Genomic DNA, 113232 nt, shown 5'->3' on the forward strand with positions numbered 1-113232 from the left:
TGGAAGATCGGCTACCGCATCGACTTCTCCAACCCGTGCGCGCAGAAGTACGTCGACTCCATCGCCGACCAGCTCGCCGCGTGGGGCGTGAACTTCGTCAAGTTCGACAGCGTCACTCCCGGTTCGGGCATCAGCGACGGATCCGTGGATGCGCGCGACGACGTCGCCGCGTGGTCCTCCGCTCTCAAGAAGCACCAGATCTGGTTCGAGATCTCGTGGGCGCTCGACATCAATTACGCCGACTACTGGAAGCAGTACGCCAACGGCTGGCGCGTGGAGTGGGACGTCGAGTGCTACTGCGGCAGCGAGGCCCTGACCCAGTGGGAGAACATCAACCGCCTGTTCCCGCGGGCGGCCGACTGGTGGCGCCACGCCGGTCCCGGCGGCTGGAACGACTTCGACTCGCTCGACGTCGGCAACGGCAAAATGGACGGCCTGACGCCGGATGAGCGCCGCACGGCCACCACCCTGTGGGCGATCTCCGCCGCGCCGATGTACACCGGTAACGACCTGACGAACCTCGACCAGTTCGGCGTCGACCTGCTGACCAATCCCGAGGTCGTCGCGGTCGATCAGGCCGGCGTGCCCGCTCGTCCGGTCTCCACGACCTCGAAGCAGCAGGTCTGGTACGCCCTGAACGCCGACGGCAGCTACACGGTCGCGCTGTTCAACCTGGGCCGGTCCGAGGCGGATGTGACCGCGAAGTGGTCGGACATCGGGCTGAAGGGCGCGGCGACGGTCCGCGACCTGTGGGCGCGCAAGAACCTGGGAAGCGCCGCGAAGGGCTTCACGGCCACGGATGTGCCGATCCACGGCGTCCGCCTGCTCAAGGTCACCCCGGGCAAGGGCTCGGCGCTCACGGTGAACGACGACGCGCTCGGCATGAAGTACGGCGGCGACTGGACGCGCAACGGCGGCGCGGAGGTCGCAGCGACCTCGCAGCCGCTGACCGTCAACGTCACCGACACCGGCACCCCCGCGCCGTCCACCTCCACCGGTCCGACCCGGACCACGAGCGTGAACGACACCGACCCGGCCATCGTGTACTCCGGTCAGTGGGGGTACAGCAACGGGCGGAACTTCGGCGACTACCAGGACGACGTGCACTACGCCGAGCATCCCGGCAGCGACTCGTTCTCGTACACGTTCACCGGCACCGGGATCTCGTACCTGACCGAGCTCGACTCGTCGGAGGGCGACGCGGACGTCTACATCGACGGCCAGTTCGTGAAGACGGTCAGCGCCAACATCCCGACCGCCTCGCACACCGCGCAGCAGACCGTGTTCTCGACGAACGACCTGCCCAACGGACAGCACACCCTCCGGGTCGTGATGAAGTCGGGCCAGTTCATGCTGATCGACCGGCTCGATGTGATCCAGCAGAACCTGATCGATCCGTCCTCGGTGTCCTACGACACCAAGGCGCCGGCCACGGCGAGTTTCGGCGTGCTGCGCGACCCGGACGAGTTCACGGGCATCACGGCGAACGGCAAGGCGCTCGCGAAGGGCACCGACTACACGGTGTCCGGGTCCACGGTCACGCTGACGACGGCGTACCTGGCGACGCTGCCCGTCGGGGCGACCACGCTGAACGTCGGCTTCCGCGGCGACTACCTGGACGACGTCCACTCCACGAAGACCGCCGGCGCCTCGGTGTCGTACGCCTTCACGGGGACCGGCGTCGACTGGCTGGGCGCGACCGCGCCGGACCAGGGGGTCGTGGACGTGTACCTCGACGGCAAGCTGGTGAAGCGCGTCGACACGCACAGCGACACTCGCCGCACCCAGCAGACGCTGTTCAGCGCCACCGGGCTGCGGGACGGCAAGCACACCTTCATGGCCGTGAAGGAGTCGGGCGATGTGATGCGGACGGACGCCGTCCGCTACACGGTCCGCTGATCGCCACGGGTGGGCCGGGGCACCGCGTCCCGGCCCACCCGAACGCGGAAGAATGACCTGACGAACCGACTGGAGGACACCGCATGAGCCGCCCCGAGTTCCCCGCCCTGCTCGGTCTCGAGCCGTTGCCGACTCCGGACGACTACGACGCGTTCTGGGGAGAGGCGCTGGACGAGGCTCGGCGTCATCCCCTCGACCTCCGGCTGGACCCGGTCGACACCGGGCTCGCGGCGATCGACGTATTCGACGTCTCCTTCGCCGGGGCCGACGGACGCCCCGTCCGCGGCTGGCTACGCCTGCCGCACCACCGGTCGGGGACGGTTCCCGCGATCGTCCACGCGAACGGCTACGGCGCGGGCCGGCTGTCGCCGATAGACGACCTGACCTGGCCGGCGGCCGGCTTCGCCCAGCTCGTCGTCGACACGCACCGGCAGGGAGGTGGCAGCACCGGCCACCTGCTGGAGGGCATCCTCGCTCCGCGGACGTCGTACTACCGGGGCGTGTTCGTGGACGCGGCGCGGGCCGTCGACGCGCTGCGGTCGCTGGACGACGTGGATGCCTCGCGCGTCGCCGCGATCGGCAACAGCCAGGGCGGCGGGATCGCCCTCGGCGTCGGCGCGCTGATCCCGGACCTCGTCGCAGTCCTCGCCCAGGCGCCGTTCCTCACGGCGGCGCCGGTCGGTCTCCGGTTCGCGGCACAGGGTCCGTGGCTGGAGCTGCGCGCCTACCTCAGCGAGCATCCCGACCGCGCCGACGCCGTCGCCCGCACGCTCGCGTACGTCGACGGCGTCACCTCGGGCCGCCATGCCTCAGCACCCGGGTGGATCAGCGACGGGCTGGACGACGACATCTGCCCGCCCGAGACGGCGCGTGCCGCGGCGGAGGCCTACGCGGCGCCGGTGGTCTTCCGCGAATGGCCGGGCGCCGGGCACGAGGCGGGCGGGACGGGCGACCGGCAGGCCGCACTCACCGTTCTCCATGAGCGGTTCGCCTTGACGCCCACCCGCGGGTAGGAGAAGCTGAGGTAAGCCTTACCTGAGTCAGGAGACCCGCATGGCCGAGCCCATCCCCTTCTCGCAGGCACTGAGGGAGCGCACGCGCGGCGTCCACCAGGAGAGCGAGGGCGCGGTCTTCATGCAGGACCTCATGTCCGGTGACGGATCGCGCGACGACTACATCGCCCTGCTGTCGCAGCACTACTTCATCTACGAGGCGCTGGAGGAGGCGGCCGACCGCATGGGCGGCGACCCGGTGGCCTCGCTGTTCATCACGCCGGCGCTGACCCGCCTGCCGGCGATCGAGGCCGACCTGGAGTTCCTGATCGGGGACGACTGGCGCGAGCGGATCGCCCCGCTCCCGTCCACCGTCCGCTACACCGCGCGCATCCGCGAGGTCGGGACCACCTGGCCCGGCGGGTTCGTGGCCCACCACTACACGCGCTACCTCGGCGACCTGTCCGGCGGCCAGATCATCCGCACGCTGCTGCAGCGCGCGTACGGGTTCGACACGAACGGGGTGGGCTTCTACCTCTTCGCGGAGATCGCGAAGCCGAAGCTGTTCAAGGACACCTACCGCTCCCAGCTCGACGCCGTCGACTGGACGGAGGAGGAGCGCGACCGCGTCATCGACGAGGTCGGGCTGGCGTTCCGGTTCAACACGGAGCTGTTCGACGACCTCGCGGTCGCGAAGGCCGCAGCCTGACGCGTTGCGCCGGGCGTCTTACGCGGTCTGCGCCAGCTCTTCGTAGTAGGTGACGTGGCAGCCGTCGCCGCTGCACTCGATGCAGAGGGTGATCTCCTCGAGGTGCTGCGTCGGGTCGGCCCCCGTGCCGTCGCACCGTTCGCAAATCTCCAACGTTCTCATGCCCACGATTGTGCGCCGAGCCACCGACATCGGCCGCAGGCGCGCCGGGGTGTCGCGAGCGCACAGCATCCACTCGGCCGTTCTGCCCAGAGCAGAACCGCCGGAACCCGCAGGCGCGGAATCGCTCCCTTCGACATAGGCTTGCCGCATGCTTCTGCGGCACGCGATCGGCTCGGTGCTCCGCCGGATCAGGACGGAGCGGGGGACGACGCTGCGCGAGCTCTCGGAGCACTCGCGGGTGTCGGTGCCCTACCTCTCGGAGATCGAGCGCGGCCGCAAGGAGGCGTCGTCCGAGATCCTGGCGGCGCTGTGCCGCGTGCTGGGCGTCACGGAGGGGGAGCTGCTGACCCGCGTCGCCGCCGAGTTCGCGGGCGGCCAGGTGCTCAGCCTGGTGCCCGGGCACGAGGACGACGTCGCCGCGCGCACGACCGTCGAACTGCAGCCCGCGGTCGCGGTCGCCGCCGGGGCGAAGCCCGGGGTGGTGGCGCTCGCCGCCTGACCGGCAAGCCGTGCGGAGGCTGGGCGCCCGCTGATTTCGTGTGCGGGCGCGCGTACGGCTATTCTTGTCTGGCGCCTTCGGTCACGAGAACACTGGTGGTCGGGAGCGCCTCGGCGAGTTACCCAAGCGGCCAAAGGGATCTGACTGTAAATCAGCTGTCTACGACTTCGGGGGTTCGAATCCCTCACTCGCCACCACAAGCCCCCGGTTCGAGCCGGGGGCTTCTTCGTGACTGCGGTGCTGCGTAACGACGGCGGCGGGGCGCGCAGCCGCAGACGTTCCGAGCGACCGCAGACGCCGCGACCGTGACAGGCTTGACCCATGACCTCCCCCGTCGAACTGCTCGAGATCGCCGCCACCGTCGCCCGCCGGGCCGCCGCCTTCGCGTTGCAGCGGCGGCAGGACGGGGTGGAGATCGCCGCGTCCAAGTCGTCGCTCAGCGACATCGTCACGCGCGCCGATCGTGAGACCGAGCAGCTGATCCGGGATGCGCTGGCCGCGGCCCGCCCGCTCGACGGGTTCCTGGGGGAGGAGTCGGGCGACAGCACCAGCCGCAGCGGGCTGACCTGGGTCGTCGACCCCATCGACGGGACCGTCAACTACTTCTACGGCATCCCCGCGTGGGCGGTGAGCATCGCGGTGGTCGAGGGAGAGCCGGACCCCGGCACCTGGCGGACGCTCGCCGGCGCGGTCGTCAACCCGGTGCTGAAGGAGACGTACACAGCGGCGCGCGGTGGCGGCGCACGGCTGAACGGCGCGCCCATCCACGTCAACGAGGGTGTCGATCTCCCGCTCGCGCTGGTCGGAACGGGCTTCGGGTACGACGCCGAGGTCCGCCGGCGGCAGGCGTCGTTCGTGCAGGAGCTCATCGGGGAGGTACGGGACATCCGCCGGATCGGCGCCGCGTCCCTCGATCTCTGCTCGGTCGCGGCCGGGCGGCTGGACGCGTACTTCGAGCGAGGACTCAACCCCTGGGATCACGCCGCAGGCGCACTGATCGCCGAGGAGGCCGGCGCGCGCGTGGCCGGAATCGGCGGAGGCCCGGCGGGCCGCCGCCTGCTGGTGGCGGCCGCGCCGGGCCTCTTCGAGGAGCTGCACCCCCGTGCCGAGCGGTTCTACGCCGGCTGGGAGTGAGGACGGCTCAGACGAGCCAGACCGCGGTGTCCTGCGGGAGCATCCCGTCGGACAGCTCGCCGCTCGCGAGGACGATCTCTCCCGACGGGATCGCGACCGGCGACGTGCCGAAGTTGACCACCACGGTGACCGGTCCGGTGCGGAAGGCGAGCGTGTCGCCGCCGAGGTCGATCCACTCCGGAGCGCCGAACGCCAGGTCGTAGCGGCGGCGCAGCGCCAGCGCGTCCTGGTACATGGTCAGGGTGGACCCTGCGACTCCCTCCTGCGGTGTCCGCGTGTACTCGGCCCAGACCGCGGGCTGCGGCAGCCAGCTCGCCGGAGAGGGGCCGAAGCCGTACGACGCCTCGTCGCCCTCCCACGGGATCGGGACGCGGCAGCCGTCGCGGCCGTAGCGCTCGCCGTTGGTGCGGAACCAGGTCGGGTCCTGACGGGCCTCGTCGGGCAGGTCGATCGCCTCGGGGAGGCCCAGCTCCTCGCCCTGGTACAGGTACGCGGAGCCGGGCAGTGCGAGCATGAGCGCCGTCGCCGCGCGGGCGCGGCGGAGCGCGAACGCCGGGTCGGGCAGGCCCTTCGACTTCGGCCCGATGCCGTGGCCCTGCAGGTTCTCGCCCTGCAGCGCCAGACGGGTCGCGTGGCGCACGACGTCGTGGTTCGAGAGCACCCAGGTGCTCGGGGCGCCGACGCTGCTGAACGCCGCGATCGAGCGGTCGATGACGCTGTGCAGGGCGTCCGCATCCCACGGGGTCTCGAGGTACGCGAAGTTGAACGTCTGCTGCATCTCGTCGGGGCGCACCCAGCGGGCCAGCTTCTCCAGCGGCTCCACCCAGGCCTCACCGCACAGGACGCGGTCGCCCTCGTACTCGTCGAGGACCTTGTGCCAGTCGCGGTAGATCTCGTGCACACCGTCCTGCGCGAAGTACGGAGGCGTCGGCGGGTCGAGCTCGGCGTGCGCGTGGATCTCCGGCTCGAGCGGGATGCCGCCCGTCTCGAGGGTCGGCGTGGTGCCGCCCATGCTGCCCATGCCCTCCGGCGGCGTGTAGTCGGGGAGGCCGGCCTCCTTGACCATGCCGTGCGCGACATCCACGCGGAAGCCGTCGACACCGCGGTCGAGCCAGAAGCGAAGGACGCCGCGGAACTGCTCCCACACCCACGGGTTCTCCCAGTCGAAGTCGGGCTGAGACTTGTCGAACAGGTGGAGGTACCACTGGCCGGCGGTCCCGTCGGGCTCGGTCACCCGTGTCCACGCCCGGCCGCCGAAGATCGACTCCCAGTTGTTCGGCGGGAGCTCGCCGTTCTCACCCTTTCCATCGCGGAAGATGTACCGCGCGCGCTCGGGGCTCCCGGGGGCGGCGGCCAGCGCCTCCTGGAACCACACGTGGTCGCTCGAGGAGTGGTTGGGGACTATGTCGATGATGACCCGCAGGCCCAGGCTGTGCGCCTCGGCGAGCATGGCATCGAAATCGGCGAGGGTGCCGAAGCGCGGGTCGACGTCGCGGTAGTCGGCCACGTCGTAGCCGGCGTCGTGCTGGGGCGAGCGGTAGAAGGGGGACAGCCAGACGGCGTCCACTCCCAGGTCGCGGAGGGCGCCGAGCCGGCTGGTGATGCCGGGGAGGTCGCCCATCCCGTCGCCGTCGGAGTCGGCGAAGGAGCGGGGATAGACCTGGTAGATCACGGCGGAGCGCCACCACTCGCGGCCCGGGGCCGAAGGGATGAGCGCGTTGTCGGGGTTCGTTGCTGCGGAGATGGTGGTCACCTCGTGTTCGTGTGGATGGGGCGGGGGGTCAGGGGTGGACGGCGGTGCTCGACCGCACGATCAGGTCGGCGGGCGCGACATGGCTCACCGGGTCGGGACGGCCGGCGGCGCCGCCCCTGCGCGAGGCGTCGAGCGCGGCGAGCAGGATCTCGGCCGCTCGCTCGCCCTGGGCGACGGGATGCTGCGCCACGGTGCTCAACCCGAAGAACTCCGCCAGCGGGTGGTCGTCGATGCCGATGACCGACACGTCGCGCGGGACGCTCAGCCCGAGGTCCCGGGCGGCGAGGATGGCGCCGATCGCCATCTCGTCGGACGCCGCGAAGATCGCGGTCGGACGCTCGTGCGGCGTGCCGAGCAGCTGCTTCGCGGCCTCATAGCCGCCCGGCAGCGTGAAGTCGGCGGCGCGGTGCAGGCGCTCGTCCACGGGGATCCCAGCCTCGGTGAGCGCCTGCTCGTAGCCCAGGCGGCGGCTGGTCGGGATGTGGAAGTCGAGGTCGAACTCGTGGGACGCGCCGATGTGCGCGATGTGACGGTGGCCCAGCGAGATGAGGTGGTCGGTCGCGAGGTGGGCGACCGCGACGTCGTCGATCCGGAGGGTGCTGACGCCGGGCAGCGGACCGCCGACGCCGACAAGCGGCTTGCCGAGGGCGAGCAGGCGGGACACCTCCTGCTCGGCGAGCTCGAGGGAGACGGCGAACACCGCATCCACCCGATTGCGCAGCAGGTGGTGTTCGAAGACGCGCTGCCGCTCGTCGCCGTCGCCGCTCAGGTTGTAGAGGGTGAGGTCGTACCCGCGACGGAGGAGGACGCGCTCGGCGCCCTCGATGACCGAGGTGAAGAACCAGCGGCTGAGGTGCGGGACGACGGCGCCGATGTTGCGCGTACGGCCGGAGGCGAGGCTGGAGGCGTTCGAGGAGACGACGTAGCCGAGGTCGGACGCAGCCTGCACGACGCGGGCGCGGGTGGTCTGCGAGACCGGCCCGTTGCCGCTGAGCGCGCGCGAGACGGTGGCGGTGGAGACGCCCGCGAGGCGGGCGACATCGTCGATGCCGGGCATCCCACCTCCTGAGCGCGTGCTGGTCGCGGTGCGGTGGAAGCGCTTCCGTCCGCCGGTGCAGGCATGTGACCGTGCACACGGCGAGTATAGCGAGGAAAGTGGAAGCGTTTGCACTACCCCCGTCCGGGGTTGCCGGACGTCAGCCCCAGTGGTCAGGCCGTTCCAGCGTATCGGGGAGCCGGGTGCGGACGTCGCCGGTGGCGGCGTTGACCTGCGGCTGGGTCAGGTAGATCGCCTCGCTCAGATCGGCGCCGTCGAGGCGCGCATCGCGGAGGTCGGCGCCGATCAGCTCGGCGCGGGCGAGGTCGGCGTCGCGCAGGTCGGCGGCGATGAGGAGCGCGCCGCGCAGCTCGGCGCCGCGGAGGTCGGCGTTGCGGAGGTCGGCGCCCAACAGGTCGGCGCCGGGGCGGATGCGGGAGCGCGCGACCCGGGTCGGACCCTTTCCGATCGGGCCGGCCTCGCGGGCGAGGCGCGCGGCGTCGCGGAGGAGGAGCGCCGCGGGCTCGCGGAGGTCGTCGATGTCCGCTTCCCGGATGACGTCGGGGGATGCGTCGGCGAGCGCGCGAACCTCCGAGCGGATGCGGCGGAGCGCCGGGTGCAGGGTCGCGGCGGACGCGAGCGCGAGGGCGTCCTCCAGATACCAGAGCAGTTCGTGGAGCTGGCGCATGATCGGGAACACCGCGAACATGTCGGCGCGCACGTCGGCGTCGTGCCAGGTGGCGCCGTCGAACGTGCCCTGGGTGGTGTGCTGCCCGGCGCCGAAGCAGTCGAACACGGTGCAGCCCTTGAAGCCGCGGTCGCGGAGCTCGGGGTGGATGCGGCAGCGGTAGCCGTCGTCCAGGTTGACGCACGGGTCGCCTGCCGCCTTGTCGAACGCGAAGTCGGCCGACCGGGCGAACGCGAGCGCGACACAGCAGAGGCCGACGCAGCGGGAGCAGTCCGCGCGGAGGTCGGTGCGGGCGTCGTCGGTGGTGCGCATTCGTCCACAGTACGGGCAGCCCGCGACCTTTCCACATCTTCAGGCCCGACCGGAATAGCGCCGGGACGCCCGCGTTAGCGTGGGAGAACAGACGGAAATAAGGAGACAGACGCATGACCGCACCTCGCCGCACCATCGGTTCCTCCGACCTGGAGGTCTTCCCGCTGTCGCTCGGAGGCAATGTCTTCGGCTGGACGGCCGACAAGCAGACCTCGTTCGACGTCCTCGACGGCTACGCCGCCGCCGGCGGCAACTTCATCGACACGGCGGACGGCTACTCGGCGTGGGTCCCGGGGAACACCGGCGGCGACTCCGAGCGCATCCTCGGCGAGTGGTTCGACGCGCGCGGCAACCGCGACCAGATCGTCCTCGCGACCAAGGTGAGCCAGCATCCCGACTTCAAGGGCCTCGCGGCCGACACCATCCGCCGCGCCGCCGACGCCTCACTCGAGCGACTGCAGTCGGAGTACATCGACCTCTACTACGCGCACTTCGACGACGAGTCGGTCCCGCTGGAGGAGACCGTCGCCGCGCTGTCCGGCCTGGTCGACGCGGGCAAGGTGCGCTATATCGGCATCTCGAACTACGCGCCGGAGCGCATCGAGGAGTGGTTCCGCATCACCGAGCGCGAGGGCCTGCACCGCGCCGTCGCTCTGCAGCCGCACTACAACCTGGTGGAGCGCGCCTACGAGACCGCGTACCGTCCGATCGCCGAGCGCGAGGGCCTGGGCGTCATGCCGTACTTCGCGCTCGCGGCGGGCTTCCTGACGGGCAAGTACCGCGACGGTGTGACCGTCGACAGCGCCCGCGCCGGCGGAGCCGCGAAGTACCTCGACGAGACCGGCCGCTCCGTGCTCGCCGCACTCGACGAGGTCGCGGCCGCCCATAACGCTTCGGTGGCCTCCGTCGCCCTCGCCTGGCTCGCCGCGCAGCCGACCATCACGGCACCGATCGCCAGTGCGCGCACCACGGACCAGCTGCCCGACCTGCTGGCGTCCGTCTCGCTGCAGCTGACCGCCGACGAGCTGGCCGCCCTCGACGGCGCCTCGGAGCAGGCCAAGGCCGCCTGAGCCGGTGGTTCGGAGCAGGCTGTCGCAGATGGTATCCTCGTACGGTTGCCGAAAAGCGACGGCCTCTCCGGCCGGCCTCGGCTGCGCCCCCTTAGCTCATTGGTAGAGCACTTCCTTGGTAAGGAAGAGGTAGTGGGTCCGATTCCCACAGGGGGCTCCGTCTCCCCGCCGCGCGACGCACGACGGAGGGATGCCACGGCGGGGTAGCTCAGGTGGTTAGAGCACACGGCTCATAATCGTGGTGTCGCGGGTTCGAGTCCCGCCCTCGCTACAAAACCCCCGGAATCTCAATGGTTCCGGGGGCTTTCTCGTTTCTGCGGCAGGCGGTGCCCCGCATAAACCCCGCACATTCAATTGGCTCCCACGACCTTGTTGAGCGCTGCTGCGGCCCGTGCGCCGCCGGTGTTCTTGGCCATGTAGACGTCCTGGGTCAGAGAGGGATTCTCATGCCCGAGGTACTCCGCGATCTCGCGTGCCGTCATCCCAGCCTGGTCTAGGGCGGTTGCGACGGTCTTCCGGAAGCTGTGACTGGTGACCTCAGGAAAGCCGAGCCGTTCCCGGGCGTCGCGCCAGTCGCGGGAAGTGTTGCGAGGGTCGCGGATCTTGCCCCGGATCGTCGGGAAGATCAGGTCATGCGCGTTGGCCACCTTGAACTCGGACTTGCGACGACGCAGCAGCTCGACGAGGGAGTCAGCGATCGCGATGGTCCGAGTGCCAGCCGCGGTCTTGGCATGGTTCTGGATGATCACCCCTTTGCCGTGCGCTCGGACTACGTTTGCCCTGATCGTCAGTAGGCGTGCATCTAGATCAACGGCATCCCAGGAGACGGCCAGTACTTCGCCGAGCCGACAGCCGGTGCTGGCTAGGAAGAAGATCACATCGACTTGGTCGAGTTGACGGAGGCGTTCGTCGTTCTTGACCGCGTTGAGAAGCGCCGGCAGCTCGTCCACCGTGATCGCTGCGGCACCGTTACGCGCACGCTTGATGTGGCCGATCTCGCGCACCGGATTTGTGCGCACCAGGTCGGAGCGCGCGGCAAGACCCATCATTCCGGACAGGACCGCCCGGCATGCTTTGGCGGCCCCTGGGCCGTTCGTGGAACTCACGCTCGTGATGAAACGGTCGAGTCGTTCGGTGGTGGCTTCCGAGACGGCGAGCGAGCCGATCCGCGGGCGGATCAGGTGTTCGATCGTCTGGCGGTACGTGTCCACCGTGCGGGGAGCACGATCTACTTTGCTTTGCAGGAAGGCGTCCGCGAGCGCAGAAAGAGTGGTCTCTCGATTAAGGCCCTTGCCGGTGCTGGGCTCGACGGCGGTGAGGGCGCGCTGAAGTGAGTTGCGCGCCTTTGCCTTGGTGGGGCCGAATCGCTCGATCTGCCGAAGGACACCATCGTCGAAGCGGTATCGCGTCCGGGCGCGCCACTTCCCCTCGTCGATCTGGGCCACCGAGACGTTGCCGTAGCTTCCGATCGGCGTTCTCGGGCGAACCATGTTGCCTTCCTCCATTTGCTGGATGCGCCGGCGGAGCTCGGGTGCTGGCTGTGCCCGGAGGCTGAGCGCCTAAACTCCCGCCGGTTCGCTAGCGATTCCAATAAGCCCGGCGCTCTCAAGCAGGCCGCTCACTCGGGCCGCCTCCCGGGTAACACGGTCGATCCGGTCGTCGATCTCGGCGGTCGACGCCGAGAGTTCCGGGTCGCCGGACGTCAGGTGGACGTCGCGGACGATGCGGAGTCGGTCAACTTCCCGGCGCAGGGTTCCGAGTTCCCGCAAGGACGCCAGGATGTCGATGTCGAACCGTTCGACGGCCAGGCCGGGGACGTAAGAACTTGCGGGTGTCGCTGAGAGCCAGCAGTCGAACTCGGCGGCTGTCATGCCGTCGAAGTCGTCGCTCAGGTTGGGCAGGTCCAGTTCGTTGTTGGGTCGCCCGATCGGCGCGAGGAGCATAGTCGGCGGAACGCCGAGCGCCCGCGCGATGTTCAGCAGCTGGCTGACGCTGATGTCAGCCTTTCGCCCGGACTCGATGTTCTCCAGAATCGCGGCCGTCACGTTGCCGCCAGGGATCGCCTCGGCCAGGTCCCGTGTGGTGCGGAAGCCTCGCTGTCGCCGGGCGACTTTGATGCGAGCGCCAACGCTGGTTTCCGATCGAAAGTCCGTCATTTCGACAGACTAACCCCGTTGGTCTTGTCAAAGCAACAGACGGGCGCTATTGTCACCGTGACAAGCAACTGATCCAGCAGTTGTCGAATCGGAGGTGATCGAAATGACGGGGGAATTCATACAGCCCGCGGAGGTGACGGAACTGACCGGCCTCTCCATCGCGGCGCTCGCCCAGCTGCGCCATCGCGGACAGGGGCCACGGTTCTACAAGCCGACACCGCGGACGGTGCTGTACAAGCGCGAGGAGGTGATCGCATGGCTGGAAGCGAGCGCGCAGACCGCGACGACGACATACGCGTAGGGCAGTCGGCGCCGACGCCGGCTGGCGTCATCCAGGACTTCGTCGACGGCTATCTCGTGCCGGTCGATCCCATGGATGCCCTGCAGTGCGAAAGCTGTCAGTAGAACCCGCCGTCCACCCCGGCGTGGCACGCCGGGCCAACCCCCGAATGGGGGTAGCGTCCGGCACCAAATGGAGCGGCCGATCCTTACCCTCTTCACCGCGACGGACGACTCACGGACCGAGTCCGGGCGGCGGTGACGCATCGTGGCTGAGACTCCCGAACCGCAGAGTCGCCCTGGCCACTCCACCACTCGAACCGGGCACGCCGCCCACCTGAATCCCCGGCGTGATCCCGGCTCACCGTCCTCACTCACTCTGTGCTGGCGCGCGCCCATGCGCGCCGGCGCACCGCACTAACGGGTCCTCAGGCCCGAACCCGATCCTTCACACAAGCCACCTCCGTACAAGGAAGGTAGTGATCTCGTGGCTGAAGGAACCCAACTCCGCACCCGTGCGGATGCTCGACTGACCGAGCTGCTCCGCGAAGTCGACACACTGCTGCCGTATGTCCGTTTCCAGCTGCGCGGTTGGCCGAACGAAGTTGACGCAGTGCTACAGCTGGCGCGCGAGACGGTCTGGCACCGAAGCTCTCGGTACGACCCGGAACGCGGCTCACCGCACGCGTTCGTGTTCGGCATCACCCGCCATATCGTGCTCCGGGAGGTCGCGCGGAAGCACGTGGCGATGGACGATGTGCCGGACGACGTCGAGTCCAATACGGACGTCGACCCGTTGGATGCGCTGATTCGTCGGTTCGACGCACACCGGTGGATGGTGCTGGTCGCCGACTTCGTGGGTCCATCGGACTGGCAGGTCATCAGCGACCTCAGCCTTGCCAACGGCGACGTCGACCGTGTGGCAGACACCCATCAGATGTCCAAACGCGGCCTGCGCTCGGTGCATGACCGGGTGTGCCAGACCGCCCGAACCGTGCTCGCCGCCCTCGCGGCCGCAGACGCCGGACTACCCGTTACGGGGTCGGTGATCGTGTCCTGCGTTCCTGAGATCGGTGGCTTCCGGGAGGTCGCAGAGATGATCGGCGACGACGCAAATACCATCGCCGAGACGTTGCACATCCACCCTGGCTCAGCGCGGGCACGAATCGCGACCGCGAAGCGGTTGCTGATGATTGCACGGGTCGTGCTCGAGCAGGAGGCCGCGGCGTGATCAGCGCTGGCGCAGCGGCCGCTCAGGCAGTGAGGCATCCGAAGGCGATCCGGAACCTCCTGATCATGATCGTCATCATCGTCCTCGTCGTCCCGGTCGCCCTCGTCGTGGTACCGGTCACCCTGGTGCTCGCGATGGGAGCCAACGGGTTCAGCGGCGCCGGAGGAGCGTGCGGCGGTTCTGCTCCCGCCCTGGAGGCAGGCCAGGCGGTCGATGGTTACGGGCCCGAGCAGTTGAAGATCGCTGCGACGATCATCACCGTCGGGCAGCAGATGGGTGTTCCCCCGCACGGGCTGACGTTGGCGCTGATGGTCGCGATTGGCGAGTCCGGACTCCGCAATCTTGACCACGGTGATGCGGTGGACAACACCACGATCGGTGTTTTCCAGCAGGGCCCTAGCTACGGGACCCGGGCGCAGCGGATGGACCCGACGACAGCGGCCGCCGCGTTCTACACGCGGATGCTGCACGTCCCTGACTGGCAGACCACTGCCCCCACGCTTGTCGCGCACGCGGTGCAGATCAACGCAGACCCGAACCACTACACCCCGTTCTGGACGCCCGCCGAACGGGTCCTCACCGCCCTCACCGGGGCCAGTCCCACCGCATGTCAGGTCCCTGCAGACGCTCGTGCAGCGGCAGCGGTCCTGGCTGCGGCGATCCAAGCGAACAAGCTCAACTTCCTCGAGACGCGCTATCGGCAGCAGGTTCTCAACATGGCAGACGGCACAGCCACATCCGACTGCATTATCGACGCGCACATCCTCCAACTGATCGTCGTGGCCGTCCAAGCGTTCCAGCAGGTCGGTATCAGCGACCTGAACCGCAGGTGCACCGGGTCGACGCCCGGAGCCGGCACCGCGTCCGCGCACTGGAAGGGCAAGGCAGTCGACTTCTACGCGATCAATCGGCAGTCGCTGACCGGAGCGGACGCCCTCTCGCTCCAGCTGATCCACACCCTGGACCCCTACGCCCCGCACGACTCGTCGATCGGTCAAAGCGACTGCCGAGCTCGCGCCCACGTTGTCCTGGGCGTGCTGTTGAACATCACCAACGCCTTCCCCGACACCTGCAACCACCAACACATCCAGGTGCCCTGAGTCCAAGATGCGCGCCAAAAACCGTCCCGAACCGGAAGTTCTAAGTGAAGAGCGCACACGAAACCGAGGTGAAGTGAAATGACCAAGAAGCTGATCGCGATCGCGGCGCTCCTCTCATGCCTAGCCCTGACCAGCTGCGCCACGACAGCCCCAGCCAAAAACCCGTCATTCACCACCATCGCGCCGACAAAGCCAACCCCAACCCCGGCTGAAGCTGCGACGCCGGCGGCAGACGGCATCGTCGATACGGTCTACGTACAGGTCTTTCCAGGGGAGACGTTCAAGGCCAAGCACGGCTGCCGCTGCACGCTCCCAGATGCGACGCAGGAACTCTTTCCCGCTGGCACAGCGGTCATCTTCATGAAGTTCACCATGACCGGCGAGTGGAAGCCCTCGCAAGGCAACCAGACCTCTCAGGACGTCACCGGCACCACCCTCAAGGGGACCCAGTTCGATGGTCGACCGGAGCCCACGGTCTTGGACACCGCCGACGGGCCCAGCGTCGCCAAGACCAACGGGCTTGCCTGGCTGCCGAGCGGGCTCTTCCGCGGCCAGTCCACCTGGACCCTCCCGAACGACAAAGAACGCTCCTTCGCCGCGGCCTGGTATCTGCCAGCAGGAGTCGATTGCCTCCTGCTCACCATGGACGTCCCCTCCGAGGGACAACCGCTGAGACTGACCGTCCCGCTGCCTGCCTCAGCAACCAACGCCGCAAACGCAGGCGGTGAGTGACCTCATGAACCTCCTGCTCACACTCCTCGGCGTCCTGGGACTCGTCGCAGTCACCTTGCTCGGCATCGTCGGATCCGGGCTCCTGACCGCGAAGCGGATGGCCGAGACGAACGAACCCGAATCGAGAAAAGAACCCACTGGAAGGAAAACCACATCATGAACGCCCTCAACGAAGCACTCGTGATCGTGCACTCCCGCACGCTCTCCGTGCTGACCGTGAATAGCCCGTCGCCGGACTTCTCCGGTCCCGGCGTCGGCGCCCTCCAATCCATCGCGAACGTCGTGTTCGCCATCGTCCTTACCCTCGGGGTGATCGGCGGTCTGATCGCCGCGGGATTCATCGTCGTCGGACACATCTCCAGCAACGGACGCGTGCAGAAGATGGGCATCGTCGGCGTTGTCAGCTGCGTCGCAGGTGTCGCCGTTGCCGCCGGAATCGCCGGACTGATCAACTGGGGCCAGTCCCTTCACGTGGCCTGATCACCATGCAGGTACTCGCTGCTCCGCCGGACCCGTTCTCACCGGCCTACGGCTGCTTCATCTCCGACTTCGGCTGCCAGGCCTCCCAAACCCTCGCCCAATTCATGGGATCCACCATCCGCAACCTCGGCGACTTCATCGCCACCATGATCGCCGGCTCCTTCAACACCAACATCGACCAGGGCAGTTGGGAGATCGCACACTCCCAATTCCTGTTCTGGGTCGCCGTCACCGCCCCGGTCATCCTCATCGTCGCCCTCATCCAGATCGGCATCGCGATGATCCTGCAGGACTGGGCACGCATCGGCCGCACCGCCGCCGGCGCCGCCCTGGCCATCCCGTTCGCCGCCATCTGCGTCTGGGGCATGCAAAAAGCTTCTGGCGTCACCGACGCCGTCACCAGCAGCCTCACCTCAACGGTCCAAGGCGGAAGCCTGAGCCAAGGCCTGCTGCGCGTCGTCGGCATCCTCGACATCACGAAGCAAGCGCCCAACGCGGTAATGCACAACTCCCAATTCACCCAAGGAGGCGTCGTCTTCACCATCGCCGCTCAGGGCGCGCAAGGACCCGGTGCCGTCGGGGAATACGTGCTCGCTCTGCTCGTGGTCGGGCTGATGATGATCGCCTCGCTCTTCTTGTTCATCGCCATGGCCATCCGCGAGTTCGGGCTCCTCGCCCTCGCAGCGATGGCCCCCGTCGGACTGATGATGATCGGCCAACCCAAGCTCACCGCCTGGGCACAGCGTTGGATGAACCTCACCATCGGACTGCTCATCGCCAAACCCCTCGCTGCCGGCGTCGTCCTCCTCGCCGTCGAACTCACCAAATCCAGCCTCAGCATCGGAGTCATCCTCGTCGCCGCCAGCGCCGTGATCGCCGCCTCGTTCTCCCCGCTCTGGGCCACCAAGCTCGTATCCTTTGCGGGCGCGGAGGTAGGCACCGCTCTACATCACCGCTTCTCCGTGCGCGACCAGTTCTCGCGTGCCAACACCGCCGCCGCACCTGTTCGCTCCGCGGCGCGCGTCATCAAGGTTGGGAGATAACTCATGACCACCTTCACCGCGGACCAGATCATCACCGACGAGGGCGCACCCCGCGTCCGCTTCGCCGCCCGCGAGCGCCGCGGCATTTTCCTCGGCCTTACCTTCCTCCAGCTTGTCGTCATCGGCGGCGCCGTCGCCGCTCTGCTTGCAACGCTGTTTATCAACCCGAACGCGTTCTGGGTAATGCTTCCGCTGATCTCGTTGATCGTGTTCTTCGCACTCGCCACGTACCGGCGCGAGCCGGTGCTGGTGATTGCCGCCCAGGCCGCCCGATACGTGTACCGCAGCATCGCCGGTCAAACAGTGTTCCGCCGAGACGTCTGGTTACGAGTCGCCACCGCGTCCCTGAACCTCGGCCAGGCACAGGCCGCCGCGATCACTCCGACCGTGACCTCGAAGTTCCTGCTCCCAGGCGCATTGGGTGATGTACAGGTCGTTCAAATCCCAGGCGCTGGCGCGTTCATTTACAACGCTCACGGCCGCCTCGCTTCCATCACTGTGCGGGTCGGATCCCGTGCGTGGGCGCTCCGTGACAAAGGCACACAGGAAGCGGCCTACGACGGTTTCGTCGAATGGCTCAGCTCACTGGAGAACCTGCCGGGAGTGCGAGAGACCACCATTCGCATTCGAGTGGACCGAGCCTCCTCCAACGAGCTCCGCGACTACCTCATCGCCCGAGAAGGGGAACACGCCCCACAGGTGAGCCCCGAACTTCGACAGCAGTACTGGGACCTGACCCAGGCCGCCTCAAAGCGGTCGATGGGATTCACCAACTACGTCACCCTCACTTTCGACACTGGTGCCCTCAACGGGGCGATCCGCGACGCAGGCAAAGGACTCACCGGACTTGCCGCCGTGCTCAAGGAGCGCGTGGCCGGCATCGAAACCTCGATGGAGCACGCCCGCCTCACCCCCGCCGGGTGGCTGACCTCCGACGATCTCGACAAGCTGCTCGCGCTCTCCGCAGACCCCGTCGCGGCAGCGACCCGGCGCGAGCAGGACGCCACGCTCGAGCCGCAGACCGCACCTCCCGTGATGGGCATCGACGAGGGCTGGGACGCGATGCGCGTCGATGAATCCTGGCACCAGACCTTCTGGGTCGCCGAATGGCCCCGCACGGACGTCCGCACCGGGTTCCTCGAACCCCTCCTCTACGCCGGAGACGCGACCCGGGTGATCACCCTTCAGATCCGGCCGGTGGCCACACACAAGGCGCTGGCCCAGTTGAACCGGGCCCAGTCCGACATGGAAACCGCCGCGACAATCCGTATGAAGCTGTCCTCCCGGGTCCCGCTAACCCACCTCCGCGAGGAGGAGGACCTCGCGGTCCGCGAGCACGACCTCGTCGACGGCTTCGGGGACGTGCAATACCGCGGGTTTGTCACCATCTCCGCCGAATCGAAAGACGCACTAGCGAAGGCGCGGACGGACATCGAGCAGGCTTCCCACCCAGCACGGCTCGTGCTGGCGTCCATGTCGGGGCAGCAAGCCGCCGGGTTTGTCACCGGCGCTCTGCCGGTGCCGCTGGAAGGGGAGTGACTCCGATGAAGCCGAACACGGTCATCGGCCGCATCCCCGCGAACGAGAAGCCAGGGGCCAACGACCGCCATCGCCGGAGCAGCGACGTGGACAAGAACTCGTCGTGGAAGATCCCGTCCGCGGAACTGCCGGCGTCGAAGATGCCGGCGTGGGGGTGGAAGCAGCCGCATAACCTGCGTGGCCCGCTGCGCGCCACCCCACCCGCACACCGCTGCAGCTCTAAGGTGCTCGGCGGCGCGTACCCATTCCTGGCCGAAACCGGCGACATCCTCACCGGCGCTTACATCGGCGAGAACCTGCTGTCTCGGGCGCCGTTCTGTTTCGACCCCTGGGACGCCTACTCCGCCGAAGCCGTCCGCTCGCACTCGGTGGCGATCCTCGGGGTAAAAGGCACCGGCAAGTCCATGCTCGCCAAGTCCTGGTCGTCCCGACTGGCGCGGCTCGGCAGGAAGATCGCGGTCCCGCACGACCCGAATGGAGAGTGGGTGCGCGTGGCTGCCTACGTTGGCGGCACCTTTATCTCCGTGGGCCCCGGCAAAGCCGCTCGCATCAATCTCCTGGATGAAGGACCGCGCGACGCTTCCTTCTCAGATGAGGACTGGAACCAGAACGTCCTCCAGTACCGGCGGTCGACCGTGAAGACGATCATCCGTCGGCTCCGCGAAGGCGGAAACCTGGAACCGGTCGAGCACACCGCCCTCGACGTCGCCCTCGACGCAGTTCGTGGGCAGTCGACGGTCACCATCACCCACGTCTACAACCGGCTGGTCGATCCCAACGAAGCTCTACCGGTCGAGGTCGCGGACGCAGGTCACCGGCTCGCGCATTCACTGCGCCGGATGGTGTCCGGTGACCTCACCGGATTCTTCGACGGACCGTCCACTGTGCGCTTCGACGCCGATGCCCCGATGATGGTCGTCGACACCTCCGCATTGAAGGGTGCATCCCCGGAAGCGCAGGCATTGGCCCGGTTGGCGACGGCGAACTGGATCCGCCGGGCCAGCCTCGGCGCGAACCGGCAGGCCCGCGTCATCATCCACGAAGAGGCCGCCGTCGAACTCCTCAACGACGTCTCCGGCGGCGACGGCCTCGCCGACCGCGTCGAAGACGAGAAAGTCGCCCGCCACCTCGGCACCTCCAACTGGTACCTCCTCCACCGCGTCGCGGACCTCGATGCGCTCGGCGACCGCAACAGCGCCCTCCACTCCCGAGCGCTCGGTCTCCTCGCCGACTGCGAGACCCGCATCTCCTACGCCCAGCACTCCGGAGAGATCGCCCGGTCCCGGGAAATACTCGGCTGGAACGACACGCAAGCCGACCTCGTTAGAAAGCTCCACAAGGGCGAAGGGCTGTGGCAGATCGGGCAAGACCGGGTCGCGAAGGTCCGCAACATCTGCACCGACTACGAACTCGGCGTCTTCCGCACCGACACCATGGGCGGTGAGCGAGCATGAGAAACGACCACTCCCGCTGGACCCACCTCGCCCTCTACAGTCTCTTCGCGGTCGTCGTCGCCGGCGCTCTGACCACCAGTATCGCCATCGCCACCATCACCGTGACCTGCGGAGGTGGTGGTCAGCCTGAGAGCGTGTTCGCCGGCCTGCAGCTTGCGATGAGTGGTGACCCGGCTGGCTTCGCGCTGGAGCCGGGATGCACCGCACCGGTCACCTTGATCCGTGTGCTAGACATCATCGCCGTGCTCCTCCTTCTCGGCTCGGTCGGAGCGGCCGTGGTCTGGTGGCTTCGCTACCGCCAATCGGACCGGCACTTCATCCACGAGCTCCGGGGGCGCGACGGACTCGCCAAGCCCAGCGAAGTCCGCAAGCACACCTCCGCCCGCACCGCTCTGCGCCGCGCCAAAGTGTTGCGGCCGTCGCTGGCCAACCCGACGCCGTCGGCCGCAGGATGGAAGGTCGGCAGCGCCTATGGCCAGGACGTGTACGTGTCGATCGAGGACTCGATCGTGGTCGAGGGCGCGCCCCGGACGGGCAAGGGGTACCGGTTCATCATCAACGCCATCCTCGACTGGGACGGCCCGCTGATCACCACCTCCACCCGCAACGACAACCTCGCAGCCACCATGCGCGAACGCGCCCGGGTCGGCGACGTGACCGTGTTCGACCCCCAGGAGCTCACCGGGGTCCGCTCAGCACTGCGGATCTCACCCGTGACGGGGTGCGAGGACCCGCTCATCGCGGATCAGCGAGGGCAGGCAATCGTCGCCGGCACCGCCCTCGGCGTATCCAAGACCAACCAAGAATGGGCGCAGGTGTCCTCCTCCGTGCTCTCCCGGCTCCTGCACGCGGCAGCCGTTTCCGGGCGAGGCATTGACGCTCTCGCCCGCTGGGGATCCAACCCGCGGCTCGCTCTCGAGGCCGTGGGCGTGCTCGCCAACCAGGGCACGCCGGGCTGGTCTGAGGACCTGGATGCGATCATCAACGGTGACGAGAAGCTCCTGGCCAACTCCTGGTTCGGCGTCTTCGGCGCGCTCCGCCCGTTGTCTATCCCGGCGATTCGGAAGGCGATGACGCCCGGTCCGGGGGAGCAGTTCGACCTCGACGCTTTCCTCGCCGGGCCAAACAGCCTCTACCTCGTCGGCACCGGCGCCGGCGCAGGCTCCGTCGGAGGATTTCTCGGCGCGATCCTCGACGACATCGTCGAGACCGCCCGCCGCAAGGCTCTCGCCTCACCGGGCTCCCGGCTCGACCTACCGCTCGCGCTGATACTGGACGAGATCGCCAACATGTTCTCCTGGCCAGCGCTGCCGCGGATCATGGCCGATGGCGGCGGCATCGGCATCTCCACCGTCGTCGTCCTGCAGGCCCTCTCCCAGGCCGAGACCGCCTGGTCACGATCCGAGGCCGACACAATCTGGTCCGCCGCAACCGCGAAGCTCCTGCTCGGCGGGGCGTCCGACGTCGACCACCTCCGCGACATCGAGTCCCTCCTTGGGCTGCGTCGGATCCGGAACACCGGGCACTCGTACAACGACACCGGATCCTCCACGAACGTGCAGAACGAGAAGGTTCCGGTGATGACGATCGACGAGATCCGCCGCATGCCTGAAAGCGTCGGCCTCCTCGCCTACCGCAACCGTCGCGGTATTCTCCTCGACCTCCGCGGATGGACCGACCGCGACGACGCCCACCAGGTGAGCGCCGGGAAAAAGCTCACCGAGCTCGACCAGCAGGTCGTGTTCGCAGAGCAGTATCAAGCCGCGCTCGATCGCCGAGGATCGGCGGGAGAGGGAAGCTGATGTCCAACCGTCGCCGCCCCGCCCGAGACAACAGCTACCGCGCCACCTACCTGCACTCCGGAGCCTGGTTCGCTCGCCGCGACCGGTGGTTCACTGAAGAACAAGCCCGCAGCGGCGAGGCACGCTGCGCGCTCTGCCTCGGCGTCGGCGACACGCGTTCCCTCGAGCTGCACCACCTCGACTACCGCGGCGTCACCCAAACCCCGCACGGCTGGACCGCGCACGAGCAGCATCAGGACCTGATGGCGCTGCACCCGCGCTGCCACGAATACGTCCACCAGCTCATCGACCGCGACCGGGTGTTCTCCGGGTTCGTCTCCCGCCGCACCGCGTCGCTGCAAGCCGTCGCCCGGCTCCAGGCAAAGATTGCCCACTACATCGAAGCGTCACTGGAACAGCAGTGACCGACGACACCCCACTCGACGACCTCGTCGCCTCCCTCGCCGAGCGATGGGAAGACCAGTCTCCTCGGCAGAGTCCGGGCATGCTCGGCATCCGCGTCATCAACTGGCGCACCCTGGCCGACGCGGACGCTCCAGAGGTCTGGACCGACCTGCGCAGCTGGGTGATCTGGTTCACCCATCGCTACAACCTCGCCACGCGCAAGATTCCTCCCTGCTGGTTCAAACACGGCGCCCTCGTCGAAGAACTCTCTGCCCTCCACACCGCCTGGCTTGTCTCCTACGACAGCCTCGACGCCGGCTACGGACCCATCGGCTGGCACGAACGCCTCGCCGTCGCCATCCCACGCCTGGCGACTTGGTACAACGGCGAATGCCACAACGGCCACACCGAACTCCCACGAACGGGCGACGAGGCCGTCCCCACTGAATGGGCCGACTGGATCGACCAGGCCCACGCTGGCCCGTGAACGCGCTCCGCGTGCGCGCCATTTGAGTGCCTTTATAAAGCTCGAACCGGAAGTTCTAAGTGAAAGCGACCCGAGCAGCGGGCGCACATTGAAAGGAAGAGACCGATGAGCACACGAGTACCCATCAGCATCGAAGGCAACCTCGTCGCCGACCCCGACTACGGCGAATCCCAGAACGGCACGAAGTTCGCCAAGTTCACCGTCGCTGTCACCGACCGCAAGCAGGTCGATGGCAAATGGGTCGACGGCGACACTCAGTACCACCGCACCACCGTCTTCGGCCGCACCGCCGAGAACGTCCGCGCCAGCCTCGCCAAAGGCGACACCGTCATCGTCAACGGCAACCTCGAGTTCCGCCACTGGACCGACCAAGCAACCGGCGAGCCCCGAGCCGCCACCGAAGTCGTGGCCGATAGCGTCGGACCCTCCCTCCGCTACACCACTGCAGAAGTCTCCCGCCGCGCCCCAAAAGCTGACGGCCCGGGCGCGTCCGCGACCGGGCCCGTCTCGACTAGAGTGGCGCAGCAGACGGCATCGCTTGCTTGAGCACGAGCAAAGGGGCTGGCGAAGGCCAGCCCCTTTGTGTTCCCTCGAAACACTCACGGGGACGCGGCCGGAATGCGCTGCGAGCACCGGGGGGAGCCGACTCCAAGGTCCAGTCCATCGCTAGTCGCTTATCGGAGATTCCCCGTCGAGCTGAGGCACTTTACTTAGCGATATTTCGTCGGACTGGGATACCGGAGTGTCACCGTGCTCACCCGAGCGCAGTTTCGTCCGGAGCGACTAGCGATATGTTAGGCCGAGATCACGGCGCGGTTCACGCCGCGAGGACCTCTATCGCAGCCTCCTCAACGGCGGTCCAGGCATCCTTGATTGCGCGAATGTGCGCGTAGGCGGCGACCCGCGATTTGTCGTCGCTCGGATCCCGATGGACACCGTCGAACCCTTCTGGACTCGTGAACTCGTCGAGGGCTATCGCTAACACGTTCTGAAAATGGCGGTCGGTCACGAGCAGCCGCAGTTCGCGCGCCGAGTGTTTGATGGTTTGGGCATCCTCGACCATTTGCTTGCCCGAATCCGTCTCAAACCACTCGATCCAGTCGCGCTGCTCCCACCGACCCTTCATCGTCGAGATGACGATGATCTGCCACGTGTCCGCCCATCGGTGCGCGGCGCCGACGGCTGCCGCTACGAGCTGTCGAACCTTCTCATTTCGGTCCGCTCTCAGCTCGGCCTCTCGACCAGAAAATCCCGCTACGAGCCGGTCCTGCAGCATCTCAAGCTCAGCCTTTGACGCACGTTCGGTCGACCCGGGCTGTCGCACGAATACGGTGCCCTCCACGACCATTGGTCCCTTTGGCGGTTGGTAGCTCTTCTGCAGCAGTGCAATCCGGTCGCCGTCGCGCGGAGGCTCCACGGTGACGACCAGGACAGCGGTGCCGTCGACGTCGACGGTGCGTCCGTCCCAGAGGGGCCACCCGTGGCCAGTGAACCGGCGTAGAGCGTTGACGAGCTCGGCGCTGTCAGGCACCGTCTGCCCGCGGAGTGTGCCGGGCTCAGCTCCGACGACCACGTAGCCGGCACCCTCGAAGGCGGTGGCAGCGACGGGCACTGAGCGGTTAGCCATGCCGAGGATCGCCCGGGAAAGTGCAAATGACGCCTCCACGCTCGTCAGATCCTCGTAGCCGAGCTTCCATTCCACGGCCCGCGATTCATCATCCTGGGAAGCTGCGAGCACGGCGCGGACGAGACCGACTAGCTGATCGTGAGTGCGAAGTGCGCGAGAGGAATCTATCCGGAAGGTCACGGGCCGATCGTATGAAAAGGGCCAAGGCTCGTCGACAACGCCATGCCGCGGGCATCGATGAGTAGGTCAGCTGCCAAGTCCGCCTCCATAGGCGCCTCTAGCTGACGCATGCTCTGGTTTGGTGCGTTGGCCAAGGCTGACTCGATCCCGGGTCGCCCGCCGTTTCTGTCCAGGAGGCTAGGCAGGCGCCCACCCAGGCGCGTGGCGGGTGCAGTGCTGAAAGGATGGCATCATGACCCCCAACATCGATGCCACCGACCTATCCGTGACAGTGAACATGGCCGGCGCACCGATCACGGTGGGGGAGATGCTCCAGTTGAGCCCTTCGGAGCTCGGCATGCGCCTACTCCGTGGAATGGTCGTTTCCGGCCGAAGTTGGTCGGCGCCGAACATCCGGGCCCACGCAGAGGCAAGTTTGTTGACGGCGATCCCGCGCAGACACGGGAGTGTCACGCGGGATCTGTCCGGGATGATCGAAGTGATCGTAGCCACCATCGCCGACGGCCTGGGTTGGCTTATCTCTAACAGCCTCATCGGTCCTTCCTCCGCCCAATCGGGCAGCGGCGACGAGTGGATACCGACTCAAGCAGGCCGAGAGGCGAATGTCCTCGGGTCGACAGCTCATGTCGACGCCACGCGCCGGCTCCACGTTGACCTACATCCGCGGCTGCAGGGCGCCGCCCGGATGAACTTCGAGCGCGGCGAGTACGCGGCGGCTGTTCTGATCGCGATGAAGGAAGTCGAGATTTCGCTCCGAACCGCCTCCGGCCTTCCAGCCGGCCTGACCGGCAAGGCGCTTGCCCAGGAAGCGCTAAAACCGGGTGGCCCACTCAGAATCGCAGGCGAGACTCCGGACGAGCAGACGGGCTTTCTTCTTCTGTTTCAGGGTGCCTTCGCCGCGTTCCGGAACCCAGCTGGTCACCGCGCGGTGGAGTACGACGACCCGGCAGATGCCGCCAATATTCTCCACTTCGCCGACGAACTGCTTCGGATCATTGACCGCGAGAAGAGGTCTCGTTCCGACAACTAAGAGTTGCGATTGCCTCACTCGCAGCGCTGGCCACAGTCAGCCATTGGCGGCAGGAGCGCTAGAACGATCGCCGATAACTAGGCCAACCCACTGACACCGCCAAGCGCCAACAAGGACTCCGCTATCAGTTCCGGAACAGCGGCCAATGCTGCGTCGAGCGTGTACTCGATCATTGCCGCGATTTTCGAGCTAGAAAGATCAAGTAGGCGCGTCCAGTCACTCGGGTTGTAACGCGCCAGCATCGACAGCGCAAAGAGCAAGAGCCACCAAGATGCGAGCGGGTGGATGTCGGATTGAGAATCACCCAGAGACGGCAGGATCACTCTATGGTGACGATACGTACGCGATTGCAAGAGATGCCTGTTACCGTTTGCCTGCTCCTCGAGCGCAGTTGGCGGGACCAGCACGAAGACGTGCCCAATGTTGTGTGATTCGAGCGGTCCACCATCGTCGCGGCGAGCCACATCTAGACCACGAAGCGCGGGGTATTGGTTCAAGAATTCGTGGACCTGCTCGACGGGCCAATCCGGTGTGAAGGTGGGGACTAAAAGTTCGAACCGCTCGTAGTCGATGTTCGGGCTCGGTGTCCCGTAGATACCATTCGGCGTGAGCACAGGCGCGGAAACGAGGGCGCGTCCGTAATTGATTCGAAGTTCGAGAATCTGGCTCATCACCTCGCCAAGTGACACCCGGTTCAGGTCCGTGGGAGAGTCGAGCGCGATCGAAATTCGCGAAAACGAGTCGCGCTGGGTTGGCGTTACTGTCACAAGCGAGTCCAGGAAGTCGACGCTTGAAAGATCGCCTGCGTACCTCAACCCGTGTCCGCTGCAGATCCAGTGCGGATCTACAGCCCCCTCGATGTCGCCGAGACGATGGCTCGCTGCGGCTATGGCCCTGCCTGCCTGAGACAGGCCGTAGAAGAGATTTAGGGGTCGGCTCTCGTACCCGATGGCCGAGGCAGCGGTGAACTGCTGCTGTGATTGCTCGAGTGCCACCTGAAAGACGCGCTTGCGCTCGCCGGTGAGGAGGTCTTGGAGGCCCAACGGAGGATCGGCGCGCAAAGAGCGGATCCGGCGCCACGAGGCGGCCGGAGCATCAGTGCCAAGCTCGAACCATGTCGCCATTCGTGCCTCCTCGAACATTCTCGCCAAGAGTGCCACAAGAGCAGTATTGAGGGGTGTTTCGCCGAGATCCGCGTCCACAGGATTAGCTCAGTCTCTAGGCTCCCAGAGCCTCAGGCCGTCGAGGGGTCAAAGACCGAACGAGCCCCCGTGCAACGCCGCAGATAGTAGTGGCTGGCTATCAATTCGCGAGGGCGTCGTGGCGGTTCGCTATCCCGTGTACTTCGGCTACTCCCCAGGTCCGCAACCCATGAGCTACCTACCGTTCCGAAAGACGGCGGTCTCGGGCAAACTGTAGTCGTGAGTGTGCAAACTCCGGCTCCCAGGCCGTTGGGAGTCTCGGACGTCGAAGCGGTCGAGCTGTGTCGTCAGTGGATGGTCTATCTGGGCGCGGCTGATTCCGTTGTGGCCTCAGGGGACGCCCGCCAGATCTGTGATTTGTACAGCCGCCACTACCTGGCCTGGGTGGACAATCGACAGCAAAACCTAGACGCAGCATTTGTGGAGCGCGCAGCGCGACTCTGCGAGAACGATGGACGTCGTGGCCTGGTCTTCGTGCCTGGAGGAGTGTTTCCCGATGCGCAGGACACTGCGGAAGCGCTAGGTGTTGCTCTACTTCGGTTCGATCCGTACGGTGCTGATCTCGACGGCGCAAACCCGCTGGGCCGATCCGTGCGCTCGCTCGGCCTCGCTTTCGCGTAGCGCGGCGTTATGACGGGGCCGGGCCAGATGCGAGCTTGGAGATGGATGGCTGGTTCGGTCCAGTGTCGCCACGCGCTGCGCGGTTGAGCTCTTCCCTCGCAGCAGTGCGAGACTTGTCGATAGTTTCCTCGACTGCCTGCCGCTGCATGGTTTCCACGAGCTGCTCTGTTGCGCGCGCTCTCGTTGGAGCAAGCACGATAGCGCGGTTGTCCGTCTTTCCACGCGTCATCCCGACGTAGAGGCCAGCGGCGTCGACTCCTGGACCTACTACGGACACGTCCGTTGTCTCGCCCTGCACGCCGTAAACCGTTGTGGCGTAGGCCAAGTGAAGATGGGATCCGGCGTACGCATGCGTGATTTTCCGTAAGTCCGTCGAGTCGTTCGCAGAGGCGAGCAGCACGTGATCACCTGCGACCTGTCTAACTATCCAGTTCTGACGGTTTTGGACGTCGATCTTTGCGTTATTGCGGCGAGTCTGCACGACGTCGCCAACGAAGATCGGCTGCCCCTCCATGCCAGTCACGCACCCGCGCGTATCAACCGCTCCGGTCGCCACTCGTCGAGCTTGAATGTCCTCACTGACGGCTTGTGCTTCCGCGTGGGTGGCTGTGACGAGGGCGATGGATTGACGTTTGCCAGTTGCTTCGAACCATGCGTGAACCAGGGCGTCCCGGGCTTCCAGGTCATTGTTGGCAAGGACGACGTGGCCGGTGGTGATCAATTCCTCAGCAACCTTCGCCGCGTCCTCCGCACCTCGGGGCTTGCGTAGCTTCAGGCTCAGATCCCCCCACATGTGATCCTCGAATCGATGGATCGCAACGAGCTCGATCTGACGAGTAGCGCGACGCCAGAAGAGAGCCATCGCGCCAGAATGTCCGATTGGCAGAGCTTGCTGTTGATCTCCGACGACCGCAACCGATGCACCGGTTCGGTGAACAACGTCAAGCAATGCGTTTGCCGCCTCGAGGTCGAGCATGCCGGCCTCGTCCACCACGATGCGATCGCCCGGGCGAATACGAATTCGCGGTCCGGAGTACTCGACTCCTGTGATCGGGTCGGCATCACCGACCCTTAGGCAGAACCACTCGGTGGCACCAGCCCGGCTGCTTTGCCATCGCCATCCGTAATCGTGTAGAAGCTGATGAAGGGACGACGACGCGCTGTTGGTTTCGCGACCAGCTACGGCGGAAGCCTTCTTCGTTGGCGCCACGATGAGCATGTTGCGGCCTTGCCGACGCAGAGCGGCGCCGGCGACCTTGAGCATGGTGGTCTTTCCCGTGCCGGCTGCTCCGGCGATGGCGACGACTCGGTCTGTCCCGGCGATGGACGACGCACCCTTCACCTGATCCTCATCCAGAATGCGGTCCGGTTCGATCGCCCTCGCAATCGCGGTGGTCTCATCCATCGACAGCACCTCGCCCGCGACAGCGAGCGCCTCAGTCCGCTGGGCGACGGTGGCCTTTAGGGTCGCGGTCGCAGTGGCCATACGCCGCTTGATGTGCGCAGGGATATCTGGCTCCGAGAGAAGGGTAACGGTGTGAGTGCGGATCGCGAGAGAGCACACCTCGGCAATCAGAGCGGCCAGCTCCGTTCGATCTGCGCTAACACCGGATGCAGAGATCGATCGGATCGCCCCGGCTCGTACATCCATGTCGCTGAACCGCCCGCCGGTGCCAGTCGACCGAGCATCGGCATCTACGATCGCTTTCGCCGCGAGGAGATTCATGTCGAGGTCCTGTGGGGCCAGCGCTCGTGGTGTGACCGCTGGTCGGGAGCGGCGGAGATCGGGGTCTTCACTAAGAAGCTCGCCCATCACAACGGATGCCCAGTCGTCCTCGTCCACCAGCCCGGGCTTGTTTGGCCTACCCGCTGCCCATGCCCAGTGGTCAATTTGAGCCAGCACAGTGGAGGACGGCTCCTCACCTGGGTGCTGCTCCCTCCATGCGCGGAGGTGAGCGGATTTGTTCGCCTCGATCTGTGCCGCCCGTTTCGACAGAGGCCGCACCAGATGTAGCAGCTGCGCGATCTCTCCATCCGAGTTCAGGGTGAAGCCCTTCGCCGCTAGCGCGGCGATCCACACTGGATCGGTCCTTGAGGCGAGGTCCCCCTCCGCGTTTAGGACGTTTTGGAACCGCAGCGCGACACGGGTGTCGACGTTCGACCATTTTCCGTCCACGCCCTGCACCTTGACGTTCAGCCACAGGTGGCGGTGCTTGTGCGGGTCCAGCGAGCGTGACCGTTCATGCTGCAGCTCCACGACCTCGACGCGAGCGAGATCCTCGCGAATACAGCCTTGTTTGCCGCGGCGGGCGTTGAGCTGGCTCTGCCAGAGCTTGATTATCCGATCCCGCAACCGGTCCTGCAGATCCTCGTACGCAGCCGCCAACTCGGGGTCGAGCATCGCCGCGATCGAGAACGACTTCGGCGCGTTGATCGTCGCATCCAGAATCAGATCAGCGACCGGAGACTCCAAATCCCGGCCCCGTCGCTCACCTGTGAGTGGGTCCACACCGTCGACCCAATCCTTCAACTGCGACCGGGTGAGAAGGTCGTCACGGATGGCACCGTTCTCGACGATGTATCGGGTCATCACCGCATCCGCATAGCCGGCTGCGGCCAATGCGCCGTCAGCGGTCTTAGCCGTAAGGGTTGCGTCGCAGACGCCGCCGAATGCGTAGTGCACAGCCTGCTTGACCCCCTGCGCAGCCTGCCCGCGCTTCCAGCGCGCCACTCCACCTCTCACACTTAGAACTTCCGGTTACGCGCTCCATCCGGCACGCACTTGGCGCGCACATCTCGAAGAGTGCCTACGTGCATTTCGTCTTAAGCCCTGGTCTACTCTCTGCTCTTCGCGCGCTGTGTCCGTACTCTTGCTCTTGCTGGTGTGGGACTTTCTATTCCGTTTTTCGTCCTTGCTGTTACCTCACGCATGCGATTTCTCGAGATCCCCAATCGTCGGCATGTGGCCAACCTCGAAGGTGGGCCGATCCCGCTAGTGTGAGATCTTGATCCCGATCGGAGGCTTGCGTGGCTAGGGCAAGGAAGCGTCAGACCAAGCAGCGGTTCGGCCGAGCACCGAGGCAGCTGAACCTCGCTAGGGATGATGTATTTCTTACCGTAGAAGGCTTCAAGGCAGTCAGTGAACGCATTGAGCTCCGCGTGGCGCCGCTCACATTGATTTCAGGCACGAACAGTGCAGGCAAGTCCAGTTTCATGCAGCCCTTTCTAGTCATGAAACAGACTTTGGAGTCTGGCTTTGACCCCGGGCCCTTGCTGCTCTACGGACCGAACGCCAAGTTCACTCTGGGACGACAAGCCCTCTCACGCGGTAAGTCGCGCGAGACGCAAGCACGCCAGTTCTCGGTGGGCATGCGAAGCGGCACATGGAGCCGACGTATCGAGTACATCGAGGGGCCAGACAGCTTCGCCATTGGTTCGGACACGATCTCGGTCGATGATCGCGAACTGTGTCTGACCGAAACCATGAGATCCTCACTTCTCGAGTCCAGGGTGGAGGAGTTCGCAAAAGAATCTGACGTGATACTCCAGGGCATTCGTGACCGTTCGCTGTTTCCCGAGTATGAGAAGGTTTCCTACTCGGTGGAGCGAGAGGGTTGCATGCTCGATGTCTCCATGAGTTTGGAAAGCAAGCAGGGCTTCCAATTGAATCTCGGAAGCAGTCCGTTTGAGCTTCAAACTGCTGCGTGGTCCTCAATGTTGCGGGGGATCATCCATGTGCCAGGTTTGCGGGGTAACCCGGAGCGCGAGTATGCCCGATCCGCGACTGGGAACACGTTTCCCGGCACCTTCGAGACCTACGTTGCCTCGATTCTGCTCGACTGGGCGCAAAATGCGCCCGAAATGCTCGACGTACTTTCCCGTGAGCTGGAAGCGCTGGGCCTCACCTGGAAGGTCATGGGCCGGAAGAAAAATGATGCCGCGGTCGAGGTGCTTGTCGGGCGCCTACCGCACGCACAGCAGGGCGGAGCGCTAGACCTTGTAAGCGTTGCGGATGTCGGGTTTGGGGTGAGTCAAACGCTTCCCGTCGTCATATCCTTGCTCGTCGCTCGTCCCGGGCAAATCGTTTACCTTGAGCAGCCGGAAATTCACCTGCATCCGCGGGCACAGATTCACCTTGCACAAGCGCTCGTGGCGGCGGCAAACAGAGGTGTAAAAGTCATAGCTGAAACGCACAGTTCGTTGCTAATTCGGGCGGTTCAAACACACATCGCCGAAGGTTCGATCCCTGCCAAGGGTGTCTCGATGAACTGGTTTAGTCGAGACGAGCAGACGGGCTTCTCTCGGCTTGATGTGGCCGAGTTAGATGAAGCGGGCAGGTTCGGGGACTGGCCGCTCGATTTCGATGAAGTGATGCAAGACGCCGACCTTGCATATATTGACGCGATCCGTAGGCGCGCGGACTAGTGCAGGCAGTCATTATCGATGCGAACGTGGCGCGGTCGTGTGCTGATCCGGCGCGGCATGAAACGAGCGAGGCCTGCCTTCGAGTTACGCATGTCCTCGGGGAGAGAGGTTGCGAACTTCAACTGGCACTTACCCCCACGCTTGAAGGCGAGTGGATCAAACACGCGTCGCGAACGTTTGTGAGCTGGTGGGCATCAATGGAGTCTCGCCGCAGGGTTCGGCGAGAGCGCGATCGACGACTATCTGACTACCGAGAAATCATTGGTGGCATCCCAGAACAGGGAGTGCGAGACTTGCTGGAAAAGGATGCCCATATCGTCGAGATAGCCGCCCTGAAGCACTATCCCGTGATTTCGCAGGACGATGCTCAGGCCCGACATGTCTCCGCGCTCGCCGAGGCCTACCCTCTCCTCGGATCAATTCAGTGGTGCAACCCTGTGACCTCAAGTGAGTGGGAAGAGTGGCTCCGAGGAGCCTGCTCAGATTCGGAGGCGTACCGGCTTTGCGCCGAGCAGCCTACTGAGCCGAGCATCGAGGAGCCCGAAGCGGAGTGACCGCAGGACGAACCCGGGGTCGTGCTACTGGTTCGAGGCGTTGTATATCGTGACGCCGATAACCGCGCCTCCAGCCGGCGCGCCGACTAGGGCTGCCTTGCGTATGGTCGCGGCATGCTCCGCCTGCACCGCGCTTGTTAGCGCATCAGACAATCGAGATTCAAGCGCGGCAGGGTCCCGCAAGTCCTCGTTAATCACGGTTTCTCGGAAGATCTTTTCAGTCCTGAACGCGACCGCGTAAGTGATTGGATCCGCCACTCCCACGGCCGACGTTCCATTGACCCATGCCGCGGACTCGCAGGCTATGACCGCGACTTTCGGGCCCGCCGACGCGAGGCTGTTGAGAGCGATGGAGCTTCCGTCCGAAAACGGCAAATACCCGTTGTCGTTGTGCCCGACCAGGGTGACGAGCGGCTGATCGCTCTCAGCTATCTGTCGAGTGACCGTGTCCGCAATGCTCTCTGAGCCCGGCGACAAGAAAACGTGGAAGCCGAGTTGCTCGGCGCGCTGAGCTGCTTTCTGCGCGTCTCGCATGGCGCCGTTGGACACGTCGTCGCCGAATATGTTGTAGACGCCCTTGGCGTCTTCGGCTACCGCCGCGAAGCGCTGCACGGCGACCGCCGCGGGTTTGACTTCGCTCGTGCAACTTGAAGCAAGGAGGGCCGGCGTGACGACCAATAGTGCGGCGAAAGAGAGATGTCGGCCTCGCCTAGCCCGCGACGGAGAAGTAATCATAGAGCACCCCTGGTGAACCTTCCGCTGCCCCGAGTTTGACTGGCGATTTCACGACGAACGCTGCAATGAGCTTCTTAAACAAGACTGGAAAAGCCGCGCCTGCTAGGAAAAGTTCAGCGGCGTTCAGCCGATCGCTAAAGAGAAGCAGCGCGCCGAAGCCGCTGATGACAATGGTCGCGGTAGTTACGATCCAGTAACCACTCGAGCGCAGAAGCGCCTTGTATTTTGCCTGCTTTAGCCGGTCTCGCAATTGGTACCACGTCAACACCTCCAGTGCGGCCGCACCCAGGAATGGCGCAACCATCTGTAGTGGGGTCATATATGCCTCCAATGCGGGCGACTGTCAGTATCCTCGTATGAGCGCGCGGCGGCTAGTCCCAAATGAGCATTGCTCATGTGTAAGCCAGTCTCAGCCATGCTGAGTCAGAGGTAACTCACTCCGATTTTGACTACAACCGTACGAGTTCGCGCGGGCTGTAATGCGATGACGAGAAAGGAAGTTCCTTGACGTTCCGAGGATGTCGTCCGAACTTCGTGAGACCGTGGGATGCGTATAAGGGTTCAAAGTCCACGGTTGCCCTATCTACGAAGCCCCACGCTCGTCGATCCGGGGCCTGCTGCGTTTGACTGCATTTCGGCTACAACTGTGCAAGATTCCGAGGGATGCAACGAGATGACAAGAGCCAAACTTCCTTGGCTTTCCGCTGGTGTTGACCGGGGTTGCTAGGTCCTGGCGGGGAGAGCCAGAGTTCAATTCCACCGGTCCAGCCACGTGTAAGCCCCCGCTATCCAAATGTCTGCATGGATCCGGAGGTTTTGTTTTGCGGGCTTCCATGAGGCTCGCCCAGTGCCACGGCTCCCTCAAACGCCACTACTGGCTCGAGCGGGTCGAGAATTGCGTGCACGGCTCGCAGGGCGTGACTGGCGGTGTCGCGAACTGAGTGCGGCTCGGCCGCGGACCATCCTGTGACGTAGCCGATGCTGGAGGCGCTGATATCCAACCCCATTAAGCCGGCGAGTGTGTATGCCGCCGACTCGGCTTCGGCTTCCATGCGTCCACACCTGGACCTCAAGACGTTGTGCACAAGGTCTCGGTCGAGTACAGGCCCGTCCTGCGAAGTCGACCTACTTGTTCGGGAGTTCCTGGATAGGCCCCGTGGGGGATTCCGTGCCGAACGCGATTGAGTATTCCGGCGAGACCGCGGTTACGGCGAATCTTTGATCGCTTGGCACCGCGCTAGCCTTCGGATACGTCTTCCCGTTCTTTCCCGAATACACAGTTGCGGACCTGTCATTCCCAATGAGAACCGAGAATTTGAGCACCCACGAGTAAGAAGTGCCGTTCGGAGGCTTAGCAGCGAAGTAAATCATCGCGCTCTCCGCCGGTCTGAGAGTTATTGTTTGCTGCCGAAAGTAGTCGGCTCCGTTAGCGTCTAGCGTCCGTCCAGAATCGAGATCGACGACGAGGTTATAGACGGGCGTGTCGCCGCCACGTCCTCCTTCAGAGAGGGAGGCTAAGGCACCCGCTAGCGCTTGACTCGCGTGAGCATCGGCAATCGAAATCGACTCGATCGTTACCTTATCGTCCGAGGTGTTCCGAACGGTCCAGCCATCCACTCGATCGCCTGCGGGTGTCCAGCCGGAGGGCTCACGATTCGACACGATGTAGGCGCGTTCTCGTTGACTTACTTCGGCATCTGCTTTTGCATAGGTCGACTTGGAGGCATAAGAAATTGATCGCAAAACGGCGAATGGCTGGCCCGCATCCGCATGGTGATCAAAGGCTTGCGAAATACCTGCCTTCATGGAGGTGCCGAGCTTGTCGGCGGTGGGCGTGAATGCGATCACGATTAAAGGAGCGATGACCAAGGTTGCGACGCCGGCTCCAATCGCGACCCTCCGGCTCTTGGTCTTCGGCCTCTCGTCCGGCGATTCGGCCACGCCCTGAGCCGGAGCCTGAGCCTGCGCGGTGTTGCCAGTCGCCAACTCGTTGTCGCGAGCTATGTTAACCTTCCGCTTGCTAGCCATTCCTGCACTCCTTGGCCGCAGCGGAACTTAGAGTCGCGATTGCGATCTCGGCCCTTTCGGGCTCGGTCGGAGCGCTGTCGTGAGTGATCTCAACTAGGCATCGTCCGGATTGTGCCCAAGTAGTTTTGTCCGCTCCTGCGATTTTCGAAGGGCCGGCCGGGACGCTTACTAGCCCGTTGCCGCCACGCGAGGTGGCTAGACGCCAAGCGTCGACGGCATCAGCGTCAGTGGCCGCCATGGCGAGTCTGGCTATAGCGAGTTCTGGTCCGCCAGCTGGCCTAGTGAGCACGATGTTGGTGTCAATCTCGCCAGCCGTACCGTCGGTTCCCACATTTGTGAGTTGAAGCTTCTGGCCATCACTTGTCTCGATAGTTTCCGATATGCCACGTCGCGAAGTTGCCGCCTGCGCGGGCTCTGATCCAGGTATGGAGTCGAGGTGCAATTGTTCGAGCGTTGTCAGGCCGCTCTTTTCTTCGTACTGAAACAGGTAGGTACTGTCGTCCACCCGGGTGAGATGCTGCGATCGCCCCACTACGGTTGTCGCCGATCCCACGATGCCGTCGGATGAGTGGACCTCGATGCGTAAGAGGGGCAGGACCGACGTTCCGATCGTCACGTAGGCGCTCGGGTGCAGAGGCACATCGGGCCGGACATCAACAAGCGCACCGCCAGCTTCTTGAATTGCCAGCCCCATGCCCTGTGCTGCGTCCAGTGTGCCTGACACAGGGACGGCCCGGCCTGCTGACGTGTCGATCACCCAGCCGCCCCCGACATCGTTAACACCCACGGCCCCACCGCCTTTGGCGAGGGACTGGACGGAGGGGGCGACCTTGATGACGTGTAGCGGAGTCAGGCGGTCGCTGAGCACAGCCACGGACATTTGGCCATGGTCGCATCTCTGAAGTGCAACTACAGTGGGATGCGCTCGTCCTTCACCTGTAGCGTCTACGATCGTGCAACTTTTGGCCGGGCTCCACGTCGGCCTAGCAAGAATGCCCGCGGGGTCGGAACGGGTAATTTCGTTTCCGACCCACGCAATCACGTCTCCAGATGGTTGGACCGAAACCATGGTGGCAACGTCGGCCGTCCGTTGCCAGGCCATATCCCCGGTCCTAGCGTCAAGCGCAGTCAAGACGGTCTGATCCCCGACTGACTGTGTGAGCCAGAATTTATTGCCGGAAACGCTCGCGTCGTCTGGCTGGGGCATCATCGGCTTCGCCCACACTCGATGGCCGTCGTGTATGTCCAGTGCGAAGAGCATTTCCGAAGACTTGCCATAGACGAGCGCAGTTGACTCGTCTGCCGCGATGACTTTGACTGGCTGCTCAAACTTGAGTGTCCACGACGTGGAATAACTTGGGCGCCCCTCGGACGTGCACCCTGTAAGCATGAGTGCCGTTAGGGCCGCCACCAAGGCAGTAGTCCGCAGGCTTTGCCTGCACACCCCCCGCTTCATACGCGTGATCATAGCCATAATGCGAGGTCACGCGCTCCGCGTAGCGCCTGGCTCATGCGATTTGAAACGCCCCGCTAGCCCCGCGGATCGCGGGCCTGAGGGGTCCCGGACTCCGCGCGCGGGTAAATAGAGCAACATCGAGAGCAGTCCACGAATCTGAACTCGAAAGTTCAGCCCAGCTGTTGCGCGCGAGAACTGGAGTTCAAATCCCACCGCGACGTCGTTCGCGGCGCCGAGCAACGGCCACGTCGCAGCAATGTCACGAGTTCTGCCCTCGCTCATCGCCAGATCTGAATTCGTCTCGGCAGCGTGGGTGGAGTGATCTCCCGCGAAACAGCGGGCGTCTAAACAACGGCTCCTTTGGTGATCGAGTGTCCGGCCCCGACAGGGCCGGCCGCCCGATGAGCAAAACGAAACGAAAGGTGCCCCAACGCAATCGCGCTGGGGCACCTCTATTCCGCCGACGGTCAGGGGAGTACGCCGGCGTTGTCGATCACTGTTTGCGCGTCGACGGGCCACGCGGATCCGGTAACCGGGGTGTTTCCCGACACCGTGTTGAGGGTGCCGATTGATCCCAACGGGGAGTTGTACCAGTTGTCCTCGATGTAGTTGTCGTGGTTCGGCGGGTTGTAGGCGAAGAAGGATGCGGTGACGTTGTCGATCACGTTCCCTTCCACGGTCTTGCCTGTGCTGCCGTTGTCCAGATAGATTCCTGCGACGTTATACGGTCCAGCCCAGCTCGAGCGGAGCGTGGACGATACGTAGTTGCCGGATATCGTTGTGCCGGCCATCTTGCCGAGGGTGTAGATATCGGCGCCGTCATCCAGCAGCGTCATGACGTTGCTGATCCGGTTCCCGCTGATGGTGTTGTAGTTGCTGGCGCCCGTGTCGCCGTCATTCCAAGACCAGCCCATGCTGATCCCGGAGTACCGCCCGTTGCTGATGTCGTTGTTCGAGACCGTCGAGTTGTTGATAAACGTGGTTAGGACTCCTGCCGCGTCCGAGTAGTCCCGACCGACGTAGCTCACCGTGTTGTTGGTAATGGTCTGGTTCTCGGAGGTGCGACGAGCAGCTGTTCCGGCGTCAAAGTAGATACCTCCTGCGGCCGTATCCGTCACGGTGTTGTGGTCGACAGTAATCCCGGACGTGTTGCCGAAGACCAACAGGCCTTGGGCTCCGGTGTCCCTGATGGTGTTGTTCTCGAAGGTGGAGTTAGTGACGTTGGTCATCTGCACTGCGCCCGGGATGGTGGAGTTCCCGTTCGTTGTCAGCTCGATCGCCGCCTGGCCGGTGACGTATCCGTACTGGTTTGGCTGGGTCCAGTTGGTGTGCTGGAAGGTCAGGCCCTTGACGGTGATGTTCGTCATGGGGTTGGTGATTGACGCACCGTAGAGCTGCATGGTGGTCTGTCCGCGGGGCACGATGACCTGCCCGTCAGCGGGCGCAAGGCCGTTCGCTGGCTTGTAGTACAGCGTGTGGGGGGTGCTCGACGTGTCGAGATACCACTCGCCGGCGGCGTCGATGAAGTTGTACGAGTTCTCCAGGAAGTAGTAGCTCGTCGGTTGTGGGAACGATCCAAAAAGAGTGTTCGATGACTCGGGGGACAGGAAGGAGACTTCGGACTGGCCTGGAGTGCTCGTGGCTGTGACGGAGTCGATGCGCAGGTGCTTGTCCCGCCAGTTGTCGAGCTTCACCATCTCGACTCCGCTGTACGACGAGAGGGAGGGGAGATCCGCTGTTGGCACTGTGACGGTCGAGGTGTTCGTCGAGGTCACGGGAAGGTACGGGCCAGCGGTCGCTGAATCCGTCACGTTCGGATACCGTGCCCGGATTCCCCGTGTGTTGCCGTCGTAGATCTGGCGGAAGTCAAGTGTCCCGACTGACGCCTGATAAATTCCGGCGGCTGCGTCGTGGAGCGTCCAGCCCGTCACCGCCTGGCCGGAGTCCAAGATCGGGGGATTGCTGTCGTAGTTTTCGTAGGTCAGTGAATGGCCGTTCAGGGGCTGATCCGTCATGTCGAGGTTCAGCGTGTAGGTCATCCAATACGTGCCGCCGAATAGATGTACGACGATGTCGTCGGTGCCGACTGCCGCCACAGCGCGAGCATTCGTCTTGGCTTGGTATATCGAGCATGGGGCAACGACCGTGCAGGCGGTTCCTGTTCCTGCAGGCGAGGCGTAGATGTCGGTGACCGTGGTGGCCTCGGCAGCGGTGGGGAGGAGGAGCGACGCTACGACGGCGAGCGTAATCGTCCCCGCAGCAATGACTTTGCGCATTCGAACTCCTAGCTTCAGTGATAGGTGCTCGAAATGTATTACGTCTGACGACTGCTGTCAAACGTGTGTCGGGACGAAATTAGGCGGGATCACGCCGTATCAGCCACTGGGTAGAAACGTGCTCGGCCATGCACTCCGCGGCAGCCTCAGAGTCTCCTGTTAGTAGCAGCTCGTGAATCCGCCGGTGCTGCGCATTGGAATCCCGGTAATGGCGCTGCGAAACCGTTCCGAGGAAACTGACCTCTCGCGCTTCCGAAACAAGAAGCGTGACGATTGTTCGCGCAATCTCATTGCCGGAGGCGCGGTGTATGACCGCGTGGAACGCTGAGTCTGCCCGGCGAAGCGCCAGTGGATCGGCCTCCGAATCCATGATGCGCAGATAGCCGCTCATCTCGGCGAAGTCGGCCTCAGTTAGTCGTGCCACCGCCCGCCGAACCATGTCGGCTTCCAGGTCGCGTCGTAGGGCGATGACGTCTTGCTTGAGTTCCTTCTCGGTGTCCTGCTCGAGTAGAAGTGGGAGGATGGCGGGGTCGAGAAGATTCCACTCCGACCGGGGACGGATCGTCGTCCCGTCCCCCTGTCGCACTCTGACGAGACCCTTCTGCTCGAGAACCTTGACGGCCTCGCGAATGACAGGCCGGCTGACTTCGAAGGCGTCGCAGAGCGCCAATTCGCCGGGGAGTGCGCTTCCAGGCTCTAGCTCGCCTGAGACGACCTGGCGGATGAGTTCCGTGGCAACGCTCTGGCTCAGGCGAAGAGGGCGGCCGCGGGAGGTTACCAGGCTGGTCGTGTCGCTCATCGTCGTGCCCCTTCGCTGCAGCTAGCTCTTTACATCCATAGCGTACGCTGTCGATTGACAACAGTTGTCAGACGTAATACATTTACGCGACACGTACACAACCCGACCGAATGTGGATCAATGAAGATTACGCACGTAGAGACATTCCGCGTGGATACACCCGACGGGGAACCCTTCCACTGGCGTGCTGGCCTCCCGTCCAGCGCCGGTGGCGGCTCCCGAGCTGTCTTGCGTATCGGGACTGATGCCGGGATCGATGGTGTTGCCTTCGCACCCCGCGCGGGCAGCGCTGCACCCCTCGAAGATGTTGTCGGACGTCTGCTGCGGGCGGAGCTGATCGGTCAGGACCCTCTCCAACGGGAATGGCTATGGCATCGCATGTGGGAACTGGACCGGATTGAGGAGTTCCCCCTTCCCATCCTGGGCATCGTTGATGTGGCGCTATGGGACCTGGCCGGACGCTTCTATGGTGCACCTGCCTGGGAGGTCGGCGGCGGGTTCCGAAAGTCCATTCCCGCCTACGCCTCCACATCGACGTTCGAGACGATCGATGAATTCCTGGACGTAGCAGATCAGGCGCTCGAGCTCGGGTATCGTGCGATCAAATTGCACGCGTGGGGGAATGCTGTCCGGGATGCCGAGCTGTGCCTCGCGTTGCGCGATCACGTTGGACCACAGGTCGAGCTCATGTACGACGGTTCAGCGGGCTTCGATCTTCCGGACGCGATCCGACTGGGCCGAGCGCTCTCGGAAGCTGACTATCTCTGGTACGAGGAACCGATGCGAGAGTTCAGCGTGAGCGCCTATGCGCAACTCGCCAAATCGGTGAGCGTTCCCCTGCTGGTGGCGGAGACATCTGATGGCGCCCACATGAACTCGGGCGACTTCATCCGAGCTGGCGCCGCCACATTTGGCGTGCGGGCAAGCGCCGCCCTCCGAGGCGGGATCACCGGCTCGTTGCGAACGGCGCACCTCGCTGATGCGTTCCGGCTGAGGGCAGAGGTGCACGGATCAGATCTCCCAAACCAGCATCTGGCCATGATGATCTCCAACACCACTTATTACGAATCCCTCGTCACTTCTAACCCCGTGCGCCGGGAGCCGATTGTCGACGCTCACGGTCTCGTGCACGCCCCGAACTCCCTGGGCATAGGACTGCCTGCGGGTCTCGAATATCCCGCCGCGCTCGAACAGTACGTCGAGGATGCGCGAGGCGATGAGGAAATCCCCCCACAGGAACGCGACACCCAACTTGACCCGACCCCTGCACTATGAACCCCAACAAATCACGAAAGGAACGACGATGACGTCACCCGAACGACGGCGAGGACAGACGATCAAGGCGGTGGTGGCAGCCGCCGCAATCGCGGTCACCCTGGCCGGCTGTGCGAGCGCAAGTGCGCCGGCGGCCACGAGCGGCAGCTTCAAGGAAGCGAAGCAGGACAAGAACTCGACCATCACGGTCTGGGCTGATTCCTCACGTCTGCCGACCGTTCAGAAGTACCAGGAAGAAAACCCGAACGTGAAGATGAAGATTGTCACGTACGACGGCGCTCCCGGAACGCTTCAGACCAAGGTCGCACTGTTCGATCGCGCCGGCAGCGGCTGGCCGGACGTAGTCTTCACGACCGCTATGAGCGGGATCGAGACCTCGACATCCGGTAAGACGCCGTTCGCTGCGCCGCTCGATCAAGGCATCTTCCCCCAGAGCAAGATCGACGGCTTCGCAAAGGGAGCCCTCGACCCCTGCATCGTCAACGGGCACCTCTACTGCATCCGAAACGATGTCGCCCAGAACGTCTTCTGGTACAACAAAACCCTTTTCGACCAGTTCGGCTACACGGTTCCCAAGACCTGGGAAGATCTGCAGGCCCTCTCCGACAAGGTCGCGGAGGAACACCCTGGATACGTCCTTGGCACCGTGGGTGACAACAACGCTCCACTGGTGTACTTCTGGGCGAGCGAGTGCCCGGCGAACACGCTAGACGGCAAGACATTCTCGTCTGACACGTCCTCGCAGAAGTGCACCCGGGTGGCCAACCTGCTCGACCACATGATCGCCAACGGTACCGTCGTGACCGACGGTGTGTTCAGCGGCGCCGCGTACACCCAGAAGTACAGCGGCAAGACGCTCGCGCTGGTCGGTCCGTCCTGGTACGGCAAGTACGTCTTCGACGCTGCCTTGAAGGTCCCCTCCGGACAGATGGCTGCAGCCGCCCCGCTAACCTGGGCGAACGACGGCACCAAGTCGACGGGGAACGTCGGCGGCGGCCTCTGGTGGATCTCCTCGCACAGCAAGAACCTGGCCGCGTCCTCGAAGCTCGTCCAGTGGCTGACGACCTCTAACGCCGCGCAAGAGTCCGCGCCGACCTACCCCGCATACGCGCCGGCAGCGAAGGCCTGGCTCGCGAACCCGGAGAACACGAGCTACTTCGCGAACGACGTCGCTCCGGCCTTCACGAAGGCAGCGGCGAGCATCTGGTCAGGATGGTCCCAGACCAGCCGCGTCAACCAGCAGACGATCTGGGCCAACACGATCCTTCCCCAGCTGGTCGCGAAGAAAACCGTGCTTTCCACCCTCCCGACCTGGCAGGCTCAGGCTGAGCAGCTCGCTGGCACGGTCGGATACACAGTAAAGAAGTGAGATTGTAGAAATGTCAACTATCAACACTCAGGCTCGCCCTGCAGTTGTGACGGTTGGCCAGTCGAAGCCGGGTCGTCGCGTCGCGCGGCGATCCGGCTTGGCCGGCTACGGCTTCGTATCGCTGTATGCGATCCTGCTGACAGCGTTCGGCGTCCTGCCGACCTTCTATGCCATCTACTTGGCATTGACCAATGCCGACGGTCAATTCGTCGGCCTCGGTCAGTTCATCCGCACGGCACAAGACTTCCGTTTCCCCCTGGCGTTTCTGAACGCCGCCGGATACGTCGTGATCTGGCTGGTCGTCCTTCTGGTCATGACCATCGGGCTTGCCCTCATCCTGCATCAGCGAGCTCGGGCGGTGTCGTCCGCGTTCCGGTTCGTCTTCTATCTGCCTGGCGCGCTGGTCGGCGTGGCGGGCATTCTGGTCTGGCTGTTCATGCTGGACCCCGCCGTCAGCCCGGCGTCCGGGCTCCTCAACGCGCTCGGATTCACCAGCTTCACTGCGGTCATCGCGCCCGGCAATCTGGCGACGATCTTCGTGATCATGGCGTTCTGGACGGGCGCCGGGGGCTGGATCGTCGTCATGTACGGAGCCCTCAACAACATCCCGCTGGAGATAATGGACGCGGCGCGCGTCGATGGCGCGTCCACGTGGCAGATCGCGTGGCGGATCCAAATCCCGATGATCAAGCAGTGGATCGCGTACATGGCGATCCTCGCGTTCGCCGGCGGTACACAGATCTTCGCGGAGCCTCAACTCGTCTACAACGCGAGCGGCAGCGGGATCAATCCGACCTGGTCACCCAACCAGCTCGCGTACTCGTACGCATTTGACAACAACGATTTCAACGGTGCCGCCGCTATCTCGCTGTACCTGCTCGTGATCGGCCTGGCAGCAGCGGCGCTCATCGTCTCTCGCACCGGGCTCTTCAGCACGAAGGATGACGCATGACATACGCTCACGAAGCCCGCAGAAGACGTGGCACAGGTATCGCCGGGATGGTCGTGTCCCGAACGCTCATCTGGGTGCTGCTGCTCTTCATGCTCATGTTCTTCGTCGTCCCGGTGATCTGGCTCGTCGTCACGCCGACCAAGGTCGACTCATCGCTCGCCCACGCCAACCCGCTTGCATTCGGCTCCTTCGAGAACATCGTCGCCGCGTGGAATCACCTGGCGGCGTTCCAAGACGGAGCCATTTGGGTGTGGTTGAGGAACTCGGCGTTCTATTCGATCGCGGCGCTCCTGCTCACCGTGATCGCAAGCGTTCCAGCCGGCTACGCGCTCGCCATGACCCGGTTCCGCGGCAGGAGAGTCCTCCTGAGCCTCACGCTCCTGGTGATGCTCATGCCGGGGTCGGCGCTGGTCCTCCCGATCTACCTGGAGCTCAGCAGCGTCCATCTCACCGGCACGCCCCTGTCGGTGATCCTGCCATTCTCGTTCTACCCGTTCGGCGTGTACCTGACCTACATCTACTATTCGACGAGCGTGCCGAAGAACCTGCTCGACGCTGCGCGTATCGACGGCTGCTCCGAATGGGATGTCTTCCGGCGGATCGCCGTCCCGCTCGCGAAGCCGATCATCGCTCTGCTCGCGTTCTTCAGCTTCGTCGCCAACTGGAACAACTACTTTGTCCCGCTCGTGATGCTGGCCAAGAACGACGACTACCCGATCCAGCTCGGCCTTCAGGAGCTGCTGTCGTCCACCCCTGCATTCAATCCGGCCGTCGGCGGCGCGCAGCTGGACATCAACAGACCGGAGCTGGCACTCGCAGTAATCCTCGCCGTCCTTCCGGTGCTCGTCTTGTTCCTGTTCTCCCAGCGGACGCTGGTCGCGGGGATGCTAGCGGGCTCGTCGAAAGAATGAGCGACGAGCCTCACGCGGACGACCTGACCAACGCGGGACCCGGCTGGGGGGTTCTCAGCCCGCGAGCGCGATTCACGACGACGCTACCCAGCATGAGCCTGAACGGTACCTGGAGCTTTGCCTGGTGGCCGTCACGCATCGACGCGCCGGAAGACGTATGGACCCACGCTGAGACCTACTCGAGCTGGGAGACGATACCCGTCCCTTCGTCCTGGTCGATGCCCATCCACGGCGGCCACGGGGCACCGAACTACACCAATCGTCGCTATCCGTTCCCGCTCACGCCTCCGTTCCCGCCCGATGCCAATCCGACCGCGGATCATCTACTGAGGTTCGATGTCGCCCCCGAGTTCCTCGGCGGTGCTCGACTCCGGTTCGATGGCATCGACTCGGCCGGTGAGGTCTGGCTCAACGGGCAGTGCTTGGGAACGACGCGGGGGAGCAGGCTCCCGAGCGAATTCGACGTCAGCTCGCTCCTTCGTCAGACCGGCAACGTCCTGCTCGTCCGCGTCTCGCAGTATTCGGCGGCGAGCTATCTCGAGGACCAGGACATGTGGTGGCTTCCGGGAATCTTCCGCGATGTCACCCTCCTGTCGACGCCGCCTGGCGCCGTTGAGGACGTGTTCGTGCGAACGGCGTTCTCCGATGGGCATGGGCTCATCAGCGTCGATGTCTCGGGCGCGGACGGGAGCCGGATCGACGCGGAGTCAAGGATCGCCGAGTTGAACACGGTAAACCTTACAGCCGACATAGTGGATATCGGCCCTGTGGCCGGGTGGTCGGCCGAAACGCCACAGCTCTACGGACTCACCATAAACACGGCGCATGAGACGATCTCGATTCCGATCGGTTTCCGCACGGTGGAGGTTGTCAATGCCGAGCTGCGCCTGAACGGCCGGCCGATCGTCCTGAAGGGCGTGAATCGGCATGAGCATCACCCAGACTTCGGCCGGGTCGTGCCGCGCGAGGTCGTCGTCGACGAGTTAAAACTGATGAAGCAGCACAACGTCAATGCGATTCGCACTTCGCACTATCCGCCCCACCCCGACATGCTCGACCTCGCCGACGAACTCGGCTTTTATGTGATCGACGAGTGCGATTTCGAGACCCACGGTTTCCAGCTCGCCGACTGGCGAGCGAATCCCACGGACGATCCCGGCTACCGGGATGCGCTGGTGGACCGGATGTCGCGGATGATCGAGCGTGACAAGAATCACCCGTCCATCATCATGTGGTCTCTGGGAAACGAAGCCGGCACGGGGACGAACATCGAAGCGATGGCCGCGTCCGCACGCTCGCGCGACGCCTCTCGCCTCATCCACTACGAAGGCGAGTGGGCGAGCACGCAGGTGGACGTCTACTCGCGGATGTATTCCACCCACCAAGAGGTCGAACTGATCGGGCGCGGCGAAGAACCACCTCTCGACGACCTCGACGCGGACGCGCATCGAAGGACTCTGCCGTTCCTGCTCTGCGAATACGCCCACGCCATGGGAAACGGCCCAGGCGGTTTGACGGAGTATCAAGAGCTCTTCGAACGTTACCCACGCCTCGCCGGAGGGTTCGTCTGGGAGTGGCTCGAGCACGGGATAAGGCGGTCTCCAGACGATACCGGATTCGCCTACGGCGGCGACTACGGTGAGGTCGTCCACGACGGCAACTTCGTGATCGACGGCTTGGTGTCGGCCGATCGGCAGCCGCGTCCGGGCCTCCTCGACTTCAAGAAAGTCATCGAGCCGATCCGCATGACGATCGGCGACTTCTGGGACCGCCTCTCGATCAGCAACAGGCACGACTTCGTGGACCTATCGCAATTCGACCTGGAGTGGCGAGTCGACACAATCGGTGGCACCGTCGCTCGCGGCTCGCTCCCGCCGATCGATTGCCCGCCGCACGAGTCCATCGTCATTCCCTTACCCGGCGGCGACGAGCTGCACCAGAAGTGGGCGGACACCGCCACGATGACCGTTTCGGCCATCACGCGGGATGCCACCGCGTGGTGCTCCGCCGGTCACGAGATCGCGTGGGTGCAGTCACGGCACCCGGGTTCGCCGCCCCACCCGACTGCAGACCCCGCCGTGGTAGGCGATCAGCCGTCAGCGGATGGCAGGTTGCGGTTCGGAGCTGGCGAGTTCGATCAGCAAACGGGAGAACTGGTCCGCCTTGGCTCAATCCCCGTAAGCGGTCCCACGCTTCAGCTGTGGCGGGCTCCGACGGACAACGATCGAGGCAAGGGCGACCGACGCCGGCCCGTGCCTTCGGACATCCGTTGGAGGGAAGACGGCCTCGATCGGCTCGTGCAGCGCCGCGCATCGACAACGATCGGACGGGATCGAATCGACGTCCAATACATCGTTGCCGCACCGGGAGACGACCGCGAGATCGCGTTCGACTTGAACTGGACCCGTCGCGATGACGGCCGTCTCGCGCTGGAAGTGCGTGTCAGACCGGATGACAGCTGGACGGGTACCTGGCCAAGGATCGGAGTCGCCATGGTCTTCGCCCACAATTTCACGACGGCGAGCTGGGTGGGCTCCGGGCCTGGACCGAAGTACCCCGATACCGGGCAGGCGACCCGATGGGGTGCACACACGCTGAGCGTGTCCGACCTCTCGACGCCCTATGTCCGGCCGCAGGAGAACGGTTCACGAGCCGACGTCACCGCGCTGAGCTTGGACGATGGTCACCGATCGCTTCTCATCGAAGGCCCCGCATTCAGTTTTTCGGCACGGCATTGGTCGACCGCCGATCTGACACGGATCGATCACGTCGACCTCCTCGCGCCCGACGGGAACACATACGTCGAGCTGGATTTCGCGCAGCACGGGATCGGAACCGCAGCGTGCGGACCCGGCCCGCTGAGCGCGTACGACCTGGAGCCGCACGCTGTCGCGGCGCAGATCCTGATCAGCGCTCCCGAGCTAGGAGCCTCGGAGTGAGCATGCGTCGCGACCGGGTGATCCTGGACGCTCATCAGCACCTGTGGGAACTCTCTCGTACCCCGCAGCCGTGGATCGACCCGGTCACGATGCCCGAGCTCGCCCGAGACTTCGGGCCCGAGCAGCACCGCGAACTCCTGCTGTCTGCAGCCATCGACAGTGCGATCCTCGTCCAGACGGTGAACACCAAGGAAGAGACAGCCTGGCTGCTCGATGTCGCCGCATGGGCGGGTGCCGCGGGCGTGGTGGGATGGATCGACCTCGCAGGCACAGACATCGGTCGGCAGATCGCAGATCTCCGGGCCGGACCAGGAGGCGCCAAGCTTGTCGGGGTGCGTCACTTGACCCACCTCGAACCAGACGCCGGCTGGCTGGAACGCGACGACGTCAGGCGAGGAATCGCAGCCGTCGGCAGAGCCGGGCTCGCCCTGGAATTGGTCGTCAACGCCCAGCAGCTTCCGTCCATCCCCGATCTCGTTCAGGCGCTGCCCGACGTCCAGTTCGTCCTCGATCACCTCGGCTATCCGCCCGTCGATGCAGCCGTGCTCAAGGCGTGGGAGCGCATTCTTGTCTCCATTGCCGCCGCCGAGAACGCGGCCGCCAAGTTCTCAGGGCTCCGGCTCTCCGCCCTGCAGAGATCGACTCAGGAGGTCCACGGTCGACGGATCCGCGACGCGGCCTTGTCGAGCTTCGGCCCCGCCCGTCTCATGTGGGGGTCGGACTGGCCCCTCGTCCTACGCGATGGTTCCTATGCGCAGTGGTTGGCGATAGCAACCGAACTCATGTGCGACCTGTCGCCGCACGAATCGGAGCGGTTCTGGGCGGGCACGGCCGTCGACGTCTATCGGCTGAGCGATCGATGAAGGTGCGCCATGTCCGTGGCACTGACATCGTCCTCACAGAGGTGGGGTTCGGCTCCGCCGTGCTCGGCAACCTTCGAACCGTTGTGACTGACGACGATGCTCGCCGCGCGGTCGACGCTGCATGGGAGCGCGGAGTGCGCTACTTCGACACAGCTCCGCATTACGGACTCGGTCTCGCCGAAGAACGACTTGGGCGCGCGCTGGCGCCGTATCCGCGCTCGGAATACGTCCTCTCGACGAAGGTCGGCAGGCTCCTGGTCCCCAACGCGCACCCACAGGGCCGAGACGCGGAGGGATTCGATGTGCCCGACGAGCGCGTCCGCGTTTGGGACTTCTCCCGGGACGGCATTCATCGGTCGCTGCAACAGAGCCTCGAACGACTTCGCGTCGATCACATTGACATCGCCTTCGTACACGACCCCGACCAGCATCACCCGGAATCACTTGCGGAGGCGATGGAGACATTGAACAGCCTGGTGGCGCACGGGACGATCCGCGCGGCGGGACCGGGAACCAACTCGTCAGAAGCCACCGTCGAGGGATTCGCCCTAGGGGCAACGACGGCGATGCTGGCGGGCCGGTACACGCTGATTGATCCATCGGCCGGTGTCGCAGCGCTCCCCGAAGCGCGACGCAGTGGTCGCTCGATCATCGCCGCCGGAGTGTTCAACTCCGGGATACTCGCTACCGACTTTCCGGACCCGACCGCCACCTTCGAATATCTTCCCGCGTCGGCCGACGTACGGCGCAGAGTGGCAGCCCTCGTGCCTCTCTGCGCATCATTCGGCATCACCGTTCCCGCTGCGGCGATCGCCTTCCCGCTGACCTCCCCTTATGTTGCGAGCGTCGTGCTCGGGATGCGGAATGCGAGCGAAGTCGAACGCAACCTCGACCTGTACGAGCACGGGGTCGACGCCGACTTCTGGCCAGCCTGGATGGCTGCGGGGTCGCACGCAGGCTAGGCAGGGCGTACGCGCAGCGTGTGGACGCCGCCGTCGACCTCGAGCGCGGTCCCTGTCGTCGATCCGGACGACGGGCTCGCGAGATAGGCGATCGCCGACGCGACCTCCTCCGGCGTGACCATCCTGCCAGTCGCCTGGCGTGCGTCCAATGCTGCGCGCTCAGCAACCGGATCAGGGAAGGACTGCAGCATGCGGTCGACGAACGGTGTGCTCACGGTTCCGGGACTCACACAATTGACACGGACGCCTTCGCGAACGTGATCGGCCGCCATCGCGTAGGTCAACGCGAGCACGGCCCCTTTCGATGCACCATAGAGCGCACGGCGTGGGAGCCCGTTCAATGCCGCTATTGAGCAGACGTTGACGATGGTGGCATGTGGCGAACGCCGCAACAGCGGGAGGGCGATTGCCGACGTTCGCGCCATGCCGACAACGTTGATATCGAGCACGCGCGCCCACTCGTCGTCGTCGTTCTCCTCGACAGTGCCCACCGCACTGATTCCGGCGTTGTTGATCAGGATGTCGAGTCGACCGAACCGGTCTTCGACCCCGGCGAACGCCTGAGATAGAGATGACCGGGAGGTCACATCGGCCGAGAAGCCGATGAGCGGAAGCCCGACGGACGTGCCGTCCAGGTCAAGTACCGCCACCTGTGCACCCCGTTCAGCGAGATGAACCGCCGTGGCCAGCCCGATTCCGGAGGCGCCGCCGGTCACGGCGGCGACCAACCCGTGGAACTCACTCATGCGCTTCCCGCAATCCTTGTGTCGATGAAGAGGTTTCGGGCTCTTCCAAGCCCGTCGATCTCAAGCTCCACGACATCGCCGGCGCGAAGGTATGGCTGGTCAGGAAGGCCGAGCGCAACGCCGGCGGGGGTGCCCGTATTGATCAGGTCACCCGGCCGGAGGACCATGAACTGGCTCAAATACCAGACGATGTGATTCACGCCGAAGACCATTTGCGACGTCGAACCCTTCTGCCGCTCTGTACCGTTGACCCAGAGTCGAAGGCCGAGCGCTTGCGGGTCGGGGACCTCGTCGCGTGTGACCAGAACTGGTCCCAGCGGGTTGAACGTGTCGCAACTCTTGCCCTTGTCCCACTGGCCCCCGCGTTCGAGTTGGTACTCGCGTTCCGAGACGTCGTGCGACAGCACGTAGCCAGCGATGACGTCGATTGCGTGATCGGGCGACCGGAGGTACCTTGCCTCTGCACCGATCACGACACCGAGCTCGACCTCCCAGTCGGTTTTGGTCGATCCGGGCGGAATCAGGACCTCGTCGTGTGGTCCGACGATCGTTCCAGGGTCCTTCATGAAGACCACCGGCTCGTCGGGTGTCGCCATTCCGCTCTCGACGGCGTGGTCTGCATAGTTCACCCCGATGCAGATGATCTTGCCCGGACGGGCGAGTGGGGCACCGATCCGGCCTCCCAGCGGCTGAATCTCAGGTAGGTCATCGCGGCTGAAGTGTTCACGGGCGATGTCGATTCCCGATGCGAGGAAGGCTCCGTCAATGTCGTCGGTGATCGTCCTCAAGTCGAACCAGCGGCCGTCGTCCCACAGCACAGGGATCTCCGACCCTGCGGCACCGATTCTCCCGAATCTCATGAAGCGCTCCAGCCGTGGTCCTCGAGAAATCGCAGACTCTCGGCGAGAGCGTCGAAGACATCGCCGCCGGCGTACCCGTCCATTTCGACGATGCCCAGCGCGCGTGGAGCTGCGGCCAGGATTCCCGCGACCGGCATCATGCCTGCGCCGAGCGGGAGCTGCTCCGCACCGACCTTGGTCAACGGGCCGTCCTTCACGTGCAGGAACTGCACGCGATCGCCTAGCTCCCTCAACAGCTCAATGACATTCACGCCCCCGACAGCAGCCCAGTAGGTGTCGACCTCGAGCACCACCCGAGGATCAAGCCTGTGCGCGAATCCCAGGAACGAGGGCTCGTCACCCCGCCTGTTCTCGAACTCGTAGGCGTGATTGTGATAGCCGACCGTGAGTCCGTAGGCCCGCGCTTCGTCGGCGGCGTCGTTCAGGGTGTCGGCGAGGCGGAGAGAGTAGTCAGGGTCGCTCCATGACGCGGCGGAGCTGCTCGGATTGATGACCGTCGTCAGGCCGAGCGTCGAGGCGGCATCGAAAATCTGCGCCCAGTCCAGGTGTAGGAACGGGGCGTGCCCCACCGGCGCTCGCAAACCGGACCGAGCGAGCGCTTGCGCGAATCGAGCAGGCTGATCGACGAAGTCGTATAGCTCGACCTCGTGGTACCCGATACCTGCGAGGCGGTCGAGTGTCGCGTCCAGGCTCTGCGCCACAGCGTCGCGGACGGTGAAAAGCTGAACGGCCGCGCGCCTGGTCGCGCCGATCAGCCGATCCTGCGCGGTCATCCGATCACCCCGAGCGTGAACTTCTTGTCCGGGACGGCAGGGTCGACGATCTCGAGCGCCGAGAGCTCCGCAGTGGTGATGCGGCGGCCGAGGAGGAAGAACTTCCGGTCCGGGTACCACAGCACGATTCCGTCCTCGGTCTCGGTGACAGAACTGTAGAGCGACATCCCTTCACGGATCAGCTTCACGCCACCGCTATCCATGAAATAGAACGGATCGGAAAACCACACGGGCTGCTCGGCTCCTGCCCTGAAACGTCCGCGGGCGAGACAGATCGGGCGCCGATGCGGCTCCCAGTCGGCCGGCACGAATCGTTGGAAGTGCCCATCATGGTTGTGATAAAAGAACGCGTACTCGCCGCCCGGTCCCGCGTAGATCGGGCATGGGCTGAGGGGGTGAGGCATCACCGGGCCACCGTCGTGCTGGAGGAGCGGACGCGGCTCGGTCCAGTTCCGGCCTTCATCCGAGGATTGCGACCAGAACGGGCTCCCCGCGTTGGAACGCATGACGCAGAAGAGACGTCCGTCAGGCAGGGGAACGATGCTCGGCTCTTGGAGGACGTACCCGTCTAGGCGCAGCGCGTCCCCGTTCGTCGAGAAGGTCTCCACCTCTAGGTCCTGCGGCTCGGGGTTTCGGTCGACATTGGGGAAGCGCAGGAATTCGACGACGGACCCCACTCGATCATCGCCGAGGGCCGGACTCACCCACCGGGTCAGGCCGACGAAGTGCTTGCCGTTGGAGATGCGTGTGGGCTTCTGCCACACGATGCAATTCGACGGGACTGCAGGGTCGGGGTTGTCCCAGATCGAGCGGGGCAAGTCGAGGGTGGCAGGCTCTGACCATGTCTTCCCCACGTCGTCGGAGTAAATCGCTGTCATGACCCCGGTGGTGTGGGTGTAGATGTCGTTGACGCCCGTGTGCCGGCTGAAGACGACGTAGATGCGCCCGCGCTCGGAGACGAGTGGGAAACCCCAGCTCGCCATTCCGTTGCCCGTTGACGCGTCGGGCCCAGCGATGGTTGTGGCCTGCGACCAGGTCACGCCCTCGTCGAGGCTGTGTGCGAATACGATGTGCTGGTCGTCCGCCCCCTCGATACTGCTTTGTGTCCAGATTGCGATCAGCCCGCTCCCAGGCACTCTTTCAACAAGGAAGTGCTCGTTCCCGGTCGTTGCTCCCGTGGGATCGGTGCTCGCGGGCGCGAAAACCGTGTAATCGGGTTTCGTGCGTTTAATCTCCGTGGTCAAGTCCGGCATGAGCTGTCCTTCGATGTGTTTGTGTTCAGTTCTTCTTACACAGTTCGGCTTCGGTGACAAGCCACCGCGCGATCTCATCGACCGCAGCGTGAAAGCCCACGGAGTCCTGCTCGTCGAGGAATCCGTGGAGGGCGCCGGGGATCTCCGTCAGTACGTGCGGGACCCTGAGTTCGGCAAGCGACGTGGCGAGCCTCCGTCCTGAGGTTCGGACGGCGTCTAGCTCGGCCGTGATGATAAGAGTGCTCGGGAGGGCAGAGAGCGCCGCCGACCGACCGGGTACGGCTCCGATCGGAATGTGATTGAGGTCCGTTCCCGTGTATGCCTCGAACATGGCCCCCAATGATCGAGCGGAGATCAGCGTGCGCGGCGGGATCTGCGCCGCGAGCTGAGGATCCTGCGGGAGGTCCCAATCGAGCACTGGGTAGACAAGCGCTAGCCCGACGGGTCGGGACTCCTCAGCTCGCAGTGCCAGCGTCAGCGCGGCTGCGAGATTCCCGCCGGCGCTTGCGCCGCCGATGCGGACCTGTTGCGGGTCCAACCCGTACTCCCGGCCGTGGTCGAACACCCAACGCCGCACATGCTTGAGCTCGACCAACTGTGTGGGATACCGTGCCGCCTCCGACGCGAGCGCGTAGTCGACACAGATCACGGCGTGCCCGGAAATCGTAGAGACCTCCCGAGCGACGAGGTCGGACTCGATCATGTCGAGGGATCCATGCCGAAAGCCGCCTCCGTGGAGCCATATCAGCGAGCCAAGATCCGCTGCGTCCCCCTCGGGATAGTAGATACGCACTTCTACGTCTCGTCCGCCCACGCCGAGCTCAACTCTTGTGAACGAGGTTCCGCTTCGAGCCATTTCTCTTCCTACGAGTGATTTAGTGTGATTAGTATGACGTATGAATTCCGATCGGGTCAACCGCTCACAAGGCACTGCCGATCTCCTAGCGGTGGGCGAGGCGATGATCGTTCTGGTGCCCGATCCCATCGGGCCATTGCGAGCGGCCGCGAGCTTCGCGAGTTCGGTGACCGGCGCAGAGTCCACTGTCGCTCGATACGCTGCGAGGCTCGGGATGAGATCGGCGTGGTCAGGGGGTGTCGGCGATGACCCATTCGGCGCGCGCATTCTGGCGGAGCTCGCCGCCGATGGAATCGATGTATCGAGAGTTCGGGTGAGCACTGCGCCTACGGGCGTGTTCTTCAAGGACCCCGGGCCGACGGGAACTCGCGTTCGGTACTACCGGAAGGGATCTGCGGGCTCGGAGCTGAACCGCCGCTGGTGGGAGTCGCTCGCCGAGTTGCGCCCCCGCGTAACGCACCTGACCGGGATCACGGCTGCGCTGTCGGAGGGCGCTCTCGATTTCCTCCGTTTCGGCCTTGAGACTCGTCCGATCCCGAACACCGTCTACTCGTTCGATGTCAACTATCGGCCCGGTCTCTGGAGCACGTCCGAGGCGGCCCCCGTGCTGCGGGCATTGGCCGACAACGCCGACATCGTCTCCGTCGGTCTCGATGAGGCCAGGGCGCTATGGCGGGTCGACGAGCCGATCGAGGTGAGAGAGCTGCTCCACGGCCCTGAGACCGTCGTCGTCCGGGACGCGGCGAACGGTGCGTATGTCTTCGCTGGACGCGAGCAGGCCTTCGCGCCAGCGTTGAGCGTCGACGTGGTTGAGCCCGTCGGGGCGGGAGATGCGTTCGTCGCCGGCTTCCTGTGGGCCAGGGATAGCGGGCTCGGACTCGCGGAGCAACTCGCGGCGGGGCATATCGTCGCCGCGGTGGCGCTACAAAGCAGTGCGGATGTGGCGCCGTTCGACGCGCAGACTCTGGAGCTACTGCGTGGATTGGCCGGGAAGGTAAGGCAATGAGGATCGATTTCACCAGTGTCATTGGCCAGAAGCCCATCATCGCGATCTTGCGCGGAATGGAGTGGGATGTGGCCCGCCCAATCGCGTACGACGTCTGGAAAGCTCGAGTTGGAATCGTCGAGATTCCCCTGCAAAGTGATGCTTCGGAACGGCTCTTCGTCCGTCTCGCGGAGCTCGCGAGCGAAATGGGCGAGGTCGTGGGGGCTGGGACCGTGATTTCGCGTGACGGTGTCGTGCGAGCTCGTCAGCTGGGGGCGGCCTTCACGATCTCGCCGGGCTTCGATCCCGACGTCATGAAGTCGAGCCTTGATCTCGGGATGCCACATCTGCCTGGTGTGGCGACGCCGAGTGAGGTCCAAGCCGCCATGAATCTCGGCGCAACCTGGATGAAGGTATTCCCCGCGGATGCGCTTGGCCCCGAGTGGTTCACGGCTCTGGCGGGGCCGTTTCCTGAAGCGTCATTTGTCGCCACGGGAGGCATCGACTCGCGGAACGCCGCCGCGTTTATCGAGGCGGGAGCCCGTGCTCTGGGTGTTGGATCGAGCCTGGGTCGGCCAGGGGAGATCGGGCGGTTGACCGCCGCGATCGCCGGCGCCGACAGGTGACTACCGCGGGCGGACGGCGCCGTCGACCTCTTCGTGCGCCCCGGCGAGCAATGTTCTCATCGTCGACTCAGCCCCCGGTCCGTCGCCGGACCGAAGTGAAGCGATGAGCGCGTCATGCAGATCAAGTCCGCGGCGGGTGCGATCGGTTAGCGGCACGAAGATCGACTCCCGTGCACGCAGCGCAGCCCGGAGAGCGCCCTCGAGGCGGACGAACATCATGTTCCCGCTCGCGCGCAGGAGAACGGTGTGGAAAAGAACGTCCGCCTCGGTGAACGCGTGCACATCCCGGGATTCGAGCGCACTCCTCATCATCGACACCGCGCTCTCAAGGGTCGCGATCAGCGCCGCTGTCTCCGAGGTCGCGGCAAGCTTCGCTGCGATCGGCTCGATCGCCGAGCGCGTCTGGAACAGTTCGGAGATCTGCTTCTGACGCTCAGGTCCGAGCAGTCTCCAGTTCAGCACCTGGGGGTCGAGGAAGTTCCAGTTCTCCTGGGAGGTGACCCGAGTCCCGACCCGCGGACGCGCCACGATCAGCCCCTTGGTCTCGAGCGCCCGGAAGACTTCGCGGACCACCGAGCGTGACACCCCGAACTCTCCGATGATCCGGTCGGCGGACAGCGGTTCGCCAGGCGGGAACACGCCGAGGACTATGGACCTGCCGAGCTCCTCGACCAGCTGGTCGAACAGGCGCCCACCATGGTTGGCGACGCGAGACATCGCCGCCGGGAAGTCTTGGGCGCTCATCCATGCCTCCAGCCGTTGATCGATCGCATCAATAATACGATTGCGCGTAATCCCCTTTGACTTAAAAGTCAGTTTAGTCATACTATTCCGACATGACCGCCGCCGAATTGGACGATAATGCGCGACCGCGCGTCTTCGTCGGTCCAACGTCTGTCCCTGAGCTTGAGGCCGCCGTTATCGCCGGCGGGGGCGAGCTCTCAACGCTCGGCGCCGCCGAAGCGATCGTGTACTTCGGTTCCGACGAGCCCGAAGAGCTCCGCGAACTCATCCACGACGGAATTGCCTGGGTCCAACTTCCCCACGCGGGCGTCGAGCCGTGGCAGCGCGCAGGGCTGTTCGATCTGCCGGTCGCCTTCACATGCAGTGCTGGACTATACGGCAGACCGGTCGCAGAGCACGTCGTCGCCCTTATGCTCGCCGCCGCGCGGAACCTTCCGCGTCACATCCGGGAACCGCATTGGCAGCAAGACAAGCTGACGACTCAGGTCGAGGGCGTGACAGCGCTTGTCATCGGCGGTGGGGGCATCACCTCGGCGCTGCTCCCGATGCTCGCAGCGCTGGGCGTGCGGTCCGTAGTTAGCGCTCAGCACGATGTGCCAGGAGCGGATGAAGTGGTCCCCAGGGAAGCGTTCCGCGAGTGGCTGCCGCGTGTGGAGTACGTAGTCCTCGCGGCGCCATCGACACCGGAAACACGGCACCTGATATCGAGCGCAGAGCTCGGCCTCATGCGCCAAGACGCCTGGCTGATCAATGTCGGCCGCGGCGATCTCGTCGCGACCGGCGATCTCGTGACTGCGCTCCGAGCCGGACAAATAGCGGGTGCCGGCCTTGATGTCGTCGACCCCGAACCCCTGCCGGAGGACCACGAGCTCTGGCACTTTCCCAATGTCATCGTCACCTCCCACTCGGCTAATCCTGAGCGCTCATACTGGCGACTCCTCGCCCAAAGGACAGAACAGAACGTTCGCGCGTTCTCCCTGCAGCGGGGAGTCGGCAAGACCCTCCTGTTGGCCGGAATGGTCCGCTCGGATCGCGGTTACTGAGGCCAGGCGACGATGAAAATCACCGCGCTGACCACATACCTCGTGGAACCACGATGGCTCTTCCTGAAAATCGACACAGACACCGGCCCGTCCGGTTGGGGCGAGCCCATCGTCGAAGGTCGTGCCCACACGGTCCGCGCGGCCATCGAGGAGATGGAGGACTACCTGATCGGAACGGATCCACTTCGGATCGAAGACACCTGGCAAGTCCTCACCAAGGGAGGCTTCTACAGAGGAGGCCCCATCCTTTCGAGCGCGATCTCCGGGATCGATCAGGCGCTCTGGGACATCTACGGCAAGCATGTCGGGCTACCCGTCCACCAGCTGTTGGGTGGTCGCGTCCGCGACCGGATCCGCACCTACTCCTGGATCGGCGGCGACCATCCGGACGATGTCGCTGCACAGGCGGAACTCAGACGGGACCAAGGATTCACCGCTGTGAAGATGAACGCGTCTGGACGTCTTACGGCACATCCGAGCGTTCGAGAGCTGGACGAAATCGTCGAGCGCGTCGCCGCGGTTTCGGATGTCATGGGTCGAAGCGGAGGAGTCGCTGTCGACTTCCACGGACGACTTTCGATAGCGGCGGCACGCCAGCTGGCGCAGCTGCTCGAGCCGTTCCAGCCCATGTTCATCGAAGAGCCCGTTGTGCCGGAGCTCGGAGCTGCTCTCGGTTCGATCGTCGCAGGCACGGTCACCCCCATCGCGACCGGAGAGCGTCTCTACTCCCGGTGGGACTTCCGGCCGGTTCTCGAAGCCGGTGTGGGGGTCGTTCAGCCCGACCTCTCACATGCGGGAGGAATCTCCGAGTCGCGACGTATTGCCGCCCAAGCGGAGACCTACGGCGCCCACATAGCACCCCACTGCCCTCTCGGTCCCATCGCCTTCGCTGCCTGCCTGCAGCTCGACTTTGCAACACCGAACTTCCTGATCCAGGAGACGAGCCTTGGAATTCACTACAACGTCGGTGCGGACCTGACCAGCTACCTAGTCGACCCCGATGCTTTCCGGTTGCGCGACGGCGCCATCCCGGTTTGGGAGAAGCCAGGGCTCGGCGTGGACATCGACGAGACGGCGGTTGCGCAAGCTGCCTTGCGCGGTCATCGATGGCGCTCGCCCACATGGCGAACAGACGACGGTGCACTCGCTGAATGGTGACAGCGTTGCAAATCGAACAGTAGAAGGAGGATTTAGATGCAAACGATCGGAGTCGGTGTCATCGGCACCGGAATGATCAGCAATCAGTACCTCACGAACTTGACGTCCTTTCGTGGAATGGAGGTCCGTTACCTCGCCGATCTTGATTCCGACCGTGCCCGCGCCCAGGCAGAGAAGTTCGGCATCGCAAACTCGGGATCATCGAAGGAGCTGCTGGGCAGGGATGACATTGAAATAGTGATCAACTTGACCATTCCGGCCGTACATGCCGAGGTTTCCGAGTCAATCGTCGCGTCACAAAAGCACGTCTGGAGCGAGAAGCCTCTCGCGACATCCGGCGACAGCGCTCGGGCACTGCTTACCAGGGCCGAAGCTCAAGGGGTACGAGTCGGATGCGCTCCCGACACTTTCCTCGGTCGCGGAGTACAGCGTGCCCTGCAGCTTATCCGCGACGGAGTCATCGGTGAACCCGTCTATGCAAACACCGCATTCATGACGCCGGGACCCGAGGTATCGCACCCAAACCCTGAGTTCCTGTTCGCAGCGGGTGGAGGCCCGCTCTTTGACATGGGCCCGTACTATCTGACCGCGCTAGTCCAAGCACTCGGGCCCATTGCGAGTGTGAACGCCGCAGCCTCGACGTCCAGGGCGCAACGTACGATTCAGGTTGGACCGCGGGCAGGCACGCCTTTCGATGTGACGACGGCCACTCATTACTCTGCGCAGCTCAAGTTCCGTGGTGGGGTAACAGGCCAATCGGTATTTAGCTTCGATTCGGCTCTCGTGCGAACTGGTGTCATCGAGATTACCGGCACCGAGGGAACACTCGTGTTCCCCGACCCCAATCAGTTCGGCGGCGTCCTTCGTCTCTACCGACCAGGTTCGTTTGAGCCGGAGGAATTCTCTGTGGACTCCGGTGGCCTCACCCGCGGCATCGGCGTTGCCGAGATGGCGGAGGCAATTCGAGAGGATCGCCCGCACCGAGCCAGCGGCGATCTCGCCTGCCACGTCCTCGACACAATGCTCGCAATAGAGGGTTCTGCGTCCCGACAGAGTCCCATGGTTGTCGAATCATCCGCGGCTCCTGCTCCGCTTCTAGCCGGCGGCTGGGATCCACGGAATTGAAGGTCACGGGCCAGGAGATGACGGCGCATACGTATGTTTTCATCGGTGACTCGATCACGGATGCGGGACGCAACCGCGACGACCCCGAATCGCTGGGGCGCGGTTACGTCGCCTGCATCGCGAAAGAGCTCTCATCGTTGGGTGGCGCCACGACGCTGACCAATCTGGGCGTCGGCGGCGACCGCGTACGGGACCTGGCTCGTCGGTGGCAGACCCAGGTGCTTGAGATTGACTTTGATCTGATCACGATCGCGGTCGGAATCAACGACGTGTGGAGACGGTTCGATAGCGATGATCCGACGGACGACACCTCGTTTGAGCGCGTCTACCGGTCACTTGCGGCGTCCGTGATTGAACGAGGTAAGCGACTTTCACTCCTCGAACCGTTCTGCCTCGTTTCGCAGGTCGAAAAGCCGACCGAGTGGCTGGCCGAACTGGCCGGCAAACAACGGGTCATCGAGCGCATTGCTGCTGATACTGGCGCCACCGTGGTGCGCACGCACAAGATGTTGGCTGCTGCAGCCGACGAGTACGGCGTTGAGGCGATAGCGCCGGACGGTGTTCACCCAACGCCTCGCGGACATGCGCTGATCGCCCGGGCATGGCTTGAAGCGAATGTGACGCGTGCAATTCAACCGGACGGTTCGCCATGCTCCGCCTAGCTTCGACCATCGGACTGCCGGAAGAGAACCGGCTTGAATACGAGCGGCTGCACGCTAACGCCTGGCCCGGAGTCCTTGCTGCACTTGCCGCGTCCAACATCCGAAACTATTCGATCTTTAGACACGGGGAGTTGCTGTTCTCCTACATGGAGTACGTCGGCGACGACTACGAAGCCGATCTCCGCTTGCTGTCTGAGGACCCGGTTACGCGGGCATGGTTGCGACTATGCGGGCCCTTGCAGCTCCCTCTCGAAGACCGCCGCGACGACGAGTGGTGGAAGTCGCTGCCCGAGATCTTCCACATGGACTGAGTGAATTTTGGTCCTCGATCAGATAGGTAGATGGTGAAAGCGCGTCAGTTCCCTCGTCCGGCGGAATTGCTGGAACTCATGCAGTTCAAGAAGCCGGAGCTGAATCTGAAGAAGCGGCGGCTGGAGTCGGCGCTCACGATCGAGGACCTGGCGCGGATCGCCAAGCGGCGCACGCCCAAGGCCGCGTTCGACTACACCGAAGGTGCGGCGGAGGGGGAGCTGTCATTGGCGCGGGCCAGGCAGGCGTTCCAGGATGTGGAGTTCCACCCCTCGATCCTGCACGACGTGTCGACGGTGGATACATCGTGTGAGATCTGGGGTGGTCCGTCGGCGTTGCCGTTCGGGATCGCGCCGACCGGGTTCACGAGGTTGATGCAGACCGAAGGGGAGACCGCGGGTGCCGGTGCGGCGGGGGCGGCGGGCATCCCGTTCACCCTCTCCACGCTGGGGACGACCTCGATCGAGGGGGTGAAGGCGGCGAACCCGCACGGGCGGAACTGGTTCCAGCTGTATGTGATGCGGCAGAAGGAGATCAGCTACGGGCTCGTGGAGCGGGCGGCGGCTGCCGGGTTCGACACGCTGTTCTTCACCGTGGACACGCCAGTGGCCGGGGCACGGTTGCGGGATAAGAGGAACGGGTTCTCCATCCCACCCCAGTTGACCCTGGGAACGATCGTGAACGCGATCCCGCGGCCGTGGTGGTGGTACGACTTCCTCACCACCCCCAAGCTCGAGTTCGCATCCCTCTCCGCGACCGGCGGCACCGTCGGCGACCTGCTCAACGCGGCGATGGACCCCTCGATCGACTACGACGACCTCGCCGAAATCCGGGCACTCTGGCCGGGGAAGCTCGTGATCAAGGGCGTGCAGAATCTCGAGGACGCGAAGCGGCTGGTGGACCACGGGGTCGACGGGATCGTGCTGTCCAACCACGGCGGCCGGCAGCTGGACCGCGCGCCGATCCCGTTCCACCTCCTCCCCGACGTCGCCCGGGAGGTCGGCCACCACACCGAGATCGCGATCGACACGGGCATCATGAACGGTGCCGACATCATCGCCGCCTACGCCCTCGGCGCGAAGTTCACGTTGATCGGGCGCGCCTACCTCTACGGGCTCATGGCCGGAGGCCGGGAAGGCGTCGACCGGGCCATCCAGATCCTCACCGACCAGATCACCCGCACCATGAAGCTCCTTCAGGTGCGCACCCTCGCCGAACTCGGTCCGCACCACGTCACCCAACTTGCCCGCCTCCAAGCGCTGCGCCGCGACGTTCAGTCGTAGTTACGAGTTCGCTTCGACGCAGTGGGTGCGGACGAAGCGATCCACGGGTTCCCCTCCCGTGCGCCAGGCCCGCACACTGTCTCCGTGCGGGCCTGGCACTAACCCCGTTATCGGGCTGATCGCTTCAATCGCCTCGGCATTGCAAAGCCATATCGTGCGGCTTTCAGTGCCTTCCTGTCTGGCGTGTACCCATGACGTGTGCATCAGCTGCGCGCGCGGGAGCCAGCCGATCTCAAAAGAAATAAGCGCGTCACAGGCGTCGGAGATCGACTGCGAGTTTCTCGGTGCGAGGACTGCGCTGGTGAGGGCATGAGGAGCCGCCTGCGGCGGCGCTGCACTTGCCGGTTTGTTTGTCTTTCCGCGGGGCGATCGTAGCTCGTTCCCGGTGCGTCCGTGCCGGGCTTTCGCGGCATATCCTCACTCGCTGCGCTCCCTCCGGTATTCCACGGTCCCGGCACTCCCGTCCCTCCCACTCGCTCTCGATCTCTCCGCCGGAAGGCAAACAACAACGATCGACAGGGAGTGATTGAAATGCGGGTATTCGTCATCGACGCCAGCAACATGGGTCCGGAACTGCAAGGTGGTTTGATCGGCGTGGTCGGGTCCGTGTTCCCGGACGCGGCGGAGAAGAAGGAGTGCGTGGAGACCGTCGCCCGGTACGCGGCAGACGGGTGGGCAATCGCCGCAGACCCGCGCACCCTGATCGGCCGGCTCGCAGCACTGACCGCGGAAACAGCGTGCGTACCGTTTCTAGCGTTCGACCGGGTGCCGCAGCGTGGTGGCCCGGTCGTGGGACCGCCGCCGGTTCCCGCGGCCGCCCGGGTGCTGGGCTGACCTTGAACCGCACGACTGCGGACCCCGTCTTGACGGCGGGGCCCCGCAGTCGGTCGGGTTATTCGTCGTCCTCCCGAGGGTGGTCGGCGCCGCCCGCCGCGCTCGACTGCTGCTCGCCGGTGACGATCTGCTCGACGTCGCTGAGGGTGTACCCCCAGGCGGCGAGTTGGGTGAAGTAGGCGGCGTCGGTGGGGGACGGCGCCCGCCAGGTCTGCTTACTGGTGACCGACTCGCAGGCTCCGAGCACGATCGCGAGGGCGACGTGCTGTGCCTTGGCCGGGCTCTGTTCGATGAGCGCGGCGAGCTTGTCGGTTTCGAAGTATCCGGTCCGGTCGATGCCGAGCAGGTCGTGGGCGAGGTCGTTGCCGCCCTGCGTGGCGGCGCTGACGGCGTGCCGGTGGACGGTGAGCCCTCGGGCGATAACCACGAGGGCGTCCTTGGGCAGGGTCTTCCGGGAGAGCAGGGTGGTGAGCCATTCGCGGCGGACGACCCCGGCCGACGTCCATGCTTTGTTGTTGGCGATCAGGGTGCGGCGTTCCGCCTTCTGCTCGTCCGTCATCGGCCCGCTCTTCGCCTGGCCGCCATAGGTGTGGAAGCCAGCCGCCTTCGCGTCCTTGACGAAATAGGTGACATTGGCGTCCCCGTCGGCGTAGACGCGAACATAAGCGGCCCGTCCGTCGATGCTCTCGATGTGGTCGACGGTGACGCGTTGGTCGTCGGCGGTGAGAAGCTCGCTGATGCGGGTGTACTCGGTGTCGTAGTACCCGGGGTCGTTTTCGAGGACCGCATATCCGTGCCTGGATAGTTCGGCTTCCGCGTCGGCTTTCACCTGCGCGCGGGCTTTGTCGTCGCGCGCCCGCTGGGCCGCGTGTACGAACTGGGCCGGATTGGTGGTGGCGACCTGGATGAGGTCGGCGCGGGTGGCCTCGTCGCTGTCGAACTCGATCAGTACCGCCGCCTGGTCAAGGGTGAGCGGGTGCTCCTGGATCGCGGACGCCGCGACCGGGTTCTCGGTGACGGCGAGGGCGGTCTTGACCTCCTTCTGCCTGGTGCCGGTGCGCCGCGCGATCGCGGTCACACTGAGGCCTTCGAAGGCGAGTTGTTGGAACGCGGCGGCACGGTCGCCGTCGGTGAGGGCTTCGCGCTGGTCGTTCTCGACCATCTGCTGCACGATCCGCTCCGTCGTCTCCTCGTCCCCATCGACCATGTAGACGGGAATGGTGGCGAGTCCGGCTTCGCGGGCGGCGAAGACCCGCCGCTGCCCGGCCCGGACGGTCACCGTTCCGTCGTCGCCACGGTGACCGAGGACCGGGGTCAGCACACCGTTCTCTTTGATGGACTGCACGAAGGCGGGGGTGATCGGTGCGGTGGGTCGCACGTTGGTTTCGATGGTGAGCGTGTGCGGGTCGACGTGTTCGATGGTGCCCGCACCCGTTGTGGTGTCGCTCATGGTTTCTGTCTCCTTCAACTGTTCTTGTTCGCCTGTCTGGCAAGGGGATCGAGGGTGAGCGGGAGCGGTGCGCAGTGTCGGGTCCGTGGAATACCGGAGGGAGCGCGAGCGAGTGAGGATATGCCGCGAAAGCCCGGCACGAAGTCCTGCGGGAGCGAACTACGATCAACGGCCAGGCAGACGAACAACCCAGCAAGCAGCGTGCCGCTCGCGGCTCCGTCGGCAGGATCTGAGCGCATGAATGCATGCTGCTAGCCGATACGGGTACTCGGCCGTCGGTAGTTCGCTCGCGGTGTCGAAGTATGGTGGTGCTCGTGCCGCCTAGCCGCGAAGACCTTCTGCCCTGGATGCTTCGGTTCCTCCAAGACAAAGAACATGCTGACGGGATCCGTGTCTTGGAGGAGTACGGCTGGGACTTTCGGATCCTCGGCGGATTGATCGAACGAGTCCGCCGGGCAGCTCGCGCGTATATCCTCCTCGAGAAGCAGGGATTCTCGGCAGAGGGACGATCCCTCGTCCGTAGCGCGCTCGAACATGCAGTGACAGCGCAGTGGGCGTTTCTGACTCCAAATGGCGTTGATCGGTTGGAAGTCCAGCTTCTCCAGGCCCGCGTGGACTACGCCAAGAACTCGCAGGACGCCAACGATCCGGAGTGGGACGAACTCATCGAACGCATGAAGACGCAGATTCCACATAATCTGAACGGGTCCCGCCGCCGAGGTATGCCGAAGTTCAGCGGAAAAGGCAACGTCCTCGAGTCGCTCGATGAGACGGGCTACCTACAGCGCGCCTACGCCGTACTGTCGAGAGCGGGGCATGTCACCGATCAAGCAGTGACTGACTACTTTGTCGAGGACGGCGAGGTGGTCGCCGTGGCGAGTGGCCCGTCCGATGTCCATGACATCGACGTTTTCCACACGCTGGCGACCTCGTGCTGCCTCGCGGCGTGGGTTCTCGCCCGGATGGAAGGCGACGCTCGCGGGCTCGAGTTGGCGACAGCTCAAGGTCTGCTCTGGCGGCTCGACACGCATCTCCCAGCCGAGAGCCGTCGCTTCCCGGCGGAAACTGATTGAGAAGTGCCGACGAGCTAACGCTGGAGGGACGGGATTCGTCCCGGCTACGAGCAGCTGTCGCACTGCAGGTCGTCTTGCGGGTCGATCGGGACCAGGTGCTCGAGGGCGTCGCCTTGGTAGCGGGCGTCCCCGATCTCGTCGTCCGTGACGTGTTCACGGATCCAGGCATCGGCGGTGGCGGGTTCTCGGAGCGCTCGGAGGACGCCGGCGAGGGCTTCGACTTCGATGCAGCTGAGCCGGGGTGCGATGTCGGCGGCGAGATCCACTTTGCTGAACACGGCGGTGAAGTGGGTGAGTTCGTCGCTCTTGGTGATGAGGGTGCTCATGATCGTCTTCCTCCCTGCTGGTTGGTGTGCCGCGAAGGCACGCAGTGCCGATCAGGGGGTCCCGCCTGGAGTGCCACCCGGCAGGGCGGGGGCAGTCGGCTCCGAAGGGGCCTGCGCGCGGGGCCGGCGACTACACCATCGCCGCAGGCTTCACGGCACACCAACCCAGGGGTGGAGCCCAACTGAGTGACTGTGGAGGGTCAGCGACGTGGCGGGATGCTCCGGCGGGGTCGGCTGCGGACGGCGTCTTTCCACACCCATCCTTCGTGGGTTTGTCCGTCACGGGAGGTGAACCGGATCCTGACCGCGTGCTCGTTCCACGCGATTACGTCAACGTCGGGGTGGACGACGGCTTCATGGAACCGGACGAACGCGATCGCCGGCGCCGGCGTCTCTGGGACCACCGCGGGGTCGTGCTCAAAATCGACTTCCTCCTCGCTCAGCCAGACCGGGCGGGGTCGGGTGACGATCTGCTCGATAACCCGGTCCATGCCCGCGCCGGGGTAGCGGCGGTTCTGTCCCACCGGTTCAGGCCGGGTCGACGTGAACCAAGACCCACCCGGTGCCCGCGGAGTGCACCTCTATCAACCGCATGTGCGCCGGGTCGTGGTCGGCGGCGGCGACTAGCGACCATCCGACGAGGCGCTCGGCGGGGTGGGTGAGGGCGTCGTGGGCGACCGTGGTGCGGAGGGGTTCGGCGGCGACGACACGGTAGCGGCGGTCGTGCCAGACCAGACGGGCGGGTGTTCCGGAATCGGTCCACAGGTGGACGATGTGGGCGGCGGGGGCGATGCTCATGACCGGTTCCTCGGATCGGGTTGCGGTGCGGGTTCTGCAGCCCACAATAGAACATATGTTCGAATGTCGGAGACTGGATCGGTGAGGGTGCTGCAGGCGGGGGAGCGGGTGTGGTTGGTGTTGGAGGAGCGTCCGCTGCGGATCCGTTTCGTGATCGAGTACGGCCCCGCCGTGAATCGGCGCACCCACGAGACGCTGATGATGTACCGGGTCGACCACTTCACCATCAAGCGATCCGACCGGTGGCCACTCGGGTTCTACGACGAACTGCGCCAAGCGACCGACTCGTGCGCGACGGCCCTCGGAATACCCTCCTTCCTAACGCCGGAGCGTGCCCCGGACGGGACGGTGGTGACACCGGCGGAGCAGCGGCAGCGCTGGCAGGCCGGACTCGATCCCCGCACCGGGCTTCCGCGCCGCGGCTAGCCACACTCCGGTCCTGCAGACGACTTTCCAGGCAGGCGATCGAGTGCGATTCTGGGTCCATGTCTCGCATTCTCGAGACCGGCGGGCTGGCCGGTCACACCCTCATCGACGCGCTCAGCGCCAGAGACGAGACCGCAAGCCTGGCGGAGCGCGTCCGCCGCTCACATGGTTGAGGTTGATGGCCGCCGGGTCCGGCAGAGCAATCTGACCAAGGTGCTATTTCCCAAGACTGGCAGGGGCGGAAGTTGTCGTCAGTCTTCCGACCGCTTTTCCGAGCGGTGGTCATACTCGACGTCAGAGCGACCGGCGCCTCCAAGCATCTCCTCGAGTTGTGCACCGAGCTCTTGTTCGTCATTAGACGTCTTCGGGGTCGCGAGGTGAAGCTGTTCATAGAGCGTGAACCTGTTCAGATACAGCCACGCTTCGAACGCCTTCCCGTACGCGTGCGCCGCAGCCAGGGCGCCGCGGTAGGAGAGCCACGCGGCTGCGTATGGCAGCACCGCAAGGAGCACCCACAGGCCGTGCGGCCAGAGCGCGACCGTGGAAACGGCTGCGCATAGGAGGCTGACAGCCGTCATGCGCACGGCCAGGTCCAGTCCTTGACGTTGGTCCTGCACGTAAGCGGTGTGACGGGCATCCGCGACCATCCCGATGAACGTGGCCCAGTTCAGGATGGGAAGGCCGATGGATTGACCTGCGCGCGCCTCGTAACGGCGGAGCACGTTTCCGAGGCGGGTCGGAAGGACGCTCGCCTCGGTGGAAGGAAAGGAGGCCACCTCCGCCGAGCTTGCAGAAAAGGTGAGAGCTTGCATCAGCGCCTGCCTCGCCCGGGCGTCCCGTTCGGCTCGGGTCGAACCAGGAGGCAATGGTTCCTCACGAGGGCGGGTTTGTGGATTCACTTTCGAGAAGAGCCTGAGTGCCCTGTCGAAGCGTCGCGCCTGGACCAGCGCTCGTCGGTATGCGAGCGCTAAGCCAGCAGTGCTGGTTCCCCAATATCCCTCCATCAGTTGGACGATGACGAATTGGAGCGGGTGCGTAACCACTGCAATGCTGATCGCCACAGCGATTAGCACCAACCCCTGGATCGGCTGGGCAATGGGGTTGTTGGCCGCCAGTGATGACCAGTCGAGGGGCGATTGCCACGGATGCAGAAGGAAGAGCAAGTACAGCCACGTGGTACCGATGAGCGATGGAACCGTTGAGACGACACCAAAGTACTTCCCGATCGTCGATGTCGTGCCGAGACTCGGATCCGACGTCAGAATCGACACGTCAACCGCCGCTCTTTTGCGGATACCAAGTGTGTCCGTTCTTGCACTTCCACACCGTCGGGTTGGTCAATGAGAACGGCTCCCCACAGACCGCACATACGCGGACACCGTCAGCATCAAGTACCGGGGCCGGAGCGATCTCGAGGTCGGGATTTGGTGCAGGCACACCGGGTGGGGGGAATCCGGCATCGGACATGATCCCTCCGCTCCATTTCGTTGCGTAGCTTACTCCGCGCGGGATTTCAAGTGAATGCCTCGGTGTGTCAGCTCTCGCCGTCTCTGCCCGGTGGAGACAATTGGGGCATGACGGCAGATAACGCTCGTTCCGATGGCGAAAAGCGGCCGTCGGAACGAGCGGGCCTGGGCCTGGGCAAGTGGATCTGGATGTGGCCGCCCCTCCTGACACTGCTGTTCGCATTGGGAGTGTCGGCGTGGGGCGTGGGCTTCGGGGTGGGCGCAATCGCGGTGCTCGGAGCCGGGATCGTCGCGGCGATCGCATACGAAGTCTCTAAAAAACGGTCGCCACTCTGGGCGCTTGCCTTGGGGGCGGCAGCGGGCATCCTCCTCTACCTGCTGGCCATGCACCAGAGTGCACTCGTTTTCGGGTCGTCCCCCACCGTGGGCGCATCCAGCACGTCCACACCGACCCCGACGGAAAGCGCGACCAACATCATCTGCACGCCGGCGGTCGAGAGAAACCTTTCGGGCGCCTCCAGCCTCGCCGTGACGGGAAGCATCACAGGATTGCCGAGTGGCGCGAAGGTCACCACCGTTGTCAAGTCGGACGGAAGTACTCTCGCTTCAGAGGATTCCTATCCGAACGGTGAGGGCATCGCCACTCTTGATCTGGCGATACGGCCGGCTCCGAGCGGTGCCGTGAGCGTACGGTCTGAAGTGCGAATCGGCCCTCAGGTGCTGCAGACCTGCCAGTGGTAGGGACGGCTCGTGCACATCAGCACGCGACGAACGCGACCCGCCTCACAGGGGGGCTGTATCGAACTACACGAATCCGCGCGTCGAGCCGCCTGATCATGGCATCGGCCGCTCTCGGGGCGGGTTGTCCACGAAGATTCACCAGCTCGTCGACGGCAACGGGCTACCACTGGTCACTTTGATCACGCCGGGTCAGGCCGGTGACTCGCCGATGTTTCTGCCGATGACGGCCCAGCTCTGCGTCGGCCGTGACGCCGGCCGGCCGCGGACCCGCCCGAACGCGGTACGAGGGGACAAGCGTACTCGTCTCGGGCGATCCTTAGTCACCTCCGCGCCCGCGGAATCAAGGCCGTCATACCTGAGCCCGACGACCAGAAGGGCCACCGCAAGCGACGCGGCGCACATGGCGGTAGGCCCGTTACCCTCAACACAGCCGGCTACAAGAACCGCAACGTCATCAAACGCCGCTACTGCCACATCAAGCAACGGCGGGGCCCAGCCACCAGATACGACAAGCACGCCGTGATATACCGTGCCGCCGTCGTTCTCAACGCCGTCATTGCCTGGACCAATGCGATCACTCGGGTCGAAGTCGCGCCAGCCCGCGGAGCCCGATGATCGCTGCGGCCGGCTTGAGCAGCACGATCTCCCCGAAACGGTGTTCCGCGCCCCGTCGAAGACGCGCAGCGAGATCCGGCCGCAGCTTCCACAGATACGCGCGGCCCTTCTCCGCGTGCAGCGAATTGGAGACGATTTTGATCGAGTCCACGTCCTCGATAAGCGGGACAGCGTTCTGGATGTTTTCCCACGTCGTGGTGCTGGTCGTGTCAAGCCGGATGGTTCCAGTGAACCCGCACCCACGCGCATAGCGAGCCATCAATTCCGCTTCCGGCACCGCCCCGGCGACGCGGCCACCGCATAACACCAGCACGGACGCGCCCGCGTTGCCATCGAACGACCGCAACCCGGCACGAACGCGATACCGGTTCACAAAGTTCGCTCGCGCCGCGCGATTGCGGTAGCCGAGGACGACAACGGCCTCCGAGACAGACGCCGCAGCAGCCGACAAACCGAGCCTGCGACGTGAAGCCCGATTATGCACGAGCTCAGACCAGGCGAGCACAGCAACGAAGACGCACGATACGAGCAACACAACGCGAGCAAGCATCTGAGAATGCTACAGAAACGACTCCGGCGACCCGCTCCAGGGTTTGTCAGACATACCCTAGGTGCTTGACCACAGCGCGACTGCTCAGCAACGAGCTTCTGCGAGCGTACTGTCCCTGTGGTGGCTTCTGCTACCTGCCGTCGGGACTTTCCGGCTGTCCTGCGGGCCGACAGAGAACTCGGTACTTTGCTGCTCATGAGGTATCACGCTCTGGCCTCAAGCGGCCTGGATCCAGGCGGGGCGAGAATTCAAATTCACTCTGTCGAGAACTTCCGCGGACACTTCCGAATCGACGGGGAATGCACGCCGCCTTGGCTGGGGCCGCCGCAGGACGCAAAGTTGTCCATCGACGGTGCGGCGGTCCAGGTGGAGACCGTGGAGATTGGCATCGCCGGACGCTTCGCGCTTGAAGCGGAAGGGGGACCGCAAGCCCGCGACACAATAAATCTTCGTTTGGGCGATGCTTGGGTGACTTTGATAGTGGTCGAAGGTCTCTGATTGGAAACTTCTAACCCCCGACGTCATTCCCGTGATGGCTCGGTTGTGATCCCCACATTGGACACGAATTGGACAAATTTGCAGGAACACCGGTTGATCTCGACCGGTCGCCGTCATCCAGATGCACGGACTTCCGCGGATTTCCAAACTCCAATGCATGGACTCAAGCGGTCCATGCCAGCACATGGGCCAACCGATCAACTGCAAGCGCAGCGAGCCGAAGTCCACGGCCCCGCTGAGTGCCCGCCTTCACACGGAGGTAGCCGTGTTACAGCCCGGCCGGGAAGGTGTGGGGTCTGTGATGAGCGAGGCGGCCTGGGCTCAGTTCAGGACGATCGCTCGAGTTGTTCGACGTCCCAGTAGACGCACGCGACCAGCGAGTGTGCGGGGCATGCTCGCTTGCCGGACTGGTCGGTTGTGGCAATGCGCTCGAACTCGCCGCGCGCCTTCTTGAGCAACTGGTCGAACTCGGCTTCGCTGACCAGGCACCTGTCCGCGGCCAGCCATTCTCGGAGGAGCGTCTCGACGTCTTCGTGATAGACGCGTGAGTCGGCCCAGACGCGCTGGACAATGCCTGCGATCTGGTCTTCGCGCGGCGCCGATTCCGCGCCGTCCATGACGGGGAAGTGCTGCGGTTCCTTCCGCTTCTTCGCGTTCATGATGCTCACCTGCCTGGCCGGGCCGCCCCGGCCCCGTCTTCAGGATGCCCCGGATCGATCAGCTCCGCGTATTCCGGATTCCGGGCGATGAACTCGCCGACGACGGGGCAGATGATGGTGATCTTCTTGCCGGTGTCACTGATCTCGTCGAGTGCGCGGGCGATGAGCTCGTAGGCGACGCGCTGGTTGCGATACACGCTGTCGACCCAGGTGGAGAGGAGCACGATACGGCCGCCGACATGGCGGTAGGTCAGCTCACCGATCGCATCGGCGCCGAGGAGGGCGACGAAGCGTTGCCGCTCGGCGTTGTTCTCGGCGCGAGCGGTCTCTGTGATCTCGGTGGTCATCCGGTCAGATTCCGGGACGGGTCTTCCGCCGGCCTGGCAGGGCCGGGTCGACGAGGTCGTTGTACTCGGGGTTACGGTCGATGAACGCCCACACGATCGGGCAGAGGATCGTGACCGTGTTCCCGCGGTGGCGCAGGTCGTCGAGGACGCGCCGGATCAGCTCGGTGGCGACGCCCTGGCCACGGTACTCGGGGAACACGGCTGCCGCGACGAGCACGATCCGGTTGCCCTCGGACGCGCTGTAGGTGAGGCCGCCGATGACGGTGTCGCCAGAGATCGCCTCGTAGGTCTCGAGGGCCTCATTCCGGACCACGAAGAAGTTGATCGTGGGGGAGTGGTCGTCCTGGACCTCGTCGATCAGCACGACCTGGTCCTGGGTGAGGGTGCCGACGCCGTCGGGGTATCCGGCCTCGTCGGGGTATTCGAAGTCTGCTGCTGCCATGGGGGTGGTTCTCCTGATCTGTGGGTCTGTCAGGGTCGGATGCTGATGACGGTCTTGCCGTTGCGCCGCTGCGTCGGGTTGAGGGCTGCGATCGCGTCGTCGAGCGGGGCGACGGCGTCGATGTTCGTGCGCAGCCGGCCGTCGCGGACGCGCTGGATGATCTCGGTCAGCTGAGCGGGCACCGACTCAACGACGAAGTCGACGGAGAGTCCTTCCACGGGCCGGATGTCACCGAGGCCGGTGATGGTGACCAGAGTCCCGCCGGGACGGATCAGAGTCGCGGAGCGCTCCTGTATGTCGCCGCCGATGACATCGAAGACGAGGTCGACGTGACCGATGTCTTCGAGGTCGTCGTGCTCGAGGTCGACGAACTCGTGCGCGCCGTAGTCGAGCGCCTTCTCACGGTCGGCGGCGCGGCCGGTGCCGATGACGTAGGCGCCGACCTCTCGGGCGAGCTGGGTGACCATCGTGCCGACAGCTCCCGCTGCCCCGTGGGCGAGGACGGTCTGCCCGGACTGCAGGCGGCCGTGCGTGAACAGTCCCTGCCAGGCGGTGAGGCCGGAGATCGGCAGGCTGGCGCTGACAGTGAAGTCGACGTCTCCCGGGAGCGGTGCGAGGTTGCGGGACTCGACGGCGACGTACTCGGCGAGGGTGCCGTCGCGGTGCCAGTCGGAGATGCCGATGACGCGCTGGCCGATGCTCAAGCCGGTGGTTCCGTATCCGAGGGCGGTGACCACGCCAGCGAGGTCGTGACCGAGGATGGACGGGGTCTTCGGCTTGCCGGCGCGGTCGGCCCAGGTGGAGGGCCAGTCGATCTCGGTGGGGACGTACGCGGCAGCGTGCACCTCCACGAGCACATCGTTGATCGCGGGCTTCGGCTGCGGGCGCTCAGCGAGTCTCATCCCGGCTGCTCCTTGCGCCTGATCGGTCACCACTACTGCCTTCATCGGGGCACCTCCTCGCACCACGGCGACCGCGTACGGCCGCCACCTGTCTCTAGGTTCGACCCTGTGGCCGACTCCGGGAACATCGTAAACACAAAGAGGACGATTTAGTCCAATTTAGCTTGATCTGCCCCGATGCGCCGATCTAATGTGGACGAAATAGTCCCGTTACTGACGGCGACCGATCCTTCGGAGGAGACCCATGACCATCGACCAGATCACCGACGACGTCGCGATCCTGGAGCAGTTAAACCTCGACTACAACGCGGCCGACCAGGGCAGCGACGCCGAGCGGTTCAAGACGCTGCTCGCCGACGACTTCGTCGTGCAGACTCCGGGCATCACCCGGAATCGCGAGGAGTACCTCGAGTACATCGCAGGCCCGCGCCCGTTCACCGGGCTCACGCTGCTGGAGGCGCGGGTGCGACTCTTCGGGGACTTCGCGCTCATCCACGGCCGCACCAGCTACACGCTGGTCAGCGACGGCACCGTACAGGAGGCGCTCTACACCGACGCCTACCAGATGCGCGACGGGGCCTGGTACTGCGTCTCCGCGTGCGCCATCGCCCCGGGGGCCTGATGACGAGCTCACTCCGCGGCCGCTGGTCGAGGTTGCTGTTCGCCTTCGTCTCGGCGGTCGTGGCGCTCATCGCGGCGTTCGCGGCCGTCGGGTCGACGATCCCGCTGTTCAACCTCTATCGGGCCGAGGACCACTTCACGAACGCCGGGATCGCGCTGACGGTGGTGGCGTACTCGTTCGGCACCATCGGCACGCTGCTCGTCCTCGGCCGGCTCTCGAACTACGTCGGCCGGCGGGCTGCTGCGATCACTGCTCTCGCGCTATTGATCGCTGGGTGCGTGGTGCTGCTGAACGTCCACGTCATCGGCGTGCTGGTGACCGGGCGGCTGCTCATGGGCCTCGGTGCCGGGATGGCCAGTAGCAGCCTGGCCGCCTACATCGTGGACGCAGCCCCGAAGCGGCCGGCGTGGCTGGCCTCCGTCGCCTCGAGCCAGACCGTGATGCTGGGACTGGCGGTCGGTGCGATCGGCTCAGGCGCGCTCGTCCAGTTCGCCCCGTTACCGCGCCAGCTGGTGTTCCTGGTCGCGATCGCGCTGCTGATCGTCTCCGCAGTGCTCGCCGCCTTAAGCCCAGAGACCGTCACCAAGACCCCCTTCGCCTGGAGCTCGCTGCGGCCGAGCGTCCGCGTGCCCCATCATGTTCGGCCGCTGCTGCCGGTGGCGGCGGCGGTGATCCTGCCGACGTGGGCGACGGGGGCGTTCTACCAGGCGTTCGTGCCTGCTCTCGTCGCGGACGAGTTGCACACGAAGAACCCGCTGATCCTCGGACTTGTGTTCGCCGGGTACATGGCACCCAGCGCATTCGGCGCTCCGCTCGGTCACCGGTTCGCACCGGCGACGGCGCAACGGATCGGCATGACCGGGTTCATGCTCGGCTGGGCCGGTCTGATCACCGCGAACGCGACAGGTGCCCTGCCGTTGTTCCTCGTCGCGACGATCGTCGCCGGTGTCGGCCAGGGCATCGCGATCAGCGCCGTCACCCACGGCCTCGTCTTCGGCAGCAGCATTGCCGAACGCGCGGCGATCTTCACCGTCGTGTACCTGCTCAGCTACAGCGGGGCGACCATCCCGAGCCTGATCGCCGGGCAACTCTCAACAGTCGTCCCCGTGCCGCAGATCGCCGTCGGCTACGCTGTCTTCGCGCTGCTCGGGACCGCATACACGGTTGTCGCCGCCAAGAACCCGGCTGGGGAGTCGCTCAGCTCGGCGAGTAGCTCTCGATATGCGTGAGAGCCATGTCGATCGAGGTCGCCATCGGAGCCACGTCGCGCGCAGTCTGAGCCAGTAGGTAGCCGCCCTGCAGGGCAGCAAGCAAACCGATCGCGAGCTCGTCGACCGGCGCATCCGACCGGAGCGAGCCGTTCTCCTGCAAACGGCGGACCGCAGCTTCGAGAAGATCGCGCCACTCGGCGAACAGGGCCGACAGCATCTCGCGTGCGACGTCGTCGTGGTCGGCGACCTCGGAGGCGAACGACCCCAGAGCACAGCCATAGGCGCCGTGCCGGAGGGCGTTGTTCTGCACCAGGACGTCGCGCCAACGCCGGAGGCCGGCCATCGTCGAGACGCGGCCGAGGTTGTTCTGCTCGCGCTGGATCACGTGCTGGCCCATGCGCTCGATGACAGCTCGCACGACCTCGTCCTTGTTCGCGAAGTGCCGGTAGAGCTGCGACTTGCTGACACCGCTCGCCTCGAGAACATCATCCAGGGTCGTCTGACCGACGCCGCGGACGTACATCAGATCAGCGGCCGCTGCGACGATGCGCTCACGCGTGACTGCGCCGCGCGCAGTCAGGCGCGTCGTGGTGGTCTCGGCAGTCACGGACACCTCCTCATGGTACGTCAGCGACCCAAAGCCCCGTCCGCCCGCATGCCTTAGACAGGTCCCACAGCGGCGCCAGGAGAACTTAGGCGCATAGCAGTGCACACCAGATCACCCGACCCGACCGGCGCTGCAGAGACACTGAAGACGTTATACGGCGATCTTCTCGCGGCGCTCGACCTTGGTTGAGAGGATCCGCGCTACGGCCTTACTCCTTCGCGCCCCGCATTTACCCCGCACATTGAAGCCAGTCCCGTGTGATTGAATCCCCGGCTTGGGAGGCGAGATCGCCCAGAAATCAAGCATGTGAGCCCGTGGTCATCGGAGGCGCGCTCGTGGAACCTAATCGTGGTGTCGCGGGTTCGAGTCCCGCCCTCGCTACAAGACCCCCGGAACCTCAACGGTTCCGGGGGCTTTTTCTTTTCCGGCAGGAGCCACCTGTACGGGCCCCTCGCGTGGTTCCATCGGCGAGGCTGATATGCATCATCGGCGAAATCGGATTCCTCGGGTGCGGCCGTCCCGTAAGACTGGAGGACAGCCGATGCCCACATCGAGGTGGGCCGGGCGCTGTCGCCCGTCGTCAGGCTGGTAAAGGAATGCAGATGGGGAACCCGCAGAAGATCCTGGTGGTCGGAGCCGGCATCGGCGGTCTGAGCGCCGCGATCGCCTTGGCGCAGACCGGCGCCGAGGTCGACGTGATCGAGATCAAGAACGAGACCGCCGCGCAGGGCGTCGGCTTCGGGCTCCGGCCCAACGGTCTGAAGGCGATCGAGGAGATCGGGCTCCTCGAGCAGTGCCTCGCCTTCGGCAATGTGACGACGGGGATCACGTACTACGACACTGCGGGCCGTCACGTGTGCGACCTGGACTACGGGCACACCGACGGGAGACCCGACCACAACATCATCATGCCGCGCCTGGAGTATCTGGAGGCGGCGACCGCCCGCGCGCTCGAGGTCGGCTGCGACCTGCGGCTTGGAACGACGGTCGTGGAGCTGACGCAGGACGCCGACGGGGTGGATGTCGCCTTCAGCGACGGCGAGACCCGGCGCTACGACCTCGTCGTCGGGTACGACGGCATCCACTCGCAGATCCGGCACGACGTCTTCGGAAGCGAGTTCGATCCCACGCCGGCCGGCGGGGTGGCCTGGCGCTGCGCTCTGCCGCTCGCGCCGGGCCTCACCGACACCATGTTCATCCAGGGCCATGGCGGCAAGATCGTCCTCGCCCCGCTCGCCGGCGGCCAGATGTACATGGTGCTGACCGTCGCCGAGGCGGGTCGGCCCCGGCATGACCCCGAGAAGTTCAGGCAGATCATGTACGACCGCGCGCGGGCGCTGCTGGGCGGATCGGAGTTCATGTCCGAGTCGATCGAGCACATCCTGGACTCGGACAATGTCGCCTATTCGCCCTACTCGCTGACGTGGGTTCCCTATCCCTGGTTCCGCGGCCGCGTGATGATCATGGGCGATGCGGTGCACGCGATGACCCCCTACCTCGGCTCCGGGGCGGCGATGAGCATCGAGGACGGCGTCGTCCTCGCCCAGGAGCTGGCGAAGGACCAATCCCTGCTCGACGCCCAGTTGGCCTTCATGGCGCGCCGGCTTCCGCGGGTGCGTGTCATCCACGAGCTGTCGACGCAGGCGATGCTCGCGGAATTCGACTCGGTCACGCCGGAGGCCCTGCAACGGCGCCTGGACTATCTGGCCACCGACGAGCCGATCGCGAACGAGTTCTCGAACCGCTTCCTGGCGCAGGGGTACTGAGATGCAGACGACACGAGCCGATCAGACCGTCCGGGTGGTGGAGGTCGACGCTGGGGCGCCCGGCGATTGGAAGCCTCTGCGTGGCGCGGCCGGCATCCCCGGACCCGTGGCGGAGCATCCTGGTTTCCCCGATGTCACGGCCTACTGGAAGGACGCGGGCGTGACGTTGGTGCGTTCCTACGACTGGGTCTCGCGGCTCGACACGCAGAACAATCCGCTGAGCCTCTTCCCCGACTGGGACGCGGACCCGGCCGATCCCGCCGCCTTCAACTTCGCCGCCACGGACGCCTGGGTGGACGCGGTCCACTCCAGCGGCGCGGAGGTGCTGTTCACCTTCGCCAGTGCGATCCCCTCCGGCACCGCCCCCGCGGCCGACCCCGAGAAGTACGGGCGCGTCGTCGAGGGGATCGTCCGCCACTACGCACGCGGCTGGGCCGGGGGGCCGGAGCGGCCGATCCGGATGTTCGAATTCGGCGATCAGCCCGATTTCGGGCTCCTGCACTTCTCGGGCACCCCCGAGCAGTTCTTCGAGATGTACGAGGCCTTCGCCTCGGCCGTCCGGCGGGTCGGCGACGAGTTAGTCGTCGGCGGTCCGTCCCTGGCGTTCCCGCTCAATGAGGACGATCCGTTCCGCGAAGGCTTCCTGTCGTTCATCCGGGAGCGGGACCTGCCGTTGGACTTCTTCTCGTTCCTCGCCTTCGCGGATGCCACCCGCGATCCGATGGACTTCCCGGTGGTGGCACGCGAGCTCCGGGGACTGCTCGACAGCCACGGATTCGCCGACACCGCGCTGATGCTGTCCTACTGGAACTATCTCGGGATCCCCACGAGCACGGCCCCTTCGGAAGAGCGGGCGGCGTTCCAGGCTGCTGCGGCCATCTACCTGCAGGACGCTCCACTCGACTACGCCATCTTCTTCCGTGCGGACAGCGGCGCCGATCCGCACTACGACGTCGTCGACCCGGCCGGCATCTTCATAGAAGGAGGTGACTCCGACGAGCAGGCCGTCGCCTTCTCGCTGATCGGCCGCGCGATGACCGGTCGGAGACTGGCGGCGCAGGGGAGCGACGAGTCGGGGTTCGCCTGCGCGGCGAGCCGTGACGGCGACACGGTGCGCGTCCTCATCGCGAACTTCGTCGCCCCGGAGCCGGCGCTGGCGCCGCGGGCGAGCGACGAACTCCGCTTCCGCGTGCCGTACGGCACGAAGCATGTGGAGATGGCGTTCCGCCTGCCACCTCAGCGGGAGGGATTGGCATCCGCCGGTGTCGAGACGGCGCACGTCCGGCTGACGAACCTGCCGTGGAAAGGGCAGCCGGTGTCGGTACAGCTCCACACGCTGCGCGGTGAGCCCCGAGCGGTAGCCGCTCACGAGGTATCCGACTCGGGCGCGCTGGAGTTCGATGTGCCGATCGAGCCGCAGTCCGTGATCCTCGTGGAGATCACCGAGGCGCACATCCGGTAGAAAAGCGGTGTGACTTCGGAGCGGACGGATGTGGTCGTTGTCGGTGCGGGTGTCGCGTGGTCGGAGGCCGGCGCGGAGGTGGCGGCCGGAACGTCCGTGCTGTCGGCGCCCCACATCATCGTGACCGTCCCGGTGGGCGTGCTGAAAGCCGGTGGCATCTCCTTCGACCCGCCGCTCCCCGAGCCCGTGGCAGGTGCGATCGACCGGCTGGAGATGAACCGTTTCGAGAAGGTGGTGCTGCGCTTCGCGGACCGGTTCTGGCCGGAGGGCGTCTACGCGATCCGTCGACAGGGTCCGGCGGCCGCGTGGTGGCACTCCTGGTACGACATCACCGGCCCGGACGGCGCGCCGACCCTGCTGACCTTCGCCGCGGCCGACTGCGCCGAGCTGACCGCGTCGTGGCCCGACGACCGGATCGCCGACGACGTGCTGGACGCGCTCCGCGAGGTCTTCGGCCCGGCCGTGCCGGAACCGACCGGCAGCGTGGTGACGCGCTGGCAGCTCGACCCGTACTCGCGCGGCTCGTACGCCTTCCTCCCGGTCGGCGCACGGCGCCAGGACCACGACGACCTCGCCGAACCCGTCGGGGGCGGTGTCCTGCAGCTCGCGGGTGAGGCGACCTGGACGGACGACCCCGCCACGGTCACGGCCGCCCTGCAGTCCGGACGACGCGCTGCCGAGCGCATCCTGGCACACCGGCGCTGACCGGTCCGGGCGTCATGCCTGCTTGGGCTGCCGCCACTGGTTCGCGCGGCGGTTCTGCTCCGCTTCGGCCACGATGGTCTCAAGGCGCCGCTGCCGCGTCGCATCGGTCCTCGCACTCAGCAGCCACTCCAGGATGGCGCGGCGGGCCGACCGCGGGAACGCATCCCAGTTGCTGCGCGCAGCCGGGGCCGCGTCGAGCGCTCGCCGCAGGTCGTCGGGCTCGGTCAGCTCCTCCACCTCGTCGAGCGCCGCCCATCGTCCGCTGCGGACGGCGGCCTCCACCACGGCCTCGCCCGCGGGGGTCATCAGCCCGCGCTCGCGCAACGACGCGACACGCTCCTTGTTGCGGCGCGACCAGGCGCTGGAGGGCTTGCGCGGGTTCAGGCGCAGCATGGCGTGAGTGTCGTCGAGGGACCGGGGGAGGCTGTCCACCCATCCCGCGCAGAGCGCCTCCTCGACGATCTCGTCGTAGCTCAGCGTCCGTCCGGCGCCCTTCTCGTACACGAGCCAGACACCGGGCGAAGACTCGCCGTTCTCCGTCAGCCAGCCGCGCAGCTGGTCGCGCCCGCCGACGTTGATCCGTTCCAATTCACCCATGCCGACACCCGCTCCATAGTCCCATGGCGAGATGCAGAAGAGGCCACGGTATTGCCGCTTAGGTTGAAAAGCAACCAAAGTGTGTCTTAGAATGGCGATGACGTCGGGGCTTCGGCCCGTTCCTCACCGCGATGTCGCGGCGAGGGCACAAACCGTCGCGTCGATCCCCCGATCGTTCGGGTCTCGCGTATGCCGCTCTCGCCAGTGAGGTTCCGTCTCCTCGTCATCTCCCTCCTCGCAGTGTCGTTCCTCGGCGCTCTCGACAACACCGTCGTGAGCACGGCGATCGCCACCGTCGCCGGGCAGCTCGGAGCGCTCGAGCACATGAGCTGGATCGTCGTCGGCTACACGCTGGCGAGCACGGTCCTGCTGCCGGTGCTCGGCAAGCTCGGCGACCGGATCGGACCGCGGGCCGTGTTCCTCGCGTCCGTCGTCGTCTTCATCGTCTCGTCGGTCGCCTGCGGCTTCGCGGACGGTATCGTCTGGCTGATCGTCGCCCGCGTGGTGCAGGGGATGAGCTCGGCCGGCCTGCAGCTGATGTCGCAGACGATCATCGCCGAGACCACCACGCCGCGGCAGCGGCCCAAGTACCTCGCGATCATCGGGGCCGCCTTCCCGGTGGCCATCCTCGTCGGACCGGTGCTGGGCGGCGTCATCACCGACTACTGGGGCTGGCCGTGGGTGTTCTGGATCAACGCGCCCGTCGGGCTGGTCGCCCTCGTGCTCGCGCTGGTCGCCGTGCCGCACATCGAACCCGGCCGGGCCGGGCGGTTCGACGTCGCCGGGACGATCACGCTCACGATCGGACTGGTCGCACTCGTGCTCGCTGTGACCGCGGTCGGCGACGGCTCCCAAGCCGCCGTGGCCGTCATCGAGTTCGCGATCGCCGCCGTCGCGCTGGCCGCCTTCTTCATCATCGAGGCCCGGGTCGCCGAGCCGCTGGTTCCGCTCCACCACTTCCGCAACCGGACGGTGGCGACGGGCACGGTGATCTCGGCCATCGTCGGCGTCGGGCTGTTCTCGATCACGGCGTTCCTGCCCACCTACTTCCAGATGGCGTACCGGACGACGGCGACCGTCTCGGGACTGGTCCCAATCGCGACGGTGTTCGGGATGCTCGTCAGCAACCTCGTGACCGGCTGGCTCGTCAGCCGCACCGGCCACTACCGCGTCTATCCGCTCATCGGCACGGCCCTCGGTGCTGCGGGCCTCGGAGCGATGGCCCTGCTCCCCGCCGGCTCACCGCTGTGGGCGCCCACCGTCGCGATGGCCGTCGTCGGCCTCGGCACGGGAGCGTTCATGAGCCTGATCGTCGCGGTCGTCCAGAGCGCCGTCCCGCGCGGCGAGACGGGCGCGATCACGGCGACCACGAACCTGGTCCGGCAGGTCGGAGCGACGGTCGGCACCGCCCTCATCGGGGGGATCATCGGCACGGGCGTCATCGCGCTGCTTCCGCCCGGACTGGACGCCGCCACCCTCACCCCGGCGGTGGTGCACGCCCAGGATGCCGCAGCACAGGAGCAGATCGCGCAGGCGTACCACGGCGTCTTCGTGCCGCTCTTCGTCGCGCTCGCCGTGACCTACCTCGTCGGGGTGGTGGCGTCCATCCTGCTCCCGAACAGCCGGCTGTCCGACGACCGCGTCCCCGCGCAGGACGCCGAACCGGCATCCCTCACCACCTGAACACCGCACCGCACAGGAGACCAGCATGAGCACCACACCGGACACGACCGTCGCCGTCGTCGGGAGCGGCCCGATCGGATCCGCCTACGCCCGGCTGCTGCTCGAGGCGCTGCCCGGCGCCCGCGTCGTCATGTTCGAGGCGGGACCGCAGCTCACCGCGATCGCCGGGGAGAACGTGCGCAACATCCCCGACCCGGACGAGAAGGAGCGGGCGCGCGAGCGGTCGCAGGGCCCGCAGGCGGGCGCGTTCCGCGAGTCGCTGGGCATCCCGTCCTCCGTCGTCGTGGAGGGGATGTTCACCGCCCGCGGCGGGACCCACCTCCTCGACTTCGGCGGCCCGGGGTCGGCCCATGCTGAGAGCTTCCCGGCGGCCGCCGCCTCCACCAACGTCGGCGGCATGGGCGCGCACTGGACGGGCGCGACGCCCAGCCCGGCGTTCAGCGAGCGCATCCCGTTCATCCCCGACGAGGAGTGGGACGACCTCCTGGCCGAGGCCGGCCGGCTGCTGCACGTGCAGACCGCGGCGTTCGCCGACTCGGCGATCGGCGAGGCGATCCGGTCGCTGCTGGCGGAGGAGTTCGCGGGCGAGCTGCCCGAGGGCTACGGGCCGAGCACGCTGCCTGTCGCGGGCGACCCCCAGCCCGACGGCACGATGCGGTGGGCGGGCGCCGACACCGTGCTCGGTCCGCTCCTCGACCCGGCGAGCCCCCTCGCCGAGCGGTTCGAGCTGCGCGACCTCTCGCTGGTGCGCCGCGTCGAGCACGCCGACGGCCGCGCGACCGGCGTCACCGTCGAGGACCTGCGCACGCACGAGGTCTACGAGCTGGATGCGGACCTCGTGGTCGTCGCCGCCGACGCCTTCCGCTCGCCGCAGCTGCTCTGGGCGTCGGGCATCCGCCCGCGGGCGCTCGGACACTACCTGACCGAGCATCCGGTCGTGATCTCCACCGTCGCCCTCGACGGCGAGCGGATGGGCCGCTTCGCGACCGAGAACGACCTCGCCCAGGAGCACGCACGCCGCGCCGTCAATCCGGCCGACCCGGTGGCGGCGGTGAACCGCATCCCGTTCTCGGAGCCCGCTCACCCGTTCGCCTTGCAGGTGATGTACGTCGAAAAGCCGCCGTTCCCCCTCGACCCGGAGCATCCGGCCGCGGGGAACCGGTGGGGCTACGTGAACATGGGCTACGGGATGCGCAAGCACCCGCGTTTCGAGGACGCGGTGACCTTCGACGACGGCGAGCCGGACTACCGCGGCTTCCCGAACATGACGATCACGTACGCGCTCACCGATGCCGAGCAGGCGGAGATCGCCGAGGCGACCGAGCGGCTGCGCCGCGCCGGCAACGCGCTGGGGACGTTCGTCGCCGAGCCGCGGCTGCTGCCGAACGGCTCCAGCCTCCACTTCCAGGGCACCATGCGCCTCGGCGAGGCGGACGACGGCACCTCGGTCGCCGACTCGTACTCGCGGGTGTGGGGCTACGAGAACCTCGTCGTCGGCGGCAACGCGCTGATCCCGACCGCCACCGCCATGAACCCCACGCTGATGAGCGTCGCGATCGCCGTCCGTGGAGCCCGTGAAGCCGCCCGCCGGCTGAGCGCGGCCGCCGAGACGGCCGAGATCGCGCACTGAGCACACCCCGCGACCTGAGGAGGATCGAATGCTCGAAGAACAGTTGATACAGACGGCGGGCTTCCGCAACGTCGGACCGGAGGGCGCCCGCACGGGCTTCCAGCTCCGGGTGCGCAGCCCCTACTACCGCGGCCTGTGGGCGGACCTCATCGAGAAGCCCACGGTGACCGTCGACGGCGAGCGCTTCGACGGCGAGACCATCCGCTGGACGCTGCCGGCCGGCGAGTTCTCGTTCGGCGAGCTGCAGGAGTCGACCGACGCGCGCTGGCCCCTGGGGCACGCGGCCACCCTCACGGTGCCCCGCGAGGGCGGGCTCTCCCGCGGCATCCACGACGTCACGCTCGAGCTGCGGCTGCGGATGTCGTACATCCCGGAGGAGCTGCAGCCGTCCATCTGGACCGCATCGCGGAAGGCGGTGATCGTACTGTGACCACGGAACGTGCAAAGACCACCGACGACCTGCCCTTCAGCCTCGGCGTCTCGCTGTACTCGTACACCGACGACATCGGCGTCACCATGACGGTCGACGAGTGCATCGAGGACGTCGCCGACCTCGGCGCCTCCGGCATCGAGATCCTCGGCGAGGGCCACGTCCACGACTACCCGAACCCCTCGACCGCGTGGATCGACGCGTGGCACGCCCGGACCGAGCGGCTGGGTCTCACGCCCACGCTGTACGGCTCGTGGATCGACACCCGGCGGTTCCCGGGTCGCAACATGACGGCTGCCGAGGGCGCCGCGCAGCTGGAGCTCGACCTGCGCCTCGCCTCCCGGCTGGGCTTCTCGTTCGTCCGGCCCAAGATCGGCGTCATCTCGGAGGACCTGCGGGTCGACCCGATCTGGCAGGAGGCCGTCGAGCGCAACCTGCAGCTCGCCGCCGACCTCGACATCGTGATCTGCCCCGAGATCCACTGGCCGACCGTCATCAAGTCCCCGGTCGTGGAGGAGTACGTGGCGTTCAAGGAGCGCACCGGCTCGGACCACTTCGGGCTGCTCATCGACACCGGCGTCTTCGAGCTGTCGTCGTACCCGCGGCGCGGCGGCAGCGCGTCGTTCCGGATGGGCGACGGGACCGGCCGGCCGCCGGTGGTGCCCTTCGTGCCTGTGTCGGACCTCGCGGACGTGATGGAGCACACGGTCTACTTCCAGGCCAAGTTCTACGAGGTGGATGACGAGCTCGTCGACCACTACATCCCCTGGCGGGAGATCATCGACGTCGTCGTCGACTCCGGCTACACCGGGTGGCTGTCGAGCGAGTACGAGGGGCACCACGAGCCCTATCGCGCGCCCGACCAGCTGCGCCGACAGCACGCCCTCATCCGCACCATCGCGGCCGAACGCGCCGGAAGGAGCTGACCATGCCCAACGGACTGATCGACGACGCCAGCCTGCGCGTCCACCCGGACGGCCTCGCGCTCTCGCTCACCATCCCCTGGTACCGCAGCCTGTGGCTGTCGTCGGTCACGACGCTGCGGCTGACCCTCGACGGTGCGGAGGTGCCGGAGGAGGACCTGACGTTCGAGCTGGACGGCGTGCGCTACGCGATCCCTGACCTTCCGCAGCAGAGCGACGTGCTCTGGTACCTGCAGTCGCATCCGCTGCTGATCGTGCGACGCGACCCGCCGGTCGCGCTGGGCGAGACGCACGAGGTCGAGCTGCACGGCGAGCTCCGGCTGCCGTACATGCAGATCGCACCGGGAGCCGACGGCGGCCCCGGCGTGTACGTGCCGAACGTCGTGCACCAGCGGCTAACGCTGATCGCCGGCGACCGCGACGCGACGCCGCCGGCTCTCGTGGCGGAGGTGCCGCCCGCGCCCGCGGCGACCGACGAGGACCCGTTCCGGCTCGGCCTCACCCTCTACTCGGCGAGCGCGGAGTTCCGGGCTGGGTGGTACGACTTCGACGGCCTGCTCGACCGGGTCGCCGAGCTCGGCATCGGACCGGGGATCGAGATCGTCGCGTCCCAGATGCTCTCGGCCTACCCGGCGCTCTCCGACGACTTCGTGTCGAAATGGCGCGCCGCCTTCGACCGGCACGGCTTCGATGCGAGCTCGTTCGGTGCGAACCTCGACATGGGCAAGCGCCGCGACCGCGACATGACCCCCGACGAGGAGTTCGAGGTCAGCGAGCTGCTGTTCCGGGATGCGAAGACGCTCGGCTTCCCGCTGGTGCGCATCCAATCGGCGAAGCCCGAGCTGCTGCGGCGGCTGCTGCCCGTGGCCGAGGAGCTGAACCTGAAGCTGGCCTACGAGATCCACGCGCCGATGGGCCCGAACTCGCCCGAGATCATGAAGCTGCGCGACGTCTACGCCGAGCTCGACTCCCCGCTGCTCGGCTTCGTGGCCGACTTCTCCTCGACGATGCACAGCATGTCCCCCACGCTGCTGCGCGCGGTGCGCCGCGCCGGGCTCGACGACGAGGGTGTGCAGCGCCTGCAGGACATCTGGGCGACGGATGCGCCCATGCGCGCGCGTCAGGAGGAGTTCATCCAGTACCTGCGCGGCCGCGACTTCGACCCCGGCCGGCTCGGCGCCTTCGCGCACCTCGCGTTCAACATGCATGGACACGTCGACCCGCACGAGTGGGCGGACATCATGCCGCAGATCCTGCACGTGCACGCCAAGTTCTACGACATCGACGAGCACGGCCAGGAGCCGGCGATCGACTACCCGGAGCTCGTCCGCATCTTCGTCGAGGGCGGCTACCGCGGCTACTGGTCTAGCGAGTGGGAGGGCCACGCCTTCGCGGAGCTCGGCGAGGTGGACCCGCTGCTGCTGGTGCGTAAGCAGCACGACCTCATCCGGGCGAGCATGCGGGCCCTCCATGCCGCCGCACGATAGCGCGGGCACGAGGACGGGTCAGCCGCGGACGCCGGCGGCGACGATGCGGCCGGCCTCCTCGAAGAGGCCGCGCATCCACGTGTGCTCGGGGTCGTGCGTGTGCACGGGATGCCACCAGAGGGCGTTCATGATCGGCGTCGGCTCGAACGGGAGGCCGATCACGCGCACGGCGCCCGCCTGCTGGGCCAGCGGCACCAGCGCCCGATGGATGATGCCGACGCGTCCGGTTCCGGCGATGAAGTGGGGGATGGCGAGGAAGCTCTCGACCACGACCTCCACGTTCGGCTCGATGCCGAGCTGCTGCACCTGCCGCTCCGCCGACGTGAACGCGGAGCGCGACTGGTAGTTCATCACCCACGGCAGCGTGGACAGCTCCTCGCGCGACAGGGTGTCGCCCACCGTGTCGTTCGTCTCGGCGACGATCGCCACCCATTCGTCCTGCCACAGGTCGACGAACGGCAGCTCGGTCAGGAAGCCGTGGGGGATGACCATGCCGTCCACTGAGCGGAGCCGGTTCGACGCGTCCTCGACCACGGTCGGGTTGTGCAGCATGAAGCGGAAGTGGACGCCCGGCGCCTGCTGCGCGGCCAGCTCGGAGACGACGCGCCCGATCGTGGTGAAGCCGTAGTCGGAGCCGAAGATCGAGAACTGGCGCACCGACTCCGACGGATCCCAGGCCGCCTGGCTCTCGAAGACGCGGCGCGCGGCCTCCAGTGCGATGGTCGTGTGGTCCGCCAGCCGCAGGGCGAGCGGCGTCAGTTCGTAGGTGTTCCCCCGGCGGGCGAGGATCGGGTCGCCGAAGTGGATGCGCAGCCGCGAGAGCGACGCGCTGAGGGCCGGCTGGCTCAGCCGGAGCCGCTCGGCGGCGCGCGTCACGCTGCGCTCGGTGAGCAGCGCGTCGAGCGCGATCAGCAGGTTCAGATCGAGCCGCGACATCAGCGGATAGTCGGTCACGACAGTGTGATCCTTTCCGACGAGGGCCAGGCGATCTCACTATAACGACCCGCGTATTCATCGAGCTTATGTCTGGGATAAGCAGAAGGCGCGTTGTTTATCTGCTTTAGCGCTGCGACACTCAGATGGCACCCGGAGGTCGGCGCAGTCGCCGCCCTCGCCGACAACGAAGTCTTGGAAGAGGTCAACCCGATGAAGATCACACGCAGGAGCCGGACCGCTCGGCTCGCCTGGCTCGCCATTCCGGTCAGCGCCGGACTCGTCCTCGCCGGCTGCTCCTCGAGCGGCACCTCCTCCGGCAAGGAGCCCCAGACCATCACCTTCGCCTATGGCGCGGCGAACGATCAGGACAAGGTGGCCTACAACAGCCTGGCGTCGTCGTTCGAAGCCGAGAACAAGGGCGTCACGGTCACGACGCAGAACCTGCCGATCCAGAGCTACCCGACCACGATCGCCACCCGCGTCCAGGGCGGCAACGCACCCGACACGTTCTACGCCGAGGGCGGAACCGGCCAGTCCAACTCGATCCTGCCGTGGGCCAAGTCCGGGCTCGTCCTCCCTCTCGACGACGCGTCCATCGCGAAGAACATGCCCGAGTCCGCCAAGAGCCTCTATACCTACAACGGGAAGATCTACGGCGTCCCGCTCGGCACCCAGCTGAACGGCGTGATCTACAACGACGAGCTCGCCCAGTCGATCGGCGTGAAGATCGACGCGACGACCAGCCTCGACGACATCATCGCCCAGTGCGGCAAGGCCCGCGCGGCCGGCAAGACGATCTACGGCCTGGCCGGGTCGACGTATCAGAACAACGGCATCCTCGCCGTCGCGATCGCCACCTCCACGGTGTACGGGCCCGACAAGGACTGGAACGGGAAGCGCTCCGAGAACAAGGTCACCTTCGCGGGCACCAAGGGGTGGACGACCGCCCTCGAGTCGATCAAGAAGATGTACGACTCGGGATGCTTCCAGGACGGCGCGACGAGCGCCGGCTTCGACGCCCTCACCAACGGCGCGTCGTCGGGCAAGATCCTCGGCTTCTTCGCCCCGAGCGCGGCAGCCGCGACGATCATGCAGGCGGCCGGCGGCCACGTGAAGCTCATCGCCCTCCCGGTCGGAGCGCCGGACGGCACCAAGACCTACCTGTCGCTGAGCGCCGACCAGGGCGTCACCGCGAGCGCGAAGACCAAGAGCCCGAAGCTCGCGACCGACTTCCTGAGCTACATCATCTCGGACAAGGGCCAGGAGCACTACTCGAAGCAGGTCGGGTCCATCCCGGTGAACGTCAACGCGGACTCCACCCTGCTGCCGCAGTACGACGGCATCAAGGACCAGATCGCGAAGGGCGACACCCGCGGCTACGCGCCGACGGAGTGGCCGAACGCCAAGGTCTACACCGATCTCGGCAACGGCGTGCAGGGCATCCTGACCGGTCAGATGACCGTCAAGCAGGTGCTCCAGCAGCTGGACTCCGACTGGGGTTGATCAGCTGATCACGGCGGCCGGCTCGCACAGAGCCGGCCGCCCGGACGGCGTTAGATAAGGAACGAGTCGATGACGACGCAGTCAGAGGTGCGGACGATGACCACGAAGACGCAGACCCAGACGCAGGCCACGGTCCCGCCACGCCAGCGCGCTGTCGAGAGGAAGCCCTACCGGGTGAAGCTCGGCAGCTGGTGGTGGGCGCTCCCCGCCCTCGTGCTGATGCTCATCGTGATCTACGCCACCACCGTGGCGGGCGGCTTCTTCGCCTTCACCAACTGGTCGGGTCTCGGCCCGTTCGACTTCGTCGGCCTGGCGAACTTCGTCAAGATCTTCCAGACCCCGGAGCTGATCGGCTCGCTCTGGAACACCCTGCTCCTCGCGTTCGGCTTCCTGATCTTCACCAACGTCTTCGGGCTGCTGTTCGCTCTCGCGCTCAACCGGTCGCTGAAGTCCCGGTACGTCCTCCGCACGCTGCTGTTCATGCCGGTGGTCGTCAGCCCGATCGCGGTCTCGTACATCTGGAAGTTCATCTTCGACTACAACGGCCCGCTCAACCAGGCGATGACCGCCGTCGGCCTCCCGAAGCAGAACTGGCTGGCCGACCCGGGCCTCGCCATCTGGTGCATCCTCGTCGTGATGGTCTGGCAGAACATCGGCTTCGTCATGGTGATCTACCTGGCCGGACTCGCGACCGTGCCGATCGAGATGGAGGAGGCGGCCGCGCTCGACGGCGCCAGCCCCTTCAAGCGGTTCCGGTTCGTCGTCCTACCCCAGATCCAGCCGTCGGTCGCCATCGCGACCACGCTGACGCTCATCCAGGGCCTGCGCGTGTTCGACCAGGTCGTCGCCCTCACCAACGGCGGACCGGCAGGAGCCACCCAGACGCTCGCACTCGAGGTGTACCAGCAGGCGTTCACCTACCAGCAGTTCGGGTTCGGCGCGGCTCTGGCTCTGATCCTGAGCCTGCTGATCCTGCTCTTCTCCATCGCGCAGCAGTACGCGACGCGCGACCGCTCGCTCAAGGAGGCGTGAGCCGATGTTCCGCTACACCAAGAAGACCCTGGCGATCGAGATCATCGTGCTGATCGCCACGGCGATCATGCTCCTGCCGTTCTGGATCCTGCTGATGGGCTCGTTCAAGACGCTGCCCGACATCCTGAGCTCTGCCGCGGTCGCGCCGCCGACGAGCGCCACCTTCGACAACTTCATCCAGCTGCTCTCGCCGGCCTCCGCGTCGTCGGGGAACATCTGGGCGGGTCTGGCCTCCAGCCTGATCATCACGGCAGGCAGCATCCTGCTGTTGGTGGGTCTGGGCAGCGTGGCCGCCTACGGGATCGCCCGCTCGACCAGCAAGTGGAGCCGCCGCTCCTTCTATCTGTTCCTCGTGGCCATCATCCTGCCCACCCAGCTCGGCACCCTGCCGCTCTACATCGGCGCGCGCGAGGTGGGACTCGTCGGCAACCCCTGGGGCATGATCCTCATCTACACCGGGATGCTGATGCCGCTGTCGGTGTTCCTCTACGCCAACTTCTTCCGCAACCTGACGCCGGAGTACGAAGAGGCCGCGATCATCGACGGTGCCAACCGGTACCAGGTGTTCCGGCGCGTCGTGTTCCCGCTCATGTCGCCGGCCACCGGCACGGTCGCGATCCTCGCCGGGCTCATCGTCTGGAACGACTTCTTCACGTCGCTGATCTTCCTGAACGGGACCGCCTGGCAGACGCTGCCCGTCGTGATGTACAGCTACGTCGGGTCGCTGGTCTCCCAGTGGAACCTGATCTTCGCCGTCGTCATCGTGTCGATGATCCCGATCCTGGCCTTCTACGCCTTCGCGCAGAAGAAGTTCATCCAGGGCTACGCGGGCGGGCTCAAGGGCTGACCGTGGTAACCGACAGCCGTCGCGGACCCGATCGAGGGGACGGGACGTTCCTCAACCCCGTCCTGCCCGGGGACCGGCCGGACCCGTCGGTGCTGCGCGTCGGCGACGCCTTCTACCTGACGTACTCGTCGTTCGACGCGTCCCCGGGGCTGACGGTCTGGCGCTCGCCGGACCTCGTCAACTGGACGTTCGTGACCTGCGCGCTCGCGGAGCCGCACAGCACGGTCTTCGCTCCGGACCTGGTTGAGCACGACGGGCGCTACTTCATCTACTTTCCGTACATCCCGAGCGCCTGGTCCGAGGAGATCGCGGCGCCGGAGGTGTGGGTGGTCCACGCGGACAGCCCGGAGGGGCCGTGGAGCGAACCGGTGTTCACCGGCATCTCCGGGGCGATCGACCCCGGTCACATCGTCGGCGAGGACGGCGAGCGCTACCTGTTCGTCAACGGCGTCCGGCGCTGCCGGCTGAGCCCGGACGGCCTCCGCGCGGTCACCCCGCTCGAGCAGGTCTACGACGGCTGGCGCTACCCCGACGAGTGGATCACCGAGGCCTACGCGCTCGAGGGGCCGAAGCTCTTCCGCCGCGGCGACTGGTTCTACCTGGTGAGCGCGGTCGGCGGCACCGGCGGTCCCGCGACCGGTCACATGGTGATCGTCGCGCGCTCCCGCTCGGTGCACGGGCCGTGGGAGAACGCGCCGCACAATCCCGTCGCCCGCACCTGGTCGGTGGACGAGGCCTGGTGGTCCCGCGGCCACGCGACGCTCGTCGACCGCGGCGACGACTCCTGGTGGATGGTGTCCCACGGCTACGAGAACGGGTACCGCACCCTGGGGCGGCAGGCCCTGCTCGAGCCGATCGTGTGGACGGAGGACGGCTGGCCCGAGGCGCCCTCCCGCGACCTCGGCGCCCCGATCCGGAAACCGGTCGACGGCGCGTCGCCGGTGTCGGTGCCCGCGCCCTCGGACGACTTCGCGACTGCCGCCTGGGGCGAGCGCTGGGTCTTCGACAACCCGGCACGCGACGAACTCGGCCGCGCCGGTCTCGACGGCGGACTCGTCCTGCGGGGCAAAGGCCGCGGCCCGGCCGACTCCTCACCGCTGACGACCTGGTCCATGGACCGCGCCTACGAGGTCGAGGTCGAGCTGGAGGTGCGCGACGGCTCGGCGGGCGGCCTCTTGCTGTACTTCGACGACCGCCTGTTCTACGGGATGGGCTGGGACGGCGAGGCCATGCAGAGCTATGCCGGCGGAGTCCGGACGCACTGGCGCGAGCCCGCGGAGCCGGGCACGACGATCGAGTTCCGTCTGAGGAACGACCATCACATCGTCACCGGCTGGCACCGTCGGCCGGGTGACGAGTGGACGCGGCACGGCGTCCGCTACGACACCTCCGGCGCCCACTCGGCGACGATCAACGACCTGAAGAGCCTGCGGCCCGCGCTGTTCGCCTCGGGGGACGGCGAGGTCTCGTTCCGGGGGTTCCGGTACCGGGCGCTGGACGAGGTGGCAGCATGACCCTCCCGCAGCTCCGCGACGCGGTCGCCGGCAGCGTCCCCAACGCGATCATGCCGCTCTTCTGGCAGAAGGGCGGCCCGGTCGAGGCCGTCCGCGAGGAGATGGAGCGCATCGGCGACGCCGGGATCGGGGCCGTGATCCTGGAGGCGCGGCCGCATCCCGACTTCCTCGGTGACGGCTGGTGGCGCGACGTGGACGCGGTGCTCGAGATCGCGCGCCGCCGCGGCATGACGGTGTGGTTCTTCGACGACGACACGTTCCCCACCGGACACGCAGGCGGCGCCGTGGAGACGGCTCCCGCGGCCCTGCGCCGTCGGTTCCTGACCGAGCGGCACACGGACGCGGTCGGACCGGCCCGCGGCGCATCCTTCATCGTCGAGCGCCGGAAGTTCTGGGGCCCGGAAGCCGCGCAGGAGCCGGGGGAGCTGACGCGGGTGGTGGCCTTCCGCCGGGCCGAGGATTCCGACCAGCTTGTGGGCGACCCGATCGACCTCACCGACCGCATCGTCGACGGGATGCTGCACTGGGACGTCCCGGACGGCTGGTGGCGCCTCTTCTTCCTGTCCGTCGGCGCCTCCGGCGGCAGCGAGCCGCACGCGAACCACATCGACTACCTGAACGGGGATTCCGTCCAGCTCCTCCTGGACGGCGTCTACAAGCGGATCCACGAGCGCTACGCCGACGAGTTCGGCACGACGATCGGCGGGTTCTTCAGCGACGAGCCAGGCCTCTACAACGACCCCGACACCTTCGACTTCCGCTCGGCGCTCGGCAAGTCCGTGCCGCTGCCGTGGAACGACGAGGTCGCCGCGCGCCTGAACCAGCGGCTCGGCGGCGACGCCGCGCTGCTGCTGCCGCTGCTCTGGGCTCCGGGCGCGGGCCGCGAGCGGCCGGTCCGCTACGCCTACATGGACACGGTGTCCCGGCTGTACTCCGAGAACTTCGGACAGCGGCTCGGCGACTGGTGCCGCGCCCACGGGGTGGAGCACATCGGCCATGTCATCGAGGACAACGGCGCACACGCGCGGCTCGGACCCGGCGCCGGACACTACTTCCGGGCGATGGCCGGCCAGGACATGCCGGGGATCGACATCATCGGCGGCCAGGTGGTGCCGGGCTTCTCGCGGGGGCCCTTCGGCAACCTGACCGGGGCGGCGGACGGGGAGTTCTTCCACTTCGGCCTCGCGAAGCTGGCGTCGTCGGCGGCGCATCTCGATCCGCGCACCCACGGGCGGGCGATGTGCGAGACCATCGGCGCCTACGGCTGGTACGCCGGGCTGCGGCTGTTCACCTGGCTCACCAACCACCTGCTGGTGCGCGGGGTCACGCACATCGTGCCGCACGCGTTCTCGCCCGCGCCGTTCCCCGACCCGGACTGCCCGCCGCACTTCTACGCGAACGGCGCGAACCCGCAGTACCCGCACCAGCGGGTGCTGAGCGACTACACGAACCGGCTGAGCCACCTGCTGCAGGCGGGCAGCCACGTCGCCCCCTTCGCAGTGCTCTACCACGGGGAGGCGGAGTGGCTGGGCGACGCGATGCCGTCCGAGCGCCCGCTGCGGCTGCTGATGGAGGCGCAGCTGGACGCCGACATCGTTCCCGCGGACGCGTTGTCCTCGGCGCGGGTCGAGGCCTCACGGCTGAGCCTGGGAGCCGAGACCTACGACGCGCTGATCGTCCCGGGCAGCGCCTACGTGCCCGCCGCCGTCGCGGCCGAGCTGCTGCGTCTCGACGACGAGGGCGTGCCGGTCGTCTTCGTCGGCTCGGTTCCCGAGGTGGAGGCGCGGGACGGGGCGGTGGATGCTGCCGCGCTCCGCGTCCGCTTCCGGCACGTCTCGCAGAAGCGGCTCGTGGACTCCGTGGCGGGAATGACCGACCGGGCGGTCCGGCTCGACCGGGCCGCCCCGGACCTGCGCGTGCTCCGCCGCGACCTCGGCGATGGCGACGTGCTCATGCTCGTGAACGAGTCGGTCCGGGATGCCGTGCGCGCGTCCGCGACGCTGCCGCGCGCCGGCAGGGTGGTCGCCTACGACGCCGTGACCGCCACCCTCACGGCGGTCCCGGCGCATGCGGCGGGAGGGACGACCCGGATCGACGTCGACCTCGCGCCCGGCGAGGCGATCGTGCTCGTGGTCGGCGATCCCGCGCTGTGGGAGGGCCTCCCGGTGCGACCGGCCACGCAGGCCGTCGGAGAGGTGGAGCTGTCGCCGGAGTGGAGGGTCGCCACGGCGACGGCGGGGGACTCCCGGTACTCCGACTGGGGCGTGCTCGACGATCTCCGGCCCCTGAACGAACCGGACCTCCTGCCGCGCTTCAGCGGCACCGCGCGCTACACCGCCGAGTTCGAGGCGGAGCAGGCGGACGGCGGTCACGCGCTCGACCTCGGGGAGGTGTTCGAGCTGGCCTCGGTGCGGCTCAACGACGTCGACCTCGGCACGCGGGTCGCGCCTCCCTACGTCTTCGACATCCCGGACGGCGTCGTCCGCGCCCGCAACACCCTCCAGATCGACGTGACCAACACGCTGGCGAAGGCGCAGCCGGACTTCTTCTCCGCGTTCGCGCAGCAGGAGCCGAGCGGGCTGCTCGGCCCGGTGACCCTGACGACGAGGAGGGAGCGGGGATGAGCGGCGCCGATCCGTCCGTGCGGCAGGCGTTCGAGCGCTTCTGCGACCTCTTCTACACGCAGAAGCGCGTCTCGGACGCGTTCGCCTTCCTCGTGGCGGACGACTACCGGCAGCACAACCCGACCATCGCCGACGGGCCGGAGGCCGCCGTGGCGATGCTGACGCCGAAGTTCGACGGAAGCCCGGACGCCCGCTTCGAGATCCAGCGGATCCTCGTCGACGGCGACCTGGCGATGGTCCACGTGAAGGCTTCGCGACCCGGCGCCCCCGACGCCGCGGTCGCGGACATCTACCGATTCGAGGGCGGCCGGATCGTCGAGCACTGGGACGTGCTGCAGCAGGTCCCGGCGCACGCCGCCCACGACCATCCGATGTTCTGAACAGGAGAAGCCATGTACCAACTCGCACCCAACATCGAACTGCTCTTCACGGAGGCGGGCGACTACCAGGACCGAGTCCGCGCCGCCGCCGCCGCGGGATTCACCGCCGTGGAGATGTGGGGGCCGACGGGTGTCGACGCACCCGCCAAGCCGAAGGACCTCCCGGCGCTGAAGGCCGCGCTCGAGGAGACGGGGACGACGCTCACCGCCCAGCTCTCCGAGCCGCGCACACAGTTCATGATCCCGCCGTGGGACCACTCCGAGTTCTTCCGCAAGCTCGACGAGGGCGTCGCGATCGCGCAGGACCTCGGCTGCCCGCGCATCGTCGTCGGCAGCGGGACGGGCTTCGGCGGGTGGAAGCGGCAGGTCCAGCTCGACAAGCTGATCGAGATCTATCAGAAGGCTATCGCCCAGATCGACGGTTCCGGGGTCACGCTCGCGCTGGAGCCCGTCAACATCCGCGTCGACCACCCCGGCTCGCTGCTCGATCGCACGTCCGAGGCCGTCTACGTCGCGCGCGGCGTCGACTCGCCGTTCTTCGGCGTGCTCTACGACATCTACCACTCGGCCGTCGAGGGGGAGGACATGGCCGCCGAGCTCCAGAACGCCGGCGACCTGATCGCCTACGTGCAGCTCGCCGACGCCCCCGGCCGCGGCGAGCCCGGCACGGGCGACCTCGACTGGGCGGGACGGCTGCGCATCCTCCGCGCCTCCGGATACGACGGACCCATCGGTCTCGAGTACTACCCGACTCAGGAGTCCGCGGCTTCGGTCGCGCTCATCCGCGACCTGGCGGCAGCGGCATGAGCCGCTATCCGGACGCGGTCGATGTCGTCATCGTCGGGAGCGGGCCGACCGGCGCGACCTATGCGCGCATCCTGAGCGAGGAGGCGCCGGACGCGACGATCGCCGTGTTCGAGGTCGGGCCGACGGTGTCGGATCCGCCCGGCGCGCATGTCAAGAACATCGAGGACCCCGCGGCGCGCGGTCAGGCGCAGGAGCGGTCCGAAGGTCCGGGAGCCGGAGCGGACACGGTCAGCTCCCCGGGCGCGGTCACCGCCGGTCAGCGCCGGGCGCGACCGGGCACGTACCTGCTCGACGAGGGCTACCAGGAGCCCGGCGAGGACGGCATGCCCGTCGTCGCGTTCTCCAGCAACGTCGGAGGGATGGGCGCGCACTGGACCGGAGCCTGCCCGCGCCCGGGAGACAGCGAGCGCATCGCGTTCCTGCCCGACCTCGACGAGCTCCTCGACGAGGCCGGCCGGCTGCTGAACGTCACGACCGACGCCTTCGACGGCGCCCCTTTCACCGCGCTCGTCCGCGAGCGGCTGGCGGCTGCGGTCGACGACGGCCGACCGGAGGAGCGGCGCGTGCAGCGCATGCCGCTCGCCGTGCACCGGCGCGACGACGGCCGGCTCGTCTGGTCCGGGTCGGATGTGGTGTTCGGCGACGTGACGCGCAGCAATCCGCACTTCGGGCTGTACGACGAGTCGCTGGTCACGCGCGTGCTCCTCGAGGACGGGCGGGCCGCCGGCGTCGAGGTGCGCGACCGGCGCAGCGGAGAGAGCCGCATCGTCCGTGCGCGGTTCGTCGTCGTGGCGGCCGACGCGCTCCGGACGCCGCAGGTGCTCTACGCCTCCGGCATCCGGCCGGCCGCCCTCGGCCGGATGCTCAACGATCAGTCGCAGGTCGTCTACGCCACGCGTATCCGCGACGCCGAGAGCGCCGCGGGCGGCGCCGGCGGCACGACGGCCGGCGAGCACGGCCTCGACGAGATCGTGGACGGCGCGATCAGCGAGCGGAGCGGCGTCACCTGGGTGCCGTATACCGACGAGATGCCGTTCCACGGCCAGGTCATGCAGCTGGATGCGTCGCCCATCCCCCTGGCGGAGGACGACCCGGTGGTGCCGGGGTCGATCGTCGGCCTCGGGCTGTTCTGCGCGAAGGACCTGCAGTGGGACGACCGCGTGGAGTTCCGCGACGACGAGCTCGACTGGTACGGGATGCCGGCCCTGCGCATCCACTACACGCTGACCGACCGCGACCGCGAGGCCCTCGAGCGTGCGCGGGCGCAGATCACCGCGCTCGCCGAGGCGGTCGGGGACCCGCTCGGCGATCGTCCGTTCACCCTGCCGCTCGGCGCATCCCTGCACTACCAGGGCAGCACGCGGATGGGCGAGACGGACGACGGCCGCAGCGTCTGCAGCCCGGACAGCGAGGTGTGGGGCGCTCCCGGGGTGTTCGTCGCCGGCAACGGCGTCATCCCGACGCCGACGGCCTGCAACCCAACGCTCACCTCCGTGGCGTTGGCGGTCAGGGGCGCTCGCCGAATCGCTTCTTGTCTTTAGTAACAAATCGACATTAGTGTGTAGAAACAAGGAAGAAGTCAAGGAGGACTTTTGATCCCCGACCGCATCATCGAGCAGGGAACGCTCACCACGACGGGCACCCGTGCCGCCGTCGAGGTGCGCATCCCCTGGTACCGCGCGCTCCCGGCGTCCTGCATCGCAGGCGCGACGCTGTCCGTGGACGGCGTGCCCGCTCCGGTCGAAACGCTCCGCTGGGAGCTCAACGGCCGCGAGCGCACCTTCGACGACATGAAGGACGACACCGAGGAGTGGTGGTTCCCGCTCGACTCGGCCGTGCTCTCGGGGGATATCCCGGTCGCGGCCGACGAAAGCGAGCACGAGGTGGCGGTCGACCTGACCGTGTTCATCCCGTACATCGTCATCGGCGACGACGAAGTGCTCCACATCGAGGAGCACGACACCAAGAACATGAAGGCGGTGACGGCATGAGCCCGACGACCTCCGGCCTCGGATCCCCGATCCAGGGCGTGACCCTCTACAGCTTCACCCGGGCGTTCCACGGCCGCGAGTACGACCTGGAAGGCCTCATCCGCAAGGTCGCCGCCGACGGCTACGGCCCGGGACTCGAGGTCATCGGCTTCTCGAGCTTCCGCGGGTTCCCGGCGGTCGACGACGCCTTCGCCGGCTGGTTCCGCGACCTCGTCGCCGAGCTCGACCTGGTGCAGACGTCGCTCGCGATCAACGCCGACATCGGCATCCACCGCGACCGGATGCTGAACCAGGACGAGCTGATCGAGTACATGCGCCGCCAGATCGAGGCGGCCGCGAAGCTGGGCTTCCCGATCGCCCGCGTCCAGATCTCGATCACGCCCGACTCGATGGCGGCCCTCGCGCCGATCGCAGAGCAGTACGGCGTGACGCTCGCCCTCGAGGTGCACGCCGACCAGTACGCGTCGCACCCGCGCATCCTCGCGCTGCGCGACCGCTACGAGGAGGTGGGATCGCCGTTCCTCGGCTTCACCGCCGACTGGGGCGCGACCACGGTCGGCTTCGCGCCGTCGCTGCTGGAGGCCTACCGCCGCCGCGGCGCGAGCGACGAGCTGCTCGCCCAGGTCGTCGACCTCTGGAACGAGTTCTACGAGGCCGGTCCGCCCGCCGACCAGGCCGACCACGGCCAGCGCTTCGGGCGCTTCATCGCGCTCGCCGCGCAGAACGGCCGGCCGGACCTCGGCATCGACTTCGGCATCAACGGCACCGGCCTGTTCGGCCCGGCGCGCGTCGACGACTGGCTGGAGATCATGCCGTGGATCAAGCACGTCCACGGCAAGTTCTTCGGCATCGACGAGAACCACGAGGAGCCCTCGGTGCCGGTGCGCGACCTCATCGCGCTGCTCGTGCGGAACGGCTACAACGGCGCCATCTCCAGCGAGTACGAAGGCTGGCACTGGAACTACTGGGACTCGCCCTTCGAGATCATCCGCGACGAGCAGGCCGTGCAGCGGTCGGCGGCGCAGGACGCCGGGAGCCGCATGGTCACCGACGCGGCCGAGGCGCGCCTCCAGCTGGGCCAGTGGCTCCCGAGCACTGAAGGGGTGAACCGATGAGCGCGGACGCTCCGATCAAATGGAGCTACATGGACCACTGGCGTGCGAACGGCCCCCGCGGTCCGTACGACCAGTGGCACTCCCGCCAGACGATGACCCGCTTCCTCCGCCAGGTGAGGGCGGTCGGCTTCGATGCGATCGACACGTTCGACTTCCGGATCTGGCAGATCCTGGAGCAGTACGGCTCGGTGGCGAACTACCAGGAGTTCGTGCAGGAGCAGGGGCTCGAGCGGATCGTCAACACCTTCCACGGCGTCTACTACGACCCGGAGCGCTACGCCCCCGAGGTGCCCGCGACGCATGACAACATCATCGAGGACTTCAAGCGCACCCTCGACATGTGGTCTGGCATCCAGCTCGACAACATCATCGTCATGCCCGGTTCGCGATTCTTCGACGAGCAGGGCGTGACCGACGACGGCCTCAAGCACGCGGCCGACATCTGGGGGAAGGTCGGAGAGCTCACGCAGCAGTACGGCGTCAACCTGACCTGCCACCACGAGTTCTACGGCGGCATCCGCACCCGCGCCCAGATCGACACGTTCTACGGCTACGCAGACCCCCAGTACGTGAAGTTCTTCGTCGACACCGCCCAGCACTGCATCGCCGACGTCGACCCGGTGGCCGTCTACGAGGCACACCACGAGCGCGTCACGGGCTTCCACTTCAAGGACACCCGCACAAAGGACGTGAACGAGGACTACCGCCTGTGGCCGGACGCCGAGCTCTCGGCCGTCACGACCGAGAAGTGGTTCTACGAGATGGGCACCGCGGAGGGCCTGGTCGACTTCGAGTCGATGATGCGCTCGGTGCGCGACCACGGCTACACCGGGTGGATCAGCGTCGAGCACGACAAGGCCGACAAGCTCGGCGGCGACTACTCGGAGAGCACCGCGGTCGCGCGCTGGTACGCCAAGAACGTCCTCGATCGCATCTACCTGGAGAAGACGGCATGAGCGGCATCCGATGGGGGTACGCCCTCAACCAGTGGGATACGAACATCGACGCGTTCGTGCGCAAGCGCGACCACGAGCGCGCGTTCAAGACGATCTCGATCAGCGGGTTCTCCGGCGTGGAGCTTACGGCGGAGAGCTTCGGACCGTGGGAGCCGCTCGGCTCGCCCGAGCAGATCGCCAACCTCTACGGATCGCTCGAGGGGTTCCGTCAGGTGCTCGCCGACTGCGCGCTCGACGCCGTCTCCAGCTACGTCTACGACCCGTTCATCGGCTTCGACGTGGAGATGGGCCGCGGGCCCGATCCGCTCGATCCCGACGCCGCGCCCAGGATCACGGCCACCGCGATCTGGTTCGCGGAGGCCCTGGAGGCTCTCGGCGGCGCCGTGCTGGTCGTCCGCCCCTGCGGATCGGCCTGGCAGACCGGCGCCCTCGACGACGGCAGGATCGCGACGCTCGCGGCGCTGTGGAACGCCGTCGGCGCGGCCATCGCGCCTTTCGGAGTCTCCCTGGCCCTGCATTTCGACTTCCTCTCGGCGCTCCGCCTCGACGACGGCCTCGCCCGGCTGCTCGACGCCACCGACCCCGCGCTCGTCGGGCTCGCCATCGACACGGCCGAATTCGCCGTGTCCGGGCTCGACCCCGTCGCGGTGCTCGAACGCCACGCCGACAGGGTCCGCCACATCCAGTTGAAGAACGCGTACGACGTCGTCGACGAGGCCGAGGCCCTGACCCCGCACGCCGAGCAGTTCGTGCGCACGGAGGGCGGAAGCCGGCGCATCGAGCGCTGGTTCTTCGAGCCGACCGACGAGGGCGGGCTGGTCGACTTCGAGTCGTTCGTCCGCACGCTGGCCCGAGTGGGTTACACCGGCTGGATCGTCGTGGAGTCCGACCAGAGTCCTCACCCGGCCGAGAGCGCGATGGTGAGTGGCTGGTATGTGCAGAACGTCCTCGCACCGATCGTCGAAACCGCGCGGAAGGAAGTACCGACATGGTGAACGGCGGGATCGCAGGCACCGGGATCGAGCTCGGCACCACCCTCTACTCGATGACGAGCGAGTTCGCCGCGGGTGTCTACACACCGCAGACGCTGATCGCCGCCGTCGCCGAGAACGGCATCGGGCCGGGGGTGGAGTTCAACATCGCCCAGCTGCTGCGCACCTACCCGGATGTCGACGACGAGTTCGTGAAGCTCTGGTTCGACTCGCTGGAGAAGTACGAGCTGGAGCCGAGCGCCATCGGCACGAACCTCGACATGGGCCGGCGCAAGGACCGCGACATGACCCCGGACGAGGAGCACGACTTCCTCGCCCGGCAGCTGAAGACCGCGCACACCCTGGGATTCAAGCGCGTCGTCATCCGCTCGGCCGGTCGCGAACTGCTGCGCAGCCTCCTGCCGCTCGCCGAGGAGTACGACCAGCGGCTGGGATACGAGATCCACGCGCCGCAGGGGCCGAACGACCCGAAGGTGCTCGGCATCCGCGAGCTGTACGACGAGCTCGGCAGCGACCGGCTCGGGTTCACGGCGGACTTCTCCTCGACCATGCACAGCCTCTCGCCGACGCTGCTCTCGCAGCTGGAGAAGATGGGCATGGACCCGAAGCACTTCACCGTGATGGACGAGATCTGGCACGAGCCCACGCCGATGCACGTGCGCAACCAGAAGTTCGAGGACTACCTCACGGGCGAGGGCGTCGACCCGGTCGGCTTCGGACCCTTCACCCGGCTGGCGTTCAACATGCACGGCCTGGTGCCGCCGGAGGAGTGGCTGGACATCATGCCCCAGATCTTCCACGTGCACGCCAAGTTCTTTTGGCTCGATGCGAATGGGCAGGAGCCCGCCATGGACCTCCCGCGCATCGTCCGCCAGTTCGTCCAGGGCGGCTACCAGGGGTACCTCTCCAGCGAGTGGGAGGGTCACGCCTTCCAGGACCTGGGGGAGGCCGACCCGATCGACCTCGTCAAGAAGCAGCACGCGCTCATGCGGCGCACCATCGAAGACGCCGTCGCCGGCGTCCCGGCCTGAACCACGAAGGAGAACACCATGTCGGACACCCACACCGAGGCCTCCGTCTCGGAGCTCGTCGCCGAGCTCGCGAAGGCGCGTGAAGAGGTCGCTGCCGCTCTGCGCCTCGCGCGGCGCGCCGTCGACCGCGGAGACATCGAGAACCTGTTCAACCGCTACATGTTCCTGCACAACGCGTTCCAGGACGAGCAGATCATCCCGCTCTGGGTCAAGGAGGGCACGGAGGGCATCCGCGCCCGCTACACCAACGCCGGGCAGTACACGACGTGGGAGAGCGTCACGCGGTACCACCGCGACCGTCCGTCGCCGGTCGGCAAGCTCATCCTGCACACGACGACCACACCGGTGATCGAGGTCGCCAGCGACGGCGAGACCGCGAAGGGCGTGTGGATCATGGCCGGCACCGAGTCGGGTCTCACCGACCCTGCGGTCGCCGAGGAGTTCCCGGACATGTACTCGCCGAAGGAGGTGCTCGGCAAGAAGGTCTGGGCGCACTGGGTGTGGTGCAAGTACGCGGTCGACTTCCTCAAGCAGGACGGCGAGTGGAAGTTCTGGAAATTCCGCTGCTACGAGCTGGCGCGGGCGCCGTTCGAGGAGAACTGGATCAGCTTCGGCCTGAAGAACCAAGGCGCCTTCGACCTCGACCTCATGTACTTCGGTGACGACGGCAAGCCCGTGTTCATGCCGCCGGCCGACGAGCCCGTGCCCAGCGAGAACCACCCGTACAGCCCGGCGACCGTTCAGAAGCTCGAGCCGGCGCCTCCCGCGCCGTACGACCACTTCGTCGACACGTACGAGTAGGAGAGCACCATGGCGACCCACAACTCCCTCTTCTCCGACACGGACGTCCGTCGTACGGAGGACGGCATCGCCGTCTCGGTCCAACTGCCGTGGTACCGGAGCCTCTGGCTGTCGGCGGTCGACGATGTCGCCGCGACGGTGAACGGCGAGCCGGTCCCGCGCGAGGACCTGCGCTTCGTGCTGGCCGGGCGCAGCTACCGCGTCGAGGAGCTGCCAGAGCAGTCCGAGACCCTGTGGTTCGTGGCCGACCGCCCGGACGTGCTCATCTCGCTGGGGCGTGCGCCCGAGGCGGGGGAGAAGGTCACCGTCGAGGTGGTGCTGACCATGCGCCTGCTCTACATGCAGATCATGCCCGGCGTCGACGGCGGCCCCGGCCGGTACGTGACGAACCGCGTCCCCGTGGAGCGGGAGCTGGTGCTCGCATGACGCTTCGGGTGGCCATGATCGGCTACGGGTTCATGGGCTCCGCGCACTCGGTCGGGTGGCGGCAGGCGCCGCGGATGTTCGACCTCCCGGACGCGGTGGAGCTGGCGGTGGTCGTCGGCCGCAACGAGGAGGCGGTGGCCCGCGCCGCCGAGAAGTGGGGCTGGTCGGAGCACGCGACGGACTGGCGCGAGGTGATCGCGCGCGACGACATCGACCTCGTCGACATCGTGACGCCCGGCGACTCGCACGCCGAGATCGCGATCGCGGCGCTGGAGGCCGGCAAGCACGTCCTGTGCGAGAAGCCCCTCGCCAACACCGTCGAGGAGGCGGAGGCGATGGCCGCGGCCGCCGCCCGGGCGGCCGAGCGAGGCGTCCACGCGATGGTCGGCTTCACCTACCGGCGCGTGCCCGCGGTCACGCTCCTCCGCGACCTGGTCGCCGAGGGACGGATCGGGCGCGTCCAGCAGGTCCGTGCGGCGTACCGCCAGGATTGGCTGGTCGACCCGGAGATGCCGCTCGCCTGGCGCCTGCAGAAGGAGCACGCGGGTTCCGGCGCCCTGGGCGACATCGGCGCGCACATCGTGGACATGACGCAGTTCGTGACGGGCCAGAGCGTGGAGGCCGTGTCCGGCATCCTCGACACCATCGTCACGCAGCGGCCGCTGCAGGCGTCCGGGTCGGGTCTCGCCGGGGAGGCGGGCGAGGGATACGGCGAGGTGACCGTCGACGACCTCGCGATCTTCACCGGCCGGCTGACCGACGGCGCCCTGGTGTCGTTCGAGGCCACCCGCTTCGCGACCGGCCGGAAGAACGCGCTGTCCATCGAGGTCTCCGGGACCCTGGGCGCGCTGCGGTTCGACCTGGAGGACCTCAACGTCCTGAAGTACTACGACCGCACCGACCGCGCCGAGCTCCAGGGCTTCACGACCATCCTGGTGACCGAGCCCGTGCACCCCTACGTCGCCGGCTGGTGGCCGGCCGGGCACATGCTGGGCTATGAGCACGGCTTCGTGCACCAGGTCGTGGACTTCGTGGGAGCGATCACCGAGGGGACCGACCCCCACCCCACGTTCGCCGAAGGGCTGAGCGTACAGCGCGTGCTGGCGGCCGTCGAGGCCAGCTCGGAGAACCAGTCGTCGTGGGTCCGCGTCGCTGCGGACGCCGCGGTCGCCGTCTGAAAGAGGAGAACAAGAATGCCGCGTCCGATCACTCTGTTCACCGGCCAGTGGGCCGATCTGCCGTTCGAGGAGGTCGCCCGCCTCGCCGGCGAATGGGGCTACGACGGTCTCGAGATCGCCTGCTGGGGCGACCACCTCGACGTGTCCCGCTGGGACGACGCCGACTACGTCCAGTCGCGCAAGGACATCCTGGAGCGCAACGGCCTGCAGGTGTGGACCATCTCCAACCACCTCGCCGGTCAAGCCGTCTGCGACGACCCCATCGACCAGCGCCACCATGACATCCTGAACGAACGGGTGTGGGGCGACGGCGACCCGGAGGGCGTGCGGCAGCGGGCTGCGGAAGAGCTCAAGCTCACCGCCCGGATGGCCGCCGCGCTCGGGGTGAAGACGGTCACGGGCTTCACCGGGTCGTCGATCTGGAAGGCGGTGGCGATGTTCCCGCCGGCCTCCGACGAGTGGATCGCCGCCGGCTACCGCGACTTCGCCGACCGGTTCCACCCGATCCTCGACGTGTTCGAGGAGGTCGGCGTCCGGTTCGCGCTGGAGGTGCATCCCTCGGAGATCGCCTACGACTACTGGACCGCCAAGGCCACGCTGGAGGCCATCGGCCATCGGGAGAGCTTCGGCATCAACTTCGACCCGTCGCACTTCATGTGGCAGCAGCTGGACCCGGTGGCGTTCGTGCTCGACTTCGCCGACCACATCTTCCACGTGCACGTGAAGGAGTCGATCACCAACCTGGACGGGCGCAACGGCGTGCTCGGATCCCACCTGCCGTGGGCCAACCCGCGGCGCGGCTGGACCTTCGTCTCCACTGCGCACGGCGAGGTGCCGTGGGAGCCGATCTTCCGCGCCCTCAACTTCATCGGCTACAGCGGGCCGACGAGCGTGGAGTGGGAGGACGCCGGCATGGCCCGCCTGCAGGGAGCACCCGAGGCCATCGACTTCGTCCGCGAGCTGAACGCGATCACCCCGCCGGACGCCGCCTTCGATGCGGCCTTCTCGACGAAAGCAGAATGATGGCAGACACCCTGGACGTCCTCATCCTCTCCGGGCACATGACCCGGGAGCACGACAACGAGCACCGCAGCTTCCGCCTCCACAACCAGTGGCTCACCACGCTGCTGGAGGACACCGGACGCTTCCGCGTGCGCGTCATCGAGGACCCGCGCGGGCTCGGCGCCGGGATCATCGACAAGTACGACGTCGTGATCGTCGTCTTCGAGGGACGCGACGGCTACTTCGACAAGGCGGTCGGGTTCGGCGCCGAGACCGACGCCGCACTGCTGAAGTTCGTCCGCGACGACGGCAAGGGCATCGTCTGGTTCCACGGATCGGCCGCGCAGGAGCCCGACTGGGGCTACCCCGACGAGTACAACGTGCTCCGCGGCTCCCGGATGACGGTCGCCGGGGGTTTGCGTCCCCGGCCGTGGGGCGAGGCGCAGCTCGACACGGTCGAGCCGCGGCACCCGATCACGGAGGGCATCAACGCGCGCTGGACGGTCACGGGCGACGACATCCTCACCGGTGTGGAGATCCTCGACGGCGCCCAGGTGCTGCTCACGACCTACGACGACCTGGAGTCCTACGAGAAGGCGCCCGTCTGGCCGATGTCGCACTACCCGGTGGCCATACCCGAAGAGGGCATCGCGGCCCTCCCGGGCATGAACACCGACCAGCCGATCGCCTGGATCAACGAGTACGGCGCCGGCCGCTCCTTCACCATCACGATCGGGCACGACATCGACACGTTCCGCCGGATCGAGTTCATCCGGATGTTCCCCCGCGGCGTGGAGTGGGCCGCCACGGGCGAGGTCACGCTGAACGGTCCCGACCGTCGGGGCGAGCGCCGCTTCCTGCCGTGGCCGTACTACAACGGGGAGGGGTGAGCCCGGAGCACACAGAAGGGAGGAAGTTTCGGCGCCTCGTCGCCGCAGCTTCCTCCCTTCCGCAGTTTTCACGGAGTGTCGCGCCCGAACCTCCTCCGTTACGCCGTGTCCTACGGAGCGTCGGCGTTCGCTACTCGGACCGATCTCCGGCGCCGAGGGCCGCGCGCGCGAGCGCCAGGTGCGCGCGGGTCTGCTCCGCGGGGTCGGCCTCGAGCCATTCGTGGCCGCCCCACTCGCTGCACAGCATGCCGTCGAAGCCGGGGGCGGCCTCGCGCAGCAGCGCGCCGAGGTCGCGTAGCGGCTGCGGGACGCGGTCGTCGGCGTCGTCGAGGTCCCAGAATTTGAGGTGGAATCCGCCGACCAGCGGCAGGATCTCGCGAACGACTCCCACCGGGGAGCGCCCGAACCGGACGAGCAGGTCCATGTACAGCGCCATCGAGCTCGGCGGCACGGCGCCCGAGCGCAGGTGCGACACGACCGCGTCCCGCGTCTCCGGCTCCAGCCAGGCGTCCGTCAGCCGCTCCAGCAGCGGACGGGGGATGCTCGGCGCGAGCGCCGCGAGGTAGGTGACCGGGAGCGCGGGCATGAACATGCTGGTGTCGACCAGCACGCGGATGCGCGGGTCGTCCAACGCCGCGATGTCGTCGATCGCGTGGGCGACGTGCGGCGCATCCGGGGCCTGCTGCCCCTGCACCTCTTCGTACAGCGTCAGCCCGAGCTCGTGCAGCGCCGGCTGCAGGCGACGCAGCAGCGCCGGCCCCGCCTGCCCGATCGGCAGGCGCACTCCCTCGGCGCCGAGGTCGTGGGCGGTCCGCAGCTGGGGGAGCAGGAAGTCGTAGCGCTCGTCGTCATGGCGTCGGCGTGCGGGACCCAGCCAGTCGTCGAGACTGGCGCCGACGATCCCGACCCGGCCGCCCGCGGCCGCGATCCGGTCGCGCAGCGCGACGGCCTCCGCGGCGGAGGTCGCCGGGTACGAGCGCCAGAGCTGGCCCGGCTCCAGCTCGACGACGGGTGCGATTCCGGAGGCGACGATCCCGACCGCGATATCGGTGGCGGGCCGTTCGGCCCGGAGGACGTCGGGCGTCCAGTTGAACGCGCTCGCGGCGAGCGTCCACGGAGTACCGGCGGTCGCCTCCACCTGGCGTTCGTCGCGAAAGTCGAGCACGAGCGGCGCGTCCGGGCCTCCCGGGAGGTACGGGATGAGGAGCCGGAACGACACGGCGACGTGGTGCGAGCCGACCCGCAGCGGCCGGGATCCGCGGAGCGCGATGCGGTCCTGGACGAACCACCAGCCGTCACCGTCGGGCACCTCGACCGCGCACTCGTCGCCGTCGATGCGGACGCGGACGTCGGAGACGCTGGAGAGCGGCAGCGACCGGATCCACGGCAGGCTCACCCGCAGGACGAAGCCGGCGGCGTCGGCCGTCAGCGCGTCGTCCCGCAGGATCGGCAGGGCCATCCTCAGGCGGCCGCCTTGACGCCCTCGACCGTCGGGCGGCCGTCGGCGAACCAGCGCGGGAAGGTCACGTCGAACAGCTCCTCGATGGCGAGCTCGGCGCCTCCGCGCAGCGGCTCCTTCTCGTCGCCGATGGAGCGCACGATCGACAGGTCGCGCGTGGCCAGCGGCAGGGAGAGCTCGTAGACGCGCTGCCGGACCTCGGCCAGGAAGATCTCGCCGGCCGAGGACACCGCGCCACCGACGACGATCACGCTGGGGTTGAACATGTTGACGAGTGCCGCGATGGATTCCCCGATGAGCCGCGCGGACCGCTGGACCAGCGAGATCGCCAGGGCGTCGCCGTCCATCGCCGCGAGCGCGATGTTCGCCGGGGAGATCGGCTCGCCGCGCTCGGTCAGGCCGGCGAGGATGCCGCCCTGACCGTCGGCGATCGCCTGCTCCGCGTCGCGTACGATCGCCCAGCCGGAGGCCTCGGCCTCCAGGCAGCCGATCTTGCCGCACCGGCACTGGGCGGTGGAGTCCCGAACGCGGACGTGGCCGATGTCGCCGGCCGCGCCGTTCGCACCCCGGTGGATGCGGCCGTGCGAGACGAGGCCGGCTCCGATTCCGCTGCCCACCTTGCAGTAGATGAGGTCGACGTTGTCGTCGCGGCGGTGGCTGCGCTCGGTCAGCGCGAGGAGGTTCACGTCGTTGTCGACCCAGACCGGTGCGTCGAAGCGCTGCTCGAAGCGGCGCCGCACGTCGAAGCCGTTCCAGCCGGGCATGATGGGCGGCGCCACGGGGGAACCGGTCTCGAAGTCGACGGGGCCGGGGACGCCGACGGCCACCGCCCACACGGGACGGCTCTCGCTCTGCGCCAGCAGCTCGTCGAGCATCCCGAGGGCGGTTTCGATCGTCTCCGTCGGACCGCGGCCGATGTCCCAGGGGCGGTGCGCCTCGGCCGACACGTTCCCCGCGAGGTCCGAGAGCCCGACGCGGATGTGGAGGGCGCCGAGCGCGCAGACCACGATGTGCCCCTGATCGGCGCGGAAGCGCAGCGTCCGCGGCGCGCGGCCTCCGGAGGACGGCCCGTACTCGCCGTCCTCGAGGAAGCCCATCTCGATCGCCGCATCCACGCGCTGCGTCACGACGCCGCGGCCGAGGCCGGTGAGGCGCCCGATCTCGGGGCGCGTGTCGGCCTCCCCTGTGCGCACGAGGTTGACGACGCGGAGCAGGCTCATCACCTCGTCGGTCTGCGCGCCGAATCGGAGTGCGGATTCCCTGGCCATGCTCGATTCTGACACAAGATCGGGTGCTTCCGTCGCCCTCGCGGCCTCCTTGGGTCGCACTAAGACTGAAGTCCGGCCGATACGCACCTTGGAAATCAGTCTCATCGATTCGCCGCATAGCCGATATGCGGTTCCCCGATGAAAGCGCGCCCCCGAGAGTTGATACCGGGCACCCACCTCCGCCCGTCTGGAAAGGATCAAGGATGATCAAGCTTCTCTCCCACCTGTCGTATGTGGAGATCACGTCCCCCGATGTCGAGGCGTCCGTGAAGTTCTACGAGGAACAGGTCGGACTGACCGTCGTCGACCGCATCGACGGCTCCGTGTACCTGCGCTGCTGGGGCGACTACTACGCCTACTCGGTCGTCGTCTCGCCCGGCCCCGAGCCGACGCTCGTGACCATGGCGTGGCGCACCACGAGCCCCGAGGCGCTGGAGGAGGCCGCGTCGCGCGTCCAGGCCGCCGGTATCGAGGGCGAGTGGCTGGATGACGTGCACACCATCGGCCGCGCGTTCCGGTTCACGGGTCCGTGGGGTCACTCCATGACCCTGCACTGGGATGTGACGCGCCACCAGGCGCCCGGCCACGTCGCCTCGATCTACCCGGACCGCCCGGAGAAGCGCAGCAAGGTCGCGGGCGCTCCGCGTCAGCTCGACCACGTCACGATCGCGACCAGCGACGTCGACGGGTTCGCGGCCTGGTACAACGACGTACTCGGCTTCCGGATCATGGCCCGCACCGTGCTCGACGAGGCGCCGGTCTCGATCTTCTCGGTCCTGACCACGAACGAGAAGTCGCACGACCTCGGAGTCGTCCTCGACGGATCCACCCGGGCCGGCCGTGTCAACCACTACGCGTTCTGGGTCGACACCTACGAGGAGCTGCTGATCGCTGCCGACACCCTGATGGAGAACGGGGTGCCGATCGAGTACGGCCCCTCCATCCACGGCATCGGCGAGCAGACCTTCCTCTACTACCGCGAGCCGTCGACGCTGCGGATCGAGCTCAACACCGGCGGCTACCGCAACTACGTGCCGGACTGGCAGCCGAACACCTGGAAGCCGTCGCTCGGCTCGAACAACTTCTACCGCAACGGCGCCATGCCGATGTCGATGACGGAGTCGTTCCCCGCGGCCGACGGCCCGAGCGCGACGGAGGAGGGCGTCCCGGACGAGATCAAGGACGCGCTGCTGAACCCGTACGCCGTCCAGGGCCGGGGCTGACCGCCGTGGCCGCGCCGAGCGCGAGCCCTGGCGACCTGGACCGGAACGACCCGGAGGCCGAGATCGCCGCGCGCGCCGACGCCTACCGCAACTGGGGCCGCTGGGGCGAGGACGACGTGCTGGGCACGCTCAACTTCATCGGCGCCGACGTGCGGGCACGTGCGGCCGGGCTGGTCCGCGAAGGCATCGCGGTCTCGCTCTCGCAGTCGTTCGACATGAACGGCCCGCAGAAGGGATGGCGCCGGCGCACCAACCCGGTGCACACGATGCTCGACACCGGGACGGACGCCGAGCGCGGCAGCCAGGGCTTCCCGCACGGACTGGGCGGCGCCGACGACGTCATCGCCATGCCGCTGCAGTGCTCCACCCAGTGGGACGGGCTCGGCCATATCTTCGACCATGGCTTCGCCTGGAACGGCCGGCGCGCGGGCGACGTCGTGACCAGCGACGGCGACTTGGTGACCGGCATCGAGAACGCGGCCGCCGCGATCGTCTCGCGCGGCGTGCTGCTCGACGTCGGACGGCACCTGCGCCCCGAGTCCGGAGAGCTGGAGGACGGCTACGCCATCACGGCGGACGACCTCCGCTCCTGCGCCGAGGCTCAGGGTGCGACGAGCACGGTGCGCACCGGAGACATCGTCCTGGTGCGCACCGGCCAACTCGCCCGCGTGCGGCGGGACGGCTGGGGCGAGTACGCGGGAGGCCCGGCTCCGGGGCTCTCGCTCACGACGGCGGGCTGGCTGCACGACACGGAGATCGCCGCGATCGCGACGGACACCTGGGGCTTCGAGGTGCGTCCGAACGAGTTCGACGTGCCCGCCTTCCAGCCGCTGCACCAGGTCGTCATCCCGAACATCGGGCTCACCATCGGCGAGATGTGGGACCTGGAGGAGCTGGCGTCCGAGTGCGCGCGGCTCGGGAGATACGATTTCCTCCTCTCGGCGCCGCCGCTGCCGATCACGGGAGCGGTCGGATCGCCGGTCAACCCCATCGCAGTGCTGTAGTCGCCCCATGCGGGGCCGCTGAAGAGAGAACAGAGAGGTTCTTGACGTGACCGCTGTCACCAAGGTCGCCATCGCCGGGGCCGGCGTCGCCGGTCTGGCCGCCGCCATCCAGCTCGCCAAGGCGGGCGTCGACGTCGACGTGTTCGACGCGAAGCCGGAGCTCAGCGCCCTGGGATCGGGCATCACCCTCCAGGGCAACGCCCTGCGGGCGTTCGACGCGCTGGGCGTCTGGGAGGACGTGCAGTCCGCGGGCTACTTCTTCGAAGGGCTCACCCTCCGCGCGCCGGGTCCGGATGCGCCGGTCGTCGCCGAGCTGCCGGATGTGAAGACGGGCGGCCCGGACTTCCCGGCGACCGGCGGGATGTACCGGCCGGATCTCGCCCGCATCCTGCTCCGTCACGCCGAGGCCGCGGGCGCGACCGTCACCTTCGGCACCCCGGTGACCGCGGTCTCCGACGGACCAGACGGGGTCGCCGTCGAGGTCGGCGGACGGCCGGCAGGGGCCTACGACCTGCTCATCGGCGCCGACGGGCTCAACTCGGGCGTGCGCCGGCTGATCGGCATCGAGACCGAGCCGCAGCGGACGGGCATGGGCATCTGGCGCGCCTTCGTCTCGCGGCCCGCGTCGGTGGAGCGCAGTGAGCTCTACTACGGCGGCCCGGTCTACATCGCCGGCTACACCCCCACCGGCGAGGACACCATGTACGCGTTCCTCGTGGAGGCGGCGCAGGACCGCCAGGGCCTGACGGACGAGCAGGCCACGGCGATCATGATCGAGGAGTCGGCGGCCTACGGCGGTCCGTGGAACGACATCCGCGCCGACCTGGAGCGTGGGGCGCACGTCAACTACACCTGGTTCACGCACCACATCGTCCCCGCTCCGTGGAATCGCGGCCGCGCCGTGGTCATCGGCGACGCGGCGCACAGCTGTCCACCCACGATCGCGCAGGGCGCCGCTCAGGCGCTCGAGGACGCCGTCGTGCTGACCGAACTGCTGGTCTCGGCCGACGCGCTCGACGACGCCCTGTGGGATGCATTCCACGCCCGCCGGGTGCCACGCGCCCAGGCGGTCGTCGAGGCCTCGGTGCAGCTCGGCCAGTGGCAGATCGACCACGACCCGGACGCGGATGCGCCCGGGCTGATGTTCGGGATCGCGCACCGGATGGCGGAGCCGGCATGAGGATCGCGCGCTGGAGCGACACGACCGGCGCCGTCGGCGAGGGCTTCGTCGTCGGCGACGCGGTCGTGCGGTTCCCGGATGGCCTCACCGTCGCCGAGGTGCTGGCACGCGGTCTCGCGGAGGCCCAACGGCTGCACGCCCAGGTCGCGGACGCGGACGGCCGCCCCCTCCGGGACGTGCGTCTGCTCGCGCCGCTGGTGCCCGCATCCATCCGGGACTTCGTGGCGTTCGAGGAGCACGTCGAGGGCGTCAGCGCCTCCGTCGACGGCAAGAGCGAGGTGGTGCCCGAGTGGTACCAGGCGCCCACCTTCTACTTCACCAACCCGCACACGGTCCTCGGCCCCGGCGAGCCCGTGCGGCCCCCGGTCACCCAACGGGTCGACTTCGAGCTTGAGGTGGCGGCCGTCGTCGGCGGCACTCACGGCTCGCGGGAGGCGAACCTGACTCCGGAGGAGGCCCGCGCGGCGATCTTCGGCTACACGATCATGAACGACTGGTCCGCGCGCGACCTGCAGTCGCGGGAGATGAAGGTGCGCCTGGGGCCGGCGAAGGGCAAGGACTTCGGGATGAGCCTCGGCCCGTGGATCGTCACCGCCGACGAGTTCGAGCCGTTCCTCGACGGCGACGGCTTCCTCGCGATCCGCGCCGAGGTCTTCGTGAACGACGAGCTCATCGGGCACGACCTGGTCTCCAACATGGGCTGGCCCTTCCCGGAGCTCGTCGCCTACGCCTCCCGCAACTCCCGTGTCGTCCCCGGCGATGTGCTCGGCTCGGGGACGACCGGCAACGGCGGCTGCCTCGCCGAGTTGTGGGGCCGCCGCGGGGAGCTCAGCCCGCCGCCGCTGGCCGAGGGCGACACGGTCCGCATGGTCGTCGAGGGAATCGGCGAGCTGGTCGGCCCGGTCGGCGCAGCGGTCGCGGCGCCCGACCTCCCGCCCGCGCGGCAGCGCTCACGCCGGCGCGAGCGGGCGCAGGCGGACCAGGTCGCGCCATGACCTCCACCCCGGACCCCGCCGGCGGTCTCGCCGGCTCGACCGTCGTCGTCACCGGCGCGGCGCGAGGCCAAGGTCTCGCCGAGGCCCTGCTGCTCGCCGCCGCGGGTGCGCGCGTGATCGCCACCGATGCGGTCGAGCCGGAGGGCGGCCTGCCGTCGGGCATCGACGTGCGGAAACTGGATGTGACGGACGAGGACGCGTGGGCGGCGCTCGCTGCGACGCTCCAAGCCGAGCTGGCCGGCGTTCCGCTGCGCGGCCTC

110 protein-coding genes, 3 tRNA genes and 1 pseudogene (2 of these 114 cut by a window edge) are annotated in these 113232 nt (G+C 66.6%); 78 read left to right on the forward strand and 36 right to left on the reverse strand.

Going from position 1 to position 113232, the window contains the following annotated elements; translation table 11 throughout:
* The 3 genes from AB0P25_RS09390 to AB0P25_RS09400 form a co-directional block, all read left to right on the forward strand.
* On the forward strand, positions 1–1899 hold the 3' portion of the coding sequence (locus AB0P25_RS09390) for a X2-like carbohydrate binding domain-containing protein (protein WP_363806868.1). 681 nt of this gene lie to the left of the window's left edge; the window shows 1899 of its 2580 coding nt (coding positions 682–2580); its start codon lies off the left edge, out of view; its stop codon occupies positions 1897–1899.
* Positions 1900–1982: 83 nt separating this feature from the next.
* Complete coding sequence (locus tag AB0P25_RS09395; RefSeq protein ID WP_363806869.1) at positions 1983–2912, forward strand: acetylxylan esterase; 930 nt, start codon at positions 1983–1985, stop codon at positions 2910–2912.
* Between the two features lie 40 nt (positions 2913–2952).
* Positions 2953–3600 (forward strand): biliverdin-producing heme oxygenase, encoded by a 648-nt coding sequence (locus AB0P25_RS09400; RefSeq protein WP_363806870.1) that lies wholly within the window; start codon positions 2953–2955, stop codon positions 3598–3600.
* A gap of 18 nt (positions 3601–3618) precedes the next feature.
* Here the strand turns inward: AB0P25_RS09400 and AB0P25_RS09405 are convergent, their stop codons facing one another.
* A complete protein-coding gene (locus AB0P25_RS09405; RefSeq protein WP_363806872.1) occupies positions 3619–3762 on the reverse strand; it encodes a hypothetical protein in 144 nt (47 codons plus the stop codon).
* Between the two features lie 148 nt (positions 3763–3910).
* Between AB0P25_RS09405 and AB0P25_RS09410 the strand changes: the two genes are divergently transcribed.
* The 3 genes from AB0P25_RS09410 (at position 3911) to AB0P25_RS09420 (ending at position 5395) form a co-directional block, all read left to right on the forward strand.
* The gene (locus tag AB0P25_RS09410) at positions 3911–4261 is read left to right on the forward strand and encodes a helix-turn-helix transcriptional regulator (protein ID WP_363806873.1); all 351 of its coding nucleotides are present in this window, start codon (positions 3911–3913) and stop codon (positions 4259–4261) included.
* 112 nt (positions 4262–4373) lie between these two features.
* A tRNA-Tyr gene (locus AB0P25_RS09415) sits at positions 4374–4458 on the forward strand.
* 124 nt (positions 4459–4582) lie between these two features.
* Positions 4583–5395, forward strand: a complete 813-nt coding sequence (locus tag AB0P25_RS09420; protein ID WP_363806874.1) for an inositol monophosphatase family protein — start codon at positions 4583–4585, stop codon at positions 5393–5395.
* A 7-nt stretch (positions 5396–5402) separates the two neighbouring features.
* Here AB0P25_RS09420 and AB0P25_RS09425 read toward each other — a convergent pair whose 3' ends face one another.
* From AB0P25_RS09425 to AB0P25_RS09435, 3 genes are all read right to left on the reverse strand, one after another.
* Entirely contained in the window at positions 5403–7148 is a 1746-nt protein-coding gene (locus AB0P25_RS09425) for a glycoside hydrolase family 13 protein (RefSeq protein WP_363806877.1), read from the reverse strand.
* Between the two features lie 28 nt (positions 7149–7176).
* Positions 7177–8205 carry a LacI family DNA-binding transcriptional regulator gene (locus AB0P25_RS09430; RefSeq protein WP_363806878.1) on the reverse strand — a complete coding sequence of 343 codons (1029 nt, stop codon included), beginning with the start codon at positions 8203–8205 and terminating at the stop codon, positions 7177–7179.
* A 139-nt stretch (positions 8206–8344) separates the two neighbouring features.
* Positions 8345–9184 (reverse strand): pentapeptide repeat-containing protein, encoded by an 840-nt coding sequence (locus AB0P25_RS09435; protein ID WP_363806880.1) that lies wholly within the window; start codon positions 9182–9184, stop codon positions 8345–8347.
* Positions 9185–9297: 113 nt separating this feature from the next.
* Here AB0P25_RS09435 and AB0P25_RS09440 point away from each other — a divergent pair, with 113 nt between their 5' ends.
* The 3 genes from AB0P25_RS09440 to AB0P25_RS09450 all read left to right on the forward strand — a co-directional run bounded on the left by AB0P25_RS09440 (position 9298) and on the right by AB0P25_RS09450 (position 10525).
* A complete protein-coding gene (locus AB0P25_RS09440) occupies positions 9298–10254 on the forward strand; it encodes an aldo/keto reductase (RefSeq protein ID WP_363806881.1) in 957 nt (318 codons plus the stop codon).
* Between the two features lie 85 nt (positions 10255–10339).
* Positions 10340–10411, forward strand: a tRNA-Thr gene (locus tag AB0P25_RS09445).
* 40 nt (positions 10412–10451) lie between these two features.
* Positions 10452–10525: transfer RNA gene (locus tag AB0P25_RS09450), tRNA-Met, on the forward strand.
* A 79-nt stretch (positions 10526–10604) separates the two neighbouring features.
* Here AB0P25_RS09450 and AB0P25_RS09455 read toward each other — a convergent pair.
* The gene (locus tag AB0P25_RS09455; RefSeq protein WP_363806882.1) at positions 10605–11759 is read right to left on the reverse strand and encodes a tyrosine-type recombinase/integrase; all 1155 of its coding nucleotides are present in this window, start codon (positions 11757–11759) and stop codon (positions 10605–10607) included.
* Positions 11760–11813: 54 nt separating this feature from the next.
* On the reverse strand, positions 11814–12410 hold the full coding sequence (locus tag AB0P25_RS09460) for a helix-turn-helix transcriptional regulator (protein ID WP_363806883.1): 597 nt from the start codon (positions 12408–12410) through the stop codon (positions 11814–11816).
* Positions 12411–12513: 103 nt separating this feature from the next.
* Here AB0P25_RS09460 and AB0P25_RS09465 point away from each other — a divergent pair, with 103 nt between their 5' ends.
* From AB0P25_RS09465 to AB0P25_RS09525, 13 genes are all read left to right on the forward strand, one after another.
* Positions 12514–12711 (forward strand): hypothetical protein, encoded by a 198-nt coding sequence (locus AB0P25_RS09465; protein WP_363806884.1) that lies wholly within the window; start codon positions 12514–12516, stop codon positions 12709–12711.
* 465 nt (positions 12712–13176) lie between these two features.
* Positions 13177–13920, forward strand: a complete 744-nt coding sequence (locus AB0P25_RS09470) for a hypothetical protein (RefSeq protein ID WP_363806886.1) — start codon at positions 13177–13179, stop codon at positions 13918–13920.
* Positions 13921–13985: 65 nt separating this feature from the next.
* Positions 13986–15020, forward strand: a complete 1035-nt coding sequence (locus tag AB0P25_RS09475) for a hypothetical protein (RefSeq protein ID WP_363806887.1) — start codon at positions 13986–13988, stop codon at positions 15018–15020.
* Positions 15021–15098: 78 nt separating this feature from the next.
* Positions 15099–15752 (forward strand): hypothetical protein, encoded by a 654-nt coding sequence (locus AB0P25_RS09480; RefSeq protein ID WP_363806888.1) that lies wholly within the window; start codon positions 15099–15101, stop codon positions 15750–15752.
* 4 nt (positions 15753–15756) lie between these two features.
* Positions 15757–15912, forward strand: coding sequence for a hypothetical protein (locus AB0P25_RS09485; protein WP_363806890.1), 156 nt, complete (start codon positions 15757–15759; stop codon positions 15910–15912).
* Complete coding sequence (locus AB0P25_RS09490) at positions 15909–16232, forward strand: hypothetical protein (RefSeq protein ID WP_363806891.1); 324 nt, start codon at positions 15909–15911, stop codon at positions 16230–16232. The genes AB0P25_RS09485 and AB0P25_RS09490 overlap by 4 nt, the downstream gene beginning before the upstream one ends.
* A 5-nt stretch (positions 16233–16237) precedes the next feature.
* On the forward strand, positions 16238–17275 hold the full coding sequence (locus AB0P25_RS09495; RefSeq protein ID WP_363806892.1) for a hypothetical protein: 1038 nt from the start codon (positions 16238–16240) through the stop codon (positions 17273–17275).
* A 3-nt stretch (positions 17276–17278) separates the two neighbouring features.
* Positions 17279–18814, forward strand: coding sequence for an SCO6880 family protein (locus AB0P25_RS09500; RefSeq protein WP_363806893.1), 1536 nt, complete (start codon positions 17279–17281; stop codon positions 18812–18814).
* A 5-nt stretch (positions 18815–18819) separates the two neighbouring features.
* Positions 18820–20268, forward strand: coding sequence for a hypothetical protein (locus AB0P25_RS09505; RefSeq protein ID WP_363806894.1), 1449 nt, complete (start codon positions 18820–18822; stop codon positions 20266–20268).
* Positions 20265–22070 carry a TraM recognition domain-containing protein gene (locus AB0P25_RS09510; RefSeq protein WP_363806895.1) on the forward strand — a complete coding sequence of 602 codons (1806 nt, stop codon included), beginning with the start codon at positions 20265–20267 and terminating at the stop codon, positions 22068–22070. Before AB0P25_RS09505 ends, AB0P25_RS09510 begins: the two co-directional genes overlap by 4 nt.
* Positions 22070–22474: a hypothetical protein gene (locus tag AB0P25_RS09515; RefSeq protein WP_363806896.1), complete on the forward strand. Its 405-nt coding sequence runs from the start codon at positions 22070–22072 to the stop codon at positions 22472–22474. The genes AB0P25_RS09510 and AB0P25_RS09515 overlap by 1 nt, the downstream gene beginning before the upstream one ends.
* Positions 22471–22941 carry a hypothetical protein gene (locus AB0P25_RS09520; RefSeq protein ID WP_363806897.1) on the forward strand — a complete coding sequence of 157 codons (471 nt, stop codon included), beginning with the start codon at positions 22471–22473 and terminating at the stop codon, positions 22939–22941. Before AB0P25_RS09515 ends, AB0P25_RS09520 begins: the two co-directional genes overlap by 4 nt.
* A 105-nt stretch (positions 22942–23046) precedes the next feature.
* Positions 23047–23487 carry a single-stranded DNA-binding protein gene (locus AB0P25_RS09525; RefSeq protein ID WP_363806898.1) on the forward strand — a complete coding sequence of 147 codons (441 nt, stop codon included), beginning with the start codon at positions 23047–23049 and terminating at the stop codon, positions 23485–23487.
* Between the two features lie 271 nt (positions 23488–23758).
* Here the strand turns inward: AB0P25_RS09525 and AB0P25_RS09530 are convergent, their stop codons facing one another.
* Entirely contained in the window at positions 23759–24679 is a 921-nt protein-coding gene (locus AB0P25_RS09530) for a hypothetical protein (protein WP_363806901.1), read from the reverse strand.
* Between the two features lie 301 nt (positions 24680–24980).
* Between AB0P25_RS09530 and AB0P25_RS09535 the strand changes: the two genes are divergently transcribed.
* Positions 24981–25778 carry a TIGR02391 family protein gene (locus AB0P25_RS09535; protein WP_363806903.1) on the forward strand — a complete coding sequence of 266 codons (798 nt, stop codon included), beginning with the start codon at positions 24981–24983 and terminating at the stop codon, positions 25776–25778.
* 77 nt (positions 25779–25855) lie between these two features.
* Here the strand turns inward: AB0P25_RS09535 and AB0P25_RS09540 are convergent, their stop codons facing one another.
* Entirely contained in the window at positions 25856–26902 is a 1047-nt protein-coding gene (locus tag AB0P25_RS09540; protein WP_363806905.1) for a YaaC family protein, read from the reverse strand.
* Between the two features lie 297 nt (positions 26903–27199).
* On the opposite strand from AB0P25_RS09540, the gene AB0P25_RS09545 reads away from it, so the two are divergent.
* Complete coding sequence (locus AB0P25_RS09545; protein ID WP_363806907.1) at positions 27200–27601, forward strand: hypothetical protein; 402 nt, start codon at positions 27200–27202, stop codon at positions 27599–27601.
* Positions 27602–27608: 7 nt separating this feature from the next.
* On the opposite strand, the gene AB0P25_RS09550 is transcribed toward AB0P25_RS09545, so the two are convergent.
* Positions 27609–30332: an AAA family ATPase gene (locus AB0P25_RS09550; protein ID WP_363806909.1), complete on the reverse strand. Its 2724-nt coding sequence runs from the start codon at positions 30330–30332 to the stop codon at positions 27609–27611.
* Positions 30333–30760: 428 nt separating this feature from the next.
* Here AB0P25_RS09550 and AB0P25_RS09555 point away from each other — a divergent pair, with 428 nt between their 5' ends.
* Positions 30761–32026: an AAA family ATPase gene (locus tag AB0P25_RS09555; RefSeq protein ID WP_363806910.1), complete on the forward strand. Its 1266-nt coding sequence runs from the start codon at positions 30761–30763 to the stop codon at positions 32024–32026.
* 578 nt (positions 32027–32604) lie between these two features.
* Here AB0P25_RS09555 and AB0P25_RS09560 read toward each other — a convergent pair.
* The 6 genes from AB0P25_RS09560 to AB0P25_RS09585 form a co-directional block, all read right to left on the reverse strand.
* Complete coding sequence (locus tag AB0P25_RS09560) at positions 32605–33192, reverse strand: hypothetical protein (protein ID WP_363806913.1); 588 nt, start codon at positions 33190–33192, stop codon at positions 32605–32607.
* 97 nt (positions 33193–33289) lie between these two features.
* A complete protein-coding gene (locus AB0P25_RS09565; RefSeq protein ID WP_363806915.1) occupies positions 33290–33634 on the reverse strand; it encodes a hypothetical protein in 345 nt (114 codons plus the stop codon).
* 806 nt (positions 33635–34440) lie between these two features.
* Positions 34441–35343 carry a hypothetical protein gene (locus AB0P25_RS09570; protein ID WP_363806917.1) on the reverse strand — a complete coding sequence of 301 codons (903 nt, stop codon included), beginning with the start codon at positions 35341–35343 and terminating at the stop codon, positions 34441–34443.
* Positions 35336–36223 (reverse strand): hypothetical protein, encoded by an 888-nt coding sequence (locus AB0P25_RS09575; protein WP_363806919.1) that lies wholly within the window; start codon positions 36221–36223, stop codon positions 35336–35338. The genes AB0P25_RS09570 and AB0P25_RS09575 overlap by 8 nt, the downstream gene beginning before the upstream one ends.
* A 1043-nt stretch (positions 36224–37266) precedes the next feature.
* Complete coding sequence (locus AB0P25_RS09580; RefSeq protein ID WP_363806922.1) at positions 37267–39075, reverse strand: right-handed parallel beta-helix repeat-containing protein; 1809 nt, start codon at positions 39073–39075, stop codon at positions 37267–37269.
* A gap of 79 nt (positions 39076–39154) precedes the next feature.
* On the reverse strand, positions 39155–39874 hold the full coding sequence (locus AB0P25_RS09585; RefSeq protein ID WP_363806923.1) for a FadR/GntR family transcriptional regulator: 720 nt from the start codon (positions 39872–39874) through the stop codon (positions 39155–39157).
* Between the two features lie 150 nt (positions 39875–40024).
* On the opposite strand from AB0P25_RS09585, the gene AB0P25_RS09590 reads away from it, so the two are divergent.
* From AB0P25_RS09590 to AB0P25_RS09620, 7 genes are all read left to right on the forward strand, one after another.
* Entirely contained in the window at positions 40025–41149 is a 1125-nt protein-coding gene (locus AB0P25_RS09590) for an enolase C-terminal domain-like protein (protein WP_363806925.1), read from the forward strand.
* A gap of 28 nt (positions 41150–41177) precedes the next feature.
* Positions 41178–42518: a carbohydrate ABC transporter substrate-binding protein gene (locus tag AB0P25_RS09595; protein ID WP_363806927.1), complete on the forward strand. Its 1341-nt coding sequence runs from the start codon at positions 41178–41180 to the stop codon at positions 42516–42518.
* A 10-nt stretch (positions 42519–42528) separates the two neighbouring features.
* Positions 42529–43470 carry a sugar ABC transporter permease gene (locus tag AB0P25_RS09600; protein WP_363806929.1) on the forward strand — a complete coding sequence of 314 codons (942 nt, stop codon included), beginning with the start codon at positions 42529–42531 and terminating at the stop codon, positions 43468–43470.
* The gene (locus tag AB0P25_RS09605) at positions 43467–44381 is read left to right on the forward strand and encodes a carbohydrate ABC transporter permease (protein WP_363806931.1); all 915 of its coding nucleotides are present in this window, start codon (positions 43467–43469) and stop codon (positions 44379–44381) included. The genes AB0P25_RS09600 and AB0P25_RS09605 overlap by 4 nt, the downstream gene beginning before the upstream one ends.
* A 92-nt stretch (positions 44382–44473) precedes the next feature.
* Positions 44474–47320: a glycoside hydrolase family 2 TIM barrel-domain containing protein gene (locus AB0P25_RS09610; protein ID WP_363806933.1), complete on the forward strand. Its 2847-nt coding sequence runs from the start codon at positions 44474–44476 to the stop codon at positions 47318–47320.
* Positions 47321–47322: 2 nt separating this feature from the next.
* A complete protein-coding gene (locus AB0P25_RS09615; protein ID WP_363808048.1) occupies positions 47323–48183 on the forward strand; it encodes an amidohydrolase family protein in 861 nt (286 codons plus the stop codon).
* Positions 48180–49145 (forward strand): aldo/keto reductase, encoded by a 966-nt coding sequence (locus AB0P25_RS09620; RefSeq protein WP_363806935.1) that lies wholly within the window; start codon positions 48180–48182, stop codon positions 49143–49145. The genes AB0P25_RS09615 and AB0P25_RS09620 overlap by 4 nt, the downstream gene beginning before the upstream one ends.
* Here AB0P25_RS09620 and AB0P25_RS09625 read toward each other — a convergent pair.
* The 5 genes from AB0P25_RS09625 to AB0P25_RS09645 are packed head-to-tail and all read right to left on the reverse strand — an operon-like array spanning position 49142 to position 53762.
* Positions 49142–49891, reverse strand: a complete 750-nt coding sequence (locus tag AB0P25_RS09625; protein WP_363806936.1) for an SDR family oxidoreductase — start codon at positions 49889–49891, stop codon at positions 49142–49144. The genes AB0P25_RS09620 and AB0P25_RS09625 overlap by 4 nt on opposite strands.
* Positions 49888–50751, reverse strand: a complete 864-nt coding sequence (locus tag AB0P25_RS09630) for a fumarylacetoacetate hydrolase family protein (protein WP_363806937.1) — start codon at positions 50749–50751, stop codon at positions 49888–49890. Before AB0P25_RS09630 ends, AB0P25_RS09625 begins: the two co-directional genes overlap by 4 nt.
* Positions 50748–51524, reverse strand: a complete 777-nt coding sequence (locus AB0P25_RS09635) for a sugar phosphate isomerase/epimerase (protein ID WP_363806938.1) — start codon at positions 51522–51524, stop codon at positions 50748–50750. The genes AB0P25_RS09630 and AB0P25_RS09635 overlap by 4 nt, the downstream gene beginning before the upstream one ends.
* Positions 51521–52777 carry a sialidase family protein gene (locus tag AB0P25_RS09640; protein WP_363806939.1) on the reverse strand — a complete coding sequence of 419 codons (1257 nt, stop codon included), beginning with the start codon at positions 52775–52777 and terminating at the stop codon, positions 51521–51523. The genes AB0P25_RS09635 and AB0P25_RS09640 overlap by 4 nt, the downstream gene beginning before the upstream one ends.
* Positions 52778–52802: 25 nt before the next feature.
* Entirely contained in the window at positions 52803–53762 is a 960-nt protein-coding gene (locus tag AB0P25_RS09645; protein WP_363806940.1) for an alpha/beta hydrolase, read from the reverse strand.
* Here AB0P25_RS09645 and AB0P25_RS09650 point away from each other — a divergent pair.
* Entirely contained in the window at positions 53674–54639 is a 966-nt protein-coding gene (locus AB0P25_RS09650; RefSeq protein WP_363806941.1) for a sugar kinase, read from the forward strand. The two genes, AB0P25_RS09645 and AB0P25_RS09650, sit on opposite strands and share 89 nt — an antisense overlap.
* The gene (locus AB0P25_RS09655) at positions 54636–55244 is read left to right on the forward strand and encodes a bifunctional 4-hydroxy-2-oxoglutarate aldolase/2-dehydro-3-deoxy-phosphogluconate aldolase (protein ID WP_363806942.1); all 609 of its coding nucleotides are present in this window, start codon (positions 54636–54638) and stop codon (positions 55242–55244) included. Before AB0P25_RS09650 ends, AB0P25_RS09655 begins: the two co-directional genes overlap by 4 nt.
* On the opposite strand, the gene AB0P25_RS09660 is transcribed toward AB0P25_RS09655, so the two are convergent.
* Entirely contained in the window at positions 55245–56069 is an 825-nt protein-coding gene (locus AB0P25_RS09660; protein ID WP_363806943.1) for a FadR/GntR family transcriptional regulator, read from the reverse strand.
* An 11-nt stretch (positions 56070–56080) separates the two neighbouring features.
* On the opposite strand from AB0P25_RS09660, the gene AB0P25_RS09665 reads away from it, so the two are divergent.
* The 7 genes from AB0P25_RS09665 (at position 56081) to AB0P25_RS09695 (ending at position 62402) form a co-directional block, all read left to right on the forward strand.
* A complete protein-coding gene (locus tag AB0P25_RS09665) occupies positions 56081–57031 on the forward strand; it encodes an NAD(P)-dependent oxidoreductase (protein WP_363806944.1) in 951 nt (316 codons plus the stop codon).
* 12 nt (positions 57032–57043) lie between these two features.
* On the forward strand, positions 57044–58189 hold the full coding sequence (gene dgoD, locus AB0P25_RS09670; protein ID WP_363806945.1) for a galactonate dehydratase: 1146 nt from the start codon (positions 57044–57046) through the stop codon (positions 58187–58189).
* A gap of 36 nt (positions 58190–58225) precedes the next feature.
* Positions 58226–59314, forward strand: coding sequence for a Gfo/Idh/MocA family oxidoreductase (locus AB0P25_RS09675; RefSeq protein ID WP_363806946.1), 1089 nt, complete (start codon positions 58226–58228; stop codon positions 59312–59314).
* Entirely contained in the window at positions 59311–59976 is a 666-nt protein-coding gene (locus AB0P25_RS09680) for an SGNH/GDSL hydrolase family protein (protein WP_363806947.1), read from the forward strand. Before AB0P25_RS09675 ends, AB0P25_RS09680 begins: the two co-directional genes overlap by 4 nt.
* Positions 59964–60287, forward strand: a complete 324-nt coding sequence (locus AB0P25_RS09685) for an L-rhamnose mutarotase (RefSeq protein WP_363806948.1) — start codon at positions 59964–59966, stop codon at positions 60285–60287. The genes AB0P25_RS09680 and AB0P25_RS09685 overlap by 13 nt, the downstream gene beginning before the upstream one ends.
* A 30-nt stretch (positions 60288–60317) precedes the next feature.
* Entirely contained in the window at positions 60318–61568 is a 1251-nt protein-coding gene (locus tag AB0P25_RS09690) for an alpha-hydroxy acid oxidase (RefSeq protein WP_363806949.1), read from the forward strand.
* 531 nt (positions 61569–62099) lie between these two features.
* The gene (locus AB0P25_RS09695) at positions 62100–62402 is read left to right on the forward strand and encodes a hypothetical protein (RefSeq protein WP_363806951.1); all 303 of its coding nucleotides are present in this window, start codon (positions 62100–62102) and stop codon (positions 62400–62402) included.
* A 58-nt stretch (positions 62403–62460) separates the two neighbouring features.
* Here the strand turns inward: AB0P25_RS09695 and AB0P25_RS09700 are convergent, their stop codons facing one another.
* Positions 62461–63852 carry a ParB/RepB/Spo0J family partition protein gene (locus AB0P25_RS09700; protein ID WP_363806952.1) on the reverse strand — a complete coding sequence of 464 codons (1392 nt, stop codon included), beginning with the start codon at positions 63850–63852 and terminating at the stop codon, positions 62461–62463.
* Between the two features lie 302 nt (positions 63853–64154).
* Here AB0P25_RS09700 and AB0P25_RS09705 point away from each other — a divergent pair, with 302 nt between their 5' ends.
* Positions 64155–64925: a DUF5677 domain-containing protein gene (locus tag AB0P25_RS09705; protein ID WP_363806953.1), complete on the forward strand. Its 771-nt coding sequence runs from the start codon at positions 64155–64157 to the stop codon at positions 64923–64925.
* 44 nt (positions 64926–64969) lie between these two features.
* Here AB0P25_RS09705 and AB0P25_RS09710 read toward each other — a convergent pair whose 3' ends face one another.
* The 3 genes from AB0P25_RS09710 to AB0P25_RS09720 all read right to left on the reverse strand — a co-directional run bounded on the left by AB0P25_RS09710 (position 64970) and on the right by AB0P25_RS09720 (position 66049).
* Positions 64970–65251, reverse strand: a complete 282-nt coding sequence (locus AB0P25_RS09710; protein WP_363806955.1) for a hypothetical protein — start codon at positions 65249–65251, stop codon at positions 64970–64972.
* A 200-nt stretch (positions 65252–65451) separates the two neighbouring features.
* Positions 65452–65775, reverse strand: a complete 324-nt coding sequence (locus AB0P25_RS09715) for a hypothetical protein (protein WP_363806956.1) — start codon at positions 65773–65775, stop codon at positions 65452–65454.
* Positions 65776–65779: 4 nt separating this feature from the next.
* Positions 65780–66049, reverse strand: a complete 270-nt coding sequence (locus AB0P25_RS09720) for a hypothetical protein (protein WP_363806957.1) — start codon at positions 66047–66049, stop codon at positions 65780–65782.
* 81 nt (positions 66050–66130) lie between these two features.
* Here AB0P25_RS09720 and AB0P25_RS09725 point away from each other — a divergent pair, with 81 nt between their 5' ends.
* Entirely contained in the window at positions 66131–66475 is a 345-nt protein-coding gene (locus AB0P25_RS09725; protein WP_363806958.1) for a hypothetical protein, read from the forward strand.
* 251 nt (positions 66476–66726) lie between these two features.
* Here the strand turns inward: AB0P25_RS09725 and AB0P25_RS09730 are convergent, their stop codons facing one another.
* Positions 66727–67746 (reverse strand): hypothetical protein, encoded by a 1020-nt coding sequence (locus AB0P25_RS09730; protein ID WP_363806959.1) that lies wholly within the window; start codon positions 67744–67746, stop codon positions 66727–66729.
* Positions 67747–68049: 303 nt separating this feature from the next.
* On the opposite strand from AB0P25_RS09730, the gene AB0P25_RS09735 reads away from it, so the two are divergent.
* Positions 68050–68682 carry a hypothetical protein gene (locus tag AB0P25_RS09735; protein WP_363806961.1) on the forward strand — a complete coding sequence of 211 codons (633 nt, stop codon included), beginning with the start codon at positions 68050–68052 and terminating at the stop codon, positions 68680–68682.
* An 82-nt stretch (positions 68683–68764) separates the two neighbouring features.
* Positions 68765–69297, forward strand: a pseudogene (locus AB0P25_RS09740) (transposase); the annotation flags it as partial.
* Here AB0P25_RS09740 and AB0P25_RS09745 read toward each other — a convergent pair.
* The 5 genes from AB0P25_RS09745 to AB0P25_RS09765 all read right to left on the reverse strand — a co-directional run bounded on the left by AB0P25_RS09745 (position 69257) and on the right by AB0P25_RS09765 (position 72695).
* A complete protein-coding gene (locus AB0P25_RS09745) occupies positions 69257–69847 on the reverse strand; it encodes a YdcF family protein (protein ID WP_363806962.1) in 591 nt (196 codons plus the stop codon). The pseudogene AB0P25_RS09740 and the gene AB0P25_RS09745 sit on opposite strands and share 41 nt — an antisense overlap.
* Positions 69848–70671: 824 nt before the next feature.
* A complete protein-coding gene (locus AB0P25_RS09750) occupies positions 70672–71004 on the reverse strand; it encodes a hypothetical protein (protein ID WP_363806963.1) in 333 nt (110 codons plus the stop codon).
* A 5-nt stretch (positions 71005–71009) separates the two neighbouring features.
* Positions 71010–71351, reverse strand: coding sequence for a GNAT family N-acetyltransferase (locus tag AB0P25_RS09755; RefSeq protein ID WP_363806964.1), 342 nt, complete (start codon positions 71349–71351; stop codon positions 71010–71012).
* Between the two features lie 4 nt (positions 71352–71355).
* Positions 71356–71793 (reverse strand): GNAT family N-acetyltransferase, encoded by a 438-nt coding sequence (locus tag AB0P25_RS09760; protein WP_363806965.1) that lies wholly within the window; start codon positions 71791–71793, stop codon positions 71356–71358.
* A gap of 29 nt (positions 71794–71822) precedes the next feature.
* Positions 71823–72695 (reverse strand): NADP-dependent oxidoreductase, encoded by an 873-nt coding sequence (locus AB0P25_RS09765; RefSeq protein WP_363806967.1) that lies wholly within the window; start codon positions 72693–72695, stop codon positions 71823–71825.
* 244 nt (positions 72696–72939) lie between these two features.
* On the opposite strand from AB0P25_RS09765, the gene AB0P25_RS09770 reads away from it, so the two are divergent.
* Both AB0P25_RS09770 and AB0P25_RS09775 read left to right on the forward strand, forming a co-directional pair.
* Positions 72940–73317 carry a nuclear transport factor 2 family protein gene (locus tag AB0P25_RS09770; RefSeq protein ID WP_363806968.1) on the forward strand — a complete coding sequence of 126 codons (378 nt, stop codon included), beginning with the start codon at positions 72940–72942 and terminating at the stop codon, positions 73315–73317.
* Positions 73317–74546, forward strand: coding sequence for an MFS transporter (locus AB0P25_RS09775; protein WP_363806969.1), 1230 nt, complete (start codon positions 73317–73319; stop codon positions 74544–74546). Before AB0P25_RS09770 ends, AB0P25_RS09775 begins: the two co-directional genes overlap by 1 nt.
* On the opposite strand, the gene AB0P25_RS09780 is transcribed toward AB0P25_RS09775, so the two are convergent.
* Positions 74515–75135 carry a TetR/AcrR family transcriptional regulator gene (locus AB0P25_RS09780; RefSeq protein ID WP_363806970.1) on the reverse strand — a complete coding sequence of 207 codons (621 nt, stop codon included), beginning with the start codon at positions 75133–75135 and terminating at the stop codon, positions 74515–74517. The genes AB0P25_RS09775 and AB0P25_RS09780 overlap by 32 nt on opposite strands.
* A 602-nt stretch (positions 75136–75737) precedes the next feature.
* Here AB0P25_RS09780 and AB0P25_RS09785 point away from each other — a divergent pair.
* From AB0P25_RS09785 to AB0P25_RS09795, 3 genes are read left to right on the forward strand one after another with little or no spacing between them, the layout of a single operon-like run.
* Positions 75738–76901, forward strand: coding sequence for an FAD-dependent monooxygenase (locus AB0P25_RS09785; protein WP_363806971.1), 1164 nt, complete (start codon positions 75738–75740; stop codon positions 76899–76901).
* 1 nt (position 76902) lies between these two features.
* On the forward strand, positions 76903–78363 hold the full coding sequence (locus AB0P25_RS09790) for a hypothetical protein (protein ID WP_363806972.1): 1461 nt from the start codon (positions 76903–76905) through the stop codon (positions 78361–78363).
* Between the two features lie 9 nt (positions 78364–78372).
* Complete coding sequence (locus AB0P25_RS09795) at positions 78373–79068, forward strand: NAD(P)/FAD-dependent oxidoreductase (RefSeq protein WP_363806973.1); 696 nt, start codon at positions 78373–78375, stop codon at positions 79066–79068.
* Between the two features lie 12 nt (positions 79069–79080).
* On the opposite strand, the gene AB0P25_RS09800 is transcribed toward AB0P25_RS09795, so the two are convergent.
* Complete coding sequence (locus AB0P25_RS09800) at positions 79081–79665, reverse strand: YdeI/OmpD-associated family protein (protein ID WP_363806974.1); 585 nt, start codon at positions 79663–79665, stop codon at positions 79081–79083.
* 204 nt (positions 79666–79869) lie between these two features.
* Between AB0P25_RS09800 and AB0P25_RS09805 the strand changes: the two genes are divergently transcribed.
* From AB0P25_RS09805 to AB0P25_RS09825, 5 genes are read left to right on the forward strand one after another with little or no spacing between them, the layout of a single operon-like run.
* The gene (locus tag AB0P25_RS09805) at positions 79870–81348 is read left to right on the forward strand and encodes a DHA2 family efflux MFS transporter permease subunit (protein WP_363806975.1); all 1479 of its coding nucleotides are present in this window, start codon (positions 79870–79872) and stop codon (positions 81346–81348) included.
* 25 nt (positions 81349–81373) lie between these two features.
* Positions 81374–82978, forward strand: a complete 1605-nt coding sequence (locus tag AB0P25_RS09810) for a GMC oxidoreductase (protein ID WP_363806976.1) — start codon at positions 81374–81376, stop codon at positions 82976–82978.
* A 28-nt stretch (positions 82979–83006) separates the two neighbouring features.
* Positions 83007–83408 (forward strand): DUF6379 domain-containing protein, encoded by a 402-nt coding sequence (locus AB0P25_RS09815; RefSeq protein WP_064110814.1) that lies wholly within the window; start codon positions 83007–83009, stop codon positions 83406–83408.
* A complete protein-coding gene (locus AB0P25_RS09820; protein ID WP_363806979.1) occupies positions 83405–84334 on the forward strand; it encodes a TIM barrel protein in 930 nt (309 codons plus the stop codon). The genes AB0P25_RS09815 and AB0P25_RS09820 overlap by 4 nt, the downstream gene beginning before the upstream one ends.
* A gap of 2 nt (positions 84335–84336) precedes the next feature.
* Positions 84337–85818 carry a DUF6379 domain-containing protein gene (locus AB0P25_RS09825; protein WP_363806980.1) on the forward strand — a complete coding sequence of 494 codons (1482 nt, stop codon included), beginning with the start codon at positions 84337–84339 and terminating at the stop codon, positions 85816–85818.
* A gap of 18 nt (positions 85819–85836) precedes the next feature.
* Here the strand turns inward: AB0P25_RS09825 and AB0P25_RS09830 are convergent, their stop codons facing one another.
* Positions 85837–86772: a LysR family transcriptional regulator gene (locus AB0P25_RS09830; RefSeq protein WP_363806981.1), complete on the reverse strand. Its 936-nt coding sequence runs from the start codon at positions 86770–86772 to the stop codon at positions 85837–85839.
* Between the two features lie 192 nt (positions 86773–86964).
* Here AB0P25_RS09830 and AB0P25_RS09835 point away from each other — a divergent pair, with 192 nt between their 5' ends.
* The 18 genes from AB0P25_RS09835 (at position 86965) to AB0P25_RS09920 (ending at position 105843) form a co-directional block, all read left to right on the forward strand.
* Entirely contained in the window at positions 86965–88257 is a 1293-nt protein-coding gene (locus tag AB0P25_RS09835; protein ID WP_363806982.1) for an ABC transporter substrate-binding protein, read from the forward strand.
* 69 nt (positions 88258–88326) lie between these two features.
* The gene (locus tag AB0P25_RS09840) at positions 88327–89289 is read left to right on the forward strand and encodes a sugar ABC transporter permease (RefSeq protein ID WP_363806984.1); all 963 of its coding nucleotides are present in this window, start codon (positions 88327–88329) and stop codon (positions 89287–89289) included.
* A gap of 4 nt (positions 89290–89293) precedes the next feature.
* Entirely contained in the window at positions 89294–90136 is an 843-nt protein-coding gene (locus AB0P25_RS09845; protein ID WP_363806985.1) for a carbohydrate ABC transporter permease, read from the forward strand.
* Positions 90137–90138: 2 nt separating this feature from the next.
* On the forward strand, positions 90139–91650 hold the full coding sequence (locus AB0P25_RS09850) for a family 43 glycosylhydrolase (RefSeq protein ID WP_363806987.1): 1512 nt from the start codon (positions 90139–90141) through the stop codon (positions 91648–91650).
* Positions 91647–94274, forward strand: a complete 2628-nt coding sequence (locus AB0P25_RS09855) for a hypothetical protein (protein WP_363806988.1) — start codon at positions 91647–91649, stop codon at positions 94272–94274. Before AB0P25_RS09850 ends, AB0P25_RS09855 begins: the two co-directional genes overlap by 4 nt.
* Complete coding sequence (locus tag AB0P25_RS09860; protein WP_363806989.1) at positions 94271–94654, forward strand: nuclear transport factor 2 family protein; 384 nt, start codon at positions 94271–94273, stop codon at positions 94652–94654. Before AB0P25_RS09855 ends, AB0P25_RS09860 begins: the two co-directional genes overlap by 4 nt.
* Positions 94655–94666: 12 nt before the next feature.
* Positions 94667–95461 (forward strand): TIM barrel protein, encoded by a 795-nt coding sequence (locus tag AB0P25_RS09865; protein WP_363806991.1) that lies wholly within the window; start codon positions 94667–94669, stop codon positions 95459–95461.
* Positions 95458–97002, forward strand: a complete 1545-nt coding sequence (locus tag AB0P25_RS09870) for a GMC oxidoreductase (protein WP_363806993.1) — start codon at positions 95458–95460, stop codon at positions 97000–97002. The genes AB0P25_RS09865 and AB0P25_RS09870 overlap by 4 nt, the downstream gene beginning before the upstream one ends.
* Positions 97003–97053: 51 nt before the next feature.
* Positions 97054–97452, forward strand: a complete 399-nt coding sequence (locus AB0P25_RS09875) for a DUF6379 domain-containing protein (protein WP_363806994.1) — start codon at positions 97054–97056, stop codon at positions 97450–97452.
* Positions 97449–98567 carry a TIM barrel protein gene (locus AB0P25_RS09880; protein ID WP_363806995.1) on the forward strand — a complete coding sequence of 373 codons (1119 nt, stop codon included), beginning with the start codon at positions 97449–97451 and terminating at the stop codon, positions 98565–98567. Before AB0P25_RS09875 ends, AB0P25_RS09880 begins: the two co-directional genes overlap by 4 nt.
* Positions 98564–99523 carry a TIM barrel protein gene (locus AB0P25_RS09885; RefSeq protein WP_363806996.1) on the forward strand — a complete coding sequence of 320 codons (960 nt, stop codon included), beginning with the start codon at positions 98564–98566 and terminating at the stop codon, positions 99521–99523. Before AB0P25_RS09880 ends, AB0P25_RS09885 begins: the two co-directional genes overlap by 4 nt.
* Positions 99520–100518, forward strand: coding sequence for a sugar phosphate isomerase/epimerase (locus AB0P25_RS09890; RefSeq protein ID WP_363806998.1), 999 nt, complete (start codon positions 99520–99522; stop codon positions 100516–100518). The genes AB0P25_RS09885 and AB0P25_RS09890 overlap by 4 nt, the downstream gene beginning before the upstream one ends.
* On the forward strand, positions 100515–101546 hold the full coding sequence (locus AB0P25_RS09895; RefSeq protein ID WP_363808049.1) for a TIM barrel protein: 1032 nt from the start codon (positions 100515–100517) through the stop codon (positions 101544–101546). Before AB0P25_RS09890 ends, AB0P25_RS09895 begins: the two co-directional genes overlap by 4 nt.
* Before the next feature lie 18 nt (positions 101547–101564).
* On the forward strand, positions 101565–102347 hold the full coding sequence (locus tag AB0P25_RS09900; RefSeq protein WP_363806999.1) for a nuclear transport factor 2 family protein: 783 nt from the start codon (positions 101565–101567) through the stop codon (positions 102345–102347).
* A gap of 9 nt (positions 102348–102356) precedes the next feature.
* A complete protein-coding gene (locus AB0P25_RS09905) occupies positions 102357–102773 on the forward strand; it encodes a DUF6379 domain-containing protein (RefSeq protein ID WP_363807000.1) in 417 nt (138 codons plus the stop codon).
* Positions 102770–103951 carry a Gfo/Idh/MocA family oxidoreductase gene (locus AB0P25_RS09910; RefSeq protein ID WP_363807002.1) on the forward strand — a complete coding sequence of 394 codons (1182 nt, stop codon included), beginning with the start codon at positions 102770–102772 and terminating at the stop codon, positions 103949–103951. The genes AB0P25_RS09905 and AB0P25_RS09910 overlap by 4 nt, the downstream gene beginning before the upstream one ends.
* Positions 103952–103966: 15 nt before the next feature.
* Positions 103967–104974, forward strand: a complete 1008-nt coding sequence (locus AB0P25_RS09915) for a sugar phosphate isomerase/epimerase family protein (protein ID WP_363807003.1) — start codon at positions 103967–103969, stop codon at positions 104972–104974.
* Positions 104974–105843, forward strand: a complete 870-nt coding sequence (locus AB0P25_RS09920) for a ThuA domain-containing protein (RefSeq protein WP_363807004.1) — start codon at positions 104974–104976, stop codon at positions 105841–105843. Before AB0P25_RS09915 ends, AB0P25_RS09920 begins: the two co-directional genes overlap by 1 nt.
* Before the next feature lie 130 nt (positions 105844–105973).
* Here AB0P25_RS09920 and AB0P25_RS09925 read toward each other — a convergent pair whose 3' ends face one another.
* Both AB0P25_RS09925 and AB0P25_RS09930 read right to left on the reverse strand, forming a co-directional pair.
* Entirely contained in the window at positions 105974–107302 is a 1329-nt protein-coding gene (locus tag AB0P25_RS09925) for a restriction endonuclease subunit R (RefSeq protein WP_363807005.1), read from the reverse strand.
* A 2-nt stretch (positions 107303–107304) separates the two neighbouring features.
* Positions 107305–108570: an ROK family protein gene (locus tag AB0P25_RS09930; RefSeq protein WP_363807006.1), complete on the reverse strand. Its 1266-nt coding sequence runs from the start codon at positions 108568–108570 to the stop codon at positions 107305–107307.
* 203 nt (positions 108571–108773) lie between these two features.
* On the opposite strand from AB0P25_RS09930, the gene AB0P25_RS09935 reads away from it, so the two are divergent.
* The 5 genes in view from AB0P25_RS09935 to AB0P25_RS09955 are tightly spaced (at most 46 nt apart) and all read left to right on the forward strand, a layout consistent with a single transcriptional unit that may run on beyond the window.
* Positions 108774–109793: a VOC family protein gene (locus AB0P25_RS09935; RefSeq protein WP_363807007.1), complete on the forward strand. Its 1020-nt coding sequence runs from the start codon at positions 108774–108776 to the stop codon at positions 109791–109793.
* A gap of 5 nt (positions 109794–109798) precedes the next feature.
* The gene (locus tag AB0P25_RS09940; RefSeq protein ID WP_363807008.1) at positions 109799–110797 is read left to right on the forward strand and encodes a cyclase family protein; all 999 of its coding nucleotides are present in this window, start codon (positions 109799–109801) and stop codon (positions 110795–110797) included.
* A 46-nt stretch (positions 110798–110843) separates the two neighbouring features.
* Positions 110844–111977 carry an FAD-dependent monooxygenase gene (locus AB0P25_RS09945; RefSeq protein WP_363807009.1) on the forward strand — a complete coding sequence of 378 codons (1134 nt, stop codon included), beginning with the start codon at positions 110844–110846 and terminating at the stop codon, positions 111975–111977.
* Positions 111974–112972, forward strand: coding sequence for a fumarylacetoacetate hydrolase family protein (locus AB0P25_RS09950; protein WP_363807010.1), 999 nt, complete (start codon positions 111974–111976; stop codon positions 112970–112972). Before AB0P25_RS09945 ends, AB0P25_RS09950 begins: the two co-directional genes overlap by 4 nt.
* Positions 112969–113232 carry the 5' end (the start) of an SDR family oxidoreductase gene (locus AB0P25_RS09955; RefSeq protein ID WP_363807011.1) on the forward strand. 522 nt of this gene lie beyond the right edge of the window, so only the first 264 of its 786 coding nucleotides appear in the window; its start codon is at positions 112969–112971; its stop codon lies off the right edge, out of view. Before AB0P25_RS09950 ends, AB0P25_RS09955 begins: the two co-directional genes overlap by 4 nt.

This window comes from Leifsonia sp. NPDC077715, assembly GCF_040686855.1.
Lineage (GTDB): Bacteria > Actinomycetota > Actinomycetes > Actinomycetales > Microbacteriaceae > Leifsonia.

Excerpts from the sequence above, each read along its gene's own strand:
- AB0P25_RS09395 (WP_363806869.1), top strand. The coding sequence starts at position 1,983 with ATGAGCCGCCCCGAGTTCCCCGCCCTGCTCGGTCTCGAGCCGTTGCCG.
- AB0P25_RS09400 (WP_363806870.1), top strand. The coding sequence starts at position 2,953 with ATGGCCGAGCCCATCCCCTTCTCGCAGGCACTGAGGGAGCGCACGCGC.
- AB0P25_RS09405 (WP_363806872.1), bottom strand. The coding sequence starts at position 3,762 with ATGAGAACGTTGGAGATTTGCGAACGGTGCGACGGCACGGGGGCCGAC.
- AB0P25_RS09410 (WP_363806873.1), top strand. The coding sequence starts at position 3,911 with ATGCTTCTGCGGCACGCGATCGGCTCGGTGCTCCGCCGGATCAGGACG.
- AB0P25_RS09420 (WP_363806874.1), top strand. The coding sequence starts at position 4,583 with ATGACCTCCCCCGTCGAACTGCTCGAGATCGCCGCCACCGTCGCCCGC.
- AB0P25_RS09430 (WP_363806878.1), bottom strand. The coding sequence starts at position 8,205 with ATGCCCGGCATCGACGATGTCGCCCGCCTCGCGGGCGTCTCCACCGCC.
- AB0P25_RS09435 (WP_363806880.1), bottom strand. The coding sequence starts at position 9,184 with ATGCGCACCACCGACGACGCCCGCACCGACCTCCGCGCGGACTGCTCC.
- AB0P25_RS09440 (WP_363806881.1), top strand. The coding sequence starts at position 9,298 with ATGACCGCACCTCGCCGCACCATCGGTTCCTCCGACCTGGAGGTCTTC.
- AB0P25_RS09455 (WP_363806882.1), bottom strand. The coding sequence starts at position 11,759 with ATGGAGGAAGGCAACATGGTTCGCCCGAGAACGCCGATCGGAAGCTAC.
- AB0P25_RS09460 (WP_363806883.1), bottom strand. The coding sequence starts at position 12,410 with ATGACGGACTTTCGATCGGAAACCAGCGTTGGCGCTCGCATCAAAGTC.
- AB0P25_RS09465 (WP_363806884.1), top strand. The coding sequence starts at position 12,514 with ATGACGGGGGAATTCATACAGCCCGCGGAGGTGACGGAACTGACCGGC.
- AB0P25_RS09475 (WP_363806887.1), top strand. The coding sequence starts at position 13,986 with ATGATCGTCATCATCGTCCTCGTCGTCCCGGTCGCCCTCGTCGTGGTA.
- AB0P25_RS09480 (WP_363806888.1), top strand. The coding sequence starts at position 15,099 with ATGACCAAGAAGCTGATCGCGATCGCGGCGCTCCTCTCATGCCTAGCC.
- AB0P25_RS09485 (WP_363806890.1), top strand. The coding sequence starts at position 15,757 with ATGAACCTCCTGCTCACACTCCTCGGCGTCCTGGGACTCGTCGCAGTC.
- AB0P25_RS09490 (WP_363806891.1), top strand. The coding sequence starts at position 15,909 with ATGAACGCCCTCAACGAAGCACTCGTGATCGTGCACTCCCGCACGCTC.
- AB0P25_RS09495 (WP_363806892.1), top strand. The coding sequence starts at position 16,238 with ATGCAGGTACTCGCTGCTCCGCCGGACCCGTTCTCACCGGCCTACGGC.
- AB0P25_RS09500 (WP_363806893.1), top strand. The coding sequence starts at position 17,279 with ATGACCACCTTCACCGCGGACCAGATCATCACCGACGAGGGCGCACCC.
- AB0P25_RS09505 (WP_363806894.1), top strand. The coding sequence starts at position 18,820 with ATGAAGCCGAACACGGTCATCGGCCGCATCCCCGCGAACGAGAAGCCA.
- AB0P25_RS09510 (WP_363806895.1), top strand. The coding sequence starts at position 20,265 with ATGAGAAACGACCACTCCCGCTGGACCCACCTCGCCCTCTACAGTCTC.
- AB0P25_RS09515 (WP_363806896.1), top strand. The coding sequence starts at position 22,070 with ATGTCCAACCGTCGCCGCCCCGCCCGAGACAACAGCTACCGCGCCACC.
- AB0P25_RS09525 (WP_363806898.1), top strand. The coding sequence starts at position 23,047 with ATGAGCACACGAGTACCCATCAGCATCGAAGGCAACCTCGTCGCCGAC.
- AB0P25_RS09535 (WP_363806903.1), top strand. The coding sequence starts at position 24,981 with ATGACCCCCAACATCGATGCCACCGACCTATCCGTGACAGTGAACATG.
- AB0P25_RS09540 (WP_363806905.1), bottom strand. The coding sequence starts at position 26,902 with ATGGCGACATGGTTCGAGCTTGGCACTGATGCTCCGGCCGCCTCGTGG.
- AB0P25_RS09565 (WP_363806915.1), bottom strand. The coding sequence starts at position 33,634 with ATGACCCCACTACAGATGGTTGCGCCATTCCTGGGTGCGGCCGCACTG.
- AB0P25_RS09570 (WP_363806917.1), bottom strand. The coding sequence starts at position 35,343 with ATGGCTAGCAAGCGGAAGGTTAACATAGCTCGCGACAACGAGTTGGCG.
- AB0P25_RS09575 (WP_363806919.1), bottom strand. The coding sequence starts at position 36,223 with ATGTCCGTGGCTGTGCTCAGCGACCGCCTGACTCCGCTACACGTCATC.
- AB0P25_RS09580 (WP_363806922.1), bottom strand. The coding sequence starts at position 39,075 with ATGCGCAAAGTCATTGCTGCGGGGACGATTACGCTCGCCGTCGTAGCG.
- AB0P25_RS09585 (WP_363806923.1), bottom strand. The coding sequence starts at position 39,874 with ATGAGCGACACGACCAGCCTGGTAACCTCCCGCGGCCGCCCTCTTCGC.
- AB0P25_RS09595 (WP_363806927.1), top strand. The coding sequence starts at position 41,178 with ATGACGTCACCCGAACGACGGCGAGGACAGACGATCAAGGCGGTGGTG.
- AB0P25_RS09600 (WP_363806929.1), top strand. The coding sequence starts at position 42,529 with ATGTCAACTATCAACACTCAGGCTCGCCCTGCAGTTGTGACGGTTGGC.
- AB0P25_RS09605 (WP_363806931.1), top strand. The coding sequence starts at position 43,467 with ATGACATACGCTCACGAAGCCCGCAGAAGACGTGGCACAGGTATCGCC.
- AB0P25_RS09610 (WP_363806933.1), top strand. The coding sequence starts at position 44,474 with ATGAGCCTGAACGGTACCTGGAGCTTTGCCTGGTGGCCGTCACGCATC.
- AB0P25_RS09615 (WP_363808048.1), top strand. The coding sequence starts at position 47,323 with ATGCGTCGCGACCGGGTGATCCTGGACGCTCATCAGCACCTGTGGGAA.
- AB0P25_RS09620 (WP_363806935.1), top strand. The coding sequence starts at position 48,180 with ATGAAGGTGCGCCATGTCCGTGGCACTGACATCGTCCTCACAGAGGTG.
- AB0P25_RS09625 (WP_363806936.1), bottom strand. The coding sequence starts at position 49,891 with ATGAGTGAGTTCCACGGGTTGGTCGCCGCCGTGACCGGCGGCGCCTCC.
- AB0P25_RS09630 (WP_363806937.1), bottom strand. The coding sequence starts at position 50,751 with ATGAGATTCGGGAGAATCGGTGCCGCAGGGTCGGAGATCCCTGTGCTG.
- AB0P25_RS09635 (WP_363806938.1), bottom strand. The coding sequence starts at position 51,524 with ATGACCGCGCAGGATCGGCTGATCGGCGCGACCAGGCGCGCGGCCGTT.
- AB0P25_RS09640 (WP_363806939.1), bottom strand. The coding sequence starts at position 52,777 with ATGCCGGACTTGACCACGGAGATTAAACGCACGAAACCCGATTACACG.
- AB0P25_RS09650 (WP_363806941.1), top strand. The coding sequence starts at position 53,674 with ATGAATTCCGATCGGGTCAACCGCTCACAAGGCACTGCCGATCTCCTA.
- AB0P25_RS09645 (WP_363806940.1), bottom strand. The coding sequence starts at position 53,762 with ATGGGATCGGGCACCAGAACGATCATCGCCTCGCCCACCGCTAGGAGA.
- AB0P25_RS09655 (WP_363806942.1), top strand. The coding sequence starts at position 54,636 with ATGAGGATCGATTTCACCAGTGTCATTGGCCAGAAGCCCATCATCGCG.
- AB0P25_RS09660 (WP_363806943.1), bottom strand. The coding sequence starts at position 56,069 with ATGACTAAACTGACTTTTAAGTCAAAGGGGATTACGCGCAATCGTATT.
- AB0P25_RS09665 (WP_363806944.1), top strand. The coding sequence starts at position 56,081 with ATGACCGCCGCCGAATTGGACGATAATGCGCGACCGCGCGTCTTCGTC.
- dgoD (WP_363806945.1), top strand. The coding sequence starts at position 57,044 with ATGAAAATCACCGCGCTGACCACATACCTCGTGGAACCACGATGGCTC.
- AB0P25_RS09675 (WP_363806946.1), top strand. The coding sequence starts at position 58,226 with ATGCAAACGATCGGAGTCGGTGTCATCGGCACCGGAATGATCAGCAAT.
- AB0P25_RS09685 (WP_363806948.1), top strand. The coding sequence starts at position 59,964 with ATGCTCCGCCTAGCTTCGACCATCGGACTGCCGGAAGAGAACCGGCTT.
- AB0P25_RS09690 (WP_363806949.1), top strand. The coding sequence starts at position 60,318 with ATGGTGAAAGCGCGTCAGTTCCCTCGTCCGGCGGAATTGCTGGAACTC.
- AB0P25_RS09695 (WP_363806951.1), top strand. The coding sequence starts at position 62,100 with ATGCGGGTATTCGTCATCGACGCCAGCAACATGGGTCCGGAACTGCAA.
- AB0P25_RS09700 (WP_363806952.1), bottom strand. The coding sequence starts at position 63,852 with ATGAGCGACACCACAACGGGTGCGGGCACCATCGAACACGTCGACCCG.
- AB0P25_RS09705 (WP_363806953.1), top strand. The coding sequence starts at position 64,155 with ATGGTGGTGCTCGTGCCGCCTAGCCGCGAAGACCTTCTGCCCTGGATG.
- AB0P25_RS09710 (WP_363806955.1), bottom strand. The coding sequence starts at position 65,251 with ATGAGCACCCTCATCACCAAGAGCGACGAACTCACCCACTTCACCGCC.
- AB0P25_RS09720 (WP_363806957.1), bottom strand. The coding sequence starts at position 66,049 with ATGAGCATCGCCCCCGCCGCCCACATCGTCCACCTGTGGACCGATTCC.
- AB0P25_RS09735 (WP_363806961.1), top strand. The coding sequence starts at position 68,050 with ATGACGGCAGATAACGCTCGTTCCGATGGCGAAAAGCGGCCGTCGGAA.
- AB0P25_RS09745 (WP_363806962.1), bottom strand. The coding sequence starts at position 69,847 with ATGCTTGCTCGCGTTGTGTTGCTCGTATCGTGCGTCTTCGTTGCTGTG.
- AB0P25_RS09750 (WP_363806963.1), bottom strand. The coding sequence starts at position 71,004 with ATGAACGCGAAGAAGCGGAAGGAACCGCAGCACTTCCCCGTCATGGAC.
- AB0P25_RS09755 (WP_363806964.1), bottom strand. The coding sequence starts at position 71,351 with ATGACCACCGAGATCACAGAGACCGCTCGCGCCGAGAACAACGCCGAG.
- AB0P25_RS09760 (WP_363806965.1), bottom strand. The coding sequence starts at position 71,793 with ATGGCAGCAGCAGACTTCGAATACCCCGACGAGGCCGGATACCCCGAC.
- AB0P25_RS09765 (WP_363806967.1), bottom strand. The coding sequence starts at position 72,695 with ATGAGACTCGCTGAGCGCCCGCAGCCGAAGCCCGCGATCAACGATGTG.
- AB0P25_RS09770 (WP_363806968.1), top strand. The coding sequence starts at position 72,940 with ATGACCATCGACCAGATCACCGACGACGTCGCGATCCTGGAGCAGTTA.
- AB0P25_RS09775 (WP_363806969.1), top strand. The coding sequence starts at position 73,317 with ATGACGAGCTCACTCCGCGGCCGCTGGTCGAGGTTGCTGTTCGCCTTC.
- AB0P25_RS09785 (WP_363806971.1), top strand. The coding sequence starts at position 75,738 with ATGGGGAACCCGCAGAAGATCCTGGTGGTCGGAGCCGGCATCGGCGGT.
- AB0P25_RS09790 (WP_363806972.1), top strand. The coding sequence starts at position 76,903 with ATGCAGACGACACGAGCCGATCAGACCGTCCGGGTGGTGGAGGTCGAC.
- AB0P25_RS09800 (WP_363806974.1), bottom strand. The coding sequence starts at position 79,665 with ATGGGTGAATTGGAACGGATCAACGTCGGCGGGCGCGACCAGCTGCGC.
- AB0P25_RS09810 (WP_363806976.1), top strand. The coding sequence starts at position 81,374 with ATGAGCACCACACCGGACACGACCGTCGCCGTCGTCGGGAGCGGCCCG.
- AB0P25_RS09815 (WP_064110814.1), top strand. The coding sequence starts at position 83,007 with ATGCTCGAAGAACAGTTGATACAGACGGCGGGCTTCCGCAACGTCGGA.
- AB0P25_RS09825 (WP_363806980.1), top strand. The coding sequence starts at position 84,337 with ATGCCCAACGGACTGATCGACGACGCCAGCCTGCGCGTCCACCCGGAC.
- AB0P25_RS09835 (WP_363806982.1), top strand. The coding sequence starts at position 86,965 with ATGAAGATCACACGCAGGAGCCGGACCGCTCGGCTCGCCTGGCTCGCC.
- AB0P25_RS09840 (WP_363806984.1), top strand. The coding sequence starts at position 88,327 with ATGACGACGCAGTCAGAGGTGCGGACGATGACCACGAAGACGCAGACC.
- AB0P25_RS09845 (WP_363806985.1), top strand. The coding sequence starts at position 89,294 with ATGTTCCGCTACACCAAGAAGACCCTGGCGATCGAGATCATCGTGCTG.
- AB0P25_RS09855 (WP_363806988.1), top strand. The coding sequence starts at position 91,647 with ATGACCCTCCCGCAGCTCCGCGACGCGGTCGCCGGCAGCGTCCCCAAC.
- AB0P25_RS09860 (WP_363806989.1), top strand. The coding sequence starts at position 94,271 with ATGAGCGGCGCCGATCCGTCCGTGCGGCAGGCGTTCGAGCGCTTCTGC.
- AB0P25_RS09865 (WP_363806991.1), top strand. The coding sequence starts at position 94,667 with ATGTACCAACTCGCACCCAACATCGAACTGCTCTTCACGGAGGCGGGC.
- AB0P25_RS09870 (WP_363806993.1), top strand. The coding sequence starts at position 95,458 with ATGAGCCGCTATCCGGACGCGGTCGATGTCGTCATCGTCGGGAGCGGG.
- AB0P25_RS09880 (WP_363806995.1), top strand. The coding sequence starts at position 97,449 with ATGAGCCCGACGACCTCCGGCCTCGGATCCCCGATCCAGGGCGTGACC.
- AB0P25_RS09885 (WP_363806996.1), top strand. The coding sequence starts at position 98,564 with ATGAGCGCGGACGCTCCGATCAAATGGAGCTACATGGACCACTGGCGT.
- AB0P25_RS09890 (WP_363806998.1), top strand. The coding sequence starts at position 99,520 with ATGAGCGGCATCCGATGGGGGTACGCCCTCAACCAGTGGGATACGAAC.
- AB0P25_RS09900 (WP_363806999.1), top strand. The coding sequence starts at position 101,565 with ATGTCGGACACCCACACCGAGGCCTCCGTCTCGGAGCTCGTCGCCGAG.
- AB0P25_RS09905 (WP_363807000.1), top strand. The coding sequence starts at position 102,357 with ATGGCGACCCACAACTCCCTCTTCTCCGACACGGACGTCCGTCGTACG.
- AB0P25_RS09910 (WP_363807002.1), top strand. The coding sequence starts at position 102,770 with ATGACGCTTCGGGTGGCCATGATCGGCTACGGGTTCATGGGCTCCGCG.
- AB0P25_RS09915 (WP_363807003.1), top strand. The coding sequence starts at position 103,967 with ATGCCGCGTCCGATCACTCTGTTCACCGGCCAGTGGGCCGATCTGCCG.
- AB0P25_RS09920 (WP_363807004.1), top strand. The coding sequence starts at position 104,974 with ATGGCAGACACCCTGGACGTCCTCATCCTCTCCGGGCACATGACCCGG.
- AB0P25_RS09925 (WP_363807005.1), bottom strand. The coding sequence starts at position 107,302 with ATGGCCCTGCCGATCCTGCGGGACGACGCGCTGACGGCCGACGCCGCC.
- AB0P25_RS09930 (WP_363807006.1), bottom strand. The coding sequence starts at position 108,570 with ATGGCCAGGGAATCCGCACTCCGATTCGGCGCGCAGACCGACGAGGTG.
- AB0P25_RS09935 (WP_363807007.1), top strand. The coding sequence starts at position 108,774 with ATGATCAAGCTTCTCTCCCACCTGTCGTATGTGGAGATCACGTCCCCC.
- AB0P25_RS09950 (WP_363807010.1), top strand. The coding sequence starts at position 111,974 with ATGAGGATCGCGCGCTGGAGCGACACGACCGGCGCCGTCGGCGAGGGC.